The sequence below is a fragment of the Haloarcula terrestris genome (assembly GCF_031624315.1).
Lineage (GTDB): Archaea > Halobacteriota > Halobacteria > Halobacteriales > Haloarculaceae > Haloarcula > Haloarcula terrestris.
This window is the reverse complement of the sequence record NZ_JAMQOM010000003.1, coordinates 334098-442254: the sequence shown is the minus strand read 5'-3', so window position 1 is coordinate 442254 and position 108157 is coordinate 334098. Positions and strand designations below refer to the sequence as shown.

At 64.8% G+C, this 108157-nt stretch carries 118 protein-coding genes and 3 tRNA genes (2 of these 121 only partly in view); 58 read left to right on the top strand and 63 right to left on the bottom strand.

Translation table 11 applies throughout. The features are described 5' to 3' along the window. Together NDI54_RS09370 and NDI54_RS09365 are read right to left on the bottom strand one after the other, a co-directional pair. On the bottom strand, positions 1 to 835 hold the 5' portion of the coding sequence (locus NDI54_RS09370) for an extracellular solute-binding protein (protein ID WP_310896183.1). The gene continues 374 nt to the left of window position 1, outside the view; 835 of the gene's 1209 nt are visible here — the first part of the coding sequence; it begins with the start codon at positions 833 to 835; its stop codon lies beyond the left edge, outside the window. Positions 836 to 872: 37 nt separating this feature from the next. Continuing rightward, positions 873 to 2036, bottom strand: coding sequence for an alpha-1 4-glucan-protein synthase (locus NDI54_RS09365; protein ID WP_310896182.1), 1164 nt, complete (start codon positions 2034 to 2036; stop codon positions 873 to 875). Positions 2037 to 2255: 219 nt separating this feature from the next. On the opposite strand from NDI54_RS09365, the gene NDI54_RS09360 reads away from it, so the two are divergent. From NDI54_RS09360 to NDI54_RS09350, 3 genes are read left to right on the top strand one after another with little or no spacing between them, the layout of a single operon-like run. Further along, positions 2256 to 2999, top strand: a complete 744-nt coding sequence (locus NDI54_RS09360; protein WP_310896181.1) for a beta-ketoacyl-ACP reductase — start codon at positions 2256 to 2258, stop codon at positions 2997 to 2999. Between the two features lies 1 nt (position 3000). Beyond that, positions 3001 to 4584: an acyl-CoA carboxylase subunit beta gene (locus tag NDI54_RS09355; protein WP_310896180.1), complete on the top strand. Its 1584-nt coding sequence runs from the start codon at positions 3001 to 3003 to the stop codon at positions 4582 to 4584. 1 nt (position 4585) lies between these two features. Beyond that, positions 4586 to 4897: a hypothetical protein gene (locus tag NDI54_RS09350; RefSeq protein WP_310896179.1), complete on the top strand. Its 312-nt coding sequence runs from the start codon at positions 4586 to 4588 to the stop codon at positions 4895 to 4897. On the opposite strand, the gene NDI54_RS09345 is transcribed toward NDI54_RS09350, so the two are convergent. Next, positions 4894 to 5079 carry a DUF7836 family putative zinc-binding protein gene (locus NDI54_RS09345; RefSeq protein ID WP_310896178.1) on the bottom strand — a complete coding sequence of 62 codons (186 nt, stop codon included), beginning with the start codon at positions 5077 to 5079 and terminating at the stop codon, positions 4894 to 4896. The two genes, NDI54_RS09350 and NDI54_RS09345, sit on opposite strands and share 4 nt — an antisense overlap. A gap of 410 nt (positions 5080 to 5489) precedes the next feature. Here NDI54_RS09345 and NDI54_RS09340 point away from each other — a divergent pair, with 410 nt between their 5' ends. The 3 genes from NDI54_RS09340 (at position 5490) to NDI54_RS09330 (ending at position 7910) form a co-directional block, all read left to right on the top strand. Then, positions 5490 to 6317: a DUF7551 domain-containing protein gene (locus tag NDI54_RS09340; protein WP_310896177.1), complete on the top strand. Its 828-nt coding sequence runs from the start codon at positions 5490 to 5492 to the stop codon at positions 6315 to 6317. A 64-nt stretch (positions 6318 to 6381) separates the two neighbouring features. Continuing rightward, positions 6382 to 7533: a thiolase family protein gene (locus NDI54_RS09335; RefSeq protein ID WP_310896176.1), complete on the top strand. Its 1152-nt coding sequence runs from the start codon at positions 6382 to 6384 to the stop codon at positions 7531 to 7533. Then, positions 7530 to 7910 carry a Zn-ribbon domain-containing OB-fold protein gene (locus NDI54_RS09330; protein ID WP_310896175.1) on the top strand — a complete coding sequence of 127 codons (381 nt, stop codon included), beginning with the start codon at positions 7530 to 7532 and terminating at the stop codon, positions 7908 to 7910. Before NDI54_RS09335 ends, NDI54_RS09330 begins: the two co-directional genes overlap by 4 nt. A gap of 200 nt (positions 7911 to 8110) precedes the next feature. Here NDI54_RS09330 and NDI54_RS09325 read toward each other — a convergent pair whose 3' ends face one another. Continuing rightward, positions 8111 to 8686 (bottom strand): DUF7547 family protein, encoded by a 576-nt coding sequence (locus NDI54_RS09325; RefSeq protein ID WP_310896174.1) that lies wholly within the window; start codon positions 8684 to 8686, stop codon positions 8111 to 8113. Positions 8687 to 8838: 152 nt separating this feature from the next. Here NDI54_RS09325 and NDI54_RS09320 point away from each other — a divergent pair, with 152 nt between their 5' ends. Beyond that, complete coding sequence (locus NDI54_RS09320; RefSeq protein ID WP_310896173.1) at positions 8839 to 8988, top strand: hypothetical protein; 150 nt, start codon at positions 8839 to 8841, stop codon at positions 8986 to 8988. A 147-nt stretch (positions 8989 to 9135) separates the two neighbouring features. Here the strand turns inward: NDI54_RS09320 and dpsA are convergent, their stop codons facing one another. Together dpsA and NDI54_RS09310 are read right to left on the bottom strand one after the other, a co-directional pair. Continuing rightward, a complete protein-coding gene (gene dpsA, locus NDI54_RS09315) occupies positions 9136 to 9669 on the bottom strand; it encodes a DNA starvation/stationary phase protection protein DpsA (protein ID WP_310896172.1) in 534 nt (177 codons plus the stop codon). Between the two features lie 178 nt (positions 9670 to 9847). Further along, a complete protein-coding gene (locus NDI54_RS09310) occupies positions 9848 to 10237 on the bottom strand; it encodes a hypothetical protein (RefSeq protein WP_310896171.1) in 390 nt (129 codons plus the stop codon). 132 nt (positions 10238 to 10369) lie between these two features. Here NDI54_RS09310 and acs point away from each other — a divergent pair, with 132 nt between their 5' ends. Together acs and NDI54_RS09300 are read left to right on the top strand one after the other, a co-directional pair. Next, positions 10370 to 12475 carry an acetate--CoA ligase alpha subunit gene (gene acs / locus NDI54_RS09305; protein WP_310896170.1) on the top strand — a complete coding sequence of 702 codons (2106 nt, stop codon included), beginning with the start codon at positions 10370 to 10372 and terminating at the stop codon, positions 12473 to 12475. Continuing rightward, the gene (locus tag NDI54_RS09300; protein ID WP_310896169.1) at positions 12472 to 13548 is read left to right on the top strand and encodes a phosphotransacetylase family protein; all 1077 of its coding nucleotides are present in this window, start codon (positions 12472 to 12474) and stop codon (positions 13546 to 13548) included. Before acs ends, NDI54_RS09300 begins: the two co-directional genes overlap by 4 nt. Positions 13549 to 13746: 198 nt before the next feature. Here NDI54_RS09300 and bioD read toward each other — a convergent pair whose 3' ends face one another. From bioD to bioB, 4 genes are read right to left on the bottom strand one after another with little or no spacing between them, the layout of a single operon-like run. Further along, positions 13747 to 14481, bottom strand: a complete 735-nt coding sequence (bioD, locus tag NDI54_RS09295; protein ID WP_310896168.1) for a dethiobiotin synthase — start codon at positions 14479 to 14481, stop codon at positions 13747 to 13749. Further along, positions 14478 to 15680 (bottom strand): aminotransferase class I/II-fold pyridoxal phosphate-dependent enzyme, encoded by a 1203-nt coding sequence (locus NDI54_RS09290; RefSeq protein ID WP_310896167.1) that lies wholly within the window; start codon positions 15678 to 15680, stop codon positions 14478 to 14480. The genes bioD and NDI54_RS09290 overlap by 4 nt, the downstream gene beginning before the upstream one ends. Positions 15681 to 15701: 21 nt before the next feature. Then, entirely contained in the window at positions 15702 to 16802 is a 1101-nt protein-coding gene (locus tag NDI54_RS09285; RefSeq protein ID WP_310896166.1) for a transcriptional regulator, read from the bottom strand. A 2-nt stretch (positions 16803 to 16804) separates the two neighbouring features. Beyond that, positions 16805 to 17920, bottom strand: a complete 1116-nt coding sequence (gene bioB / locus NDI54_RS09280) for a biotin synthase BioB (RefSeq protein WP_310896165.1) — start codon at positions 17918 to 17920, stop codon at positions 16805 to 16807. Positions 17921 to 18025: 105 nt separating this feature from the next. On the opposite strand from bioB, the gene NDI54_RS09275 reads away from it, so the two are divergent. Then, positions 18026 to 18841 (top strand): cytochrome c oxidase subunit 3, encoded by an 816-nt coding sequence (locus NDI54_RS09275; protein ID WP_310896164.1) that lies wholly within the window; start codon positions 18026 to 18028, stop codon positions 18839 to 18841. A 16-nt stretch (positions 18842 to 18857) separates the two neighbouring features. On the opposite strand, the gene NDI54_RS09270 is transcribed toward NDI54_RS09275, so the two are convergent. Next, positions 18858 to 19382 (bottom strand): hypothetical protein, encoded by a 525-nt coding sequence (locus NDI54_RS09270; protein ID WP_310896163.1) that lies wholly within the window; start codon positions 19380 to 19382, stop codon positions 18858 to 18860. Between the two features lie 3 nt (positions 19383 to 19385). Further along, a complete protein-coding gene (locus NDI54_RS09265) occupies positions 19386 to 21668 on the bottom strand; it encodes a DUF6789 family protein (RefSeq protein WP_310896162.1) in 2283 nt (760 codons plus the stop codon). A 172-nt stretch (positions 21669 to 21840) separates the two neighbouring features. On the opposite strand from NDI54_RS09265, the gene coxB reads away from it, so the two are divergent. Continuing rightward, positions 21841 to 22560 carry a cytochrome c oxidase subunit II gene (gene coxB, locus NDI54_RS09260; protein ID WP_310896161.1) on the top strand — a complete coding sequence of 240 codons (720 nt, stop codon included), beginning with the start codon at positions 21841 to 21843 and terminating at the stop codon, positions 22558 to 22560. 28 nt (positions 22561 to 22588) lie between these two features. Here the strand turns inward: coxB and panB are convergent, their stop codons facing one another. After that, positions 22589 to 23398: a 3-methyl-2-oxobutanoate hydroxymethyltransferase gene (gene panB, locus NDI54_RS09255; protein ID WP_310896160.1), complete on the bottom strand. Its 810-nt coding sequence runs from the start codon at positions 23396 to 23398 to the stop codon at positions 22589 to 22591. 120 nt (positions 23399 to 23518) lie between these two features. On the opposite strand from panB, the gene NDI54_RS09250 reads away from it, so the two are divergent. Next, positions 23519 to 23746: a DUF5822 domain-containing protein gene (locus tag NDI54_RS09250; RefSeq protein ID WP_310896159.1), complete on the top strand. Its 228-nt coding sequence runs from the start codon at positions 23519 to 23521 to the stop codon at positions 23744 to 23746. Here NDI54_RS09250 and NDI54_RS09245 read toward each other — a convergent pair. Genes NDI54_RS09245 through NDI54_RS09235 form a run of 3 tightly spaced genes read right to left on the bottom strand, consistent with a single transcriptional unit; the run spans position 23725 to position 25984 of the window. Next, on the bottom strand, positions 23725 to 24267 hold the full coding sequence (locus tag NDI54_RS09245) for an HAD family hydrolase (RefSeq protein WP_310896158.1): 543 nt from the start codon (positions 24265 to 24267) through the stop codon (positions 23725 to 23727). The two genes, NDI54_RS09250 and NDI54_RS09245, sit on opposite strands and share 22 nt — an antisense overlap. Positions 24268 to 24315: 48 nt before the next feature. After that, positions 24316 to 25443 carry an acyl-CoA dehydrogenase family protein gene (locus NDI54_RS09240; RefSeq protein ID WP_310896157.1) on the bottom strand — a complete coding sequence of 376 codons (1128 nt, stop codon included), beginning with the start codon at positions 25441 to 25443 and terminating at the stop codon, positions 24316 to 24318. Positions 25444 to 25480: 37 nt separating this feature from the next. Further along, positions 25481 to 25984, bottom strand: a complete 504-nt coding sequence (locus NDI54_RS09235) for a helix-turn-helix domain-containing protein (protein WP_310896156.1) — start codon at positions 25982 to 25984, stop codon at positions 25481 to 25483. A gap of 131 nt (positions 25985 to 26115) precedes the next feature. On the opposite strand from NDI54_RS09235, the gene NDI54_RS09230 reads away from it, so the two are divergent. After that, positions 26116 to 26200, top strand: a tRNA-Leu gene (locus NDI54_RS09230). A gap of 369 nt (positions 26201 to 26569) precedes the next feature. Here the strand turns inward: NDI54_RS09230 and NDI54_RS09225 are convergent. Together NDI54_RS09225 and NDI54_RS09220 are read right to left on the bottom strand one after the other, a co-directional pair. Then, positions 26570 to 26758, bottom strand: coding sequence for a DUF7511 domain-containing protein (locus tag NDI54_RS09225; RefSeq protein ID WP_310896155.1), 189 nt, complete (start codon positions 26756 to 26758; stop codon positions 26570 to 26572). A 237-nt stretch (positions 26759 to 26995) separates the two neighbouring features. Beyond that, a tRNA-Leu gene (locus NDI54_RS09220) sits at positions 26996 to 27080 on the bottom strand. An 86-nt stretch (positions 27081 to 27166) separates the two neighbouring features. On the opposite strand from NDI54_RS09220, the gene NDI54_RS09215 reads away from it, so the two are divergent. Beyond that, a complete protein-coding gene (locus tag NDI54_RS09215; RefSeq protein ID WP_310896154.1) occupies positions 27167 to 27475 on the top strand; it encodes a transcription initiation factor IIB family protein in 309 nt (102 codons plus the stop codon). Here NDI54_RS09215 and NDI54_RS09210 read toward each other — a convergent pair whose 3' ends face one another. From NDI54_RS09210 to NDI54_RS09150, 13 genes are all read right to left on the bottom strand, one after another. After that, entirely contained in the window at positions 27476 to 27964 is a 489-nt protein-coding gene (locus tag NDI54_RS09210) for a phosphopantetheine adenylyltransferase (protein ID WP_310896153.1), read from the bottom strand. Between the two features lie 70 nt (positions 27965 to 28034). Further along, positions 28035 to 28583 (bottom strand): winged helix-turn-helix domain-containing protein, encoded by a 549-nt coding sequence (locus tag NDI54_RS09205; RefSeq protein WP_310896152.1) that lies wholly within the window; start codon positions 28581 to 28583, stop codon positions 28035 to 28037. Between the two features lie 80 nt (positions 28584 to 28663). After that, on the bottom strand, positions 28664 to 29740 hold the full coding sequence (locus NDI54_RS09200) for a glutamate--cysteine ligase (RefSeq protein ID WP_310896151.1): 1077 nt from the start codon (positions 29738 to 29740) through the stop codon (positions 28664 to 28666). 119 nt (positions 29741 to 29859) lie between these two features. Then, positions 29860 to 30492 (bottom strand): fibrillarin-like rRNA/tRNA 2'-O-methyltransferase, encoded by a 633-nt coding sequence (locus tag NDI54_RS09195; RefSeq protein WP_310896150.1) that lies wholly within the window; start codon positions 30490 to 30492, stop codon positions 29860 to 29862. Beyond that, positions 30489 to 31328: an NOP5/NOP56 family protein gene (locus tag NDI54_RS09190; protein ID WP_310896149.1), complete on the bottom strand. Its 840-nt coding sequence runs from the start codon at positions 31326 to 31328 to the stop codon at positions 30489 to 30491. The genes NDI54_RS09195 and NDI54_RS09190 overlap by 4 nt, the downstream gene beginning before the upstream one ends. Positions 31329 to 31412: 84 nt before the next feature. Further along, positions 31413 to 32195 (bottom strand): DUF5803 family protein, encoded by a 783-nt coding sequence (locus tag NDI54_RS09185; RefSeq protein WP_310896148.1) that lies wholly within the window; start codon positions 32193 to 32195, stop codon positions 31413 to 31415. Positions 32196 to 32205: 10 nt separating this feature from the next. After that, on the bottom strand, positions 32206 to 32877 hold the full coding sequence (locus NDI54_RS09180; RefSeq protein WP_310896147.1) for a DUF2110 family protein: 672 nt from the start codon (positions 32875 to 32877) through the stop codon (positions 32206 to 32208). Next, entirely contained in the window at positions 32877 to 33407 is a 531-nt protein-coding gene (gene tfe, locus NDI54_RS09175; protein ID WP_004592762.1) for a transcription factor E, read from the bottom strand. Before tfe ends, NDI54_RS09180 begins: the two co-directional genes overlap by 1 nt. A 108-nt stretch (positions 33408 to 33515) precedes the next feature. Then, positions 33516 to 33776, bottom strand: coding sequence for a hypothetical protein (locus tag NDI54_RS09170; protein ID WP_310896146.1), 261 nt, complete (start codon positions 33774 to 33776; stop codon positions 33516 to 33518). A gap of 105 nt (positions 33777 to 33881) precedes the next feature. Continuing rightward, positions 33882 to 34442 (bottom strand): dihydrofolate reductase, encoded by a 561-nt coding sequence (locus tag NDI54_RS09165; protein WP_310896145.1) that lies wholly within the window; start codon positions 34440 to 34442, stop codon positions 33882 to 33884. Continuing rightward, the gene (locus NDI54_RS09160; protein WP_310896144.1) at positions 34439 to 35791 is read right to left on the bottom strand and encodes a sulfatase; all 1353 of its coding nucleotides are present in this window, start codon (positions 35789 to 35791) and stop codon (positions 34439 to 34441) included. The genes NDI54_RS09165 and NDI54_RS09160 overlap by 4 nt, the downstream gene beginning before the upstream one ends. 55 nt (positions 35792 to 35846) lie before the next feature. Beyond that, a complete protein-coding gene (locus NDI54_RS09155; RefSeq protein WP_310896143.1) occupies positions 35847 to 36389 on the bottom strand; it encodes a tRNA (cytidine(56)-2'-O)-methyltransferase in 543 nt (180 codons plus the stop codon). Then, the gene (locus tag NDI54_RS09150; protein ID WP_310896142.1) at positions 36386 to 37048 is read right to left on the bottom strand and encodes a DsbA family protein; all 663 of its coding nucleotides are present in this window, start codon (positions 37046 to 37048) and stop codon (positions 36386 to 36388) included. The genes NDI54_RS09155 and NDI54_RS09150 overlap by 4 nt, the downstream gene beginning before the upstream one ends. A gap of 117 nt (positions 37049 to 37165) precedes the next feature. On the opposite strand from NDI54_RS09150, the gene NDI54_RS09145 reads away from it, so the two are divergent. Beyond that, positions 37166 to 38092 (top strand): NAD-dependent epimerase/dehydratase family protein, encoded by a 927-nt coding sequence (locus NDI54_RS09145; protein WP_310896141.1) that lies wholly within the window; start codon positions 37166 to 37168, stop codon positions 38090 to 38092. 7 nt (positions 38093 to 38099) lie between these two features. Here NDI54_RS09145 and NDI54_RS09140 read toward each other — a convergent pair whose 3' ends face one another. After that, positions 38100 to 38555 (bottom strand): YbhB/YbcL family Raf kinase inhibitor-like protein, encoded by a 456-nt coding sequence (locus NDI54_RS09140; protein WP_310896140.1) that lies wholly within the window; start codon positions 38553 to 38555, stop codon positions 38100 to 38102. Between the two features lie 48 nt (positions 38556 to 38603). Here NDI54_RS09140 and NDI54_RS09135 point away from each other — a divergent pair, with 48 nt between their 5' ends. The 5 genes from NDI54_RS09135 to NDI54_RS09115 all read left to right on the top strand — a co-directional run bounded on the left by NDI54_RS09135 (position 38604) and on the right by NDI54_RS09115 (position 42439). Beyond that, a complete protein-coding gene (locus NDI54_RS09135) occupies positions 38604 to 39386 on the top strand; it encodes a DUF2797 domain-containing protein (protein WP_310896139.1) in 783 nt (260 codons plus the stop codon). 75 nt (positions 39387 to 39461) lie between these two features. After that, the gene (locus NDI54_RS09130) at positions 39462 to 40475 is read left to right on the top strand and encodes a DUF7490 domain-containing protein (protein ID WP_310896138.1); all 1014 of its coding nucleotides are present in this window, start codon (positions 39462 to 39464) and stop codon (positions 40473 to 40475) included. Beyond that, the gene (locus NDI54_RS09125) at positions 40468 to 40782 is read left to right on the top strand and encodes a hypothetical protein (RefSeq protein ID WP_310896137.1); all 315 of its coding nucleotides are present in this window, start codon (positions 40468 to 40470) and stop codon (positions 40780 to 40782) included. Before NDI54_RS09130 ends, NDI54_RS09125 begins: the two co-directional genes overlap by 8 nt. An 86-nt stretch (positions 40783 to 40868) precedes the next feature. After that, a complete protein-coding gene (locus tag NDI54_RS09120) occupies positions 40869 to 41927 on the top strand; it encodes an SMP-30/gluconolactonase/LRE family protein (RefSeq protein ID WP_310896136.1) in 1059 nt (352 codons plus the stop codon). 77 nt (positions 41928 to 42004) lie between these two features. Next, positions 42005 to 42439 carry a hypothetical protein gene (locus NDI54_RS09115; protein WP_310896135.1) on the top strand — a complete coding sequence of 145 codons (435 nt, stop codon included), beginning with the start codon at positions 42005 to 42007 and terminating at the stop codon, positions 42437 to 42439. 112 nt (positions 42440 to 42551) lie between these two features. Here NDI54_RS09115 and NDI54_RS09110 read toward each other — a convergent pair whose 3' ends face one another. Beyond that, positions 42552 to 44795, bottom strand: a complete 2244-nt coding sequence (locus NDI54_RS09110) for a hybrid sensor histidine kinase/response regulator (protein WP_310896134.1) — start codon at positions 44793 to 44795, stop codon at positions 42552 to 42554. Between the two features lie 162 nt (positions 44796 to 44957). Continuing rightward, entirely contained in the window at positions 44958 to 46577 is a 1620-nt protein-coding gene (locus NDI54_RS09105; RefSeq protein WP_310896133.1) for a long-chain-fatty-acid--CoA ligase, read from the bottom strand. 135 nt (positions 46578 to 46712) lie between these two features. Here NDI54_RS09105 and NDI54_RS09100 point away from each other — a divergent pair, with 135 nt between their 5' ends. Genes NDI54_RS09100 through NDI54_RS09080 form a run of 5 tightly spaced genes read left to right on the top strand, consistent with a single transcriptional unit; the run spans position 46713 to position 51385 of the window. Next, a complete protein-coding gene (locus NDI54_RS09100; RefSeq protein ID WP_310896132.1) occupies positions 46713 to 47672 on the top strand; it encodes a 1,4-dihydroxy-2-naphthoate polyprenyltransferase in 960 nt (319 codons plus the stop codon). Next, a complete protein-coding gene (locus NDI54_RS09095; protein ID WP_310896131.1) occupies positions 47669 to 48715 on the top strand; it encodes a mandelate racemase/muconate lactonizing enzyme family protein in 1047 nt (348 codons plus the stop codon). The genes NDI54_RS09100 and NDI54_RS09095 overlap by 4 nt, the downstream gene beginning before the upstream one ends. Further along, complete coding sequence (locus tag NDI54_RS09090; protein WP_310896130.1) at positions 48708 to 50219, top strand: AMP-binding protein; 1512 nt, start codon at positions 48708 to 48710, stop codon at positions 50217 to 50219. The genes NDI54_RS09095 and NDI54_RS09090 overlap by 8 nt, the downstream gene beginning before the upstream one ends. A 50-nt stretch (positions 50220 to 50269) precedes the next feature. Next, a complete protein-coding gene (locus tag NDI54_RS09085) occupies positions 50270 to 51007 on the top strand; it encodes an NRDE family protein (RefSeq protein ID WP_310896129.1) in 738 nt (245 codons plus the stop codon). A 27-nt stretch (positions 51008 to 51034) separates the two neighbouring features. After that, positions 51035 to 51385 (top strand): helix-turn-helix transcriptional regulator, encoded by a 351-nt coding sequence (locus tag NDI54_RS09080; RefSeq protein WP_310896128.1) that lies wholly within the window; start codon positions 51035 to 51037, stop codon positions 51383 to 51385. Positions 51386 to 51410: 25 nt separating this feature from the next. Here the strand turns inward: NDI54_RS09080 and NDI54_RS09075 are convergent, their stop codons facing one another. Then, a complete protein-coding gene (locus NDI54_RS09075) occupies positions 51411 to 52364 on the bottom strand; it encodes a 1,4-dihydroxy-2-naphthoyl-CoA synthase (protein WP_310896127.1) in 954 nt (317 codons plus the stop codon). An 88-nt stretch (positions 52365 to 52452) separates the two neighbouring features. Here NDI54_RS09075 and NDI54_RS09070 point away from each other — a divergent pair, with 88 nt between their 5' ends. Then, entirely contained in the window at positions 52453 to 52767 is a 315-nt protein-coding gene (locus NDI54_RS09070; protein ID WP_310896126.1) for a hypothetical protein, read from the top strand. Between the two features lie 58 nt (positions 52768 to 52825). Then, positions 52826 to 53773: a J domain-containing protein gene (locus NDI54_RS09065; protein WP_310896125.1), complete on the top strand. Its 948-nt coding sequence runs from the start codon at positions 52826 to 52828 to the stop codon at positions 53771 to 53773. 10 nt (positions 53774 to 53783) lie between these two features. Here the strand turns inward: NDI54_RS09065 and menD are convergent, their stop codons facing one another. Both menD and NDI54_RS09055 read right to left on the bottom strand, forming a co-directional pair. Further along, entirely contained in the window at positions 53784 to 55562 is a 1779-nt protein-coding gene (gene menD, locus NDI54_RS09060; RefSeq protein WP_310896124.1) for a 2-succinyl-5-enolpyruvyl-6-hydroxy-3-cyclohexene-1-carboxylic-acid synthase, read from the bottom strand. After that, positions 55559 to 56896, bottom strand: coding sequence for an isochorismate synthase (locus NDI54_RS09055; protein ID WP_310896123.1), 1338 nt, complete (start codon positions 56894 to 56896; stop codon positions 55559 to 55561). Before NDI54_RS09055 ends, menD begins: the two co-directional genes overlap by 4 nt. A gap of 266 nt (positions 56897 to 57162) precedes the next feature. Here NDI54_RS09055 and NDI54_RS09050 point away from each other — a divergent pair, with 266 nt between their 5' ends. Together NDI54_RS09050 and NDI54_RS09045 are read left to right on the top strand one after the other, a co-directional pair. Then, on the top strand, positions 57163 to 57378 hold the full coding sequence (locus NDI54_RS09050) for a ribbon-helix-helix domain-containing protein (protein WP_004517946.1): 216 nt from the start codon (positions 57163 to 57165) through the stop codon (positions 57376 to 57378). A 72-nt stretch (positions 57379 to 57450) separates the two neighbouring features. Further along, the gene (locus NDI54_RS09045; protein WP_310896122.1) at positions 57451 to 57732 is read left to right on the top strand and encodes a UPF0058 family protein; all 282 of its coding nucleotides are present in this window, start codon (positions 57451 to 57453) and stop codon (positions 57730 to 57732) included. A 49-nt stretch (positions 57733 to 57781) separates the two neighbouring features. Here NDI54_RS09045 and NDI54_RS09040 read toward each other — a convergent pair whose 3' ends face one another. Together NDI54_RS09040 and NDI54_RS09035 are read right to left on the bottom strand one after the other, a co-directional pair. Beyond that, positions 57782 to 58297, bottom strand: coding sequence for an Lrp/AsnC family transcriptional regulator (locus NDI54_RS09040; protein ID WP_310896121.1), 516 nt, complete (start codon positions 58295 to 58297; stop codon positions 57782 to 57784). 148 nt (positions 58298 to 58445) lie between these two features. Then, positions 58446 to 59303 (bottom strand): enoyl-CoA hydratase/isomerase family protein, encoded by an 858-nt coding sequence (locus tag NDI54_RS09035; RefSeq protein ID WP_310896120.1) that lies wholly within the window; start codon positions 59301 to 59303, stop codon positions 58446 to 58448. Between the two features lie 43 nt (positions 59304 to 59346). Between NDI54_RS09035 and NDI54_RS09030 the strand changes: the two genes are divergently transcribed. From NDI54_RS09030 to NDI54_RS09020, 3 genes are all read left to right on the top strand, one after another. Then, entirely contained in the window at positions 59347 to 60744 is a 1398-nt protein-coding gene (locus tag NDI54_RS09030) for a cryptochrome/photolyase family protein (protein ID WP_310896119.1), read from the top strand. Positions 60745 to 60925: 181 nt separating this feature from the next. Then, complete coding sequence (gene sod, locus NDI54_RS09025) at positions 60926 to 61537, top strand: superoxide dismutase (protein ID WP_310896118.1); 612 nt, start codon at positions 60926 to 60928, stop codon at positions 61535 to 61537. A 188-nt stretch (positions 61538 to 61725) separates the two neighbouring features. Further along, positions 61726 to 63081 carry a substrate-binding domain-containing protein gene (locus tag NDI54_RS09020; RefSeq protein ID WP_406600173.1) on the top strand — a complete coding sequence of 452 codons (1356 nt, stop codon included), beginning with the start codon at positions 61726 to 61728 and terminating at the stop codon, positions 63079 to 63081. Between the two features lie 25 nt (positions 63082 to 63106). Here the strand turns inward: NDI54_RS09020 and NDI54_RS09015 are convergent, their stop codons facing one another. The 4 genes from NDI54_RS09015 to NDI54_RS09000 are packed head-to-tail and all read right to left on the bottom strand — an operon-like array spanning position 63107 to position 67077. Beyond that, on the bottom strand, positions 63107 to 63862 hold the full coding sequence (locus NDI54_RS09015) for an ABC transporter ATP-binding protein (protein ID WP_310896117.1): 756 nt from the start codon (positions 63860 to 63862) through the stop codon (positions 63107 to 63109). Beyond that, positions 63859 to 64689, bottom strand: coding sequence for an ABC transporter ATP-binding protein (locus tag NDI54_RS09010; RefSeq protein ID WP_310896116.1), 831 nt, complete (start codon positions 64687 to 64689; stop codon positions 63859 to 63861). Before NDI54_RS09010 ends, NDI54_RS09015 begins: the two co-directional genes overlap by 4 nt. After that, a complete protein-coding gene (locus tag NDI54_RS09005; protein ID WP_310896115.1) occupies positions 64682 to 65965 on the bottom strand; it encodes a branched-chain amino acid ABC transporter permease in 1284 nt (427 codons plus the stop codon). Before NDI54_RS09005 ends, NDI54_RS09010 begins: the two co-directional genes overlap by 8 nt. After that, a complete protein-coding gene (locus NDI54_RS09000; RefSeq protein WP_310896114.1) occupies positions 65962 to 67077 on the bottom strand; it encodes a branched-chain amino acid ABC transporter permease in 1116 nt (371 codons plus the stop codon). The genes NDI54_RS09005 and NDI54_RS09000 overlap by 4 nt, the downstream gene beginning before the upstream one ends. 328 nt (positions 67078 to 67405) lie before the next feature. Between NDI54_RS09000 and NDI54_RS08995 the strand changes: the two genes are divergently transcribed. The 6 genes from NDI54_RS08995 to NDI54_RS08970 all read left to right on the top strand — a co-directional run bounded on the left by NDI54_RS08995 (position 67406) and on the right by NDI54_RS08970 (position 72308). Beyond that, positions 67406 to 68614 (top strand): helix-turn-helix transcriptional regulator, encoded by a 1209-nt coding sequence (locus NDI54_RS08995; RefSeq protein ID WP_310896113.1) that lies wholly within the window; start codon positions 67406 to 67408, stop codon positions 68612 to 68614. 67 nt (positions 68615 to 68681) lie between these two features. Next, positions 68682 to 68756: transfer RNA gene (locus NDI54_RS08990), tRNA-Glu, on the top strand. A gap of 82 nt (positions 68757 to 68838) precedes the next feature. Continuing rightward, on the top strand, positions 68839 to 69534 hold the full coding sequence (locus tag NDI54_RS08985) for a competence/damage-inducible protein A (RefSeq protein WP_310896112.1): 696 nt from the start codon (positions 68839 to 68841) through the stop codon (positions 69532 to 69534). Between the two features lie 196 nt (positions 69535 to 69730). After that, the gene (locus NDI54_RS08980) at positions 69731 to 70801 is read left to right on the top strand and encodes an ATP-NAD kinase family protein (protein ID WP_310896111.1); all 1071 of its coding nucleotides are present in this window, start codon (positions 69731 to 69733) and stop codon (positions 70799 to 70801) included. A gap of 94 nt (positions 70802 to 70895) precedes the next feature. Continuing rightward, entirely contained in the window at positions 70896 to 71930 is a 1035-nt protein-coding gene (locus tag NDI54_RS08975) for a phosphate uptake regulator PhoU (RefSeq protein ID WP_310896110.1), read from the top strand. Between the two features lie 147 nt (positions 71931 to 72077). Then, positions 72078 to 72308 carry a HalOD1 output domain-containing protein gene (locus tag NDI54_RS08970; protein ID WP_310896109.1) on the top strand — a complete coding sequence of 77 codons (231 nt, stop codon included), beginning with the start codon at positions 72078 to 72080 and terminating at the stop codon, positions 72306 to 72308. Positions 72309 to 72332: 24 nt separating this feature from the next. Here NDI54_RS08970 and NDI54_RS08965 read toward each other — a convergent pair whose 3' ends face one another. After that, positions 72333 to 73520, bottom strand: a complete 1188-nt coding sequence (locus tag NDI54_RS08965) for an LEA type 2 family protein (RefSeq protein ID WP_310896108.1) — start codon at positions 73518 to 73520, stop codon at positions 72333 to 72335. Positions 73521 to 73607: 87 nt separating this feature from the next. Between NDI54_RS08965 and NDI54_RS08960 the strand changes: the two genes are divergently transcribed. From NDI54_RS08960 to NDI54_RS08940, 5 genes are all read left to right on the top strand, one after another. Further along, positions 73608 to 73838: a DUF7525 family protein gene (locus NDI54_RS08960; RefSeq protein ID WP_455032223.1), complete on the top strand. Its 231-nt coding sequence runs from the start codon at positions 73608 to 73610 to the stop codon at positions 73836 to 73838. Positions 73839 to 73901: 63 nt separating this feature from the next. After that, positions 73902 to 74129, top strand: coding sequence for a DUF7123 family protein (locus NDI54_RS08955; protein WP_004592831.1), 228 nt, complete (start codon positions 73902 to 73904; stop codon positions 74127 to 74129). Between the two features lie 67 nt (positions 74130 to 74196). Continuing rightward, entirely contained in the window at positions 74197 to 74628 is a 432-nt protein-coding gene (locus NDI54_RS08950; RefSeq protein WP_310896107.1) for an SRPBCC family protein, read from the top strand. After that, complete coding sequence (locus NDI54_RS08945; RefSeq protein ID WP_310896106.1) at positions 74625 to 75443, top strand: carbon-nitrogen family hydrolase; 819 nt, start codon at positions 74625 to 74627, stop codon at positions 75441 to 75443. Before NDI54_RS08950 ends, NDI54_RS08945 begins: the two co-directional genes overlap by 4 nt. Before the next feature lie 78 nt (positions 75444 to 75521). Further along, positions 75522 to 76535 carry a DUF4349 domain-containing protein gene (locus NDI54_RS08940; protein WP_310896105.1) on the top strand — a complete coding sequence of 338 codons (1014 nt, stop codon included), beginning with the start codon at positions 75522 to 75524 and terminating at the stop codon, positions 76533 to 76535. A 268-nt stretch (positions 76536 to 76803) separates the two neighbouring features. On the opposite strand, the gene NDI54_RS08935 is transcribed toward NDI54_RS08940, so the two are convergent. Then, positions 76804 to 78921, bottom strand: coding sequence for a CDC48 family AAA ATPase (locus NDI54_RS08935; RefSeq protein ID WP_310896104.1), 2118 nt, complete (start codon positions 78919 to 78921; stop codon positions 76804 to 76806). A gap of 85 nt (positions 78922 to 79006) precedes the next feature. Here NDI54_RS08935 and NDI54_RS08930 point away from each other — a divergent pair, with 85 nt between their 5' ends. Next, positions 79007 to 79141 (top strand): DUF7128 family protein, encoded by a 135-nt coding sequence (locus NDI54_RS08930; protein ID WP_268812783.1) that lies wholly within the window; start codon positions 79007 to 79009, stop codon positions 79139 to 79141. Between the two features lie 42 nt (positions 79142 to 79183). Here NDI54_RS08930 and NDI54_RS08925 read toward each other — a convergent pair whose 3' ends face one another. Then, positions 79184 to 79609, bottom strand: coding sequence for a DUF5796 family protein (locus NDI54_RS08925; RefSeq protein WP_310896103.1), 426 nt, complete (start codon positions 79607 to 79609; stop codon positions 79184 to 79186). A gap of 125 nt (positions 79610 to 79734) precedes the next feature. Between NDI54_RS08925 and NDI54_RS08920 the strand changes: the two genes are divergently transcribed. Together NDI54_RS08920 and NDI54_RS08915 are read left to right on the top strand one after the other, a co-directional pair. Further along, entirely contained in the window at positions 79735 to 81279 is a 1545-nt protein-coding gene (locus NDI54_RS08920; protein WP_310896102.1) for an alkaline phosphatase family protein, read from the top strand. A 75-nt stretch (positions 81280 to 81354) separates the two neighbouring features. Beyond that, the gene (locus NDI54_RS08915; protein ID WP_310896101.1) at positions 81355 to 81885 is read left to right on the top strand and encodes an Rrf2 family transcriptional regulator; all 531 of its coding nucleotides are present in this window, start codon (positions 81355 to 81357) and stop codon (positions 81883 to 81885) included. Between the two features lie 36 nt (positions 81886 to 81921). On the opposite strand, the gene NDI54_RS08910 is transcribed toward NDI54_RS08915, so the two are convergent. Continuing rightward, positions 81922 to 82872, bottom strand: a complete 951-nt coding sequence (locus NDI54_RS08910; RefSeq protein ID WP_310896100.1) for a zinc-dependent metalloprotease — start codon at positions 82870 to 82872, stop codon at positions 81922 to 81924. Between the two features lie 178 nt (positions 82873 to 83050). Continuing rightward, the gene (locus NDI54_RS08905) at positions 83051 to 83320 is read right to left on the bottom strand and encodes a hypothetical protein (RefSeq protein WP_310896099.1); all 270 of its coding nucleotides are present in this window, start codon (positions 83318 to 83320) and stop codon (positions 83051 to 83053) included. Between the two features lie 114 nt (positions 83321 to 83434). Between NDI54_RS08905 and NDI54_RS08900 the strand changes: the two genes are divergently transcribed. From NDI54_RS08900 to purF, 4 genes are all read left to right on the top strand, one after another. Beyond that, positions 83435 to 84493, top strand: a complete 1059-nt coding sequence (locus NDI54_RS08900; RefSeq protein ID WP_310896098.1) for a M20/M25/M40 family metallo-hydrolase — start codon at positions 83435 to 83437, stop codon at positions 84491 to 84493. A 73-nt stretch (positions 84494 to 84566) separates the two neighbouring features. After that, positions 84567 to 84749 (top strand): LSM domain-containing protein, encoded by a 183-nt coding sequence (locus NDI54_RS08895; RefSeq protein ID WP_004517917.1) that lies wholly within the window; start codon positions 84567 to 84569, stop codon positions 84747 to 84749. Further along, entirely contained in the window at positions 84746 to 84919 is a 174-nt protein-coding gene (locus tag NDI54_RS08890) for a 50S ribosomal protein L37e (RefSeq protein WP_004517916.1), read from the top strand. The genes NDI54_RS08895 and NDI54_RS08890 overlap by 4 nt, the downstream gene beginning before the upstream one ends. Before the next feature lie 14 nt (positions 84920 to 84933). After that, the gene (purF, locus tag NDI54_RS08885) at positions 84934 to 86376 is read left to right on the top strand and encodes an amidophosphoribosyltransferase (RefSeq protein ID WP_310896097.1); all 1443 of its coding nucleotides are present in this window, start codon (positions 84934 to 84936) and stop codon (positions 86374 to 86376) included. A 51-nt stretch (positions 86377 to 86427) separates the two neighbouring features. On the opposite strand, the gene NDI54_RS08880 is transcribed toward purF, so the two are convergent. Together NDI54_RS08880 and NDI54_RS08875 are read right to left on the bottom strand one after the other, a co-directional pair. Next, positions 86428 to 86988, bottom strand: coding sequence for a DUF420 domain-containing protein (locus NDI54_RS08880; RefSeq protein ID WP_310896096.1), 561 nt, complete (start codon positions 86986 to 86988; stop codon positions 86428 to 86430). A 79-nt stretch (positions 86989 to 87067) separates the two neighbouring features. After that, a complete protein-coding gene (locus tag NDI54_RS08875; RefSeq protein ID WP_310896095.1) occupies positions 87068 to 88615 on the bottom strand; it encodes an ATP-binding response regulator in 1548 nt (515 codons plus the stop codon). 128 nt (positions 88616 to 88743) lie between these two features. Here NDI54_RS08875 and NDI54_RS08870 point away from each other — a divergent pair, with 128 nt between their 5' ends. Beyond that, positions 88744 to 89493, top strand: coding sequence for a TrmB family transcriptional regulator sugar-binding domain-containing protein (locus tag NDI54_RS08870; RefSeq protein ID WP_310896330.1), 750 nt, complete (start codon positions 88744 to 88746; stop codon positions 89491 to 89493). A 108-nt stretch (positions 89494 to 89601) separates the two neighbouring features. Here the strand turns inward: NDI54_RS08870 and NDI54_RS08865 are convergent, their stop codons facing one another. Both NDI54_RS08865 and NDI54_RS08860 read right to left on the bottom strand, forming a co-directional pair. Beyond that, positions 89602 to 91875 (bottom strand): CDC48 family AAA ATPase, encoded by a 2274-nt coding sequence (locus tag NDI54_RS08865; protein WP_310896094.1) that lies wholly within the window; start codon positions 91873 to 91875, stop codon positions 89602 to 89604. Continuing rightward, complete coding sequence (locus NDI54_RS08860) at positions 91875 to 92120, bottom strand: DUF7127 family protein (RefSeq protein ID WP_310896093.1); 246 nt, start codon at positions 92118 to 92120, stop codon at positions 91875 to 91877. Before NDI54_RS08860 ends, NDI54_RS08865 begins: the two co-directional genes overlap by 1 nt. A 147-nt stretch (positions 92121 to 92267) precedes the next feature. Between NDI54_RS08860 and NDI54_RS08855 the strand changes: the two genes are divergently transcribed. The 3 genes from NDI54_RS08855 to NDI54_RS08845 all read left to right on the top strand — a co-directional run bounded on the left by NDI54_RS08855 (position 92268) and on the right by NDI54_RS08845 (position 95085). After that, positions 92268 to 93053, top strand: a complete 786-nt coding sequence (locus tag NDI54_RS08855; protein ID WP_310896092.1) for an alpha/beta fold hydrolase — start codon at positions 92268 to 92270, stop codon at positions 93051 to 93053. Between the two features lie 277 nt (positions 93054 to 93330). Then, positions 93331 to 94128, top strand: coding sequence for a helix-turn-helix transcriptional regulator (locus tag NDI54_RS08850; RefSeq protein ID WP_310896091.1), 798 nt, complete (start codon positions 93331 to 93333; stop codon positions 94126 to 94128). A 168-nt stretch (positions 94129 to 94296) separates the two neighbouring features. Next, a complete protein-coding gene (locus NDI54_RS08845) occupies positions 94297 to 95085 on the top strand; it encodes a hypothetical protein (RefSeq protein WP_310896090.1) in 789 nt (262 codons plus the stop codon). Positions 95086 to 95179: 94 nt separating this feature from the next. On the opposite strand, the gene NDI54_RS08840 is transcribed toward NDI54_RS08845, so the two are convergent. From NDI54_RS08840 to NDI54_RS08825, 4 genes are all read right to left on the bottom strand, one after another. Next, a complete protein-coding gene (locus NDI54_RS08840) occupies positions 95180 to 95866 on the bottom strand; it encodes a protein sorting system archaetidylserine synthase (RefSeq protein WP_310896089.1) in 687 nt (228 codons plus the stop codon). A gap of 76 nt (positions 95867 to 95942) precedes the next feature. Then, complete coding sequence (locus NDI54_RS08835) at positions 95943 to 96632, bottom strand: metal-dependent hydrolase (RefSeq protein WP_310896088.1); 690 nt, start codon at positions 96630 to 96632, stop codon at positions 95943 to 95945. A 193-nt stretch (positions 96633 to 96825) separates the two neighbouring features. Then, entirely contained in the window at positions 96826 to 97122 is a 297-nt protein-coding gene (locus NDI54_RS08830) for a hypothetical protein (protein WP_310896087.1), read from the bottom strand. 14 nt (positions 97123 to 97136) lie between these two features. Next, positions 97137 to 97661, bottom strand: a complete 525-nt coding sequence (locus NDI54_RS08825) for a DoxX family protein (protein WP_310896086.1) — start codon at positions 97659 to 97661, stop codon at positions 97137 to 97139. 224 nt (positions 97662 to 97885) lie between these two features. Here NDI54_RS08825 and NDI54_RS08820 point away from each other — a divergent pair, with 224 nt between their 5' ends. Together NDI54_RS08820 and NDI54_RS08815 are read left to right on the top strand one after the other, a co-directional pair. Further along, positions 97886 to 99349 carry an RtcB family protein gene (locus tag NDI54_RS08820; protein ID WP_310896085.1) on the top strand — a complete coding sequence of 488 codons (1464 nt, stop codon included), beginning with the start codon at positions 97886 to 97888 and terminating at the stop codon, positions 99347 to 99349. A gap of 55 nt (positions 99350 to 99404) precedes the next feature. After that, complete coding sequence (locus NDI54_RS08815; protein ID WP_310896084.1) at positions 99405 to 99827, top strand: universal stress protein; 423 nt, start codon at positions 99405 to 99407, stop codon at positions 99825 to 99827. 4 nt (positions 99828 to 99831) lie between these two features. Here the strand turns inward: NDI54_RS08815 and NDI54_RS08810 are convergent, their stop codons facing one another. Beyond that, positions 99832 to 100971, bottom strand: a complete 1140-nt coding sequence (locus NDI54_RS08810; protein ID WP_310896083.1) for an acyl-CoA dehydrogenase family protein — start codon at positions 100969 to 100971, stop codon at positions 99832 to 99834. An 81-nt stretch (positions 100972 to 101052) separates the two neighbouring features. On the opposite strand from NDI54_RS08810, the gene NDI54_RS08805 reads away from it, so the two are divergent. Continuing rightward, positions 101053 to 101847, top strand: coding sequence for an RIO1 family regulatory kinase/ATPase domain-containing protein (locus NDI54_RS08805; RefSeq protein WP_310896082.1), 795 nt, complete (start codon positions 101053 to 101055; stop codon positions 101845 to 101847). 18 nt (positions 101848 to 101865) lie between these two features. On the opposite strand, the gene NDI54_RS08800 is transcribed toward NDI54_RS08805, so the two are convergent. The 4 genes from NDI54_RS08800 to NDI54_RS08785 form a co-directional block, all read right to left on the bottom strand. Further along, on the bottom strand, positions 101866 to 102774 hold the full coding sequence (locus NDI54_RS08800) for a DMT family transporter (protein ID WP_310896081.1): 909 nt from the start codon (positions 102772 to 102774) through the stop codon (positions 101866 to 101868). Between the two features lie 145 nt (positions 102775 to 102919). After that, entirely contained in the window at positions 102920 to 103405 is a 486-nt protein-coding gene (locus NDI54_RS08795; RefSeq protein ID WP_310896080.1) for an SRPBCC family protein, read from the bottom strand. A 63-nt stretch (positions 103406 to 103468) separates the two neighbouring features. After that, positions 103469 to 104725 carry a Glu/Leu/Phe/Val family dehydrogenase gene (locus NDI54_RS08790; RefSeq protein WP_310896079.1) on the bottom strand — a complete coding sequence of 419 codons (1257 nt, stop codon included), beginning with the start codon at positions 104723 to 104725 and terminating at the stop codon, positions 103469 to 103471. An 88-nt stretch (positions 104726 to 104813) separates the two neighbouring features. Next, positions 104814 to 105647, bottom strand: coding sequence for an HpcH/HpaI aldolase/citrate lyase family protein (locus NDI54_RS08785; protein ID WP_310896078.1), 834 nt, complete (start codon positions 105645 to 105647; stop codon positions 104814 to 104816). 133 nt (positions 105648 to 105780) lie between these two features. On the opposite strand from NDI54_RS08785, the gene NDI54_RS08780 reads away from it, so the two are divergent. After that, entirely contained in the window at positions 105781 to 106230 is a 450-nt protein-coding gene (locus NDI54_RS08780; RefSeq protein WP_310896077.1) for a MaoC family dehydratase, read from the top strand. Between the two features lie 34 nt (positions 106231 to 106264). Here NDI54_RS08780 and NDI54_RS08775 read toward each other — a convergent pair whose 3' ends face one another. Beyond that, the gene (locus tag NDI54_RS08775; RefSeq protein ID WP_310896076.1) at positions 106265 to 106648 is read right to left on the bottom strand and encodes a DUF5658 family protein; all 384 of its coding nucleotides are present in this window, start codon (positions 106646 to 106648) and stop codon (positions 106265 to 106267) included. A 128-nt stretch (positions 106649 to 106776) separates the two neighbouring features. After that, positions 106777 to 108157: the 3' portion of an acyl-CoA carboxylase subunit beta gene (locus tag NDI54_RS08770; RefSeq protein WP_310896075.1), read on the bottom strand. The gene runs 383 nt beyond the window's last position; only the last 1381 of its 1764 coding nucleotides appear in the window; its start codon lies off the right edge, out of view; the stop codon is at positions 106777 to 106779.

Genomic DNA, 108157 nt, shown 5'->3' with positions numbered 1-108157 from the left:
CACAGGCGTTCGAAACGCGGAACTCGTCGGGGTAGGTTTCGATGCCGTGGTCCTGCATCGCTTGGAGCCACGCCCGCGTCTCGTCGTCGCCGCGGATGAGCCGCATCGCGGTGACGAACGACTGGAACGCGCCGTAGCTCGGTGCCCAGCCCATGCTGTTTTCGAGCGCGGCCGTCTCGGGGAACTCCTGAACCGTCGACGGGATGTCGGATTCGGATATCTGGTTCGTGTTATACGGAATCGCCCGGGCGCGACCGGCGATGCCGACCCAGCGGCCCTCGCTGTCCTGGTAGGCTTCGGGGACCGTCGAGAGGGCCTCCTCGGGGAGGCTCGCGGTCGCACCGGCGTTCGCAACGGCGCCGAGCGAGCCGGCGTCGATTGACATGAACACGTCGGCGGGACTCGCGCCGGCCTCGTTCTCTTCGATAATCGTGTTTGCGAGGTCACTGGAGGCTTCGAGACGGTGGTTCGCCGTGAAATCAGGGTACAGCTGTTCGAACAGGTTGATCAGGTCGAGATACAGTCCGCCCTCGCCACCACCGAGATACAGCGTCAGTTCGCCGCTGAGGTCCGGCAACTCCTCGATGGACGTGCCGCCGGGGGCGTCTCGCTGTGCTACCAGCGGGCCGGAGCCACGGAAATCAGCAAGGGATATCTGGCCGGTTCCGCTATCAGTACCGGTACCACCATCGCTGCCCCCGTCACCGCCGCCGCCGCCACTGAGAAGGCCGGAACAGCCGGCGATAGCTGTTGCCGCAGTAGTGCCGCTAAGGGCAAGGAATCGTCGGCGTGACTGCGTCACGGTACGTCCCGTCGTATCGGTAGAATCACTCATTATTTGATTTAGGGTTGCCTAAACAACTTAGGCCTTTCTAGTCGTCCGCGGCTGCGGGGACCTGTTCCGTCGCGGCGTTCTCCAGTTCGTCGAGACACGCGAGCCAGTCGAGCATGAACTCCCCGCAGTAGTTAACGAAGGCACCGTTTTCCCAGTCGCTGAAATCGCCCTCGCTCATGGCCGTCGCGATGTCCTCGAACACACCAGCGTAGGAGTCGGCGTCCGCGCCGGCCTCGTCGACGATTTCCCAGACGTGTTCGTTGAGTTCGAGCCCGTGGACCTCGTTGGTCAGGTCCGAGAACGTCGAGCGGGGAGCTTTGTTGTGCTCACACAGCGGGTCGCCGTTGTAGATCTGCTTGCCCAGCACGTCGCAGGCGCGCTTGAGGAACACGCCCGACCAGATGTCGTCGAAGCGGCCCACGTCCCACTCGTTTTCGTCCATCGGGAGCTGGTAGAACGCCGGGATGACCTCGCGGCGGAAGGCGAGGTTCATCGAGCAGACGGTGAGATACTGGCCCTCGGCGGCGACGAAGTCCTCGCCGAAGTCCTCGGCGCTAGTCCGGGTCTGGGCCTGCCCCTGCAGGTCGCCGTCCATCAGGATGCGAACGGCGTCGAGGTCGGGAACGTTCGTCCAGAGGCCCTGGGAGGCGACCACGTCGTCGACCTGCGTCGCCGCTGTCGACACCGTCTCGTCCATCGCGGCGTAGGGGTAGCCACGCGGGTACAGCCCGTGTTCATCCTCGTTCTGGTAGAGCACGTTGACCCACTGCTCGTCGGAGCTGACGGTCTCGATCTCGCCCTCGAAGGCCAGGTTCTCCATGTGGGTGCCAAAGAAGTCCGCGTCCTCGTGTGGCAGCGTGTCGTCGTCGATGAACACGCCGTATTCGTAGTCGTTGGCCCACATGTAGAGGAGGCCAAACGACGTTTGGGCGTGGCTTGCTTCGGGAATAAGATGAGCGTACTCGCTCGCGCCGTGGTCGGCAAACCACGTCTCGCGGGCGGTTCCGTCGTAGACGGCACCCTCGACACCCTCTTCGTCGAGCATCTGTTCCATCGCGTCGGTGTCACAGAAATCCTCGGTGATGAGTACGACGAACAATCGGTCCAGATCGAACCCGTGATCCCGGGCGTTCTGGAAGTACGACCGCATACATTCGTGGTTTCTGATCGTCGGCACCATCACGCAGATGTCGGCTGTCATGTACTGGCCGTATCTCTTTAGGCCATCCTAAAAGAGTTGGCGTTCTCCGCTTTTGCTGCCCTCGTGGAAGTGTTTTCTAGCCATAATGATGCTGATATTCTACTGTCATTATATTCGACGGTCGTCGTTTAATGTTGTATAGGGGGAACTATTATCTGGCTGTGCTTTGCCAGATTAGGTGATGAGCGTACGAAGCAACAGGGCTCCCCTCGAACACAAATGAACCTGGACAATCAAACCTGTGTCGTCACCGGGTCATCGCGCGGTATCGGCCGCGGAATCGCCAAAGACCTAGGCGCACACGGGGCCAACGTCGTGGTGAACTATCGGTCCTCGGACGCGGAAGCCCGTGCCGTTGTCGAGGATATCCGCGAGAACGGTGGCAACGCTATCGCGGCCCAGGCCGACGTGGCGAAACTCGACGAAGTGCAGGCGATGCGTGAGACGGTCGCCGACGAGTTCGGTCCCGCGGACGTACTCGTCAACAACGCCGGTATCACCATCGACAAGAAGTTCGAGAACATGACTCGCGAAGACTGGGACACGGTTATGAATGTCAATCTCGGTGGCGTGTTCAACGGCACAAAGGCTTTCTACGATGACATTCGGGACGCTGAACACGGTCGTCTGATAAATATCTCTAGCGTTGTCGGCCAGCAAGGCAACATCGGGCAGGCCAACTACGCGACGACGAAGTCCGGACTGTTCGGCTTTACGCGGACGCTTGCCCTCGAACTAGCGCATACGGGTTCGACCGCGAACTGTGTCGCGCCGGGATTCGTCAAGACCGATATGTTAGATGAGGTGCCCGAACGCGTGCAGGAGAAGATCCTGCGAGAGATCCCACTCGATCGGTTCGCACGCGTCGAAGACATCGCCGGAATCGTTAGATTCGTCGCAAGCGAGGAGTCGAGTTACATGACCGGACAGGTACTCGGCGTCAACGGCGGCATGGAGTGGTAACATGAGTCAACAGGAAGAACCAGACGACGAGAGCGAAACGCCCGACGACGCGGTCGAAGAGCTCAGACGGAAACGCGCCGAGGCCGAACTTGGCGGTGGCGAGGCCCGTATCGAATCCCAACACGAGAAGGGCAAGATGACCGCCCGCGAGCGCATCGACTTCCTCGTCGACGACGGGACGTTCAACGAGGTCGATCCGTTCGTCGAGCACCGGTCCACGAACTTCGGCATGGAGGAAAAGCGCTTCGCCGGCGATGCGGTCGTCACCGGCTACGGCGAGGTCGACGGGCGGAAGGTGTTCCTGTTCGCCCACGATTTTACCGTGCTCGGCGGCTCGGTCGGCGAGGTCGTGGCCGACAAGATCTGTAAGGTGATGGACAAGGCCATCGAGAACGGTGTCCCCGTCATCGGGCTCAACGACTCCGGCGGCGCACGCATCCAGGAGGGCGTCGACTCGCTGGTCGGTTTCGCCAAGATCTTCGAGCGCAACACCAAAGCGAGCGGCCTCATCCCGCAGATTTCGGCCATCATGGGGCCGTGCGCCGGCGGGGCAACCTACAGCCCGGCGCTGACTGATTTCACCTTCATGGTCCAGGACACCAGCCACATGTTCATCACCGGGCCGGACGTGATCGAAACGGTGACCGGTGAACAGGTGTCCAAGGAGGAACTCGGCGGTGCGGGCTCCCATTCGACGAAATCCGGTGTCGCCCACTTCTCGTATCCCTCGGAGGAGGAGGCCCTGGAGAACATCCGCCGTCTCCTGTCGTACCTGCCGGCGAACAACATGGAGGACCCGCCCCGTGTCAAGCCGTGGGACGACCCCGACCGCGAGATTCCCGAAGTGACCGACATCGTCCCGTCAGCGCCGCGCAAGCCCTACGACATGACGAAGGTCATCGACTCCATCGTCGACGAAGAATCCTTCTTCGAGGTCCATGGCAACTGGGCGCGCAACGTCGTCATCGGCTTCTCGCGGCTGGACGGCCAGTCGGTCGGCGTCGTCGCCAACCAGCCCCGCGTGAGCGCGGGAACGTTAGATATCGACGCAGCAGAAAAGGCCGCTCGGTTCGTCCGCTTCTGTGACTCGTTTAACATCCCCATCCTCACGCTCGTCGACGTGCCCGGATTCATGCCCGGCACGGACCAGGAACACAACGGCATCATCCGCCGGGGCGCGAAGTTAATCTACGCCTACGCCGAGGCGACGGTGCCGCTGCTGTCGGTCGTCGTGCGGAAGGCCTACGGCGGCGCGTACATCGTCATGTCCTCGAAGTTCCTGGGCAGCGACGTGAACTACGCCTGGCCCGGATCGGAGATGGCAGTGCTGGGTCCCCGGGGCGCGGTCAACATCCTGTACCGGAACGAGATCGCGGACGCCGACGACCCGGATGCCAAACGGCAGGAACTGATGGACGAGTTCCGCGACGAGTTCGCCAACCCGTACGGGCCGGCGAAGCGTGGCTACCTCGACGATGTCATCGAACCGAAGGACACGCGGAAGCGACTCATTCAGGACCTCGATCTCCTGGGGCGCAAGCGCGAGGACACCCCGCCGAAGGATCACGGTAACATCCCACTGTAAGATGGCGGCGCGTGACTCATCACAGCCGAACGTGGAGGCAGCGCCCACCGCAGACGGCACGGCAACCGATGACTTGTCGCTATCGATACCTGCCGACGCATCCCAGGCGGAGGCAGCGGCTATCTCTGCCGCTGTCAGCGCGTACGTGACTGACCGGCAGCGGGCCGCTGTGGCAGCACACCAACGTGACTCGGTGGAATACGCCGACGAGTGGACGCTGGCCGGCCGGCTGGCAAGCGTGGGCAAGCGCCGCCAGCCGACGAAGGTCGAACGAGGCGAGGAATGGAAGGCGGCGGCGCGAGCGCCGTATTAGGATTCAGTAAACGCCTGCAGTACTTCGAGGTCACGGGCGGTCCGCATGAACTCCGACAGCGACCGTTCTGCCCCGCAGCCGTCACAGTCAAACGCCGTGTCCGGGGCCGGGAGGTCGGACACGCGTTCTTCCCACGTCACTGAACATGCCGGACACTGTAACTGGAGCCAGGCCTCCTGCATATTTGTGCGTGGCTAGCACACACAAATATATCTTGTGTGGATTTTCAGTTTCAGGGCCACCGTTTGTCGATGCCAGTTGGTTTTGGCGTGCCTAAATATGGGAAGGTTTAAATGCTTTAGGCAAGCCTAAAACAGTATGAACCGACGAGGTTCGACCGCCAGCGCGTCGCCGACATCGTCGCCGGAAACCTGTAAGGCCGAGCCATGAACCGAGGACCCCGACTCACATGCGAACATCCGAGGTGCCTGCAAGGAGGGATGCGTACGGTCGGGGTCGGGGCGTTCTGTACCTGTACCGACGGTGCTGGTATCGGGCAAAGAGCGACCACCGCTGTCGACGCCTGTCGGTCCCCGACCGAACGCGGCACTGACACTGTCCCACGTTTCGAACCGAACCCGACTCAGTCACAATGGTAGGACGAACACTCGCAGACATCCGCGACAGGCTCTCGGACCTCAGCGTCGCTGTCGGTCCGTATCGCGTCGTGAGCGCCAGAACGGGGACGCCGCCGTTCCCGGTGTCGGGCATGCAGTTCCCGGACCGCGAGACGGCCGCCGAAGCGGCCAGCGTCGCGACCGCCTACCGAAGCGCTCTCCGACGATATGACCCGCGGGTCACCGTCCACGGCCTCATCGTTTGTGAGGCCCCGTGGGGAACCGACGCCGTCAGGACCGCCCCGCCGTCGCTCCCGGAGTACTGCCATACGGTCGCCGGAGCGCTGTTTGAGGTGCTGTCGGGCCGCCACCGCTCCGTCGAGCAGGCGGTCATCGACAGCTATCTCAACGCGGCCGAGGAGACCGAGAACCGCGAGCGACTCTGTCTGGCGATGCTCGAAAGCATGGCCGAGGCCGTGGCGGACCGCCTCGACCCGGCGGTGCAGGCGGACACATTGCGTGAAGCCGCCGGCCAGTTACCGAGAAAGCAAAGCGGACCTGCACCGGTACGGGACGCCGTGTCCGACATCGAAGCCGCGGGCCTGGTCGATACAGCGACTATCGAACCCGCGGCCGGTGGCCCGGGCCGCTGTCCGAAATATATCACATTACGGAACTATCGGCCGACGCTGTCGGACCTTCGCTGTCCGGTGTTACCGATTGCTGTCGAACTGCTTCGACGAACGAGTATCACGCCACAGATGGCCAAAGCAGAGCGGACTGCGGACGGCTGGCGGTTGCTCGTCTCGCTGGCTGGTGACCGACCTGCGGAGGGGCTGTCGGTCGTCACAACGACCGCCTGAACATTCATCTGATCCGATAGGTCAGACCGTAATAAATACACGGTACCCCTGTGACGACACGGGTATGGAAGTCGCAGTGATCGGCGCGTCAATGACGAAGTTCGGGCAACGCGACGCCTGGATCCGTGAGTTGCTCTCCCAAGCCGGTGAGGAGTGTCTCACGGATGCCGGCGTCACACCCGATGACGTAGAGCACCTGTACGTCTCGAACATGGCCAGTGGCGAGTTCGAGGGGCAAACGGGAATCATGAACCTGCTGGCCCACGATCTGGGCGTGCTCCCGGCCTACAGCGAACGGGTCGATCAGACCTCCTCCTCGGGTGGGGCCGGCATCTACGAAGCCTGGCAGTCCGTCGCCAGCGGGGCCAGCGACATGACGCTGTTGGTGGGTGGGGAGAAAATGACCCACAAGACAACGGGGCAGGCCACCGACATCATCGCCTCGATCACTCATCCGGACGAATACAAACACGGCGTGACGCTCCCGTCCTTCGCCGGGATGACCGCCCGGCACTACCTGGAGCGGTTCGATGCCCCCCGAGAATCACTGGCCCGCGTGGCGGTCAAGAACCACAAGAACGGTGTGGACAACCCGAAGGCGCAGTTCCAGAAGGAGATCACGATGGAGAAAGCGCTGGAGTCACCCATCATCGCGGACCCGCTGCGGCTGTACGATTTCTGTCCGATCACGGACGGCAGCGCCGCGCTCATGTTCACGACCGAAGAGCGGGCCAAAGAGATCACCGACGAGTACGCACTCGTCAGCGGCATCGGCGGCGCGACGGACACCCACGTCGTCCACGAGCGCGACGACCCGACGATCATGGGCGGGGTCGTCGAGTCGAGCAAGCAGGCCTACGAGATGGCGGGCCTCGGTCCCGATGACCTCGACGTGGCGGAACTACACGACATGTTCACGATTCTTGAGTTCCTCCAGCTGGAGGGCATCGGCGTCGCAGACCAGGGCACAGCCTGGGAGCTTGCCATGGACGGTGCGACCGCAAAGGACGGCGACCTGCCGATCAACACCTCCGGCGGGCTCAAGTCCAAGGGCCATCCCCTCGGCGCGAGTGGGGTGGCTCAGGGCGTCGAGATCTACGAACAGCTCGTCGGCGGAGCCGGCCCGCGACAGGTCGAGGCCGACACCGCGCTTGCGTGTAACGTCGGCGGCTTTGGCAACTGTGTCATCACCACCATCATGGAGGCCGCAGAATGACGCTGGAAGCAGGCATGTGCTCGAACGGTCACGTCTCGTACCCCACGCACCCCCGCTGTCCGGAGTGTGGCGAACCACAGCAAGAGACGTTCGATCTCGCGGACCGAACCGCCGAGGTCGTCACCTGGACGCATTCGACAGCGACGCCGCCGGGCGTCCGCGAGCCCAACACGCTGGCAATTGTCGAGTTCGATATCACCGATGTCGCCGACGCGAGCGACGAGTTCGTCCGCGCGCTCGGGCAGGTGACGACGGACGAAGTCGAAACCGGCGACGCGGTCGAACCCGTCTACACCGAGGAACTCCGCGACCCCGACGCGGGAATCAAAGTGCCCGAGAGCCAGGACTGGGACGGCTACCGCTGGAAGCCGGTCTAATCAGCCGTCGTCGCCCTGTCGGGTGATCCGCCTCTGCCGCCGGTGAAATCCTCTCCTGGTCCGCGATATTGTTATGGCCGAGACTGGAGAGACTACCCTCTCGCTCGAAGGACTGCTGTCGAAAAAGGCACGAGGCCCCTGGAGCGGACCGCGCTTGTTCCGTGCGACCGTCTCAACATCGCCGAGAACGTCGCGATACACTATTTTCCGTCCTCGTTTTCACTCCCGCTATCGCCGTCGTCGCCAGTATCGATATCGTCCTTTATCGACCGTAGCTCGGCGTCTACATCGACCGGTACGTCTGTCGCCTGACCGGATTCGTCGTCGCCCGTCTCGCCTGGCTCGTCGGCCAGGCGCTCCTGGATCTGTGTCCGTAGTTGTTGGGCTTCCTGAATGAGTTCGCGCGCCTCCTCGTCTTCGGGCGTCCCTTCGACAGCGCGCTGCAGGTCCGTCAATGCGCCGTCGAGACGGGACAGCGTGGCCCGGCTCAGATCACTCGCGCGCTGGCGCATTTCCCCGGAGGCAGAGCCGGTCGAAGTCGGCCGGCCTTCGGCCATCCGGAGAGCGCGCCGGAGCAGCTTCAGCGCCTCGATGTTGGTCCGCAAGACGAGAATGATTGCGGGAATGGTCACGTCGCTTGTGAACCGGAGGAGCTCCCCCGGCGTCGGCGGCCGGGGCAGGCCGCTGTCCGTCGTGGGTTCGACCTCCGTCTCTAACTCTTGGAGCGTCGTAACGAGGTCCGTAATCAGGGCGGTGAGGTCGTCATCGGAACTCATACCCGTCCCTTGTCGCTTCGGGTACTAAAGACCGCGCCGTTTGCGACCCTGTCTACCCTGATATGCTATCTCGCGTTGCTGTGGACGGTGGAACCGCTAACTGATTAGGCCAACCAAAACCCTTTTGACTTTAGGGGTACCTAACTCAGATAATGCCATCCCAGACGGACGATGTCGAGGCCTCAGAGGACCGCCCGGACGTATCAGCACTGGACAGCGGCGCTGACAGAACCGTGTTCACCGAAGACGGAAACCGAGACGGCTGGATCTCGACTGACGTAACCGTTGCCCTCCACCGGTAGTCCGTTCCGCCCTCTGCCTATATCTGGTTCCTCTCTGCTGTATTCGTACTCGTAGCGACCCGTAGCCGACGCTACGTCTTTACACGGGCTGGAAATGAGAATCGGATAGGGGTAGAAGAAACGGAAACAGGTCGTTTTGTGCCGACGCTAGTCCAGGACCAGCGTGTCGTCTTCGAGGTAGTGCTCGATGTGGTGAGCGTCTTCCTCGGTCTGGACGATGATCTCTCGGAGGATCTGCGCCGTCGCGTGGTCGCCGAGGTTCTCCGCGAGGTCGATGTGGTCGCGGAGCGACTCGATGACATCGCCGAACATTTCGAGGTCGTTTTCGAGCGACGTTCGGATGTCGTACACGTCCTGGCCTTCCGGTTCGACTGACGCGTGTTCTTCCTGTGCCTTGCCGCCGGCGATCGGCGTGCCGCCGAGGGCCTGTGCGCGCTCGGCGATCTCGTCGGCCGCCGCCTCGGCGTTCTCTGCGGCGTCGCCGAGGAACAGGTGCAGGTCGCGGAACTCAGCACCCTCGACGTTCCAGTGGTGCTTGCGGAGCTGGTGGTACAGTGTGTACGTGTCCGCCAGATCCTGGTTCAGCGCGCTGATGACCTGCTCGGACTTCTCCTTGTCGAGGCGGAGTTCGTTCTCTTCGACGGTCCCGAACTCGCGTCGGACGTGCTCTTGAGTTGCCATAGTCATCTTATTGTACAGTGGGAAGCCACTTAAAGATTGTTTTGTGAAAATATGTTTTCGGGAACCCAAAAATTATGTTCTGAGATAGAATAGCCGGTTACCTAAACTGAAATATTATCCGATAATACCAACTATTTTTCCAGTCAGCGCGCTCCACCTGATATAAAAATGGACGGTCCTACTCGGACGACTGCCGGGAGACGACGAGTGCAACGGCGTTCTCGTCGATAGCGTCGCTGTCAACGGCTGTTTCGCGGAGTACCTGCTCCTGGTGGACCGCGACAACCGCGGCGAGCAGGTAGTCGTCGAGTCCGAGATGGGTCCCGTACTCCTGCCAGACCGTTTCCCTGACGGCCATGAAGAACGTCTCGGGCGTGCGATGCAGCACGGCCTCGTCGAAACGTTTCCGCCACTCGTAGACGAGATCCTCGACCCCGGGGTTCTCGCGCATCGTCCGCTGATGGTCGGCGAGCGCGGACCGCAACTGTTCCTCGTCGACGTTGTTCGTTCCGGCGACGCCACGGATCACGTCGTCATCGAACGGTTCCAGGAGATCAGTCTCAGTCATCGGGAGCGCTACGGGGGTGACGAACAAAAACGTCTTCACACCGAAATCGCGGTAATGAATCGTCTAGATTCCCGCTTGCTGGGAGTTCCCCACAGCTATATTCCGGACCCAGTATAACCTCCGAGTAGAGGCATGGGACGACTATCGACGTTGTTTGCGCCGGAACGTGTCGCAGTGGTCGGGGCGACCGATTCGGAGGGATCCGTCGGTCATGCGGTCACCACGAACCTGCTCGCTTCGTTTACAGGGGAGGTCGTGGCCGTGAACCCGAACAAAGAGACGGTGCTTGGATTGTCATGTTATGATACCCTCACAGATCTGGAAGACCCGGCGTCAGTCGACGTGGCCGTCGTCGTCGTGCCGCCGACGGTTGCGGTCGACGTTATCGAGAGCGCCGGCCAAGCGGGAATCGAAAACGTCGTCGTCATCACCGCTGGCTTCGGTGAGACCGGCAGCGACGGTGCCGAACGTGAACGACAGCTCCGCGAGGTGGCCCGCGAGTACGACCTGAATCTGGTCGGACCGAACAGTCTCGGCGTGATGTCGACTCCCGTCGGCCTCAACGCCACGTTCGGCAACGAAATGGCCAGCGACGGCGACATCTCCTTTATGAGCCAGTCGGGCGCGTTCATCACCGCCGTGCTGGACTGGGCCGCCGAGCGCGATGTCGGCTTCAAAGACATCGTCTCGCTCGGGAACAAGGCCGTCCTGGACGAGAGCGATTTCGTCGCCGAGTGGGGTGACGACCCCGACACCGACGTGATTCTGGGCTACCTGGAGGACATCGACGACGGCTCGTCGTTCGTCCAGACGGCCCGCGAAGTGACACAGGACACGCCGATCGTCCTCGTCAAGTCCGGGCGCACGGACGCGGGTGCGAGCGCGGCGGCCTCCCACACCGGTGCGATGGCTGGGTCGGAGCGGGCCTACGAGGCGGGCCTCGACAAGGCCGGAACGCTCCGAGTCGAATCCGTCCAGGAGCTGTTCGACTACGCCCAGATTCTCGCCGGTCAACCGCTCCCGGACGGGGACGAGATCGCTATCGTCACGAACGCCGGTGGTCCCGGCGTGATGACGACCGACGCCGTCGGGGACTCGGGCCTCCAACTCGCCCAGTTCGGCGACGAGACGTTCACCCGGCTCCGCGAAGAGATGCCCGACGAGGCAAACATCTACAATCCGGTCGACATTATCGGCGATGCCCCGGCGGACCGCTTCGAGACGGCACTTGAGACCGTGCTTGCGGACGACAGCGTCTCGATGGCCGTCGTCGTCGCCTGTCCGACGGCGGTTCTGTCCTTCGAGGAACTCGCCGAGCGGGTCGTCGAACTGCAGGAGCAGTTCGGGAAGCCCGTCGCGGCGACGCTGATGGGCGGGAAGTCCGTCGACGCGGGTGCGAACGTCCTCAGCGAGGCGGGCGTGCCGAACTACTTCGACCCGGCCCGGGCTGTCGGGAGCCTGGACGCGCTCAGACGCTACAGAGAGATCAAGGCGACCGACTACGAGGAGCCGACGACCTTCGACGTGGACCGCGAGCGCGCACGCGAGGTGATCGAGTCCGCGGCTCGGCGCGGGTCGAACCGGCTCGGCGTGGAAGCGATGGAGCTGCTCGATGCGTACGGGATTCCGACACCACAGGGCGAGGTCGTTTCCTCGCCCGTCGAAGCGGAGGCCGTCGCCGAGGAAATCGGCGACAACGTCGTGATGAAAATCGTCAGCCCGGACATCCTGCACAAGTCCGACATCGGCGGCGTCGAAGTCGACGTTCCCGTTGAGGACGTACGCGACACTTACGAGGATCTCGTTGTCAGAGCGCGCAACTACCAGGCGGACGCGACGATACTCGGCGTCCAGGTTCAGGAAATGGTCGACCTCGACAACGGCGTCGAAACGATTCTCGGGATGAATCGTGACCCGCAGTTCGGACCACTGTTGCTGTTTGGCCTCGGCGGAATCTTCGTCGAGGTGCTCGAAGACAACACCGTCAGTGTCGCCCCAGTCAGCGAGAACGAGGCCGCGGGGATGCTCGACGACATCGACTCCGCGCCGCTGTTGCGCGGTGCCAGAGGGCGCGACCCCGTCGATGAAGCCACACTCGTAGAAACCATCCAGCGGCTCTCACAGCTCGTCACTGATTTCCCGGCTATCGTCGAACTGGACATCAACCCCCTCGTCGCGACGCCCGACGGGGTGCAGGCGGTCGACCTGCGACTCACTCTCGATCAGGAGCAACTATGACCGACACGAACACGCTACTCGTCACATCACTAGAGGAAGGCATCGGCAAAACGGCGATCACGCTCGCGCTCGCGACGCGCGCCAAGGACGCGGGCTACAACGCCGGCTACATGAAACCCAAAGGAACGCGGCTCCGGAGCGCCGTCGGCAAAACGCGGGACGAGGACCCGATGCTCGCCCGCGAACTGCTCGATCTGGAGACTGACCTCCACGAGATGGAGCCCATCGTCTACTCCCCGACGTTTATCCAGGAGGCCATCCGCGGCCGTGAGGACCCCGACGACCTCCGCGAGCGACTGCAGGAAAGCATCAAGACGTGTTCGGACGGGACCGACTTGCTCTTCGTCGAGGGGAGCAGCGACCTGGCGACCGGCAGTATCGTCGACCTCACGGACATCGACATCGCTGAACTGCTTGACGCCCGCGTGCTGTTAGTCACTGGCTACGGTACCGCCAGTGACACGGACGAGATCCTGTCCGCGGCCCGGGCGATCGGCGACCGACTCGACGGCGTCCTGTTCAACGGCGTCACCGACGCCACAGTTGACGAGGTCGCTGACGACGTAGTGCCGTTCCTCGAAAGCGAGGGGATTCCGGTCCACGGAATCTTGCCGCGTGACCGCTCGCTCGCCGGTGTCACCGTCGCTGATCTCGCCCGAAGTCTCGGCGCGGATATCCTGACCGGGGACGCCAACACAGACGTGCATGTCGAGCGGTTCAGTGTCGGCGCGATGAGCGGCAGCAGCGCGCTCGAACGCTTCCGCCGGACGCGCGATGCCGTTGTCGTCACCGGCGGCGACCGCTCGGAGGTCCAGACCGCCGCCCTCGAAGCCTCCGGCGTCAAGGCGTTGCTCCTCACGGGTGGGTTCCAGCCTGCCAGCGCGGTCATCGGACAGGCAGCCGAGAGGAACATCCCAGTGCTGTCAGTGCAGTCGGACACGCGAACCACCATAGACAGAGTCGAGGAGGTGCTCCGAACCGGCCAGACGCGCAACGAGGCCACAGTCGACCGTATGCGGTCACTACTCGATGACGGCGTCGATGTCGAATCGCTCCTGTCGATCGATCTGTAATACCACCGTTTCGGCTGGGCGTTAGTCCGTTCCTAACGGAACACGGGGACGTATTACGGCGAAATCTCCAAGTGAAACGTACCTTACTATTTTAGTGATTGGTGGTGTAGTGGCAAGTGGAGCCTCACCGGCTCCGTAGTGTCACACGACGGGGGTTTGCCCCCGTTCTATCCCCTTCGTTCGACCACGTCTCGACAGCTACCGCTCGATAGCCGGGTCCAAAACCGACGCCGGGAGCCGTTCGCTAATCCCGTCGATCACGCCCGCAGACGACTCGGTGTCCAGTGGTGGGACGGTCCAGACGGGGGCGTCGGTCATTCGCTCGATGACCGCGGGGTTCGTCCGTTCAGCGGTCGTCGCTCCCTCGTACTCGTTGAGTACGACACCGACGACGGGAACCCCGCGCCGGCGGAGCGCCCGGGCCGTCAGTCCCGTGTGATTGAGCGTTCCCAGCCCCGAACGGGCGACGACCAGCGCCGGAAGCCCCACGTCTGTGACGAGGTCGACGACCTCCCGGCCGTCCGCAAGCGGGACGTGCAGGCCGCCGATGCCCTCGATGACGGCCGTTTCGCTCGTTTCGACGGTATCGATGACGGCGTCGCGGATCGACTCGTAGGAGAGCGTCACGTCGGTTTCGGATTCCCTCGCTGCAACTTCTGGGGCCAGCGGTGGCGACAACCGCTTCAGACAGACCGCAGCCTCGGGTGTGCCACAGATCGACTCGACGAACGCCGCGTCGTCGTCCGGCGGATAGCCGGTCTGGCAGGGTTTGACGGCGACTGCCTCCGTCTCTCGCTCTCGGAGCCAGCCTGTCAAGCCGGCCGTCACGACCGTTTTGCCAACGCCAGTGTCGGTACCGACGACGAACACGCCGTCGTCGCTGATTTGGGCCGCCGTCTCAGTCGGTTCTCGGCAGCCCGACCCGTCGCTCATAGTACGCCCACCGCCGCACCAGCGGACTGGAAGGCGTCGAGACACTGCGCGATGTCGTCGGCGCTGTGGGTCGCCATCGGCGCGACCCGGATACGGGACGTGCCCTCCGGCACTGTCGGCGGTCTGATGGCAGGGGCGACGACCCCGTGGTCGCGTAGTCGCTCGGCCAATTCAAGCGCATCCCCGCGGTCGCCAACGACGACGGGGAGAATCTGCGTCTCGCCCAGCACCTCGTAGCCCATCGTCTCCAGACCGTCCCGGAGCGTCGCCACGGTGTCCCAGAGTTCGGTCGCACGGTCGGTCTCGCGAGCGATTCGCAGCGCTTCGCGGGCCGTCGCAGCACTGGATGGGGACAGCCCCGTCGAGAAGACGAACGACCGCGCGGCGTTCAGCAGGTACTCGACAAGCGCCTCGTCGCCAGCGATGTACCCGCCCTGACTCGCCAGCGCCTTCGAGAGGGTCCCCAGTTGCACGTCCACGCGGTCGCTCAGTCCCTTGTGCTGGACGACGCCACCGCCGCCGTCGCCGAACAGCCCCGTCGCGTGTGCTTCGTCGACCATCAGCCATGCGCCGTACTCGTCGGCAGCGTCGGCAAGTGGCGACAGCGGCGCGATGTCCCCGTCCATCGAGAACACGGAGTCGGTGACGACGAGCCATTGCTCGTCTACGTCGGCCTCGGCTGCGCGCGTTTCCATCTTGTCTCGGAGGTCCTCGGGGTCGCAGTGGTCGTACACCACCGTCTCGCTCGCCCCGACGCGACAGCCGTCGATAATCGAGGCGTGGTTCAGTTCGTCGGAAAAGACAACGTCGGGGGCCAGCGCGTCGATAGTCCCGATGTTGGCCGCATAGCCCGACGAAAACACCAGTGCTCGCTCGGTCCCCTTGCAGGCCGCGAGGTCCCGTTCGAGTGCCCGGTGGACTCGCGTATCACCGGTGACCAGCCGCGAGGCCCCCGCGCCAGTGCCGACGGTGCGTGCGCCCAGTTCGGCCGCTCGCTGGACCCGACCGTCGTCGGCCAGTCCGAGATAGTTGTTCGAGGCGAAGACGACCATTTCGTCGCCGAACGCCGGCGGACCGCCTTTCGGGTCGTCGGCGAATCGGGTTCGCGCCGAGACGGATTCGGCAACCTCCAGATGCCGGCGGAGATTCCGCGCGTCGCGCTGTTCGAGTCGCGCGTCTAAGTCGAAACCATAAGTCATGGAAAACAGAATCAGGCTGTCTCAGAATCCGGGCATCAGGTCGGCGGGGCCGAACACGCCGTAGTGGCCGGCGCGGTTGTTCCGGACGCCGGCCTTCAGGTAGCCAAGCGCCGGGCCGTTGACGTTGGCCTCCATGCTCGTCGCGTCGTCCAGTTCGAAGGTGTTCGTGCCAGTCTCTCCATCGAAGGTCGTCCCGGTCACGCTGACCGTCGTCGTGGTCGGCTTTTCGTCCGAGCGAACGTCGAGAACGCCGCCGACGTGGACATCCTCTGCGTCACAGATGCCGGCCCGTTCCAGCAGCACGTCGTCGGCGTGTTCCATGTCGTGGAACTCCAAGACGCCGTCGTGGTCGTCGATGAGCGCCTCGATCTCTTCCTCACTCATCTCGCGGGCCTGTTCGATGTCGTAGCCGTCGAGGTGGGCGATGTCCTCCCGGACCGTCCCGCGGTTGTCCTCGTAGCCGGACTTGAGGCCGACACCCCACCAGATTTCGACCTCCTCGACCTCCACAAAGGACTGGGCGGCGAGTGCCGCTGCACCGGTGAGGAAGCCGGGGGTCGCGCCGGCCCCGCAGACGAACGTGATACCGGATTCTTTCAGCAGATCCTCGCGGTCGTCGAGCATGCCGATGACGCGGGAGCGTTTGAGCACGTCGATCAGCACGCCCTCGTAGTCGGCCTCGGCGAAGCGCTCAGCCACGCGCGGGATGAAGTCGTGTTCGAGGTTCGGCAGCGCCAGCAGGACGGCGTCGATGGTATCGCTTTCGGCGATGATGTCGTCGATAGGCGTCTCCGTGGGTTCGCCCTGTGAACTGGCGACGATGCCGGCCTCGTCGCCGTGCTGTTTCACGCCGCCGCCCTCGACTGCGGCCGCACCGCCGTCCGAGGCGTAGTCGTCCGTCGGTGTCGCCGGCGTCGAGTCGGACGCCTCGTCCGGCCCGCTCGCAATATTTCCTTCCGTCGCCTCCAGCAGTTCGCCCACGTCGAGGCCGTCGTGGTCGACAGCTACACCGTTGCGGTCACAGGCCGCGACCGCGGTGAGGCCGTCTTTGTGCTGTGAGACTTCGAGCGTCCGCCGTCCGATGCCACCGGTGCCAAGCACTGCAAAGCGTATGTCGTCCATTGTCAGTCGTCGGATTTGAGCTCTGATTTGGTCTGTGCTGTCCCTGCCGCCGTCTCGGTGTCCGTCTCCTCGGCCGCGCGTTCTTTGACCGCCTCTGGGTCGAACTGGTTGGCCTCGGTGTTTGGCTCCAGTCCGGCCGCGTCCATGATTTCGAGGTCGTCGGCCGCCGACTGTCCCTCCGTGGTGAGGTAATCACCAGTGAGGATGCCGTCTGCGCCGGCCTCCAGCGCGGCGACCTGGCCGTCCGTGTCGAGGTTGACCTCGCGTCCACCGGTCAGGCGCACGCGGGACTCGGGGTGGAGCAGGCGGTACACCGCGATGGTCTTGACAACCTCTTCGGTCATGATGTCCGGCAACCCCTGTTCGGCCAGCGGCGTCCCGGCGACCGGGTTCAGGATGTTGACCGGGAGCGAGGAGATCCCGATGTCCTGCAGGGCCATCGCCGCGTCGACCCTGTCGGTCGGCGTCTCGCCCATGCCGAGGATGACGCCAGCACAGAGGTCCATACCGGCGTTCTTGGCGACCCGGAGCGTCTGGACCCGCTTCTCAAACGTGTGGGACTGGACGATTTCCGGGAAGTACCGGGGCGAGGTCTCGATGTTGTGATTGTAGTGATTGAGCCCCTCGTCGGCGAGAATCGCGGCCTCCTCTTCAGTGAGGATGCCGAGGCTGGCGTCGACCTCCACGTCGGTCTCGTCACGGACGAGTCGGATGGCTTCGAGCACCTCTTCCCACTCTTCGGGACGGTGCTCCTTCGAGACGCCTTTCTCGGCGAGGACGATACCGAACCGCTGTGCGCCGTCGCGTTCGGCGCGTTTCGCGGCTTCGAGTATCTTCTCCGGGCCGAGAAAGCCGTAGTTGTCGATGCCGGTGTCGAAGTGGACCGACTGGGCACAGAAGCCACAGTCCTCCGCGCAGTTCCCGGCTTTGGCGTTTACGATCGAACACGCGTCGACGGTGTCATCACCCAGTTTCGTGCGGACGTAGTCGGCCCCGGCCGCTAAGTCATCGACCGGCTGTGCGATGAGTGCCAGTCCGTCCCGGCGGTCGAGGCGCTCGCCGTCCAGCACGCGTGCGACGGCGTCGTCTACCGTTCGGTTGCCCGTCTCGTAAACCACACTCTGACTGTCGGTTGACGATTGCATAAAGATTCGGGTGGGTCCCTTGCTCGACGTGTCAGTCGCGGGGGTATTGTTTTACAGGCCCCGCCGTTAGGACCGCGTATGGCTGGTTCGACGGAGACGGCAACCGAACACGCCACCGAAGACGCCCACGAACACCGGAGTCGCTGGCCCCTGATAGCTGCAATCGGCGCTGCGTCCCTGTACCTGGGCGTCGGATTGGTATTCGTCGGCCTCGATTTGGTCCCGTCCGTGGTCCCGATTGCACTCGGCGGCGCTGGTGCGATTGGCTTGCTGGCCGGGCTTGCCGGGTGGGCCAACGAGGCGTTCATCGCCGATTACGTCCGGCACCGCGGGGACAGCGATTCCGATCTGTACGCCACGACGATGATCCTGTTTCTCGTCTCCGACGTAGCGACGTTCTCCGCGGGGTTCGTCTACTACGCGTTCATCCGGGCCGGCGCGTGGCCGCCGACCCATCTCCCGCCGCTGCTTGGCTCGCTCGTGGTCATCAACACCGCCTTGCTGCTGGCAAGCAGCGTGACGCTCCACTACGGGCACGAGGCGCTGGAGCACGGGAACCGGCGGCGGTTCCTCGGCCTACTCGGGGTGACACTCGCGCTCGGCGTCGTCTTCCTCGCCGGGCAGGTGTACGAGTACTACGAGTTCGTCGCCGTGGACGGCTTCGGAATCGACTCGGGCGCGTTCGGGAGCGCGTTCTACGGCCTGACCGGCCTCCACGGCCTCCACGTCGCACTCGGGGTCCTCCTGCTCGCTATCGCGTTCGGGCGTGCACTTCGGGGCCATTACACGCCCGAGCGGGACACCGCCATCCGGACCACGTCGCTGTACTGGCACTTCGTCGACCTCATCTGGGTGTTCCTCGTCGTCGTGCTGTACGTCGGGGCGGCCATCTGAGAGCCGACGCGACCGCTCACTCGGTCCGTCCGGCCCGCTGCTCCAACCGTATCAGCCGCCGGTACAGCGGCGGGGCCAGGACACAGAGGAACCCGAGCGCGATGGCGAACACGCCGAGGGGGAACTGTAGCGGCGCGGCCGCAAAGCAGGTGTTTTCGGCGACGATGGTCACGTAGTACTCTCCTCCTTCGTAGGTAACGATAGCCCCGCGGCGGAAGGCGTCGGCGTTCGACAGGTCGCCGACAACCTGCACCTCGCCGACCGGGTCGTCTATCGCCGTTCGGAACGCGTCCTGCTCGGCCGACGACAGGTTCTCGAAGGTCAGTCGCGGGAGTCGCGGTCTCGGCTCGTCCCCGCCGAACCGCTCGGCCGTCTCCTCGGGTGATTCGACGCCGATGGTCGGGTTCCCGCAGTTCTCCAGGTCCGGTTCGATGAGCGCGTAGCCGCCTGGTACGGCCCCGGCGATGCCGACGGCGATGAGGAGGACGCCGACAAACGGTGCGACATACTGGAAGACGAACGAGTCAGTGCCGGCGCTCATCAGTTATCCGCCTCCGTCGGTCCGAGTCCGGAGCGCTTCGTCTGATTTGAGGTACTGGAAAGTCACTGTCAGCCCGATGCCGTACGCCCAGTGTGAAACGAGGACGAAGGCGAGATAGCCGACAAAGGCGAGCCCGCTCTGGCCGGTGTAGAAGGCGATGGCGAACCCGCTTGAGATGATCGTCGCAAACACCAGCCCGGTCTCGAACAGGAGCCGACCCGGGAGATATTCCGAGAACGCGAGGAAGATCAGCGGCCAGGTGACGGTCCCGCCCACGAGGAACAGGACGGCGCCGATGGCTGGGCTCGCGGGCAGACCGACCAGCTCGGCGATTTCACCGAAGGAGACAGGATCGAGGACGCCAATGAGTATCGCCGTGATGAGCCCGCCGCTCATCAGCACTGTGCCGACGAACCCACCCGCAGCGGCCATCCAGGCGTTCCGTGAGACGGTCTGGGCAACGGTGCCGACGCCGCCGGCCAGCCCGGTCGGCTCGCCCTCGGGCGCGTAGGAGCGCCGCGTCGTCTCGGGTTCAGTCGGTTCCATGTCGTACTTCTCTATCATGCGCTGCTCGAACCACTGCCACTCGCGGGTGAACTGGTTCGTCGCCTTCAGTCCCCACGGGTCCGTTGTCGCCACCGGCGAGCCACGCCAGTAGGAGACGAGCATGTTGTAGAGCCACAGCAGGGCGCTGAGGCCGATGATGTAACCGCCCACGGTCGCGATCTGCTGGGCGAACTGATACTCCGGCGGGTAGATGGCCTGTCGCCGCGGGAGTCCCAGCCCGCCGATGACCAGCAGCGTCATGAACGTCACGAACGAGCCAAAGACGATGAGCAGCGACTGGAACGTCGCCAGCCGCGTGTCGTACCACCGGCCGGTGATGAGCGGGTACCAGTAGTAGCTCGCGGCGATCATCAGGAACGGGATGATGCCGACGACGATGAGGTGGAAGTGGCCGACGACGTAGTAGGTCCCATGGTAGAGAATATCAATCGGGATCACGGCGAGGAACACGCCGGTGACGCCGCCGATGATGAACGTCCCGATACCGCCGGCACAGAGGATAAACGGCGCGGTCAGGCGAATGTCGCCCTCCCACATCGTCGTGATCCAGTTGAATATCTTGATGGCGCTCGGGACGGCGATGGCGATGGAGACGGCCATGAAGGAGAGTTTGACCCGCGGGTCCGCGCTCGTCGTGAACATGTGATGTGCCCAGACGCCAAAAGAGAGGACGCCCAGGCCGAGCGTCGAGTAGACGATGAACTGGTAGCCAAACAGCTTCCGACCGACGAACTTCGGCAGGATGGTGCTCATCAACCCCGTTGCCGGGAGGAAGAGGATGTACACCTCTGGATGGCCCCAGAACCAGAACAGGTGTTGCCAGAGTATCGCGCCGCCGCCCTCCGTGGCGAAAAAGGCGGTCCCGAGGTTACGGTCCAGTAGCAGCATCACCAGCGCACTGCCCAGCAGCGGGAACGCGAACAGCGCGAGCCCGCTGGTGACGAGCATGTTCCACGAGAAGATGTCCAGATTCGCCCAGGTGACGCCCTCATCACGCTCGTAGACGACCGTCGCGATGAAGTTGATGGCCCCCACGGTGGTGGCGATGCCACTCAGGTGCAGGCCGAGCAGCAGCATGTCGATCTGCGGGTTGGGTTGCTGGACCGACAGCGGTGCGTACAGCGTCCAGCCGATGCTCACCTCTCGCATCGTGAGGAAAAACCGGATGGTGTCCGCCGGGAGGACCAGGTTCAGAATCTGGCCGAGCACCTGCATCATGAGCCCCAGCCGGACCATGATGAGCGCCGGCGGCAGGAGCCAGAAGCCGATGGCGTTGACCCGCGGGAACGCCATGTCGTCCGCGCCGATGAGCAGCGGCAGGACGTAGTTCCCAATGCCGAAAAAGACCGGTAGGACGAAGAATATCAGCATCGTCAGGCCGTGAGTCGTAAACAGGGCGTTGTACGTCTCCGGCGTCCAGATGTCCGCGGGGGGCGTCAACAGTTCCGTCCGAAGCATCATCGCGTCCATGCCGCCCCACAGCGCCGCGACGGTTCCGAAGGCGATATAGAGCAACCCGATATCCCGGTGGTTCGTCGTGGTCAGCCAGCGATACACCTCGGACTGGATTCGCCCGATCTCGAACTCGATTTCCTCCCGGGTCGTGTACCCGCCGTCGCTCTCCGGGCGGGCCTTTCGTCGCTCCCAGACCCACACGAAAAGCACTGTCAGCGCCAGCACACCCAGGGCAGTGCCCTCGACGATAGCTCTGTTCAGCATTCGTCTGTGCGCTTCCAGAGGCGAACAGTCGTCGTCCGGTTCCTGGCGTCCATTACCTTCGAATGACAGTTGAGTGATTATAAAAGTACGCGGCAGATCGGGTTCGGACAGCACGACCCGAACTGTAAACTACAGACAACTTATTTGACAGCGGGGTTAGAATAGCGACCTAATGGGTCTTCGACGGCACGTGTTCAGGCTCTGTCTGCTTGCCATCGGGCTTTCGCTGCTGGCCGCCCCGGCCGCGGCACAGTCGGTTAACCGGGCGGCTATCGACGAACTCAACGCGCAACTCCTGTACGTCGCGCTGCCGCTGACACTGTTCGTCGAACTCACGCTCGTCTACGCCATCTACCGGTTCCGGGACAACGACGATCCGCGGCCGACGGTCGACGACCCCGCACTGGAGATCACCTGGACGGCCGCGACGGGCGCGATACTCGTCTTCGTCGGCGTCTCGGCGTTCGTCGTAATGGCCAACCCCTACATCACGCCCGCGGCGGCACAGGCGTCCACCGACGGTGACGCCTTCGCAAACGATACGGAAATCGACGTACTCGCGTACCAGTGGGGGTGGGAGTTCTCCTACGGTGAGGCCAACGTCACGACCGAAGAACGGCTCGTGCTTCCGGCCGACGAGAATGTCACGTTCAGGCTGCGGACCACGGACGTGATTCACGCCATTTACATCCCGCAACTGGGTGTCAAGCAGGACATCTTCCCCAGCCAGACGATGACGGCGCGGACCCGCGCGACAGAACCCGGCGAGTACCGGCTGTACTGCGCCGAGATGTGCGGGGCGGGCCACAGCAAGATGAACGCCACCGTGGTCGTCAAGAACCAGTCCGCCTACGACGCCTGGATGGAGAATCAGACAGCGGCGGCCGGATAGCGGACAGCCAAACGGGGTATAAAACGGCTCAGTACAGGTCGTCGAGTTCGTCGGCGGTGTGGCTGTGAGACTCAGCCGGGAACGCTCCTGATTCAACGGCATCGATATATTCGTCGACAGCGTCGGCGACTTCGCTTCGAACGTCGCCGAACTGCTCGGCGAACGGCGGGCTGGACTCGGAGAGCCCGACCACGTCGGTGAACACGAGCACCTGCCCGTCGCAGTCGCCGCCGGCCCCGATGCCGATGGTCGGGATGTCGACGGTTTCGGTGACTTTGCCGGCGAGATTGGCCGGGATGTGTTCGAGCACTAGCGCGAACGCGCCGGCGGCCTCGTGTTCGCGCGCGAGGTCGAGGATTTCCTCGGCGTCCTCCCGGGCCGTCGCCTGTCTGGTGTAGCCGGTCTGGTTGACGCTCTGGGGCGTGAGCCCGAGGTGGGCCATCGTCGGGATGCCCAGCTCGGTCAGCCGCTCGGTCAGGTCGACCGTGTGTGGCCCGGATTCGAGTTTGACGGCGTTTGCGCCCTCCTCTTTCAGCATCCGCCCGCAGTTCCGGATACTCTCGCCCTCGTCCGCGCCGAAGGAGAGAAACGGCATGTCGGCGACGACCAGGGCGTCGTCCGTGCCGCGCGCGACGGCCCCGACGCGGGAGGCCATCTCCTCCAGCGTGACCGGTAGCGTGTCGTCGTGCCCGAGGATGGCATTCCCCATGCTGTCACCGACGAGGATGGCATCGACACCGGTGTCGTCGACGATGCTCGCGGTGACGGCGTCGTACGCGGTCAGCATCGTGATCGGCTCCTCGCCCGCCATCGCCTGCAGGTCCCGGACCGTTGGCATGTCCGAGCGGGGGCGCGCCTGCCTCTTACCTGTTCGGGTTGCTCGCTTCCGCCTGTTCGTGGTCTTCACTTCGCGTGCGAAACCGCAAGGGGCTTGCCACCGCTGGGGGAAACACAGACCGTGCCAACAGTCGAGAAGACGGACCCGGACGGCGTGGACTTCGGGTGGGTAATGCAGGTCACGTTCGTGACGACGATCCTCGTCGGCTCGCCGCTCGTCGTACTCGCGTCGACCGCGGTCACGCTCCCGACCTGGACCGCACGGGCGATGTTCGCGGTCCGCATCGGCGCGCTCATCTGGTTCCTGACGGCTGTCTGCGTCTACTTCTACGCGCGATACCGGGCCTGATCGAACTCGCTGGCCCACTCGAAGGCCATCCCGGCCCGCTGAGCGGCCGTCGCGTCGCTCTCTGAATCGCCGACGAACACCGTCGCGTCGGGGTCGACACCGAGTTCGTCGGTAATCGCCAGCAGGCCCTCCGGGTCCGGCTTCGATGATCCGACGGTGTCACGGCCGACAACCGGGCCGACATAGCTGTCGAGGTCGTGGACTTCCAGCGCCAGGCGGCACGCCTCCTCGGCGTTGAGCGAGCAGACGCCGACGGGGACGCTGTGGGGGAACCCGTCGGCGAGTGGCAGCCGATCTGAGCTGCGCGCGCCGGTCCGTTCGTGGTCGGTGATGGCCGCCTCGACGGCGTCACGGTGGCCGGTTTCCGAGGATAGCGTCAGCATCTCCCAGAGGTCACGGGTTCCGGGGTCGACGTTCCGGTCGTGCAAGAGTGTCGATACCTCGCTGGCCACGGCGTCCCAGTCGACAGCCAGTCTGACGAGCGTCCCGTCCAGATCGTAGATGACGGCGTCGTGTGTCACGCACGGTGGTTGGGTCGACACCCGCAAAACCGCTTCGCCCCGTCCGCCTTACTCCAGTAAGTCCCGCGCGATGATGTTCTGCTGAATCTCGCTGGTGCCCTCGTAGATGGTGGTCACCTTCGCGTCGCGGTAGAAGCGTTCGACGGGGTAGTCCGTGGTGTAGCCGTAGCCGCCGTGGATCTGAATGGCCTCGTTGGCCACGTCGACCGCTGTCTCGCTCGCAAAGTACTTCGCCATGCTGGCCGCCGCGCTCGCTCGCTCCCCCCGCTCCAGTTGCTCTGCAGCGTCCCACGTCAGCAGCCGCGCCGCCTGCACGTTCGTCGCCATGTCAGCGAGCTTGTGCCGAATCGTCTGGAACTCGCTGATGGGCTGGTCGAACTGCTCGCGCTCCTGGGCGTAGTCGAGGGCTTCGTCGAGTGCTGATTGTGCGAGGCCGACGGCCTGGGCGGCGATGGCGACCCGACCGGTGGTGAGAATCGACAGCGCCGCTGCCAGCCCCTCCCCTTCCTCGGTCAGCCGGTACCGCTCGGGAACACGAACGCCGTCGAAGTTGAGCGCGGTCGTATCGCTCGCGCGGAGCCCGAGCTTGTCCTCCTTCTCGCCGACGGTGAGCCCCTCGGTGTCTTTCGGCACGAGAAACTGCGTTATCGAATCCGGGTCCTCGGGGTCGGTCTTCGCAAAGACGATGACGACGCCGGCCCGCTCGCCGTTGGTAATCCACTGCTTCTCGCCGTCGATGACGTACTCGTCGCCGTCTCGCCGGGCGGTGGTCGACATCTCCCGCGGGTTCGAGCCGGCCTGTGGCTCCGAGAGCGCGAACGCACCCACCGGGCGGCCGTCGACCATCTCCGGGAGCCAGTCGTCTTTCACTGCCTCGGAGCCGAACTGCGCGATACAGGAGGTTGCCAGACAGTGGACCGACAGCGCCGTCGCGACCGCGAGCGAGCCATAGGCGAGTTCCTCGTTGACCAGCGCGTACGTGGGTTTGTCCGCGTCGAAGCCCCCATACTCGGCCGGCGTCGTCAGCCCGGTGATGTCGATGGCTGCGAGGCCGTCCCAGCAGTCCTCGGGAAAGGACTGCTCGCGGTCGGCAGCGGCGGCTGTCGGGCGGATGTCTTCGACGGCGAACTCCCTGACGGTGTCCCGGATAGCGCGCTGTTCGGCGGAGAGGTCCATACCGACTGTTACACCGGAGGCGGCAAAATCTTCGGGGTCAGCGCGATTCGACGAGGTCGATGTCGAGATACTCCTCCAGGGCCTTGATGACGGAGCCGCCGACGTTCGCCTGCGTCGCCCGTCCCTGCTCGACGGCGAGGATGTCCGCCTCGTCGAGGTCGAGTTCCTCGGCGAGTTCGCCGGTCTGGAGCCCCTCGTCCTGGCGCGCCTCGGTCACGCGCTCGCCATACTTGCTGACCAGATACGGCAACTGGTCGTCGTCGTAATCAGCGCCGTCTTCCCAGTGGGAAGAATCGGCTTTCTGCGTGTCCTGTATCTTCGCCGCGTTCTGTGCGGCTTTGCGTTTCCGGTTCTGGTCGTCGCGCGAGCTGTCGCCGCCTGCTGGTCCGTCGGTCTCCCCGTGGTCACGCGCACAGCTGTCACACACCTGCAGGGACGCCCCAGCGACGTTAGCGGTCTGGAGGTCGCCGCTGTCGCTACCGCAGAGTTCACAGCTCCCGCCGGCGCTGTCGCCGCCACTGCCGGTCGAGTATTTGGCCATGCCCCCCGTAGCGGTTTCGTGATATTTCAAACGTCCGGTTCGAGAGAGTGACACACCCTCCCGGGGCGCGCCCAAACGAAAGCGCTTTTATTGACCCACCGGGAACGATTGAATGCACTCAGTAAGAGCGCGCGTGGGTAGCCAAGCCAGGCCAACGGCGCAGCGTTGAGGGCGCTGTCCCGTAGGGGTCCGCCGGTTCGAATCCGGTCCCACGCATTTCTACTGAACGCGAACAACTCGTGAGCGTTCTGCAAATCGAATGGATCGAATTCGAAGCACGGAACGAGCGAACGGAGTGAGCGACGTTCAGACGGTTCGAATCCGGTCCCGCGCATGAACGAACGAAGTGAGCGAAGAGCAGGACCAGAACGAACCCTGCAAGGAACGCGCAGCGAACTGTTGTGAGCGAGCATTTCTTGCTCCGGTTCGAATCCGGTCCCACGCACTCTCAGAGTGCCGGTGCATTCCCTTGGGACTGCACCCACGCAAACGTACTGCGGACACAACGCTTCCAGATCGTTCTGTGTCCGTCATGTCGTCGACAAACCGACTGACAGATGCGACCTGAGCGATTTCACTCCCCGCTTACCGCATCTCATCGAGCGCGACGGCGTGGTCGATGTCGACCGAAATCCAGTGGGTCGGGAGCTCCTCGTCCCGGTCGCTGAAGACGGTAAGCTCCGTCGGGTTCTCCGCATCGTAGACTGCGTGGTGGAAGCGGGCCGTTTCTGCGGGGCGAACAGACGAGTCATGGAGTGGGTAATAAACTGACATCGTCGGTGCCTCATTTGAAACGACGCGGACACACATCATAAGCAGCAGTTGCGATTCCTGCACCGTGAGAATCAGCGCTGTCGAGTCCAGCGGCAAGGGGCGGGTGGAACCGGTTGGTGCGCCAGCCTACTGATATGGAAGGCCGGATTCGAACCGGAGGACGACTCGTTTCACTCGTCTTCCAGGGTTCGGAATCCGCTGGCGATGCTGCTGCTCGCGTATTGCTCGCAGCAAGAATGCGCGGGACCGGATTCGAACCGGCGGACCCCTACGGGATAGCGTCCTAAGCGCTACGCCTTTGGCCTGGCTCGGCAACCCGCGCGCACCAGTCGGTATCCGCGTTGGCGTCAAGAAGCCTTCGCTTGCGGGCGACGAAGGTTTAGGTACGGTGGGGGCCAACGGGCTGGTATGTACCGCGCCAGTGACCGAATCGAGCACGACGAGTGGCTTTCCGACATCGAGGCGGCGGCGGACAGACTCGACCTCGGAACCGAGGCGCGGTCCCACGCGGTCGACCTGTTCCTCTCGACGGTCCCAGAGGAAGACCGGTCGAAGCAGGCGACGCTGGCGGCGAGCGTGTACGTCGGCGCGCTGGTTGCTGACGAGGAGCGGTCCCAGTCGGCCGTCGCGGAGGCGACGGGCGTCTCGCGGTTGACGATTCAACAGCGCTGGAAGGACCTGTTAGAAACGGCGGGGCTCGAAGCGCCGGGCTGGTAGCTACGGGATGTTTTCGCGGCCGGTTCGTTGCGGCGTGAGATTCCCGTGTTCGTCGATCTCGCCCTTGACGATCCGGGTCGAGGAGATGATGTCGCCGTCCTCGGCGTGGACGTGCGGGACGACTTCGATTTCGAGCGGGTCGTGGCCCCGCTCCTCGCGGATTTCGTTGATGCGGCGGCCGCCGGTCTCCGTCTCGGGGGAGACGACGAGCGCGTCGAACTGGGGTTCCGTGGCGATACCCGTCGGTTCCGTGAGTTCCCGGACCTCCCACTCGCGGTCGTGGTCTGCGGCGAGCGCGGCGAGTTCGTCGGCGAGCCGTGATTGCCGGTCGCTGAACGGCCGGACGTGGCGCTGGTCGTGGCGCGTCTTCGGCGCGAGGTCGTCGCTGGTGAGTCCGACTGTTACGTCCCCGAGTTCGAATGCGCGTTCGAACAGCGCGCGATGCCCGTCGTGGATCGGGTCGAACGTTCCCCCCAGCGCGACATTCATATCCCGGGAAACGGCACGGGCAGGTTTAGTAATATCGAATCACGAAACGGCTCGTCGGAGCCGAGGTTGATTACACGTCGTCGTCTTCGTCCGCGTCCCCGGATAGGTCCTCGCTTGCGTCGGCGTCACTCTCGGATGCGTCCTGGTCTGCGTCCTCGACGGAAATCGTCACAGGCTCGTCGTCGGGTTCCAGCGTCGTCTCGCCGCCGATGTGGTCGTCGAGATTGAACACCGTGTTCAGCTCCGACTGGATGTCGCCGACGATGGTGTTGACGAGATCGCTCGGCGAGATGGCGCTGTACTCGTAGGGGTTGTTGCCCGCGCCGTCGCTCTCGCGTTTCTGCCGGGTCACCACTTCCTCCTCGGTAAGTGCGGCCAGGGCTTCGCGGACCGTGCTGGGGTACAGGCCGGTCCCCTCGGCGATCTCCTCGCTGGTGCTTTCGGGGTGTTGTCGCAGGTGGACGTAGATCCGCGCCCGGGTCTCCGTGTCGAGTACCCACGCCAGCAGATCAACGATTCCCTCGTCGAACTGCTCGATTGCGCGGTCCGCCTCCTGTTCGATTCGCTCCCGGACATCCGTGTCCTCGGGGTCGTCGTGGTCGGTGTCGTCTGCGGACATGCGTTGTCTCTGTGAGGACAAAAGCTACAGCTGGATAAAAACCCTTGGCACGATTCGGTGCTGTCAGTGCCACTGAGTGGCTACAACCGCAGCGAGTCGGCGAGCGCCACGACGCCGTCTTCCGTACGCAGTCGGCGCTGTCGCTGGGCTCCGCTTTCGCGCTCGTAGATCTCCCACAGCCCGTCGATACCCAGCCGATCACTCTCCATTTTGACCAGTTCCTCGATCGAGCGCGTCGTCGAGAGGTCCCGAGACAGCAGTTCCGCGGACTGGCCGTGACGGATCGCACGCCATTTGTTCTCATCGAGGAACTCCCGGCGGAGGCGGCGACCCGATTCGCCGTCCTCGTAGCGCTCGGCGAGGTCGATGACGAGTTCGTGGACGTACTCGACGAAAGCCAACACGCGGTCGGGGTCGGCCTGTCCGTCGGGGGCGCGCACTTCGACGGTGCCATGACCCGAATGCGGTCGCACATCGAACCAGAGTTCGCCGCGGTCGTCGATGCTGCCCGTTTCGAGCATCCGCCGTTCGTAGGCCTCGAAGGCGTCGTAATCATCGAAGGTTGTCGGCATCCCCGTGTTGGGCAGGGCCTCGAATATCTTCCCGCGGGCAGATTGGAGCCCCGTGTCGAAACCGTTCCAGTACGGCGAGTTTGCCGACAGTGCGAGCATCAGCGGGAGGTGCCAGCGGAGCTCGTTCGCCACCCAGACGGCCTTGTCGGCGTCGTCGACGCCGACGTGGACGTGGAGGCCTGCGGTCGTGTTTCGGTGCTGTGGATACTGGATACGATCCAGTTGCGATTTGTAGCGGGGCTTCTCGGCGTGTTCGAGTTCGCGCCATTTCGCCAGCGGATGCAGACCCGCCGCGGCGATACCGAACCCGTTCGCTTCGGCGTGCTCGACCAGTGCGTCCCGCACCGACCGGAGGTGTTCGCCGGCGTCCGCCGGGTCGTCGATGCGGGGCGTCTGCGTCTCGATGACGCACTTGAACAGTTCGTGGTCGAGCCGGCCGTCGAGAACCGTCGGCGGCTCAGTCTCGTAGACGAGTTCGTCCGTGCCAGATGTCGGGCGACCGAACTCGTCGACGACGTAGAATTCCTCCTCGATGCCGAGTGTCCCCATGTGGGTAAAATGCTCAGCAGAACCCGTCGCGTCCATTGATGTGCACATCGGAATCGACCCGCTAAAGCCTTCCGTCCCCGCCCGCTCGGCCCGCACAACTGGGTTCCGTTCCGGGCAGTTCTCGCAGTCTGAGTCAGTCCGACAGCAACTGCCAGTCAGTCCTCACGGGGCCGGGCAACGACACCGAGGTGGTCCTCGTGGTACGGGTCCAGCCGCGCTGTCTCAAGCAGTTCGTACGCCGAACTGAGTTCCTCGCGGACGCTGTCGAACACGGCGTCGGGGTCGGCCGTCACGTCCTCGCTTCGGGCCTTGATGGCCGCGAGCAGCCGCCCGTCATCGGTCAGGAACCGTTTGTTGAGCGTTGCCACGCGGGCCTGGCCTCTGGTCGCCACGTCCTGCACGACGACATCGACCGATTCGACGACGTGGGCGTAGCGCTCGGGCTTGCGTGCGTCCTTCAGTAGCGGGAAGAGATTCTGTCGACTCTCGGCCGCGTCCAGCAGTTCCCGCACGGGCCGGGGCGCGAACTCGACGGCGTAGGTCGGGCCGCCGAAATCCGCGACGTGGCTCACGGTCGTCCCGGCCGCCGCGCCGAGATACAGGACGGTCTCGCCGCCGTCGAGACCGGTGTCCATCCCGTGTTCGAGCATCGCGCCGAGCTTCGAGCGGTGGGGGTCCCACCGCCGCCAGTCGCCGTCAGTCCGCTCACCATACACCGGTTGTCCCTGCGTGGCGAGGCTCGTCTCACCGCCGAAGTCGTGGCGCTCGACGCCGGCCGGGAGCGTCATTCGTCGCCCTCCTCGGCTCGGGCCTGAATCCGCTCGATGCGCTCGTCGAGTTCCGCCTGGAGTTCCGGCCGGCGGTCGCCGCTGTAGTGGTCGATACGGGCGGCAATCGAGAGCTTCCCGGCGAGCGCGCGCGCGGCCGACCCGCGGTCTTCTCGGCGGGTCCCGCGCACGTACTCGTGGGTGAAGATGACGCCGTGTTTCGGCGACGGGGCGTTCCCTTTGAGGTGGGCGAACAGCGCGTCTTCCGCGCCGAGGACCTGCACGGTCCCGCTGGGTTTCTTCGCCAGCGCTTCGAGGCCGCCGGCCAGCGAAACGAGGCGGGCAGCAAGCACCGGCCCGGCCAGCATCGAGAGGTTCGGCGCGACGGCGGGCGCGGTCCGCTCGATGTACGTCCGCAACGAGTCCGCTTCGTCGGCCAGGTCGGCCGTCTGCTCAGCGAGTGCCCGGAGCGCCCGGTCGCCCTCGTCTTCGTCGTCCCGGTCGGCCAGCGAACGTGCGTACTCGATACCGCTCCCGCTGTCGCCGTGTCGGCTCCCGCCCCATTCGGCGACCCGCTCGGCGAGTTCGTTGGCCGTCCGCTCGCAGTCGGCCATCGCCCGGACCGCGTGGACGAGCTGCTGGTCGTCAGCGCCCTCCTGTTCGGCGACCGCCGCGCCGGTGGCCGCCATCGTCACCTCGTGCAGGCGGTCGTAGTAATCCGCCTCGTCGTCGGCGAACCCCGCCTCGACGGCCTGCTGTGGCCAGTCCTCCGGCGTGTCGGCTCGCCCGGCCGTGATCTGTTCGACGGCGGCCGCGTCGTCGTCCGGGTCCAGCCCGGCGAACCACCCGTTGCTCATGGCCGTGTGTGCACGCCCGATGCGAAAAAGTGGCCCGGTTAGCGTCTCGAAAGCACCGTCGACCTGTCGGCTGCCGAACCGGCCTCAGCGCATCCCCGGCGGCGGGCCGCGGTCCCGCGGGTCGTCGTCATCGTCCTCCTCTTCCAGGTCGATGCCGGCCTCCTTGCGCCGGCGAATCACCGCCTGCAGCTGCCGGTAGTAGTACAGCGTCCCCACGACGCCGATAGTGATGGCGATGGCCGACAGGCCACCGAACAGCCACAGGTCGCGGTCGAGGTAGTACCGGACGATTATCTGATCCGAGGTCACCTCGTCCCAGCGGATCACCTGCTGGCCGTCGACGGTCTCGGACTCGTAGCCGCCCGGACTGATCCGGGAGAGGAACGGAATGCCGGCCCCGGTGTTGGGCGGGAGCACGACCGTGTACGAGCCCTCCCCGCCGAGCGTCGGGGAGCCAAAGCGCTTGCCGGTCCGGCCGACCGAGTACCCGACCTTCCCGGAGACGTTGGCGGGGAAGGAGACGGTAGTCCGCTGGCGACTCTCCGAGGCGGAAAGCGAGGAGTTGGCGGCGCTCACGACGGTGCCATTGTCGTATCTGAACCGGAGTGCGCTGATGGGGACGCTTCGCTCGCGGCCGAGACCGTCGACGGTGTACACGTCGAACGACGACTCGTTTTCGACGGCGTAGACGGCGGTGTATTTCGACTCCTCGATAACGATGGTCCCGTCAGCGGACGTGTTCCAGTCGTAGCTCGCGTTCTCGTTCAGCCGCTCCGGGTCGACCTCATCGGAGCCGAAGAAGCCGGTACAGCCCGAGAGGGCGACCAGTGCGAGAACGGCGACCAACAGGAGATGGCGGCGTTTCATAGCTCGGAAGTCAGGGCACGATTGCCAGCAGCTCTGACGGCATGTACTGCCCGATGTCGGCGAGCAGCCCCGGCGGATCGGTGTCCGGGTTGCAGATGATGCTCTGTTCCAACAGACCGATGCGTTCGACCGTGACGATGTCCTGGGCGTGGCCGGCGCGGTTGACCGTCGCGCGCGCCTCGGAGCGCGTGACGCTGTTTGCGTTGATGCGGCCGTTGCCACGGGTCCACTCGTAGAGGCGGTCCTGTTCGACCTCGGCGAGGCTTGCTGGGTCGCCAGCGACGAACCGGAGCGGGAAGTGCTGGACCAGTCCGAACCGCTTGCGGATCTGGCTGGGCGTCCCCTGTCCGAGCCCGAGCTGGTCGGCCGGAATCCGGACCGTCTGTCCGAAGCCGACATCGAGGACGAACCCGTCCTCGTCCCAGCTGTCGAGAGTTCCGACGTACGTCTCGCCGTCCTCGTGGTCGGCGACCATCTCGCCGAACTCCTCGCGCAGCAGGTTCCTCGCGACCGTCTCGTCGGGGCCGTCGACGGTGACCGACGGGAACTCGTCGTCCCGCAGGCCGATGTCGTATTCTACGTCGAGGTCGCCGAGTTCGTTGCCGACCATCGAGCGCAGCCCGTCGAGCGTACGGTCCCGGGCGTCGCCGGCGACGTACACTTTTGTACCGAGAACGACCATCAGGCTTCCACGTCCACGTCAGCGTTCAGTTCGTCTCTGAGCTCCTCGATGCGGTTCTCCATCGCCGTGACGAGACGGGTGTTCTCCATCGTCTCGACCTGGTTGCCACATTCGGGGCACTCGAAGCCGAACTCCATCGCCTCCCCGAACTCGAAGCGGATACCACAGTGTTCACAGAGGTAGAACTCGTTTTCCCGCTCGTACTCGCGGCGCTCTTCGAGGCCGTCGAGCAGGCGGTGCATCTCCTCCTGGAGCTGTTCGGGAATCTTCTCGTACTGGAACGTCCAGAGGTACGTGAGCCACCCGGAGTCCTCGTCGCGGAGCCGACGGTAGGTAGCCAGATCGTTCTCGTAGAGAATAAACAGCGCTCTGCGCACGTCGTTCAGTTCGAGCCCGAGCTCCTCGGCCAGTTCCTCGTCGGTCACTTCGCCGTCCGGCGGCGCGGCGGCGACCGGCATCCCTTTCGGTCCGACCAGCTCGTGGAGGTATTTCTGTATGACGGGGTCCTCCAAGAGTTCCTCAAAAGCCATTACCCGCACATCCGGGAGTCATGTGGTTAAAACCATCGGGTCGTCCTCTCTCGAACGGACGATCAGTGGGCTGGTTACAATCGTGAACCCTGGCGCACGCACTCTCTGTCACTCGATCCGTTCGACTGCTGTCTGACAGGAAGCACAGGTCTCCTTGTCGATAGCGACAAACACGGACTCACAGGACGGACACTCGTAGAGATTTGATTCCGGTTCGTCGGCGACCGCGCCATCGCCGTCCTCGCTGTCACCGGTCGACCTGGCCCGGGCTCGCTTGTCGGCCACCGTTCTGGCCTGGGTTCCGTCGTCCGACTGTCCCTTCCCACCCGAGAGTACGTCTGACACGGAATCTTTGATTTTGTCTAACATCGTGCGTTGTTACAATATACTAGTCATTTGTATTAGTTTAACAGCTGTGATTTTATACTCGGTGACAAATGCCACCGAATCCTCCGGCGAGAACGCTGACGAGGGTCAGAGTTCGTCGAATGGCCGCGGTGACGCCTGTTCGTACTCGATCACGTCGAATCCGTCGTACGACTCACGGGATAGCTCAGTCCATTCTTCGCCCAGGTCCGGGAAGTAGCGGTCCCCCTCATTGCGCTCGTGGATACGGCTGAGGAATACCCGGCCGGCGAACGGGAGAAAGAGGTCGTACACCGCCTCGCCGCCGATAACGTAGGTGACCGGCGGCGTGTCACTCGCTCCAGCGGCGTCGCTGCCGCCCCCGAACTCTTCGGACGCGGCGGCGCGGGCGGCGGCCTCGACAGCGTCTCTGGGTGAGGTGGCGTACTCGACTGTCTCACTTTCAGCACGCCGACTTTCGTCGCTCGTCAAGACGACGGTGTAACAGTCGGACAGCGGGTCCATCGACTCGAACGTCCGGCGGCCGAGGATGACCGGATGGCCCGCGATACGGTCCTTGTACTGGCGCACGTCCTCGGGGTAGTGCCAGGGGACGCCGCCGTCAAGCCCGATGACGTTGTTTTCGTCGGCGGCAACCACGAGGACCAGTTCTGTGTTGGGTGCAGTCATTTGTAGCCAAGTGCCTCTAGTCGGTCATCGAGCGCCCCGGCAAACTGTGTGTCGGACGCGTTCTCGAACTCTGTGTAGCCGTCGAGCGGCGTCGCAATGTCCACGTCGGTGTACCGGTTGCTGTCGAAGTGATCGCGGACGACTGCCGCGTCGATGTCGCTGTCCTCGGCTGTGCCGGTCCGGCCCTGCATAAGTGACTCGTGAGCATTATCGCCCCACGCCGCCTGTTTCCGGACCTCGTCGCCGGGCCGGTCCCGATAGACGAGGCGGGCGTGCTTTGCGAACGGTGTGGCGTCCCCACAGATCCGCTCGGCTTCCTCGCGCATCGCCGGGCCGATAGGGGCCTGGGACGCGACGACGGTCCCGCTCGGCGGGACAAACGCCGGGCCGTCTGCGTGGCCCTCACTGAGCGCAATCGTGCGGACAGCGTCGGGGAACCGACGCAGCGTCGCCAGGTCGGTGACGCGATGCCCGCTGCGCTGCCCCGGTGCGCGGACGACAAGCGGGACGTGATACATCGCGTCGTGGGTCCCGATGCGGTGGCTGACGGCCGGTGGCTCCGCGGGAATCGCCGTCGGTTCGCCGAAGCCCTCGCCGTGGTCGCCGGCAAAGACGACCAGCGTGTCGTCGAGGACGCCCTGCTCGTCCAGGCCGCGAATCAGCGTCTCGAAGATGGCGTCGGCCTGCCGGACCGCGCCATCGTAAATCTGTTCGAGGATGCCGGCAAAGCCCAGCGACAGGTTCCCCGAAAGAAATTCCCAGTGCCACTTGAACCCCATCGATTCCTGAAGTTCACGGGAGCGTTCGTCGCTCCACAGGTCGTACTCCGCGAGCGGCTCGTAGGGGCGGTGAGTGTCCATCAGGTTGATGCAGGCGGCCCACTCGCTCTCACGACCCTCTATCCACTCAAGCGCCCGGTCGGCGTACCAGAAGCCGTTGGGCCAGTCGCCGAGCGAGCCGTTGGTCTCGTAGGCCGAGTCGTACTGTTCGGGGGAGCCGAGGGCCGCCTCAAACGCGCCGTCGAGCCCGGACTCGTGGTCGGTCAGGAACGGGTTGTCGGAGAACAGTGCCGTGTCGTAGCCCACCGCGGCCAGATCCTCGAAGACGGTGTGGCCGGCGTCGAGTTCGGCGGTGTGGTCGACACCGTGTTCGTGGGTCTCATAGCCCGTGAACATGCTGACGTGGCTGGGGACAGTCCAGTTGCTCGGACTGCGGGCCTGCGTGTACACCGTCGCCTCCTCGGCGAAAGCGTCGAGAAAGGGCGTCGTCGCCCGTCGATAGCCCAGGACGGAGGTGTTCCGGGCGCGGAGGCTGTCGGCGACGACGAGCAACACGTTGTGACGCGACATCTGCGCGGGAGTTAGCGCCCGGGACTAAAAGGCCCGCGGCACAACTGCGTGGGTATCATTCGTCGTCGGGGTCGACGACGTGCTTGCCGGTCTCCTGCGGGACGACCACTCTGTCGGGGTTTTCCCACTCGCGGTCGAGTTCCCGGCCCTCGAACAGGCGGTCGAGGAAGACCGCCAGTGATGCGACCTCGGAGTGGGGCTGGTTGGTGACGCCGACGTTCCAGTCGGCGTGTTCGTACACCTCGAACGGGACTTTTTCAGCGCCGACGACGACCAACAGCGGTTCCCCGGCGTGGGTCGCTTGAATGTCAGCTGCCACGTCCTGGACTGGTTCGCCGTACATCGTCAGGTGGACGACGCTGCCCTCGAAATCGCGGATGAGGCGCTTCGGTTCCTCAGTCGAGGCCACGTCGAAGGGGCCGCCGAAGCGGTCGGTGATGTCGATGACGGTGTCGGCCTGATTGCGGGCGGCGTTGGCCAGCACGACCTTATCGGCTCCGAGCGCGCGGGCGGTCAGGCCCACGTGGGTCGTCATCCGCTCGTCCCGGCCGGGCCGGTGGCCCAGTCGCAGCACCGTCACCTGCGGTGAGTCTTTCATCCGTCGCTCCGTGCCGCTTCGATGGCTGATTGAACCGGTTCGTAGGCGATTTCGCTCCACTCCACGCGCTCGTCGTTGACGAACATGGTCGGCGTCCCCTCGACGCCGCGGTCGATACCGGCCTCGCGGTCGCCGGACACTGTTGGGCGGTACAGCTCACCGGTCGCGGCCGCCCGGACCGTCTCGCCGTCAACGTCCAGCCCCTCCGTGAGGTCGGCGTAGGTGTCCGGCCCCAGTTGGTTCTGGTTCGCGAACAAGCGCTCCGAATAGGTGAAAAAGGCCTCGTCCCCGGCGTTGTCCTGCACGGCGCGTGCGGCGCTGGCGGCCTGCCAGGACACGATATCGTTAACGGGAATCGGGAAGTCGTGGAACTCGTAGCGGATGGTGCCATCAGTGAGGTACTCGTCGCGGACCTGCGGGTAGACGGACTCCGAATAGGTCGCGCAGTGTGGACAGGCGTAGTCCTCATACACTGCGACCGTCACGTCGGCCTCGGGGTCGCCCGCCACCGGCGTCGACAGGGGCTGGCCCGGGATGGGTGTCGGCGTCTCCGTTGTTCCGGTCGACTCCTCCTCTGAGCTGCCGCCGGAACAGCCGGCTATCGCGCCGAGGGCGACGGTCGTCGCGGAGAGTAAGCCGCGGCGAGTGAATCGAGTCATAGCCGACTCTCACAGGGGAAGCTATAAAACGACGTTGTCATCCGGGACGTACCTACCGACTCCACCGGAATCGGCCGCGACCACAACGTTTTTTCTCGCCTGGGAAGCATCGCAACCATGGACGTATCAGAGAAGCGAATAGTCGTCACCGGCGGGGCGGGCTTTATCGGGTCGCATCTGGTCGAACGCCTCGTGCCGGACAACGACGTAGTCGTCGTCGACAACGAATCTAACGGGCAGTCCGAGTGGGTCCACGAGGATGCCAGCTACCTCGGTGGCGACCTCACTGACCCCGATGTTGTTGCCGAAGCTATCACGAGCGACGTGGACCTCGTTGTCCATCTAGCGGCGTCGAAACTGGTCGACACGGACACGCCCCGCCGACAGTTCGAGGACAACAGCGACATCACGTACAACATCCTCGAACGGATGCAGGAAGTCGGCGTCGAAAACCTCGTGTTTACGTCGTCATCCACCGTATACGGCGAAGCGCCGCGGCCGACACCGGAGGACTACGCGCCCCTCGAACCCATCAGCGTCTACGGCGCGACGAAACTCGCCGAGGAGTCGCTCGTCTCGACGTACGCCCACAGCCACGACATCCAGTCGTGGGTGTTCCGCTTTGCCAACATCGTCGGCCCGCGCCTGCGCGGGGCGGTCATCCCCGATTTCATCGAGAAACTCACCGAGGACCCGTCGACGCTGACGATTCTCGGCGACGGCCGGCAAGAGAAGTCCTACATGCACATCTCCGAGTGTATCGACGCGATGCTGTTCGCCGTCGAACACGCCGACAAGGACCACAACGTGTTCAACCTCGGGACGCGGACGACCACCTCTGTCGACCGCATCGCCAGCATCGTTGCCGACGAAATGGACATCGACCCCGAGTACGAGTACACTGGCGGCGACCGCGGCTGGACCGGCGACGTGCCGCGGATGCGCCTCTCCGTCGACAAGCTCTCGGCGCTGGGCTGGGAGCCAGCACAGTCGAGCGACGATGCGGTGCGGCAGTCGACCCGAGAGTTGCTTGAGGAAATCTGAGCGGGAGTCAGGCCGGGTAGGTCCCGTGTAGTTCCGCTTTGCCGACCACGTGGCCGCTGGCCGCGTCATAGGCGTCGTCTTTGTCCGCGGCTGGGGAGAGGTCGAGCGTCGTGTCTAGCGCGTACAGCAGGAACCGGTAGGTGTGTTCCCGGTCGGGCGGGTTCGGGCCGCCCCAGCCCACCTCGCCGAAGTCGTTCTGGCCCTCTGTGGCCTCGTCGGGGTCCCAACCTTCGGGAACCTGGCCGATATCCGGCGGGATGTCCCAGACGACCCAGTGGTCCCACACCGTCCCGGCGGGCTCCTCGGCGTCGGGGTCGTCGACGATGAGCAGGAGCGACGACGCGTCCGACGGGACGTTCTCGATATCCAGTGGCGGATTCGTGTTCGCCGCCGAGTAGCCGTGGTCCTCGGGGATGCGCTCGCCGTCGTCGAAGGCCGGACTGGTGAGGATCAGTTCTCCCATACACTGGGATATGACAGTCAGGCACAAAAACGTCGTCCCGGCAGCCATTTGCGGCTCCGGGCCGAACCGCGGGACGTGCAGGTCGTGGGCTACCGTGCGCGGGTTGACGAACACGCCGGGCTCCTGTTAGCTACGGAGGGGAGCGTGACCACCAAGCGACTGGACCCGGGAACGGAACTTGCCTACACGCTGGGCGAGCGCCACTGCGCCGGGGCGGTCGACGGCGACCGGCATTTTCACTGCAACAACGACTCCGCGCCGTACTGTCCTGAACACACAGATATCTGGCCATGTGCGCGCTGTACCGGGGACTGCGACAAGCCCCTCGAAACCTGCGACGAGGAACACGCGGTGTATCTGGCGGCGTTCGCGCCGGATGTCAGCAAGGTGGGCGTCACCCGCTCCTGGCGACTGGAGACGCGGCTCCGCGAGCAAGGTGCCGACAGAGCGGCCCACCTCCGGACCGTCGCCGACGGCCGCATCGCCCGGCAGGTCGAGGCCGATATCGCCGCCGAACTGGGCGACCGCGTCAGAGTGCCCACGAAGGTATCTGGATTCGATCAGTCCGTCGACGCCGACTGGTGGGCGTCGCTGTGTGAGCGCTACGACCCGCTGGCGACCTACGAGTTCGAGTACGGCCTTGACTTCTCGGACCGGCCGATGGCCGAGACGCTGGCAACGGGGACCGTCCGAGGAACGAAGGGACGGGTCGCCGTCTTAGAGAACAACGGCAGCGTCTACGCCGTCGACCTCCGACAGCTCGTCGGCTACGAACTCACAGACGGCGGGACCGACCGCGATCTCCAGTCGAGCCTGGGCGCGTTCGGGTAACACTGCGGGACGAACGCTACAATTCGTGTCGGGACATGCAGAAAACATTTACTGGCGGCTGCTGCCCTCTCAGTTGTGCGACGTGAAACCCTCCTGACCGGTGGCGTGGCCGTGGTCGTCCTGGCCATGCTCATCGGTGCAACAGCGGTCCCCGGCGCGCTCTCCGAACCCTCCGAGGACGTTCGCGAGAGCTATCTCGACCTCCGCGAGACGACCATCGAGCCGGCGTCCGTCGACGGCCAGACGGTGACGCTCTCTATCGACGCCCGGCTTTCCCACCACGGCGGCCCCGCAGAGAACGTCACCGTGGAGACGCGGGCCATCGACGCGGACACCGGCCTCGTTGCGACGACGACGCGACAGACGGTCGGGGAGATCGACGGGGAACGAGAGGTATCGGTGCGGTCGAACATCACGGTCGAGCGAGCGGGCGGCTATCGGATCGACACCATTGTCTACGAGGACGGCGACCGCGTCGCGACCGGCCAGCAGTCGGTCCAGAACGTCGATGCCCTCACGCCAGCGTACGCCCGGAGTGCCGTGACCTTCCAGCGGTTCGAGAACGCCGGTGTCCCGCTCGACTCCATCGCCTACCGGATCGACGGGGTTTCGGACAACCGGACGACGCTGAACGTCTCGGTGTACGTCACGAACGCCGGCAACACCCCGTCTGAGGACCTTTCGCTCCGCCTTCGGGCGCGGCAGGCAGACTCGAACGTCATCGCCGACGAGTCGACCGTGCGGGTCGGTCAGATTCGTCCCGGGCGGACAGAAACCATCAGAACCCAACTGACGGTGCCTGACGACTACAACTACTGGCTCGACGGCATGCTGCTTTCGGACGGCGTCATCGTCGGAACGGAGAGCGCCCCGGCGAACCTCCATCCGACGGATCGCCTCCAGGCGAACGAAACCAGGCAGGAAGTCGGCTTCCAGTCCAGCGACTTCGAGCAGGACCGGCCGCAGGAACAGGGCATGGACGAACCACAGCAGACCTCGGCCGATGGCCCCGGATTCACGGCACTGATCGGCCTGCTTGCGGTCCTCGCAAGCGCCCTCCTCATCGCACGGAGACAGACCAATGAGTGACACCGCAAACACCGACACAGTGGCACAGGACATCGACGCGGAGACCGGCGGGGCTGTCGACGAGGCCGATGGTGACGAGGCCGACGACAACGGGCCGGCGATAGCGGTCTACGCGCAATGGGCAGTGTTCGCCATCCTCACTCTCGTGGCGCTTATCGCGACACTGCAGTTCTACTTCTCCGCGTCCTCGGCAATCGATACGTTCGTCACCGACAGGTACCGTCCGCTGTTCAGCGCCGCGTTCAATCTCGCGGTGGTGCTCGTCTGTGGGCTCGGCCTCTCGGTGCTGGTCCGGCGACTCGCCTGAGGCTGTCTATATCAGGTACCCACAGTCGGCGTTTCAGTAACCCGAGGTTTCAGGGACGTGTCAGCCATACGTCGAGAGGTACCTGCATGACCCGACGACAGTCGACGCGGCGACGGTTTCTGGTGAGTTGCAGCGCCATCGCTGGCGCTGGTCTGGCCGGCTGTACCGGCGGTGAGGAACCGACCGAAACCGACCAGACGCCGACACCCACCGCTGACAGCGATGGTGGTGCCGAACCGACGACAACAGCGACCGAGGAGCCGACGGCGACAGACACCGAGACGGCGACGCCGGACCAGGCGGCCGTCGAGACGCTGGTCTCGGTCGGCGGCGACCGCGTGCCCGAGAACATGGCGCTCGGTCCCGACGGCGGGCTGTACTTCGGCATCACCGCCGGCGAAGTTCGGCGTGTCCCCGCAGACCAGACCGGAGACACTGGGCTCTCCCTCGACGACACGGAGCAGGTCGCCACCCTCCCGGGCGCTATCGGCGTCGAAACGGCCCCGGACGGAACGGTGTACGTCGCCGTCGCCACGCAGGACGACCAGGCGGGCGTCTGGGAAGTGCCGCCCGACGGCGAAGCGGCACAGCTCGTCGGGATCAGCGGGTTCCCGAACGACATCTACTACGACGCCGACCGTGAGCGTCTCCTTGTAACCGAGTCCCGGAACGGCGTGGTCTACGCGGTCACGACCGACGGCGAGCGGTCGACCTGGCTGGACGACGACCGCCTGGACACGGAGAGTTTCGGCGCGAACGGCATCACCCGCGGCGGCGACGATGATATTTACGTTGCGGTGACGCGTGCGCCCGAAGAAACTGGCCGACTGCTCCGCGTTCCGGTCGAATCGGACGGCACTGCTGGCGAGGCGTCGCTGTTCTTCGAGGGCAGTGCGATCTTCGGTGCCGACGGGATCACCAGTCGGGACGGCGACATCTACGTCGCGGCCAACAGCCAGAATCGCGTCGTCCGGGTGACTGCGGACGGAACCACGGACGTGATCGCGACTGGAGACGACGGGCTGGTGTTTCCGTCGGATGTCCTCTTTGGAACCGGCGACCAGCGCCAGTCGCTATTTATCTGCAACTTCGCAAACCAGTCCCCCGAAGACGGCGCGATTCTCCGGACTAGCGTCTCCCAGTGACCGACCGCTTGTCGGGATCCACAGCGGGCTGTTCCCGGACGACAACCCTTTTCAGCGGCCCAACCAAACCCGAGCGTATGGCAGACGATGAACCTGAAGACGCTGAGGAATCGGCGGACGCGACCGAAGAGGGCGGCGAGGAGAAGTCCTTCCGCGAGCGGGTCGAAGAGATCCGACAGCAGCGCGCCGAAGAGCGCGAAGAAGGCGAGGGCGACGGCGAGGAGATGAGCCGCGAGGAGCGCATGGAAGAGATGATGGGCGGTGGCGGCGGTCCCGGCGGGATGGGCGGGGGCAACCCCTTCGCACAGATGATGGGCGGCATGATGGGCGGCGGCCCGGGCGGTCCCGGTCCGGGTGGCCCCGGCGGCATGGGCGGCGGCCCGCCAGGACAGCCCGAGGAATCAGGCGGTAGCGACAACGAGGAACTCACCCGCGAGATGCGAAAGCTCCGGGACGAAGTCCACGACGTGCGACGGTCGCTCGACCGCATCGCCGACGCGCTCGAAGACTAACGGCGTCGGTCCGCCGACGTTCTCAGTGCGCTACCGTTTCGAGTAGCGCAGCACGTTCTAACCGTGTTCGCTCAACCCGAACAGTGGTGCGCTAATTGAATACCCGTAATTGCTACGTATCGGTAAACGAGACGCCGGTGATCTCGAACCGCGCGCCGCCGTCGGTGCTGTCGCCGACGCTGATCTCCCAGCCGTGTGCCTCGACGACCTGCTCGACGATACTCAGCCCGAACCCGGTCCCTGCCGCACCTGTCGAGTAGCCGGCTTCAAACACCGCCTCCCGGTCCTCCTCGGGGATGCCGAGGCCGTCGTCTGCGACGTAGAACCCGTCGTCTAACGCCCCCACGGTGACGGTCACGTCCGCGCCGCCGTGCTCGACAGCGTTCCGAACGAGGTTCTCGAACAACTGCTTCAGGCGGCTCTCGCTGGCCAGGACGGTCCGGTCGATGTCGGTGACGAGCGTGGCATCGGCCGTTTCGACGGTCGTCCAGCAACTTTCTACGAGCGACGCGAGCGCGACCGGTTCGCGGTCGGCTACGGCCTCGCCGTCCCGGGCCAGTGTAAGCAGGTCCGTTATCAGCGTGTCCATCCGCTCGTGTGCCCGCTCGATGGCCGCCAGATGTTCGCTCTCGTGTTCCTCGCGTGCCAGTTCCAGTCGTCCCCGTGCGATATTCAGCGGGTTCCGGAGATCGTGAGAGACGACACTCGTGAACTCTTCGAGCCGTTCGTTTTGCTGTCTGAGTTCCCGTTCGTGGTCGCGGAGCCGTTCGGTCCCTTCCACCTGAGTGAGCGCGCTGGTGAGGTTCCCAGCCAGAAGCTCCCCAAGGATAACGTCTTTCTGGTCGAACGCCGCGGCTGTTCCCGAGCCGGCCAACAGGATTCCGTATCCGCCAAGCGGGAGATACAGTTCGCTTTCGATTGGCGTGTCCGGATTGTAGACATCCGGGTCGGCGTGGACATCATCGACGGCGAGCGCCTCGCCGGACTCGAAGACGCGCCACGCAATGCTGTCCCCGGGCGTGAAGGTCGGGAGATCGTCTAGCAGGCCGTAGATCCCGTCGGCGGCGGCGACCGGTTCGAGAGTCCGTTCGTCCTCGTCGTAGAAGTGAATCGTGTTCGCTTCGAGCCCCAACACGGTGCGGGCCGTCTCGACGCCGATCTCGGCGACCTCTTTGCGCGTGTCGGCCTGAAGCAGGTCCTGCAACGACTCGCTGAGGGCTGCGAGGCGGCGCTCGTGTTCCTTCCGCTCGGTGATATCCTGCTGGAACCCGACGTAGTTGATGACCGTTCCGTCGTCGTCCCGGACGGGGGCGATAGACACCTGATTCCAGAACATGGTTCCGTCCTTCCGGTAGTTCTGGAGTTCCACCGACACGGGTTCCTCCGCGTCGATTGCCCGCCGGATCGCGTCGACCGGCTCGGGGTCCGTCGCTTCGCCCTGCAGGAACCGACAGTTCCGGCCCAGTACTTCCGACTCCGTGTAGCCGGTCATCTCCAGAAACTGCCTGTTCACGTAGATGAGGGAGTTATCTTCCCCTCTGGTAGTAATCGAGATACCGACCGGGGCCTCGTCGATTGCGCGTTTGATCCGGGAAAGCTCCTGTTCGTCTTCCTGGCGGTCGGAGATATCTCGCACCGTACAGACCAGTTCTCCCTGGTCGGTCAGCGCGAGTACGTGGTCCTCGGTGAACGTGCTCCCGTCAGCACGGAGGCCAGTCGTCGTCCCGGTCCAGTACCCGGTTTCCTCGACAGTCGGGACGATCTCCTCGTAAATGCGCGGGATGTCCTCCTCCTGATACAGGAGTTCCCAGTGTTGGCCGATCATCTCGTCCGGTTCGTAGCCGTAGAGGTCCGCGTACGCTTCGTTGACAAAGATGAACTGCCCGTCTTCGTCAAGGATGCTGATCCCCTCCTTTGCGCTCTCGATGGCATGGAGGTGGCGGTTACGCTCGCGTTTGACTCGCTGGGACTCCACCGCGTTCGTGATTCTGTTTGCCAGCACCGTGTACTGGTCGGTACCGCTCTCTTTCTGTAGATAGTCAGTGACGCCGGCCGAAATCGCGTCGCTGGCGATTTCCTCGGAGCCTTTGCCGGTGTAGAGAATGAACGGGAGCGTGTCGGACTCCTCACGGACGGCTTCGAGAAACTGGATGCCGTTCCGGTCGGGCATGTCGTAGTCGGAGACGACACAGTCGATGTCGCTGTGTGCCAGGATGTCCAGCCCCGCTGTGGCACTCGTCGCTGTCTGCACGACGAACCGGTCGTCCTCGCGCTCGAGAAACGACGCCGTCATCTCGGCGAACCCTGGCTCGTCGTCGACGTGGAGAATGTGAATCGGATCAGGGGTCGTTGTCATAACTATGCCCGTTACTCCCGCATCACAGGTGGGTGACTTAATAGATTACCCTCAAACGCGTAAACCGGCCTCTCGTCGCCGTTGGTGAGTGGTACCTGCGTTCGCTCGAATCGCATTAATTATGTATAGTTGACAGTTTCGGCGTGATCCTGTTTCACGTAGCTACCCCTGGCCGACCATATCGTCCTCGTCGTCCCACTCCTGCTCGCGGAGTTCGTACTTCTGGACTTTCCCGGTCGCTGTCGTGGGCAATTCCTCGACGAACTCCACGCGGCGAACGACTTTGTAGGTTGCCAGTTGCTCTCGGGTGAAGTTCCGGAGGTCCTCGGCCGTCACGCCCGGGTTGTCTGGATCACCTGAGTTCGGGACGACGAAGGCTTTCGGCGTCTCGCCCCACTCGTCGCTTGGCGCGGGGATAACCGCGACATCGCTGACAGCGTCGTGTTCGTAGAGCGTGTCCTCCAGTTCGATGCTGGAGATGTTTTCACCGCCGGAGATGATGATGTCCTTCTTGCGGTCGCGGATGGCGATCATGCCGTCCTCGTCGACCGTCGCCAGGTCGCCCATGTGGTAGTAGCCCTCGACGCGGTCCGAGAAGGCCTCTTCCGTTTGTTCGGGCTTGTTCCAGTAGCGGTCCATTACCTGATTACCGCGGACGACAACCTCGCCCAGCGTCTCGTCGTCGTGGGGCACGTCGTTGCCGTCCTCGTCCACGACCCGGACTTCCGTTCCGAGGTAGCCGATGCCCTGGCGCTTCTTGACGCTGAAACGGGCGTCGCTGCCGTCCTCGAAGAACCGCCGGGCATCGGAGGTCGTGATGAGCGGACCGGTCTCGGTTGCGCCGTAGACGTGTTTCAGATACCAGCCGAAGTCGTCTTCGACGGTACGGATGACGGCCTCCGGCGGCGCGCTGCCGGCCGTTGCGATGCGCACGTCGTTTGCTCCTGTCGTCTCGATGTCGCCGTCGTGGTCCGCGTAGCGGTCCGCGAGGATGTTCAACACTGTCGGCGCGCCACAGAGATAGGACACGTCCTCGGTCCTGATGGCGTCGAAGATGCCCGCCGCGTCGACGCCGCGGGTACAGACGTGCTTCGCGCCCATCCCCGTCACGGAGAAGATGTGGCCCCAGCCGTTGACGTGGAACATCGGCAGCGTCCAGAGGTACACGTCGTCGTCCGAGATCTCCTGATGGAGCGCGACGACGTAGGCGTGTAGCGTCTCGGTCCGGTTGGTCCGACAGACGCCCTTCGGGTCGCCGGTGGTGCCGGAGGTGTAGTTGATGGTGATGAGGTCGTCCTCGGCCATCTCGGGGCGCTCGTAGTCGGTGCCGGCCGCCTCGATAATCTCATCAAAGGATTCCCAGTCGCCCTCGACGGCGTCCGTGTCGTTGGTCACGAAAATCTCCGTCGGCACCTCGTCACGGACAGCCTCGATTTTCTCTGCGTACTCGTAGTCCGCGTAAACGGCATCGACTTCGGCGTCCGAGAGAATATACTGGAAGTCGTCCGGAACCAGCCGGTAGTTCAGTGGCGTGTGAACCGCGCCCAGTTGCATAGACCCGTAGGCCGCTTCGAGGTGGTAGTGCGTGTTCGGGTCCAGCACGGCCACCCGGTCCCCCTTCTCGATGCCGCGAGCGGCCAGCGCCGCCGAGAAGCCGTCGGCTCGCTCCCCGAACTCGCTGTACGTGAACCGCTCCCCAGTCGTGGCAACGATGGCCTCCTCATCCCCGTAGTATTCCCGCGCACGGTCGAGAAAATCCGTGGTAAGCAGTGGCTTGTGCATCCCAGACTACCGTATGGTTAATTATGATATAGTGGTTGTGATACACCCCCGCTATTGCTGTCACGTGTACCGTTCATATTTGGGGAGCCTGCCGAACCACAGTCGCTTTGGGGATAGCGTCCCCAGTTTTCGCCAATGAGTACAGCGACGGCAGACGTGTCGAAGCGGCGGGCGTGGCTGATGGCTGCGCGGCCACAGACCCTGCCCGCCGGAGCCGCGCCGGTCATCGTGGGGATGGGGCTGGCGGTCCACGCCGGCGTTTTCGCCCCGTTGCCGGCGGTGGCGGCGCTGGTGGGGGCGCTGCTGATTCAGGTCGGAACGAACTTCGCGAACGACTACTACGACGCGGTGAAGGGGGCCGACACGAATGAACGCGAGGGGTTCACCCGTGTGACCGCTGGCGGTCTCATCGACGCCGAGGAGGTCAAGCGGGCGATGATACTGACCTACGGGCTGGCCGTCGTCGTCGGCAGCTACCTCGTCGCGGTGGGTGGACTCCCCATCGTTATCGTCGGCCTCTCGGGTATCGCCGCCGGCATTCTCTACACCGGCGGCCCGTTCCCCTACGGCTACCGCGGCCTCGGTGACCTGTTCGTGTTCGTCTACTTCGGCCTCGTCGCGGTCACCGGGACGTACTACGTGCAGGCCGTTGCGAGCGCCGGTGATATCGGCACGTTCCCGATGGGGCTGCCGCCGGGGTCGGTTACTGCTGCCGCCATCACGGCGAGTCTCCCCGCCGCCGGTCTGTCAACGGCGATTCTGGTCGTCAACAACATCCGGGACCGCGAGACGGACCGCGCCGCCGGCAAGAAGACGCTGGCCGTCTATCTGGGCTACGGGTGGAGTCGGGTCGAGTTCCTCCTGATGGTCGGGATGGCCTACGTCGTCCCGGTCGTGTTCGCCCTCGACAGCCAGTACGGGCTGCCCGCGCTCGCGCCGCTGCTCACACTGCCGCTGGCGGCGACGGTCTCAAAAACAGTGCTCACGCGCACCGACGGCGAGGCGCTGAACCCGACGCTCGAACGGGTCGGACAGACGCTGTTCGCCCATTCGGTCCTGTTCGCGCTGGGACTCGCCGCCCCGCAGTTACTATGAGGGTCGAACCGTTTTCCCTGCCGCTGTCCAGCCCCCTATCCACCGCTCGCGGGACTATCAGCGACCGCTCGGGGTTCGTCGTCCGCTACGACCACCGCAGCGAAACCGGCGTCGGCGAAGCGACGCCACTCCCGGGCTGGACGGAATCGGTCGACGACTGCCGGCGTGGACTCGACGACGCTGCCACTGTCGCAGCCGACGGCGGGCACACGGACGTTCTCCTCTCGCTCGATGCCGCCTCGGTCCCCGCCGCTCGCCACGGCTTCGCAACCGCGCTGCTGGACGCCGACGCCAAAGCCGACGGCGTGCCGCTGTACCAGTGGTTCGATTCCGACAGGCAGTGCGACCGCGTTCCGGTCAACGCAACGGTCGGCGACGGGTCACCGACTGAAACAGCTGACGCGGTCGAGCGGGCGGTCGAGGCCGGCTACGACTGCTGTAAGCTCAAGGTCGGGAAACGGACCGTCGATGAGGACGTGGCGCGCGTTCGGACCGTCCGCGAGCGCGTGGGCGAGGACGTGACCCTTCGCGCCGACGCTAACGGCGCGTGGTCCCACGAGGAGGCCACGGAGGCCTTCGACCGACTTGCCCCGCTGGACGTTGCTTACGTCGAGCAGCCGCTCCCGGCGGACGACCTGGCTGGCCACGCTTCGATCCGGGGCAACGGCGTCGGCGTCGCGCTCGACGAATCGCTCATCAACCGCCGCGTCGATAGCGTGCTCGACGCCGACGCGGCCGACGTGCTGATACTGAAACCGATGGTGCTGGGCGGGCCGGGCAACGCCCACACGCTGGCGTTGCGGGCCCGCGAGCAGGGCGTCGAGCCGGTCGTCACGACGACCATCGACGCCGTCGTCGCCCGCCTCGCGGCGCTACACGTCGCGGCCGCGGTTCCCGACATCGGGGCCTGCGGCCTGGCGACCGGGGACCGACTCGCTGCCGACCTCGCACCGGACCCGACCACAATCACAGATGGCGCGATGTTGGTCCCGCAAGAAACCGGCCTCGGCCTGGACCCGGCGGAGGTGGGGCCGGATGCGTGACCCCGTCGAGTGGCCGACCAAAGACCTCGTAACCCACCGCGCCGACGCCACGCCCGACCGGACGGCGATGGTTGCGGCGGACTCGGGGAACGCGGTCACCTACCGGGAACTCGACGCCGCTGTCGATGCAGTGGCTGCTGCGCTCGACCAGCGAATCGACAGCACGGATGCCACCGTTGCGACGCTTCTGCCGACGCGACCGGCAGTGGGCACGCTCCTGTTCGCGGCGATGCGACTGGGCGCGACGCTTGCGCCGCTGAACATCGAACTGGATACGGAGACACTCCGAGCGCAACTCTCGACGGTCGACGCTGACCTGCTGGTCTGCGGGGACGGCACTGCTTCGCTGGCCGCCGAAACGGCCGATTGTCCGGTCGTCTCCGTCGATGAAGGTTTGTCTGGGGCGGCAGCGACAGACCACGGGCCTGCGGACGTATCGGCCGACGTGACCCCGGCGACCCTCTCCCGGACGGACACCCAACTCGTCATCTTCACCTCGGGGACCACGAGCGAGCCGAAGGGCGTTCGACTGACAGTCGGCAATCTCGTCGCCAGCGCCGTCGCGTCCTCGTACCGGCTGGGCGTCCTCCCGGATGACCGCTGGCTGGTCTGTCTGCCGACCTACCACATGGGCGGCCTGGCCCCGTTCGTCCGGAGCGCGCTGTACGGCACCGCCGTCGTTGTCCAGGGCTCCTTCGACGCCGACGCGACACAGCAGGTCATCACAGAGCACGGGGTGACGGGCGTCTCGCTCGTCCCGACGATGCTCTCGCGGCTGCTTGAGGCGGGCTGGGAGCCGCCGGCCTCGCTCCGGTTCGTCCTGCTGGGCGGCGGCCCGGCCAGTGAGTCGCTCATCGAGCGCTCCCAAGCACGCGGCGTCCCTGTCTATCCGACCTACGGGATGACCGAAACCGCTTCGCAGATTGCGACGGCCCGACCAGAGACGGCGTTCGAGCACTCCGGTACCGTCGGCCAACCGCTCGTATTCACCGACGTGACGGTCGTCGCGGACGGGGAGGTCGGTGGCCCCGGCGACCGTGGCGAGATAATCGTCGACGGTCCCACGGTGACGCCGGGCTACCTGAACGGCGAGGGGGAGGCGTTCGGCGACCACGGGTTCCGGACCGGCGACATCGGCTACCGGGACGCGGATGGCCGCCTCTGGGTCGAGGGCCGGGTCGACGACCAGATCGTGACCGGCGGGGAGAACGTCGACGCGAGCACGGTCGCCGCAGCGATCCAGGCCCATCCCGCGGTCGAGGATGCGGCCGTCGTGGGCCTCTCCGACGACGAGTGGGGCCAGCGCGTCGCCGCGCTGGTCGTCGGGGACGTGACGCCCGCGGCCGTCCGCGAGCACTGCGCCGACCGCCTCGCTGCCTACGAGGTCCCGAAGACGATTCAGGTGGCCGAGGCGCTCCCGCGGACGGCTTCGGGGACTGTTGACCGGACCGCCGTCCGGTCGCGGCTCTCCGATGGCGATGAGTCAAACGGCTCAAGCCAGTAGCCCGCGGTCACGGCCAAGCGGTTTTCTACGTCCGCGGCGTACGGTGTACCGTGTGTACTATCGTCCTCGCGTGGCAGGTGTTCGACGGCACGCCGGTCGTAGTCGCGGCGAACCGCGACGAGCGACTCGATAGGCCGTCACAGCCGCCACAACAGCGCCACTGGGGAAGTCGCGTCGTTGCGCCGGCCGACGAGGAGGCCGACGGGACGTGGATCGGGTACAACGAACACGGCCTGCTGGCGGCGGTGACGAACCGCTGGGTCGACGCCGACCTGGCCGGTGACCGCTCGCGCGGCCTGCTCGTCCGGGACGCCCTGAGTCACGAGAGCGCGGAGTCCGCCGCCCGCGCCGTCGAACAGGCGACCAGAGAGGCCGAGTACGAGGGGTTCAATCTCCTGCTGGCCGACGAGACCGCCGCTGTCCTGCTGGAGTGGGACGGCCAGCTGGCAGTCCGGAACTTCCAGCCCGGGGTCCACGTGGTCGTCAACGTCGGCGCGGACGGCGACTACCGGATTCCCGCCCAGCGGCCCGACACCGGCGAGGAGCAGGCCACCAACGCGACGCGGCTGCACGAGGCGCTCGCTCCAGAGCCCGCCGAATCCGTCGACGAGTGGGTCGACCGCGCGGGCGAGACGATCAGCGACCACGAGTACGGCGTCTGCGTCCACGGCGATGGCTTCGGCACGCGGTCGTCGTCGCTCATCACGCTCGGTTCCGACAAGACGTATCGGTACGCGGACGGGCCGCCCTGCCGGACCCCCTACCGCCCGGTCGAAGGTCAGATTTAAGCGGCCGACTCACGGTATGCATAACACATGAGTTCAGCAGCCTCGGAGGCGGACCTTTCTGACGGCGAGCGGGCCGGGCTCGAACTGATTCGAGAGTCCGGCGGCATCCACCAGAGCGACTTCTGGAAGGAACTCGATGTCTCCTCCCGCAAGGGGAGTCGCATCGTCGAGTCGCTCTTCGAGAAGGGCCTCATCCAGCGCGAGGAGACGGTGTACGAGGGCCACAACACGTATTATCTCACGCCGGCGGCCCGCGACCTCGATTTCTCGCTTCTGATGGCCGGTGACCAGCTCTCGCCGTTTATCGGCGACGAAGAGGTCGACCCCCACGACGACACCTTCTCGCAGTGGGTCATGACCCTCGCGTACGAGGACTGAGCGCGCGGTTTTCCGTTCCAGTGGCTCAGTAGTGCCAGGGCACGTCGTCGAAGTCCGGGTCGCGCCCTTCGTTGAACGCGTCCCGACCCTCCTGGGCCTCGTCGGTCATGTACGCCAGCCGCGTCGCCTCGCCGGAGAACACCTGCTGGCCGACCATCCCGTCGGAGTCGAGGTTGAACGCGTACTTCAGCATCCGCATCGCCGTCGGCGACTTCTCGTTCATCCGTCCGGCCCACTCGATGGCGGTGTCCTCCAGTTCTTCGTGCGGGACGACTTCGTTGACCATCCCCATGTCCGCGGCTTCCGCGGCGTCGTAGGTCTTGCCGAGGAAGAACACCTCGCGGGCCTTCTTCTGGCCGACCTGGCGTGCGAGATACGCCGAGCCGAAGCCGCCGTCGAAGCTCCCCACGTCGGGGTCCGTCTGGAGGAACTTCGCGTGCTCCTCGCTGGCGAGCGTGAGATCACAGACGACGTGCAGCGAGTGGCCGCCGCCGACGGCCCACCCCGGCACGACGGCGACGACGGGCTTGGGAATGTGTCGGATCTGGCGCTGGACTTCGAGGATGTGCAGCCGGCCGACGTTCTCGGGCGCGTCGTCGGCCACGCCGTCGTTCGTCTCTCGCGGGTCGCTTTGCTCCCCGCTCGCTGTGTCCGAGTCGTCTGGCGACTCGCGGTATTCGTAACCACTTTCGCCCCGAATGCTCTGGTCCCCGCCGGAACAGAAGGCCCAGCCGCCGTCTTTCGGTGACGGCCCGTTCCCGGTGATGAGGACACAGCCCACGTCGGTCTGTCGCTTGGCGTGGTCCAGCGCCGTCGCGAGTTCGTCGACCGTTTCCGGCCGGAATGCGTTGCGCTTCTCCGGCCGGTCGAAGCCGATACGGACCGCACCCGTGTCGGTCGAGCGGTGATAGGTGATGTCGGTAAAGTCGAACCGGTCGATGGCCGCCCATCGCTCCGGGTCGAATAGCTCAGAGACCATACCGTGGCTCGGGACGGCCCTCGCAAAAAGATTCCTCGTCTCATTTGAGAGCAAACGCTTTGGTTGCGCGCACGAGAACGGGCTAGCGATGCCCTCCACACCGAACAGAAAGGCGGCCGTGGGGATACTTGCGGGTCTCTCCGTGGCTATCATCCTGTACAGCCTGCTTATCGTCCAGCAGATTCTCCTGGGGCTGATTGTGGCCGTGGTCCCCTGGTTCCTGTATCTGGTCGTGCGATTCGTCTTCATTCTCGAACGCATTGCGACGGCGCTGGAACGGATCGCCACGGCACGCGCTCAGGAGTCGGAATCGGGCGGGGTTGGACCCGACGGGGACTATCAGCGACCGTCGGAGTCCTACGAACGCGCCACAGAGGCCGAAGGGGGCGTCGAGAACGAGTGAGAGAGCGCGGTAGCTGGCAGTTGGCGTCGGCCGCTCGCTGGCAGGTGCTACGCTCGGCATGACGGAGACGTTCTACGAGCTACTGGGCGTTTCAACCGACGCTTCGACGGCGGCCATCGAGGCGGCCTATCGAGAACAACTGAAGGAGACCCACCCGGACGTGAGCGATTCGGCCGACGCCGGTGAGGCCACACAGCGGCTCATCGAGGCCCGCGACGTGCTCACCGACGAGGGCGAGCGGGCGCGATACGACCGGCTGGGACACGAGGCGTACGTCGCGGGCAAGACCGACGGAGCCGACGGCGGCAGCGACGTGGCCGAAGCGGCGCGACGGGCGGGCTACGGGTCCGAATCGGCCACTGACCAGACCGAACCGAGCGCGGACCAAGGTACGTCTCGGACCAGCGCCCGGGAGCGGGCACGGCGCGAACGGGCGGCCAGCGACCGCGTCGCGGAGGACGAACACGGAGGTTCGACCGCCGAACCCGGTGACGCACAAACGGACGATTCATCCGACGAGGCGACAGACGAGACGGCGACCGCGACGGAGACCGACGACGCCTGGGACCCCGGGACTACTGCGACGAGTGGCTTCAGCGGGGTCGGCGGTGGTGGCACGGCCTGGAATTCGTCATCCTCGTACTCCGTCCGCCAGACCGACGCCGTCGCACGCGGGTCGCTTCTGGAGATGCCGACGGGTCGGGAGCTGACGCTGTTTGCCATCACCTTCGCCCTCTACCCGGTGATGCTGTTCAGCGCCTTGCTCCCGGCGTTCCCGCTGTGGGTCAACGCGACAATCGGACTCTGTACCCTCTTCATGGTCGGCTACCTCCAGTCCGAGCCAACGATTGCGATCATGGTGTTCGGAAGCTGGAGCCTGACGACGACCGTGCTGTTGCTCACGTTGAACATCAGCGCGTTCTCGCTCATCGGGGCGCTCGCGTTGTCGGGAACCTGGCTCCCGTTCGGGCTCTCGCTGTTGACGGCGTCAGTGTTGCGGCTCTGAAACCCGAGAATCAGTCGTCAGCGAGGGTCGCTGCAACGTGGTCAGCCAACTGTTCTCGGACCGCGTGGCTGTCGCCCGCGTCGAACTGGACCTCGATGACCTGCGTCCCGTCTCTCTGGACCGACTCGCCGAACCGCTCGCGGAACTGCCGGCGGTCGGTCGCCCGCTCGAACTCCAGCGCGTAGAGCGCTTCTGTCGGCTCGAAATCCAGCCCGTGTGGCGTCCGGAACTGGTCCTCGAAGGTGGGGTGGTCCTCGATGGGGAGCATGTGGAAGATGCCGCCGCCGTCGTTGTTGATGAGGACGACCGTCGCGTCTACGTTACAGCGACCGAGCGCGAGCAGGCCGTTCATGTCGTGGTAGTACGCCAGGTCGCCGGTGACGAGCACGAGCGGGTCCGTTGTCGCGCTGCCGGCCCCGAGCGCCGTCGACGTGATGCCGTCGATCCCGCTGGCTCCGCGGTTGCCCAGCACGGACAGGTCGGCGTCCCGTGGCCGGCCGAAGCGGTCCATGTCCCGTATCGGCATGCTGTTGGAGACGAACAGCGTGGCCGGGTCCGGAGCGAGCGTCGTCACGTCCGCGAGGACGCCGCCTTCCCAGTACGAGTCCGTGACGAACTCCTCGACTGCGTCCCAGTGGACGCGTTCTGCCGTGGCGAACCGTTCGCGCCACGTCTCCGCGGCGCTGTCCATGTCCTCGTCGGCCAGTGCGCTCGCGGTCGCGTCGGGGTCGGCAACGAGCAGGTCCGTCGCCGTGAACTCGGCTTCCGGCCAGCCGCCGGTCGAGTCGACGACGAACTGCCGGCAGTCGGCGTCCCGGAGGTACTGTCGGAGCGGCTTCGAGGTCGGCGACGCGCCGAAGCGGACGACGACGTCGGGGTCGCCCCACTCGCTGACGCCGTCGCTGCCGAGATAGCCGTCGTAGCCGCCACAGACCGGCACGTCGAGGCGGTCCACGTGCGGGCCGAACCGCAGGTCCGACAGCGGGTCCGCGAGGACGGGGAAGCCGGTCGCCGACGCGAGCCGTTCCAGCGAGTCGGCACCGAGTCCCTGGTCGGCCGGCCCGGCGACGATGAGGCCCCGTTCGGCGGTTCGGATTGCGTTCTGCACACGGCGCACCGTCACTTCGTCCGGTGTGGCAACGCCCGCGCTCGTCGTGACGAACGGGCCGTCGCGGCCGGTTTCGGCCGCGTCGTCGCCGCCCGCCCAGTCGTCGGGGACGCCGGCCGGGTCGTCCTCGGGTACCGGCGTCGGTTCCAGGGGCTTCCGGAACCGACAGTTCAGGTGGACTGGTCCGGGATCGCTGCCGGTACTCTCTGCGAGTGCGCGGGCCGCCGTGGTGCGTAGCATCCGGACCTTTCGAGGTTCGGCCTCGGGTTCGGGCATGTCACGATACCAGCGCACGGCGTCGCCGTACAGCTTCTCCTGGTCGACGGTCTGGTTCGCCCCGCTGTCGATGAGTTCGGGTGGGCGGTCCGCTGTCAGCAACAGCAGCGGGACGCCCGACTGGTTCGCTTCGATGACCGCCGGGTGGTAGTTCGCCGCGGCGGTGCCGGAAGTACAGACCAGCGGCGTCGGCTCGCCGGTCCGGCGGGCTCGACCCAGTGCGAAAAACGCCGCCGACCGCTCGTCGAGATGCGAGAACACTTTGATGTCGGGATGCTCGGCGAAAGCGACCGTCAGCGGCGTCGAGCGACTCCCCGGCGAGAGACACACCGCGTCGACGCCGCCTGCGGCGAGTTCGGACACGAGCGTCTCCGCCCACAGCGTGTTGACGTTGGGGGCAGTCATTCCAGTTCGTCCAGTATCGGGCGGTATTTGAGCTGGACCTCGTCCCACTCGCGGTCGGGGTCGCTGTCCGCGACGATACCCGCGCCCGCGAACAGGGTAGCCTCGCGCTCCGTGGCGACGGCCGAGCGGATGCCGACGGCGAAGGTCCCGTTACCGGCGGCGTCGACCCACCCGATGGGGGCGGCGTACCAGCCGCGGTCGAACGCCTCCGTCTCGCGGATGGTCCGCAGCGCCGCGTCCGGCGGCAACCCGCCGACGGCCGGCGTCGGGTGCAGCGCTTCGACCAGCGAGAGGACGTGTTCGTCGTCGTCGAGTTCGGCCGTTATCGACGTGCGGAGGTGCTGGACCGTGGCGAGTCGGCGGATGGTCCGCTCGCCGATGCGGACCGTCGAGGCAAACGGTTCAAGCTGGTCGCGTATCGCGTCGGCGACGAGCTTCTGCTCGTGGCGGTCCTTCTCGCTGTCGAGGAGTTCGGCGGCGAGCCACTCGTCCTCGGCGGGCGTGTCGCCCCGGCCCGTCGAGCCGGCCAGGGCCTCCGTGCGGACGGTTCGCCCGTGGACCGAGACCAGCCGCTCGGGCGTGGCCCCGAAGAAGGTGCCGCCAGACTCCGGCGACAGCATGAACCGATAGCAGTCCGGGTACGTCCGGGAGAGCCGCGCCATCACATTCGGGACCGATAGGTCAGTCTCTAGCGCGACCTTCAGACTCTGGGCGAGGACGACCTTCTGGAGATCCCCGCGGTCGACACTGGAGAGGGCGGCAGACACCTGATCGCGCCAGCCGTTCTGTGTCGGCGTTCGCTCCCGGTGTGAGATCCCCGGCGGTGGCCCGGGATTGCACTTGGAGTGGTCTGCCAACCGGGCCTGCCATTCGTCGAGCAGTGTCTCCGCCTCCGCGGCGGCTTCGGGTCCAGTCGCGGTCGCTGTGAGCCAGGCGTCGTCGTCCCTGACGGTGACCTGTATTTCGGGGAGGAAAAACGCCGCGCCGGGAAACCCGTCCCACGGGGAGTCGGCCCCCTCGTGGTTCCCGTTGTGGAAGGCAAACCCGCCGAATGCGCGCGGTCGGGCGACGCTCGGCAGGCCGTCGGGGACCGAACAGTCCTCGAACAGCGCCTCGACCGCCGCCTGCACGTCGCTGAACCGCGACTGCCCGCCGGCAGTCACGGTCGCCGCGCTCCCGCGGGCCGCGATTGACTCTGTCCCGGCCGCCCAGAAGAACCGGGGGCGGGCGTCCGTTTCGAGGACCGCCCGCATCGGTGCGTCGTCGAGGCGACACCCGCGTGCGACGACCGTTGTCTCACCAACCGTCGTCCCGTCACCACGCAGTGGTTCCATCAGCCATGCCTTAGGATTGCGCACCTTTGAGCCTAACTATACGCTCGATTCCGGACGACTGAGTCTGTCGGACCGTCGTCGTGTTGTCGCCAATTCCGGACCAGCGTAGGCGGCAGTTTGGACTGGCTACCAGGGATTCTCTTTCGAGGAAATTAATCTCCCAGTTCCCAAACCTCGTCTCTGCGTTCTACAATTGTAATTCTGCAATCTGCGAACACACCCCCGTCAAGTTTAAATAGGGCATAGTCGAAGCCCCCTATGTTGCGATGCCTAAGGTAGAGATCAATATCCCGGAACACCTGGAGATGCAGATCGCGCAGCTCGTCGAAAAAGGCGAGTTCCTCAACCGCGAGGAAGCAATCGAAGATCTCCTATCGACCGGGCTCAAGGCGTACAAAACCTCCGGACCACAGGACGAAGACGAGGAGCCAGGGTTCGAAGAAGACGGCATGATGGGTCACGACGACGAGTACGTCTTCTGAAAATACAGGCGTGAGAGTCTGGTATCCCTTCTCAAGCAATTCTTATGCAGGAGCCACCACATAGTCGTAGCCATGCACAAAGACGAGCTTCTCGAACTACATGAGCAGATGGTGACGATTATGGAGTACTTCCGCGACGACATGGACTCGGTCGACCCGTCGCTGTTTGACGCCTACCAGGAACTCGACGTGCGCCCCTCGGACGTACACAAGTCAAAGAGCGAGCACAAACACGCCGTGTTCGTACTCGGGAACTCCCTGGCGACGGCGATGAGCGAAGACGAGTTCTCGGACGCGGGCCGGGTCAGCAAGCGGATGCAGGAACTGGCCGAGGACGCCGAGCGGAAACTGTAGGCGACGCCGAACTCGCTCTCTCTCGTCTTTACTGCGGCCGTTCTTTCTCCTACTCCGTCTCGCCGTCGAGTTCGGTGAACAGTTCCGGGTCCGTCCGGAACTTCAGGACGTTGTGAACGACGGAGTTCCGGACGTTCTGGATCACGTCGCCGTGTTCCTTGTAGAAGTCGTGTATCCAGCGCGATTCGGCTTTCCGGCTCGGGAACATCATCACTGACTTCCACTGATATTCGCCGTCGGAGAGGAAGTAAAACAGCGTGTGCCGGTCGTCGCGGATGGACACCATCGCGTCGTGCCAGGAGTCCGCGAAATGCTCGGGGTTGAATTTGAACTCGAACAGCGCGAAGTTGAACAGCTCCTCGTTCGGAACAATGGTCTCACGGAAGACCCCTTCGTCGCGCATCTTCCGGATCGATTCGCTGACGGTCACGTGGGACACGTCGATGTCGTACTTCGAGTCCAGCAGGTCCGCGATCTCGCGGGACGACCGCTGGGGATCCGCCGCCAGCTCACGCAAAACGTACATGTCCCGCTCGGTGAACTCCCAGTCCGGTGCATCGCTCATCCTGTGGCCTCCATAGTAGCAGTGGTGCAAGCGCGGCCAGTCGCGCCGTCGGTGGCTATTCGTGTTAGCGTGGGAAAAATTGTGGATAACATCTGTCTGCTATCGAACGGTTGCTGAATCAGTGGTGATGGGAGCCTCCGTAATTACTCTACTGGCCCCGAAAGTCCGGGTCGCGTTTCTCGACGAACGCAGTCGCGCCCTCTTCGTGGTCGGCAGTCGTGAACGCGAGGCCCTGTGCGGTGGCCTCGTTTTCGAGCGCCTGCTCCAGTGAACTGTCCAGGCTACGGTTGACCAGCCGCTTGGCGTGACTGAGTGCGACTGTCGGTCCCGAAGCGATGTCCTCAACGAGCTCCGATGCCTCCGATTCGAACGTCTCCGCGTCGAACACCTGCGTGAACAGCCCGAGTTCGTGGGCGGTCTCGGCATTGAGGAGTTCACCGGTAAAGAGGAGTTCCTTGGCCTTGTTCGGGCCGACGATCCGCGGGAGGAAGTAGGAGACGCCGGAGTCACTCGCCAGCCCGACCCGACGGAAGCCGAAGCCGATCTGGCCGTCGGTGCTTGCGACCTGCAGGTCACAGGCGAGTGCGAGCCCCGCGCCAGCGCCGAACGCGGGGCCGTCGATTTTCGCCACGACCGGGAGCGGACAGCTGTGGACGGTCCGGATGGCCTCGTGAAGCGACGAGACAACCAGTTCGACCCGCTCGGCCGGCGGCTGGTCGCCGGTCACCCCTTCGAGCATCGCGTCGATGTCGCCGCCGGCACAGAACGCGGAGCCAGCGCCCTCCAGTACGACACACCGGGCGTCGCTGTCGGCCACCGACTCGAACCGGTCGATGAGTGTCTCTGCGGTCGCTTTCGACAGCGCGTTTCGTGCTTCCGGCCGGTTCAGCGTTACTGTGGCTACGTCCCCCTCCGTCGACACCGTCACGGTCGCATCTTCCATGCGTGTGCGCTCACCCGGCTGGAAGATAACAGTGGTGTCCGTCACCACCTGCCAGACCAACATCGTTTGGCGGTACCTTTTGGCGGGACTGGACCGTGGTACGTGTATGCGCCTGCACTGGCATCGCCGTGACCTGCGGGCGGCGGACAACGCCGGCCTCGCCGCGGCGACTCCGTCCGACCCGGTCGTTCCCGTGTTCGTCTTCGACAGGGCCGTGCTCGATCACGCGGGGCCGCCGCGGGTCGCGTTCATGCTCGACGCCCTCGACAGCCTGCGCGAGTGGTACCGCGACCGCGGGGGCGACCTCGTCATCGCCGAGGGCGACCCCACGGCCGTCCTCCCGGACCTGGCAGCCGAGTACGGCGCGGAGAAAGTCACCTGGGGGAAGGATTACTCCGGGCTCGCACGCGAGCGCGACGCCGCCGTTCGGCAGGCACTGGACGACGCGGACGTGGCCCGCGAGGCCGTCCAGAACGCCGTCTTGCACGAACCGGGCGAGATAACAACCAACGACGGCGACCCCTACAGCGTCTTCACTTACTTCGGGCGGAAGTGGCACGACCGCGAGAAAGAGAACCCCTACGACCCTCCGTCCGCCGATGCGCTGGTCGATGTCGACGGCGACGCGCTCCCGACGCTTGCGGATCTGGGCTTTGCGGAGCCAGAGGCAGACGTGCCCGCTGCGGGGACCGACAAAGCCCGGTCCCTGCTCGATGCGTTCCTCGACGGGAATATCTACGAGTACGAACAGCGCCGGGATTTCCCGGCCGACGACTGCACGTCACGGCTCTCGGCCCATCTGAAGTTCGGGACAATCGGTATTCGGCAGGTGTACGACCGCACCGAGCGGGCAAAAGAGGGCGTCGGCGGGGACCGCCGCGAGTCCGTACAGGAGTTCCAGTCCCAGCTAGCCTGGCGGGAGTTCTACACGCAGGTACTGTTTACCCACCCGAACGTCGTGGCTTCGAACTACAAGTCCTACGAGAATCCCATCGAGTGGGAGAACGACGACGAACTGCTGCAGGCCTGGAAAGACGGCGAAACGGGCTATCCCATCGTCGACGCCGGGATGAGACAGCTCCGCGAGGAGGCGTACATGCACAACCGCGTGCGGATGATCGTCGCCTCCTTCCTCACCAAGGACCTGCTCATCGACTGGCGCTACGGCTACGAGTGGTTCCGGGAGAAGCTGGTCGACCACGACACGGCCAACGACAACGGCGGCTGGCAGTGGGCGGCCTCGACGGGGACCGACGCCCAGCCGTACTTCCGCATCTTCAATCCGATGACCCAGGGCGAAGACTACGACCCGGACGCCGAGTACATCAAGGAGTACGTCCCGGAACTCCGGGCCGCCGACCCGCAAGTCATCCACGAGTGGAACGAGTGTTCGCTCACACAGCGACGCAACGCCGCGCCGGAGTATCCGGACCCCGTCGTCGACCACAGCGAACGCCGTGAGCAGGCCCTGGCGATGTTCGAGCACGCCAGGGATGACGAGTAGGTAGTTTCATTCCGCTTCACTGTACTCTCCTGAAGACTTACACACGAAACAGAGCCGCTGCATGGCATCACAACAGCGGCCTGTCGCGGCTCTGTCTCCCTGTCCATGCAGGATGATAACGAATGGCTCCTAAACGTTTAACAGGCAGCCGCGCGACAGATATTGATGGAGGCGTTTTCATATGTCCGAACATTCAAATCCCGAGCTGCCACCGCTCCCGTACGACTACGACGCACTGGAGCCACACATCTCCGAGCAGGTGCTCACCTGGCACCACGACACCCACCATCAGGGGTACGTAAACGGTCTCGAAGCCGCCGAGAAGACGCTCGCTGAGAACCGCGACGCCGGTGACTTCGGATCGAGCGCTAGTGCGATGGGCAACGTCACCCACAACGGCAGTGGCCATTATCTCCACACGCTGTTCTGGGAGAACATGGACCCCAACGGCGGCGGCGAGCCGGACGGCGAGCTCCTCGACCGCATCGAGGAGGACTTCGGATCCTACGAAGGCTGGAAGGGCGAGTTCGAGGCCGCCGCATCAGCCGCCGGTGGCTGGGCGCTGCTCGTGTACGACCCCGTTGCCAAGCAGCTGCGCAACGTGCCGGTCGACAAGCACGACCAGGGCGCACTCTGGGGCTCCCATCCCATCCTCGCGCTCGACGTTTGGGAGCACTCCTACTACTACGACTACGGCCCCGCCCGCGGCGACTTCATCGACGCCTTCTTCGAGGTTGTCAACTGGGACTCGGTCGCTGAACAGTACGAGAACGTCGTCGGTCGCGTCGAATAAGGGGCAGTACTCGACGTTTTTTCACGGACGTGTCGAAACGCTGAGAACGTTCTGGGTCGAACGGGACTGGTCCGCGGTTACTATCGGCAGCGGTATCGAACAAATATCGCTGTGATAGCATTATACCACCGGAAAACAGTGTTACGGGAGGATACAGTTTTATAAGAGGGGAATCAGTGGTAACTGTTATGAGTCGCGATACCAGCCGACGAACGTTCTTGAAGCGCACTGGGGCGGTAAGCACAGTCGGTCTGCTCGGTGGGTTGGCAGGCTGTTCGACCGAGCAAACCGGCGGCGACGGCGGCGACGGTGGGACGACCGGAACCGGAACCGATTCCGGTGGCGACGGTGGTTCGGACTCACCGGACATTCTGATGGTCGTTGGCTACCCCCAGAGCGGGGTGCAACTGTTCAAGGACTTCTACGCCGATTACGGCGACGACGCTGCCGACATCCTCGTCACCGACGGCTTGCAGGACGGGGAACTACCGAGTAACGTCGGCGACGACATGTCGAACGTCCGCGGCACGGCTCCGTCGGCGGCCGGTCCCGGCGTCGATACCTTTACCGAGCAGTTCACCTCCGAGTTCGATCGTGAGGAGGCCGGCGTGTTCACCTCACAGGCCTACGACGCGACGGTGGTCCAGATTCTCGCGAACGTGATGGCCGGCGAAAACGACGGCCAGGCCATCCGAGACCACATGCGCGTCGTCGCCAACCCTGGCGGCGACACGTACGGCCCCTCCGATTTGCCGGCAGCCGTCGAGGCGGCCGCTGCAGGCGAGAATATCCAGTATGAGGGCGCATCAAGTGCCGTCAACTTCGACAGCAACGGTGACATGGCCTCGGCGCAGTACCAGGTCTTTGGCTTCCAGGACGGTGGCGTCGAGACGCTCAACACCGTCGACTTCAGCGCCGGGGGCGACATCCCACAGCCGGAACCGAGCGGTTCCGGAAGCGACGCCGGTCGGACGATCCAGTTCGGTGTGCTGATGCCCGAGACCGGTGACCTCGGCTCGCTCGGCAGGCCCATCCGTGATGGTGCGTTGCTTCCGGCCATCCAACTGCAGGACCAGGTCGACTTCGAGTTCGATTACCAGGTGGGCGACACGCAGACCCAGGCACAGGCTGGTATCGACGCGGCCAACTCCCTCGTCAGCGAAGGCTATCCGTCGATTACAGGCGCGGCCAGTTCCGAGACGACGATACAGGTCGCCCGCAACGTACTCATCGACAGCGGCGTCGTCGGCTGTTCGCCGGCCTCCACGTCGCCGACGATCACCGACCTCGAAGACGATGACTACATCTTCCGTACCCCGCCGAGCGACGCCCTGCAGGGACAGGTTCTGGCACAGGTCGGTGTGGACGAACTCGGTGCCGCGACCGCATCGACGCTGTATGTGAACAACAGCTACGGCCAGGCGCTACAGGAGGCTTTCGCCGGCGCGTTCGAAGCAGAGGGCGGAACTATCGTCAACCAGGTCGGCTTCGAGCAACAGCAGTCGTCGTACACGTCCGAGATCAACAGCGCGATGAATCAGTAGCGGGCCGTAAACACGCTGTTCTTTGCTATCCGCCGAGGAAGTCCTGTCGCACCTGCTCGTCGTTGAGCAGCACAGTTCCCTCGTCCTCGTAGCGGTTCTGGCCCTGGACGAGGACGTAGCCCCGGTCACACCGCCGGAGGGCTTCCTTGGCGTTTTGCTCCACCATCAGGACCGCCGTGCCGTCGTCGTTGATGCGGTCGATGCGGTCGAACATGTCCTCGACCAGGTCCGGGGCCAGCCCGGCGGAGGGCTCGTCGAGCAACAGCAGGTCCGGGTCGAGCATTAGCGCCCGGCCCATGGCGAGCATCTGCTGTTGGCCGCCGGACAGCGTCCCGGCCGATTGGTCGGACCGCTCCCGGAGAATGGGGAACCGCTCGTACACGTCCTCGATGCGGTCCTCGGGCACTTCATCGAGGATGTACGCGCCCATTTCGAGGTTCTCGCGCACGCTCAGCGACCCGAACACGTTCCCGGTCTGGGGGACGTAGCTAATCCCCTCGTAAATGATCTCGTCGGGGTTACGCTGGCTGATGTCGGTCCCGTCGAAGATAACCTCCCCGCCCATGTAGGTCGTCAGGCCAAAGACGGACTTCATCACTGTCGACTTGCCGGCCCCGTTCGGGCCGACGATGACGACGTATTCGCCGTCCGCAACGTCCATGTGGACATCGTTGAGAACCTGCAGGTCGCCGTAGCCGGCATCGAGGTCCCGGATCGCCAGCAGGCGCTCGGCCGGGTCGGGAAGCGAGACAGTCTTGGACTCCGTCGCGTGCTGGCTCATACGTCACCTCCCAGGTACGCCTCAAGTACCCGCTCGTCCGACTTGATGGTCTCGGCGTCCCCTTCGGCGAGAACGTCCCCCTGGTGCATGACGATGATGTGTTCGCAGTTGTTCATGATGACATCCATGTCGTGTTCGACGAGCAGGAAGGTCAGCCCCTGCTCCCGGCGGAGTTCGTGGATCCGTTCCAGCAGTTTCTCTTCCAGCGTCGGGTTGACGCCGGCCAGCGGTTCGTCAAGCAGAATCATCTCGGGATCGGTCATCAGGACCCGGGCCATCTCAAGCAACTTCCGCTGGCCGCCCGAGAGATTGCCGGCGTTCTCGTGGGCGAGGTGGTCGATCTCGAAGAACTCCAGCGTCTCCCACGCGCGGTCGCGCACGGCCCTCTCGTCTTTGATTACGTCGCCGCGAAGCCCGGGCGTCACCGACCGGACCACTGACTCCCCGACCTGTCCGCCCGGGGCAAGCATCACGTTCTCCAGCACGGTCATGTCGGACAGCTCGCGGGCGATCTGGAACGTTCGGACCAGGCCGCGGTTCGCGAGCGTGTAGGGCGGGAGGCCGGTGATGTCCTGGCCGTCGAAGGTGACTCGACCGCCGGTGGGCTCGTGAATGCCTGTGATGCAGTTGAACGTCGTCGACTTGCCGGCCCCGTTCGGGCCGATGAGGCCAGTGAGCGACCCCTCGGCCACGGAGAACGTCGCGCCGTCGACCGCGACGACGCCGCCGAACGCCTTGCGGAGGCCGTCGACTTCGAGCAGTGGGGACTCGATGGCGTCGCTCGTGACGGCCGGTTCCTGTCGATCCGTAGCGTCGGATTCACTCATCAGTCTCACCTCCGGATCCGGCCTGTGGTCTGTCCAGGCTCACGCTCGTCGCCGGTTCGTTCCGGTGGCCGAGCAGCCCGTCGGGCTGGTTCTGGATGATGTATATCAGGACGACGCCGATGAGGACGAACCGGAGCGTACTGACGTTGCCGACGGTGTATGCAAGGATCGGGAACGGGTCGAGCGACGCGAGTCCAGCGACCGCGTCGACGATGTTCCCGGGCGCTCTCGTGCCACCGAAGGAGATGTTCTCGCCGAGCCGGGCCGGTAGATAGAACAGCAGTCCCGAGAACGTCGCCGCGCCGAGGATGCTGCCGGTATTCGATCCGGAGCCGCCGATGATGAGGGCCGCAAACACGTAGAACGTGATCGTCGGTCTGAACTGCTGTGGGCTGACGTAGCCCGCCTGTCCGCGGAACAGGACCCCGGCCAGCCCCATCAGCGCACAACCGATCATGAACGTCTTGATCTTGAACAGCCGGGTGTCCTTGCCGAGGGACTGGGTCACGGTTTCGTCCTCGCGGATCGCTTTCAGCACCCGGCCAAACGGTGAGTTCGTGATGCGGGCGAGCACCCAGTAGCTCGCGCCCATCACCAGCAAGAGGATGATACCGTACGTGAGATTCGCCAAGTTCGGCCCGGAGACGCCGACACTCTCGGCGGCAGTCACGAGCGGCTGTCCGATTCCGTTGATGAGCCCCGACGCAACGTCGTTCGCGGACTTGAACGAGATGCCCGTCGCGCCGCCGGTGCCGACCGGAACTCCGAACAGCGAGAACTCGGCAAGACCGTCCCAGTTGACGACGAGTCGGATGATCTCGGAGAACGCGACCGTCACGATAGCGAGGTAGTCGGCCTTCAGTCGGAGCGCCGGCAGCGCCGCGAGGCCGCCGATGAGGGCGGCCATGACCATGCCACCGAGGATGCCGACCCACAGCGGGAGGCCCAGCCCCGGGACCGCGCCGGCGGCCGGGTCAGTCGGCGCGGTGAGAATCGCCGTCGTGTACGCGCCGACGGCCATGAACCCCGCGATGCCGATGTTGAACAGCCCGGTGTATCCCCACTGGAGGTTCAGCGCCAGCGCGAGGATGGCGTAGCCGCCCATGAGTACGGTCACGCTGCCGATGAAGCCGGCAGCGAGGTTCGCCCACTGCGCCCCGCCGACAGCAATCGCCAGGAGGAGCATCACAGTCCAGATACCCGCGATGAAGCCGACGACAAGCCCCACGTCCGGGAGTTCGTCGAGTCGGTCCCGGACGGAGTCGACAGCGCTCATGCCGTCGACACCCCCCCGAAGATACCGGACGGGCGCAACAGCAAGACGACGATGAGTACCAGGAACGCGGAGGCCCGCGTCAGCCCGGAGGGCAGCCAGATCAGGGCCAGGCTGTCGACCAACCCGATGAGGACGCCACCGGCCATCGCTCCGTATATTGACCCGATCCCGCCGACGATGACAGCCGCGAAAATGAGCAGCAGTAGAACCCAGCCGAAATTAAACGAGATCGTCCCGCTTTCGAGCACGAGCAGGTAGCCACCGATGCCTGCCAGGCTGCCACCCAGAATCCAGGTGAGCCGGATCACGCGCTCGGTCGGAATCCCGGTCACGCGCGCAAGATCTTCGTTGTCGGCCATCGCCCGCATCGCCTTGCCGAGCTTTGTCCGCTGTAACAGCAGGTGGACGCCGAGCATCAACAGGAGTGACACCACCAGCAGCGTGATCTCGTTATCGGTGACTGAAACCGTAGACAGAACCGTCACCCGGAGCCCGCCGCTTGCGACCCCGCTGGTCTGTGTCCCGAAGAGGAATGCGATGAGGTACCGCATTGCGAGGGCGACGCCGATAGACGCGATCAGGAGTGAAATATTGTCCGCGTCACGCATGGGGCGGTACGTGAGGCGGTCGACGAGCAGGACGATGCCGACCGATCCGACGCCGGCGACGACGAGGCCGAGAAGCACCGGGAACAACGTCGAAACGGTACTCAACTGTCGGCCAGAGTTGAGCATGAACAGTTCGGCGATCGGAGCGCCGGTTCCGAGACCGGCGGTGATGTACGCGGCGACCCACCCCAGAAACGCCCCGGCAGTCACCGTATCCCCGTGTGCGAAGTTAGCGAAATCAAGGATGCTGTACGTCATCGACAGGCCAATGCCGGCGAGTCCCACGGCCAGGCCGACGAGCAGTCCGTCCACCACCATCGAGAGCAACGAGCCCACGGTGAGCGAGCCACCCAGCAACTTCGCCCCGAGGAAGAACACAGTTGTCCCGGCGAGCTTTGCAACCAGGTCCAGCAGGAGGAAGCCGGTGACTGCGGCCACCACCACTGCCCCCGGTCGGTCACCCAGTACCGTCCGACCGTCTCTCGCGAACTCAGCAATTCCCATAGGTTACCGTTCGTTGGACCCTCCTCTCTAAATAACCCTCCGGAAATTCGTGCGAAATGACGGTGTAGAAGCCAAAACACCGGTGTAGAAACAGGAATCGTCCCATCCCAGTGTCAGGTATTGACCGACAGGTCAGTGGCCACACCGAACTGGCAACCGCGTTCAGCCAGCCAGGACACAGCGACGGCTGTTGTAGCGGCAGCGAACGGAGTACAGGAGTCGCAAGTCCAACCAAGCCAATTATCAGCTATCTGAATAGTCGACATATCGAAAACCACCGGACTGCGGCCTGATACTGGCGTAGAACAGGACTATTCACAGCGCTTTTATGCGGTCCATCGATGATATACGACAGATGATACGCCTGGTCGTCGCCAGTTTCATGCTGGTTCTCGTGTTGGGAAGCGGTGCCGCGCCGCTGGCGGTGTCACAGCCGACCGACGAGAGCGTCGGCGTCCAGACGCCCGACGGATTCGACCGGACGACGTTCCAGGTCACACTGTATCAGAACGGGTCAGCGAGGTGGGCGATTATCCACAGGACCCCGCTCGTGAACGATTCTGAGCAGGAGTTCGAAGAGTTCGCGGCGGAGTTCGAGCAATCCGAACAGCCGCTGTATCAGAACTTCGTCGAGCAGTCCACGGTGCTGACACAGTACGGGACGAACGTGACGGGGCGGAACATGACCGCGACCGACTACGAACGCTCGGCGTCGGTCGACCCGCTGCAAAACACCGGGACGGTGACGATGTCGTTCCGGTGGCGTAACTTCGCCGTGGTGGCGGGCGACTCCGTAGTCGTCAGCGACGTGTTCGACGGCGGCTTCTACATCGGGCCGAGCCAGTCGTTCGTCTTCGAACGCGGTCCCGGGCTTGCGTTTGGCGACGCCCAGCCGGCACCGGACTCACAGAGCGCCCCCGACTCGCTGGCGAACAGCGAGAGCGTCACCTGGAACGGCGAGCAGTCGTTCAACGACCGCCGGCCCTACGTGGAACTGACACCGCGCGAGACCGGACAGAGCGCCGGGTCGGAGCGCGGGACCACGGTGGCCGCTGACGCGCCGGACGAGTCCGGCAGCGGCCCATCGTGGCTGCTCCCGGCCGTTGTCATTCTGATCGCCGTCGTGGTCGGCGGTGCGGCGGCGTGGCGGTCCGGCGCGCTGGCAGGGGTGCTGGGAGCCGACGACGAACCGCCCGCTTCGGCACCGTCGGAGGCGGCGGACACGGAGCAGTCATCGACGGCTGCGCCGGCCGGCACGGCAGCGGGCACGGACACGCCCGACGAACCAGCGGTGCCCGACGAGGAACTCCTCACCGACAGCGACCGCGTCCGCAAGCTGCTTGAGGAAAACGGCGGCCGGATGAAACAGGTCGACATCGTCGACAGCACCGACTGGTCGAAGTCGAAGGTGAGCATGCTCCTCTCGGACATGGAGGAAGCGGGCGACATTTCGAAGCTCAGAGTCGGCCGGGAGAACATCATCAGCCTCGCCGGCCAGGAGCCTGACGCCGCCGGGTCGCCATTCGATGACGAGTGAGAAACCAACACAGGGCGGGGCTGAAACGCAATGATTATACGTATCTCCAATCTACGGATTTGTGTACGCTCCGTTGGTGTAGTCCGGCCAATCATATCACCCTCTCACGGTGATGACTAGGGTTCAAATCCCTGACGGAGCATTTCTCTCCGATTCTTTCCCGAGCATCAGCAGCCGTATCCAGCGACCGACAGTATTTGTGTCTTCCAGTCCAACCAGGCGGTATGCGCGTCGCGGTAGTCACCGTCGGAGACGAACTGCTCAGTGGCGAGACGGTCAACACGAACGCCGCGTGGCTGGGCCAACAGCTCGCGGAGCGTGGCGTCACTGTTGCCCGGACGACGGTCGTCCCCGACGAGATCGCGGATATCGCCCGCGTGGTCAACGAATACCACGCCGAGTTCGACGCCGTCATCGTCACCGGCGGCCTGGGGCCGACCCACGACGACAGAACCATCGAGGCGGTCGCCGCGGCGTTCGGGCGGGATGTCGTCGAGAGCGAAGAAGCCCTCGCGTGGCTGGAAGAACACGGCGGCTACACGCGTGACGATCTGACCGACGGGACCGGTGAAGTGCCAGAGGGGTCTCGCGTGCTGCCCAACCACGAGGGCGTCGCCCCCGGCTGTGTCGTCGAGAGCTGCTACGTCCTGCCGGGCGTGCCCGCGGAGATGAAGCGGATGTTCGAGGAAGTTGCGGAGGAGTTCACCGGCCAGCAGCGGTACGTCCGCACCGTCGATGCCGACGAGCCCGAGAGCGCCCTGCTTGACCGACTGGCGGAGGTCCAGGAGCAGTTCCCGGTCAAGGTCGGGAGCTATCCCGGCGACCACGTCACTGTTCGGTTCGAGGGGACAGAGGAGAATCTGGTCGAGGAAGCGGCCGCCTGGTTCAGCGAGCGCGTCGAGTCACCGCCGGCCGAGTGATTAGCGGTAGAGGTGGTTCAGCCAGAGGAAGGTCAGGAGCAGGCCGCCGAGCGTGATGGCCGCGCCGGACGCGTTGATGATCCCTGCCTGAACGCCACTCTGGAGTACAACTGACATAGCAGTGGCTTCTGTGCGGGGTGGCTTGAAAGGCACGCTCCCGGGTCGCTTTTGCCGCGGGGTCGCGTAGGGACGGTGAATGCGACGAATCGGTGTCGTGGTCAATCCCATCGCCGGGATGGGCGGCCGCGTCGGCCTCAAGGGCACTGACGGCAAAGTCGCCGAGGCGCGCCGCCGCGGTGCGGAGCAACGCGCACCGGACCGCGCACGGGTAGCGCTCCAGTCACTCGCCGAGGTGGGGACAGACGTGGACCTGCTCACCTACGGCGACCCGATGGGTGCGGAGATCGCCCGCGACGCTGGATTCGACCCCACGGTGGTCGGCTCCCCGGCGACCCCCGACGAGACGACCAGCGAGGACACACGGGCGGCGGTCCGGGCCTTCGCTGAAGCGGACGCGGACGCGATTCTGTTCGTCGGCGGCGACGGGACAGCCGTGGACGTAGCGACAACCCTTGACGAACTGGACGCGGATATTCCGATTTTGGGCGTTCCGGCGGGCGTCAAGGTGTACTCGTCGGTGTTCGGCGTGTCGCCACGGGCGGCCGGGCGCATCGTCGCCCGCTTCTCCGAGACTGAGCGCGCGGAGGTCAACGACATCGACGAGGACGCCTTCAGAGGCGGGGAAGTCGTCACCGAACTCCGGGCTGTTGCGACGGTCCCCGTCGCGGACCAGCGCCAGTCGGCCAAGCAACTGGGCGGCGGCAGCGTCGAGTCCCTCGCCGAGAGCGTTGCCGACGCCGTCGAAACGGGCGTCACGTACGTTCTCGGCCCCGGGAGTACCGTCGGGGCGATCAAGGAACACCTCGGGTTCGACGGAACGACGCTGGGCGTGGACGTGTGGCGCGACGGCGAAGTGCTGGTCCGAGACGGGGCCGAATCGGACATCCTCGACGTGCTCGGCGACCGGAACGTCATCGTCGTCTCCCCCATCGGCGGTCAGGGGTTTGTGTTCGGTCGGGGGAACCAACAAATTTCGCCGGCGGTCATCCGGCAGTGTGACCTCGAAGTGGTCGCCTCGCGGCGCAAACTGGACGGCATCGGCACGCTCCGCGTCGACACCGGCGACCCGGACCTGGACGCGGACCTGCGGGGCTGGATTCGGGTCCGAGTGGGCCGACACGAGCGCAGACTCGTCGAAGTCGTCTGAGGACCCGCCGATAGCAAGAAGCCATGATATATTCGACGCGCTATTTTATCATGTATAGTCAAGATTAAGGTATCTGCCCTCCGAAATAGGACATATGGAAACGCGGAAAGTCCAGCGATTGGGGCCGTCGACGCTCGCGATGACGTTACCAGCGGAGTGGGCCAGCGCACACGACGTTGAGAAAGGCGACGAAGTGTCACTGCGAATGGGCGGGAAAGGCACGCTGACAGTCATGCCAGAGTCCGTCCAGACAGAGGAATCGGAGGCTATCATCCACGCCGAGAACCTCGATGCCGACTCCGTCGAGCGGGCTATCGTCGCCCAGTACGTGCTTGGCCGGCGCGTCATCCACGTCGAAGCCCCGGAGGGCGAGACACTGGAATCGTCCCACATCAACGCCGTCTACAACGCCGAAACCCAGCTCATGGGCCTCGGCGTCATCGAGGAGACGCCCGATCGGATCGCGATTCGCTGTTCCGTCGACCCGGAGGACTTCACGCTGAACAACCTCCTCGAACGGCTGGAATCCACCGGTTCGACGATGCGCAACGAAGCGGTGAAATCCCTCGCCCACGGCAACCCCGACCTCGCTCAGCGGGCGCTCAACCGTGAGCGCCAGGCCAACAAGATATTCGTCCTCCTGCTGCGGCTCATCTTCACGGCCTACCAGAACCCCAACCTCGCGCGGGCAATCGGCCTCGACGACGGCTTCCCGCTCATCGGCTACCGCTCGATCGCGAAGAACCTCGAACTGACGGCGGACAACGCCGAGGACATCGCCGAGATCGCCCTGGAGACCGAGGACCATTCGCTCAACGTCGATAGCTCGACGATGCGTCGCATCCGCGAGTTCACCGACCAGGTCAACGATATCACCGAACTGGCGGTCCAGGCCGCCGTCGACCGCAACTACGACACCGCGATCCAGGTCCGGGAGCTGTACAAGGACATCGGCGACAAAGAACACGAGATCCTGGACGACCTTCCGGAGATGGACAACGAGGCGCTGCTGGAAGTGCGTGAAGTGCTCGTCAGCCTCCAGCAGACGGCCGAGTTCGCGGTCCGGAGCGCCGAAATCGCGACGAACCTCGCACTCAACGAGGAGTCCGAACACACGACCATCGAGTGAGCGACGCTGGCCGTTGACTCCGGTCAGCGACCACGGCGACATCCCGGTTTTTCCGCCCCGGCTCCGAGTGCAATTACGGGTTCACTACCACGACAGGGTACTGTGAAAAACGCCTGTCTCTTTGACGGTCCGGAACGGAGTCCTCGTATGAAGCAGACCGTCGGCCCGTCGACGCCCGTTCACGTCGCGGTCAAAGAGGCCGTCGCGACGCTTGAGAACTGTCATCCCACCCAACTCGGGAGCCTCGGCCTTGTCGTCGACGCCAAGCGACTGGACGCCGTGCCGGGCACCTCATCCGGGGAGCCGCCGATGCTGTTCCACTACTGTGGCTACACGATCACGGTCGATGACACGGGGACGCTCCGGGTCGAGAACTGAGGGATAACAGAGCGGCAGTGCCAGCTACCCAAGCAGGCCGCCGTCGTCAGTTTCGGTCTCGGTTTCCATCGGTGTCTCAGTTCCCGATTCGGTCGCAGTCTCCGTCGGTATCGAAGTCTCGGTCTCCGTATCGGTGTCTCCACCGCCCAGTAGCCCGTTGTCCGTTTCGGTTTCCGTGGGTGTCGGGGTCGGCGTCTCAGTCGTTTCGTTTCCGTCCGACGCGTCGTCGGCCGGCTCATCGTGGGGTTCGGCGCTCGTTCCGTTGCCGGTCGGATACGTCGCCTTGTTACCGAAGATGTCCGTCTCAATTTCCTGCTGGTAGTCGATAGAATCCAGGTCGACCCGGAACTGCTCGCCGCCGGCCTCCAGTACGAGGTAGAAGTCGATGTAGAGGTCCGTCCGCTGGTTGCGCTGGAGGTGAGACACCCACCAGCGGTCGAGGTTCTCGTTCTGGATGGCGGTGTTCGCTTCGAGTGTCGTCTCCTCGCCGGGGCTGAGGACGTAGCCACGATCCGTTTCGCCCTCGCCGACGGTCACGTCGTTCATCCGAATGGTGTAGCCGACTTTGGTGATCGTGTAGGGGTACGGCTTGGGGTTGTACACGTCGAAATCGAGGGCCAGCGGTGTCTCGGACTGGGTGAGGTTCCCCTGGTCCCACGCGCCGCGGGTCTCGTTGATGTAGAGCACCGGGTCCGAGACGAGCGGCTGATCGGCCTCGACGGGACGCGTCTCGGTGGAGTTGAACTGGCCGAGGAGGTCAGTCTGGATGGTTCGATCCTGGCCGAACGACACTGACCGACCGCCGAGTGTCGAGGACGTGACGGTGGCGTCGATACCGACTGCCGTCGTCTCGCCGTTGTCGATGTGGGTGACCCACCACGGCGGGATGCGGTCGTTTTGCATCTCGGTGCTGAGTTGCAGCGTCGAGTTGCCGGTCCCGATGCCGACGCCCTGCCTGTCGCCCTGTGCCATCTCCACGCCGTTCATCGAGACAGTGTAGGTAACCCCGACACCGCCCAGCTGGACGCCGACTGGGTTGGGATTGTTCACGGTCAGATTCGTCGCCACAGTGGTCGTCTGGTTCGAGACATCCGCGAAGTGATTGTCGACGGACTCGACGCCGGGTGTGCCCAGCACGCCGAGCGCGACGCTGCCGCCCACAGCAGCGGCGGCCACGACGATCAGGACGCCAACGATTTTCAACGTACCCATAGTTGCTCCCCACTCTTCGACGGGTGAATATATGTCCTGTGGCCCCAGCCCGAATGAACTAAGTGGGCAACACCGAAAGCGTCGTACATGAGTTCCAAGGCGTCCAAAAGCGACAAGGGAATGGGCCTGGCCCTGTTGTTCGGGCTCGTCTCGGTCGGCGCGGCCGTGGCCACAGCAACTAACAGCTACAACTACGCAATTCTACACGCACAGGAGCTTGACACCGGAAATTTGCTCGTGACATCGGGCGGCGCGTTCGGATTGGCGATGCTGGCCGCGGCCGTAGCGATCGTGGCGATTCACGCCTACGACGCCTAACGTCGGTATCAACGCAGAGACTGTGAAGGGAACCGTTAAAAACGCTGAGAACTATCCTCTAGTATGGCCGATTACAGCGAGGAAGACCGACGCATTCTCGAATATCTCCGGGACAGCGTCTCGCGTGGGGAGAGCTACTTCCGCGCGAAGAACATCGCTGAGCAACTCGGCCTCTCGTCGAAGCAGGTGGGAGCGCGGCTCCCGCGCCTGGCTGAAGAGGCCGACGAAGTCGAGATCGAGAAGTGGGGGCGCGCCAGGTCCACAACATGGCGCGTCACGCCGACCGGATAGCCGCCCCCGGATTTTACACACTGTGACAATCGGTGGTTTCATCGGCCAGTAGTCCACAGTACCTTCTATGACTGTCCGGGTCGAGCGAACGATGACTGTGCCGGCCACACCGGAGCGTGTCTGGGAATTCATCACCGACCCGGACAAACGGGCCCGGCCGATCAGCGTCGTCACTGATTGGGAAGTCATCGACGACACGCACGCGAACTGGTCGATCAAGCTCCCGATTCCAGTGGTCAATCAGACGCTCACGGTGAAAACCGAGGATGTCGAACAGCGCCGCCCGGAGTACGCCCGCTTCGTCGGTCGCTCGAAGGTGATGACCGTCCAGGGCGAACACGAACTCGAAGAGATGGCCGACGGCGGGACGAAACTGACGAACCGATTCATCGTCGACGGAAAGCTCCCGGGCGTCGAGCGCTTTTTCAAGCGGAACCTCGACGACGAGATGCAGAACCTCGAACAGGCGCTGCGGGACGACCTCGAAGTCGAAGCATGAGGGTCACGCTTGCCCAGATAGACGTGTCGTCGGACTCGGTCGAGACGAACGTCGGCCGCGCGACCACAGCTATCGAGGACGCGGCCACGGACGGCGCGGACCTCGTTGTGCTCCCGGAGCTGTTCAACGTCGGCTACTTCGCGTTCGACCGCTACGCTCGGGAAGCGGAGGGGCTGGAGGGCGAGACACTCAACCAGATCCGCAGTGTCGCCGCGGACCACGGCGTGGCGGTGCTTGCCGGGAGCATCGTCGAAGACCTCGAAGCCAGCGCCGACAGCGGCTTCGACGTGCCAGCGGACGAAGGGATGGCAAACACTGCCGTGTTCTTCGACCGCGACGGGGAGCGACAGGCGGTGTACCGCAAACACCACCTGTTCGGCTACGACTCGGCGGAATCCCAACTGCTCGAAGCCGGCCGGACGATTCCGACCGTCGACTTCGAGGGGTTCACAATCGGCATCACCACTTGCTACGATCTCCGGTTCCCGGAGCTGTACCGGCATCTCGTCGACGAAGGCGTGACGCTGACGCTCGTGCCGAGTGCGTGGCCCTACCCGCGGGTCGAACACTGGAAGCTGTTCGGCCGCGCCAGGGCCGTCGAAAACCAGCTGTATGTCGCCGCTGCGAACGGCGTCGGGCAGTTCGAGGACGCGGAGCTGCTTGGCCGGTCGACGGTGTACGACCCGTGGGGGACGACACTTGCCAGCGCCGACGACGACCCAGCGCTGGTGACTGCCACCCTCGACCCGACGCGGGTCGACCAGGTCCGCGCGGAGTTCCCGGCGCTTGCGGACCGCCGGACGGACTGGTCGTAACTGCAGTCGCCGTTTTACAAAAAGCGACTTTTGAGCGTTCGCCGTCGTTATGGGGCTTTCAGAACGACTACGCTCCGTATGCCTTCGCGAGTCAGGGTCCTCGCTGTCGTCGCTCTCCTCCTGTTGGCCGGCTGTGCCGGCATGGGTGGAAGCGGCGATGCGGGCGGGGCAGACGGCGGCGGTGACGGCGCACAGATGTCCGACGGCGGCGACGGATCGAGTCAGCCCGAAGCGGCTGATTCGGGCGCAAATGCGGGTGATAGCGAGAACGTCCAGGCCAACAACGCGATGACCGACCGGGCGATCATCCGTAACGGACGGATGGTCGTCGAGGTGGAGAACTACTCCACCACGGCCGAAGCAATCGCCGCCCGCGCTCGCACCTCCGGCGGCTACGTGAGCGACTCGAACCGCGAACTCCACCGCGACGACAACGAGACGTGGTACACGGGCTACATCGTCGTCAGAGTGCCCAGCGAGGAGTACGAACCGATGCAGTCGATGGTGAGCGAGCAGGGAACGGTTCGCTCCGAGGAGACCACGACGAAGGACGTGACCGACAAGCTCGTCGATCTCGAAGCGCGGCTGACCAACCTCCGGGAGCGCCGCGACCGACTGCGGACCTTCTACGAGCAGGCCAACAGCACGGCGGAACTGCTTCGCATCGAGCAGGAGCTATCGTCGGTCCAGAACGACATCGAGCGCCTGGAAGCCCAGAAGCGCTCGCTCGAACAGCGGGTCGCCTATTCGACGCTCCGCGTCGAGATTCACGAGCCAGCACCTGAGCCGTCGGCCCAGCAGGTCCCGTATCACGAGCGGTCGCTGGTCTCGGCGTTCCTCTCCTCGGTGACTGACGTGTACGTGTTCACCCGCGGCCTGCTCGTGACCGCCGCGAGTCTCGCACCGTGGCTCGTCGTCCTCGCCGTTCCGGTCGTCGGCGGCCGGCGGCTCCTTCGCGGTCGGTCACTGCCGCTGCTGGGCCGACGTGGCACGTCGAAATCGGTCACAGAAGACGGCGACAGCGGAAGCGACGACCCACAGCAGGAACCCGCTGAGGAAGCGACCGGTGAGTCGCCCGACGACGAGTCGTAACTGGTGTTGACACCGGGCCTTTTTTGCGTGTGCACTTGCTACGGGTAGCTGCCGGCAAGGCGCTTTTCACGTCGATGCCGGCGCTAACGCCCGTCTCGCTGCTCGGCCACTCGGCGTCGCTCGTCCGCCAAGGCTGTCCGGACAGCCTTTTCACTCCTTTCCCGGAGTCGCGGATGTCTTCGCCACTCCTCGTCTTTCCGATACTATTGACACAGACCCTCTCACCGGCAGGTACGTCAAAATCGGTCCCCGGAGCGGGCCGCCTGGGCTACCGCGACCGCTCCCGCTCTAGGGCTTCCTTGAAGTGTTCGGGCGTGATCTCCACTTCGTCGGCGTTCTCCGTGGCCTCTTCTGGCCCGTAGGCGGACGCGACCTCTCGGATGGCCAGCATCGACGCCTCGCGGACGACAGCCTCCAGCTGTGCACCGGAGAAACCGTCGGTGTCTTCGGCGAGGTCTTCGATAGCGACGGCCTCGGCGAGGGGCTTCCCGTCGGTGTGGACGGCGAGAATCTCCTCGCGGGCGTCACGGTCGGGATTGGGAACCTCGACGTGCTGTTCGAGGCGGCCCGGCCGCAACAGCGCGTCGTCGATCATGTCCCGGCGGTTGGTCGCGGCCAGTACGACCAGATTGGGATTCTCGGTGATGCCGTCGAGTTCCGCGAGTAGTTGCGAGACGACGCGCTCGGTGACCTCGTTGCCCTGGCCGCGGTGGCTGGCGATGGCGTCGATCTCGTCGAGGAAGATGATGCTCGGCGCGGTCTGGCGGGCGCGCTCGAACAGTTCCCGGACCGCTTCCTCGCTCTCGCCGACGTAGCGGTCCATGATTTCGGGGCCGGCGACGTGGATGAAGTTCACGTCACTCTCGCCGGCGACGGCCCGTGCGAGCAGGGTTTTGCCGGTCCCCGGTGGGCCATACAGCAGGATACCGCTCGGCGGGTCGGTGTTGGTCGCGGTAAACAGTTCACTGTACGACAGCGGCCACTCGATTGCCTCGGTCAGCGTTTGTTTGACCTCCGATAGCCCGCCCACGTCGTCGAAGGTCGCGGACGGCGACTCGGCGACGTACTCCCGCATCGCGCTGGGGTCGACGGTTGCGAGGGCGGTCTCGAAATCGTCTCGGTGAACCATACCGTCCTCGCGGTCGGCCCGGAGCGCGGCCATCGCGGCTTCGGTGGTCAGCGAGGCGAGGTCCGCGCCGACGAACCCATGGGTCTGTGCGGCGATGCGGTCCAGATCCACGTCCTCGTCCAGCGGCATGTCCCGCGTGGTCACGTCCAGGATTTCCCGGCGGCCGTGCTCACCGGGGACGCCGATTTCGATTTCGCGGTCGAAGCGCCCGCCCCGGCGCAGTGCGGGGTCGATGGCGTCGACGCGGTTCGTCGCGCCGATGACGACGACGCGGCCCCGGTCTTCGAGGCCGTCCATCAGCGTGAGCAACTGAGCGACGACCCGGTTCTCCATGTCGGCGTCCTCATCGCGTGAGCCGGCGATGGAGTCGATCTCGTCCACGAAGAGGATGGCTGGTGCGTTGGCTTCCGCCTTCTCAAAGGCCTCTCGGAGCCGCTCCTCGCTCTCGCCTTTGTACTTCGAGACGATTTCAGGTCCCGAGATGGTATCGAAGTAGGCGTCGACTTCGTTAGCGACCGCCCGCGCGATGAGTGTCTTCCCCGTCCCGGGCGGGCCGTGGAGCAACACGCCGCTTGGCGGGTCGATGCCCAGACGACGGAACTCCTCAGGTTCGGTGAGGGGCATCTCTATCATCTCGCGGATGCGGTCGAGTTCCTCGTCGAGGCCGCCGATGTCCTCGTAGCTCACTTCTGACTCCGTCTCGGCGGTCGGTGTGTTCGCCGTTGTTGCCTCGCCGCCCGACGGCTGGCTCGTGTCGCCACCGCTGTCGAGGCCCGGCAGCACGGTCACCGCCGTCGCATCGGTGACCCGAACCGGCCCCGACGGCGAGGTTTTGCGGACGAGGAAGGTCCCCAGCCCCTCGATGTGGGTCCGCTCGTCGGCCTGGATTATCTGGTCGACCAGCCGCTTTCCGACCAGGCTCTCGTAGTCTTCGCTGCCCGGCATCGGTTCGACCGGCTGGACGGCGATCTCGGTCGCTTCGGAGACCGACCCACTCGTCACGGTGACCGTGTCGCCGATGTTTACGCCGGCGTTCGCCCGGGTGTCGGAGTCGATGCGGACGAACGAGCCGTCGTCGTCCGCCGGCCAGACCTTCACGACGGTCATGTCGTCGCCCTCGATGATGACCGGCGACCCGCTCAACACACCGAGTTCGGTCCGTGCGGACTCCGGCAGCCGTGCGATGCCGCGCCCGGCGTCGCGCTTGTTCGCACCCTCGACGGTGAGTTCGACACCGGCGTCAGTGGACCCGCTCATGCCGCCTTCTTGCAATCCGACTCCCTTGAGGGTTCCCGTTGTGTCGCGGGAAAATAATATACGGACGGCCATCGGAGTCTCCGGTATGGTTGTCCAAACCGAGCGAGACGACATTACGTGGTACAAGTGCGAGACTTGTGGCCTGATGTTCGACGACCAGAGCGACGCGCGCCAGCACGAGGAAAACTGCGACGACGAGGACCCCTCCTACATCCAGTAACCGGTCCTGTCTCGCGGTCACACCTCTCCCTCACCGCCGGTTTCAGTCTTCGACGATTTCGAAGCTCCGCTCGCCGAGTTCGTCCTCCTCGAAGACGAACACGCGGCCGTTCGTTACGTCGTAGTCCACTTCGACCTTCGTCCGCATCTGATTGTCCCGGACCGTAACGCCCGGGAACAGTTCGTCCTCCTCGCCGTCGTCAAGGATGACCCGCCCGACGCCCGTTTCTTCGAGGATATCGTCGTGCGTGCGGAGGTCGTTGACGTACACGAGAATGCCCGACGTTTCCGTCTCGTCGGTTATCAGTACGTGCGTGTCCTTTCCCGGGCCTGTCTGGACGTTCCCTTCGACCGCCGTGGGGACGCCGCGATAGAACGCCTGGCGGCCGTCGAGGTACTCCACGACGACGCCGTCCTCGGTCAATTCGACCGAAACGGTGTCCGGTGCGATGTCCGACCGGTTGCTCATACAATGGCGTTCCGGCGGCGCGCTCAAAAGTGACGCGTTGTCCGCTTCGACCAATTTGCTCCCCGTGCAACCCACATCGAGCGGGGTGCGAAAGGGACTAGTGACTCGCCTGTTTCCGTCCCAACATGACGAAGACCCTCGTCGTCGGACTCGACGGAGCGAGCTGGGAACTGCTCGACCCGTGGATCGAGGCCGGCGAGCTCCCGAACCTGGCCGCGCTGCGGGACACCGGCACCTGGGCGGGGACGCGTAGCTGTCTGCCGCCCGTGACCTTCCCGAACTGGAAGTGCTACTCCTCGGGCAAGGACCCCGGCGGCTTCGGCGTCTTCTGGTTCGAGAATGTCGACCTCGAAGCGGGCGAAATCACCGTGATGAATGGGGGCGACTACGATACCGCCGAGCTATGGGACTACCTCAACGACGAGGGGCAGTCCGCGGGCGTCGTCAACATGCCGACGATGTACCCGCCGCGGGATATCGACGAACTCGTCGTCGCGGGCGGCCCGGACGCCGTCGAAGGCGAGTACCGGTCGATCAGCTCCGGCTACACCTCGCCGCCGGAACTGGCCGAGGAACTCGAAGAGCGATTCGACTACCGCGTCCATCCGGACCCGCTGTTGTCCTCGAACGACGAACGCGGCGCTGAGGTTGAGGCCATTCTGGACCTGCTAGAGAAACGCTTCGAGGTGGCAACGACACTCATGGACGAGCGAGACCTCGATTTCGTCCACGTGACGCTGTTCTATCTCAACGTCTTGCATCACTTCTTCTGGGACGACGAGCCGAGTCTGCGCGCATGGCAAATCGTCGACGAGTGGGTCGGCCGGCTCGACGACCGCGAGGACCTGAACCTCGTCCTGATGTCCGACCACGGCTGTGACGCGACCCAGACGGAGTTCTACATCAACGAGTGGCTGGCCGAGAACGGCTATCAGGTCCGGGACACGAGCGTCGACGCACTGCTGACCCGAATCGGACTCGACCGGGAGAACCTGCTCGCGGTCGCAAAGCGCGCCGGACTCGTCGACACGCTCGCCCGCGTCGTCCCGGAGTCCATCCAGCAACTCGTTCCGCAACGGGACGGCGTCAAACGGGACCGCAAGCTCGAAGCCATCGACTTAGAGCAGACGAAGGTCGTCGCCAGCGGACAGGGGCCGGTGTACATCAACCCCCGGTTCGACGTGGAGTCGGTCCGTGAGTCGCTCATGGCCGACCTTCGTGAGGTCGAAGACGAACACGGCCCGCTGTTTACGGACGTGTACAAGGGCGAGGACGTGTACAACGGCCCCTACGTGGACGCTGGCCCGGAGGTCGTCGTCGACCAGCGCCCCGGCGTCCACGTCAACGACGGTATCGGCGGCGGGACCATCCAGAGCGGTCCGGACCGCTGGGCGGCCGAGAACACGCCCTACGGCATCTTCGCCGCCAGCGGCCCCGATTTCGAGCCACAGGGCGAACTCGACCGGATCAGCATCCTCGACATCGCGCCGACGGTGCTGGCCGCCCACGGCTGTGCCATCCCGACTGACATGCGCGGCGAGATACTCCCGGTGTTCCCCGAGGACCCTGCCGTCGGGGAGCGCGACCCACTCAGTATCGAGGACGCGCTCGGAACCGATGACGGGGACGCCGTCGAGGACCGGCTGAAACAACTGGGATACATGGAATAGCGCCGTCCGTGATGGCGACTGGCGTCGAATGAGTGAACCCAATGGGATAAGTAGCCGCTCCCGATACACTCCGGTATGGTTAGCATCGATCTGAACAACAGCCAGCGGACGATGCTTACGACGCTGGTAAACAAGTATCAACAGACCGGTGAGGCAGTCACCGGCGAGACAATCGCGGAGGAGATCGATCGGAACCCCGGAACAGTCCGGAACCAGATGCAGAGTCTGACCTCGCTGGGACTCGTCGAGGGGATTCCCGGACCGACAGGGGGATATAAGCCGACCTCCGAGGCGTTCGACGCGATCAATCGCCAGCAGATAGACGAGGCCGAGAGCGTCGTCGTCGCCCACGACTACGAGCGGGTCGACGTGACGGTCGAGGAAATCAACCTCACGAGCGTCCACCACCCGGAGAAATGCCGGGCGCGATACCACCTCCAGCACTCGGTACAGGACTTCAGCGAGGGGCAGGCGGTCATCCTCGGTCCCACGCCCATCTCGAAGTTGGTCATCGCCGGCACGGTCGTGGCAGTCGACGAATCCAACAGCGAGGTCCTCCTCGACGTTGCGAAGATGGAAGCGCCGGTCGAAGAGCCGGACAAGTAAGCGTCTCAATCGGCCGCTGAACGGGCTGTTTCCGTGTTAGGGGTCGACGCGGTCGATCCAGAGGGTCGGCGTCTCTATCTCGTCTTCGGTCGGGAGTGTGTCCGGTGAGTCCCACACTCGTCCGGCCGCAGCGACGCCGCGGGCGTCAGCGACGGTGTCGAAGAACGCCTTCCCGCGTTCGTACTGCTGGCGTTTCATCCCGAGACCGAGCAGCCGCCGCATGAGCGACGCGATGGGGCCACGCCCCTGTCGGCGCTCGTCGACTTTCCGGCGCAGGTCGTCGTACTCGTCGTCGAAGGCACGGTCCATGAGCAGTTCCGCGTACCCCTCGACGGCGGTCATCGTGGTATCCAGTTCGCCCAGCGTCGTGCGGTCGATGTTGCCGTCGGTGAGGTTGTCGATGGCGTCTTCCATCGCCGTTTCGAGGTGGTCGGACAGCCAGGGAGCCGCGCCGAACTCCGCGGCGTGGGTGACCTCGTGGAACGCGATCCAGCGGCGGAAGCGAGCCCGTTCGACGTTCAACTGGTCTGCGACCCGGTGGATGTTGGGGCGCACGAAGTACAGCGCGTGGGCGTCGTTGTCCGCGAGCAAGACCGGGTCGTACTGGCCCAGAACGTTGTTCCCGAGGAAAGAGAGCGCAACGGCCATCGACCCGGTGTTGACCATGCGGGCGATGCCGGGGATGTACTCGGCCTGCTGTTCGATCGGTTCCATCACGCGGCTAAACGTGGCGACGTTAGCGTCAATCCAGTGGTGGCGGTTCTGGATCTCGACGGTCTCGGGCAGGTCAAAGGAGAGTTGGCCGACCTCCCGAACGCGGTTTCTGGCGTCCCGAACGTCGGTCGCGTAGCCGTCGCGTTCGGCCGTCTCGACGGTGAGGTCGCCTGTGTCCGTGGCTCCCTTCGCGGCGTCGGCGACGGCGCTCCAGTCGATGGGTCCGTCGCCGGTCGCGCCGGCGACAGCCTGAACGCTGTGGTATAATCCCATACGTCTGAAATGTGGCGGGAGAAAATAGGCCTTCTCCCTGTGAAACCGACCACCGGCGTTCGGTTCCTGGCTATAGTAGCCATTGAAAATCAATGCACATCTGATCGCACGACAGCAGGGCGATCAGTGTGTAAATCGTTTCAATTGTTACTATAGCGGAAAAACAGGACGACCGCCCCTACAGGTCTTCGTCGCTGTCGGACCCGCCGAGATACAGCCGCAGGACGAGCGCAACGACCGCAACGACACCGAGAACGGCGAGCGCGAGGCGACCGACGCTGCGGCCACCGCTGGCGTCGTCCGTCTCATCGCTCGTGTCGCTCGTTTGGGAGCGGGACCAGCGCGATTTGCTCGTCGATTCGTCGGCATCGTCCGAGGAACTGAACGGGGCGTTCGCGGTGAAATCAGCGCCGTCGAGATGCAGTTCGAGGAGGGTAAATTTCGCCATACTGACGGTTCAACGCCCCGACTCTTAGCCGTGGCGGTAACGGCGTCTCGCCGACACGTCTCCCAACGGCGCGCCGTCCGCTGTTTTCATCACCCAGGAGCAATAACGCCGGGTATGGACACACAGCGACGCGAATTTCTGGAATCGCTTCTGACGACCCCCGGCCCGTCGGGGTACGAGGCCGACAGCCAGCGGGTGTGGCTCGACTACGTCAGCGAGTTCGCCGACGAGGTCCGGACGGACGACTACGGCAACGCCGTCGCCAAGGTCGAGGGCGGCGACACGACCGTCGCGCTCGCGGGTCACGGTGACGAGATCGGCTTCATCGTCCGCGACCTCACCGACGACGGCTTCGTCAAACTGGGCCGTATCGGCGGCTCCGACAAGACCGTCTCCCGCGGGCAACACGTCACCATCCACACGGCCGACGGACCGGTTTCCGGCGTCGTGGGGCAGACCGCGATTCACCTCCGGGACCCGGAGGACGAGTCCGTCCCGGAAATCGCCGAGCAGTACGTCGACGTGGGGGCCGAGGACGGCGACGAGGTGGAGTCGCTCGTCGACCGCGGCGACCCGGTGACGTTCGTCCAGACGCTGAGCGAACTGGAGAACGGTCGGCTGGCGGCCCGGGGGATGGACAACCGTATCGGCATCTGGGCGGCCGCAGAGGGGCTTCGACGCGCGGCGGAATCCGGCGCGGACGCGACGGTGTACGCCGTCTCCACGGTTCAGGAGGAGGTCGGCGTGCAGGGCGCGAAGATGGTCGGGTTCGACCTCGCGCCGGATGTCGCCATCGCCGCGGACGTGACACACGCGACGGACTCGCCGGGCTCGCCGGGCAAGGCCGCGACCGGGGTCGAACTCGGCGCGGGGCCGGTTGTCGCCCGCGGGAGCGCGAACCACCCCGTTGCCGTCGAGGCCCTCCGAGAGACGAGCGACGAGGCGGACATCGACATCCAACTGCAGGCGACGGGCATCCGGACCGGGACCGACGCGGACGCCTTCTACACCTCGCGGGGCGGGATTCCGTCGGTCAACGTCGGCCTGCCGAACCGCTACATGCACACGCCGGTCGAGGTCATCGACCCCGACGACCTGGACGCGCTCGCGGACCTGCTGGCCGGCTTCGCCGTGCGAGCGGCCGACCGAGCGCCCTTTAGCGTCGACGTGTAGGACAGCGGAGCGGTATCATGTGTGTCACCACGCAAACGGTACGTTTAAGCGGCCGTCACTATCCAAACCGTACATGAGTGGACGACCGCTGGATGTACTCGAAGCGTCCCTCGGTGAGACAGTCACCGTACAGCTGAAGGGTGGCGAACTCTTTGAAGGGGAACTCACCGGCTACGACCAACACATGAACCTCGTCGTCGAGGATGAAGACACAACGATTATACGCGGCGATAACGTCGTCTCAATTACTCCATGACTGGCGCAGGAACTCCGAGTCAGGGCAAGAAAAACACCACGACACACACGAAGTGTCGCCGGTGTGGCGAAAAGTCGTATCACACGAAAAAGAAGGTCTGCTCGTCGTGCGGTTTCGGCAAGTCGGCCAAGCGGCGTGACTACGAGTGGCAGTCGAAAGCGGGCGAATAACACACTCAACACAAATGCACGAGAAGTGCGGCGTTGTTGGCATCTCTTTGGAGGACCGTGACGCCGCCCGACCGCTCTACTACTCCTTGTACGCGCTCCAGCACCGCGGCCAGGAATCGGCCGGTATCGTCACCCACGACGGGTTCCAGCAGCACAGCCACGTCGAGATGGGACTCGTCGGTGACGCCTTCGGCCCGAGCGACCTGGAATCGCTCAACGGCTCGCACGGCATCGGCCACGTCCGCTACCCGACCGCCGGGAGCGTCAACAGTAGCTGTGCCCAGCCCTTCTCGGTCTCGTTCAAGTCGGGATCGCTGGGGCTGTCCCACAACGGGAACCTCGTCAACGCCGACGAGATCGGCGACGAACTGGCCGACCTCGGCCACGCCTTCACATCCGACGGCGACACCGAGGTCATCGCCCACGACCTCGCGCGCAATCTCTTAGAGGAGGACCTGGTTCGGGCAGTCAAGCGGACGATGAACCGCATCCACGGGTCGTACTCGCTGACTATCATGCACGACGAGACAGTGCTCGGCGTGCGCGACCCGGAGGGGAACCGGCCGCTGTGTATCGGCGAACTGGAGGACGGCTACGTGCTGGCCTCCGAGTCGGCCGCCATCGACACGCTCGACGGCGAACTCATCCGGGATGTCAAGCCCGGCGAACTCGTCGTCTTGCACGCCGACGGCACCGGCTACGACACCTATCAGCTCGTCGAGCCCGAGAACACGGCCCACTGCTTCTTCGAGCACGTCTACTTCGCGCGACCGGACTCGACCATCGACGAGAGCCTCGTCTACGAGGTCCGGCGCGAACTCGGCCGGAAGCTCTGGGAGGAATCCGGCGTCGAATCGGACGTGGTGTTGCCGGTCCCCGACTCCGGGCGCGCCTTCGCCTCCGGATACGCGGAGGCCGCACAGAACGACGGCTCCGACATCGAGTTCGCCGAGGGGCTGATGAAAAACCGGTACGTCGGCCGCACCTTCATCATGCCGACTCAGGACGAACGCGAGCGAGCTGTCCGGCTGAAGCTCAACCCCATCAAGTCCACAATCGAGGGGAAGAGCGTCACGATCATCGACGACTCCATCGTCCGCGGGACCACGTCGACACAGCTGATTCAGTTGCTGAAAGACGCCGGGGCCGATGAGGTCCACGTCCGCATCGGCGCGCCGCCCATCGTCGCCCCGTGTTACATGGGCATCGACATGGCCTCCCGCGATGAACTCATCGCCGGGAACCAGTCCGCCGACGAGATCCGCGACGAGATCGAGGCGGACTCGCTGTCGTACCTCTCTATCGACGCTATCGCGGAGACGCTGGAGACGAGCCGGACGGACCTCTGTCTCGGCTGTGTCACCGGCGAGTACCCCTACGATATCGACGGCGAGGCGACGGACCGCGACGTGGTCCGCCCGGAGATCGGGACGCAGTCGAGCCCGGCCGACGACTGACAGGGTACGTCTCGACAACCGGCCGCGGGCTCTTTTTGCGACGCTGGGCCGCTACCACACCAGATACAGCATCGCGTACACCGCAATTCCCATCGAGAAGGAGACCAGCCATAGCCCCGCGGCCAGCTTTCCGGCCCGCGGGTGGTTCGTCGACGGCAACTCCGAGACCGGGTAGGTGTAGGCAAGCAGGAGGACGTAGTACACCGCCGGGATAGCGAGAATGGCGAGCAGGATATGCACGGCCAGAAACGGCAGATAAAAGTAGGTCTCGACGACCGACGGACCGGTGAAATCCGTCGGTCCGACAAGCGTTATCCGGTAGAGGTACAGTACCAGAAACAGGGCGAACAGACCAAACGAGGAGACCATCAGTTGCCGGTGTCGGGCGACATCCCCGCGGCGGATCGCCCGGATACCGCCGACGATTGTTCCGATAGCGAGGGCGCTGACCACGGCGTTGGCGTGTGGGATCGCCCCCAGCACTGTCGCGGGGGCGGCGGGGAGAATTGACGGTGGGATCGCGCCGAGAACGGCCCCGAACACGAGCGCGAGCGACACGACCGTCAGCAGGCCAGTGAGTGCTGGCACGCGATACCGAGCCTGGAGATCCATACCCCCAACTGCGGACTGGATGCAAAATACGGTTTCGAGTCGGGTATCGTGCGACACAGCAGCTATCGTGCCCGTTCAATCAGTCCGAACTCCGGTCGGCTTTCGCTGACGGCTGTTCGACGCCGATAACGTCCAGCCGCACTCGTTCGGACGACCCGTCGCCGAGTGAGATATCCCAGCCGTGGCCGCGTGCGATCTCCCGGATGACAGCGAGGTGGAGCCCCGCACCCTCGTCAGTGGACCCGTAGTTGAGTTCGAACGCTCCCTCGCCTTCGCCGGCCAGTGGCCGGCCGGCATGTTCGAAGCGGAACCCGTCCGCCGTGTCGGCGACCGTGATCCGCACGCCGTCACATCGGTCCGTGGCGAGCCGGAAGAAGTTCTCTGCGAGCTGGCAGAGACGGTTGCGGTCGGCCAGTACCGTCCCAGGGCAGTCGATTTCAACGGTCGACGTACCGGTATCAATGGCGTTCCACGCGTCGCTCAGCACGTTCGAGAGCGCCACCGGCTCGACGGTGTACTGTCGTTCGCCCTGTCTGGCGATTTCCATGAGGTCGTCGATGAGAAACGACATGCGGGTATGACTGCGCTGGATGGCGTCGAACTCCTCGGCATCCGTCGATTCGGCGAGCAACTCGACCCGCCCCATCGCTGCCTGGAGCGGGTTCCGCAGTTCGTGTGAAATGATCTGTGCGAGCTCCCGTAACCGCTCTTTCTGGTGTTCCAGTTCCGTCGTCCGCTGTTGGAGCGCGTCTTTCGTCTGGCTCGCGTCGATTGCCAGCGCGATGTTGTGGCCGACCTCCCGGAACGTGTCCTGTTCTTCCGTGTCGAAGGTGTCGACGCGGTCGGCGTACACGGCGAGGACACCGTACGAGACCCCGTCGTACACCAGCGGGACGGCGAGAACGCGGACACAATCCCGCTCCAGTGCCTCCGTCTCGTCTCCGACCGCGTCCGGGTCGATGTCCGCAACGACGAGTCGCTCCGCTGACTCGGCCCGGAGCAACGGCTCCGGGGCGGTGATCGTTACGCGGCCACGCTGTGAGCCCAGTGCCCGAATGACAGGCCTGTCGTGCTGACAGGTCACAGTACAGGCTTCGGTGTATCTGGACGTGCCCGCAAGCACCGCAGTGACATCGCGTTCGATATCCATCCGGGACTGCGAGCGGACGAGTGCCTGATTGACCAGCCGAACGGCCTCGTTGAGCTGTTTTCGTTTGCTGGCTCGCTGGCGGGCCGGACTGGATGCGACAGCGGCGTCGACCTGTGCCAGAAGCTGTTGGAGGGCGTCGTCGACTGTTTCGGGAACGTAACCGAACACGTCGCGGCTGTAGGCCTCACGGGCGATATCGCCGTTGGTCACTTCCGCGAACAGGACGACCGGGAGTTCAGGGTGGGTTTGCCGCAAGCGTTCGATGACGGTCAATCCACCGAGGTACTGTGTCCCGTCCGGCTTCTCGACCTCGCAGTTCGTGACCACGCAGTCCGTATCGTAGTCACCGAGCGCGTCCTCTGCGTCACGAACCCCTTTAACTTCGTGGACAGTGAGACCACTGTCCCGGAGAAACGAAATCGCGGCCCTGTCCTGGTCCGTGCTTCGGACAAACAGGACGGTGGGCTGTGACTTCATCACCCTTCCGAGGAGACACACACATAAAGAAGTTACACCCGATCTATCGCGGTGAGTGACAGGACTTCCGCAGCGATACCGTCGTTGACGCCGGGGGACGATTTATGCTTCTGGCACCGAATCCTCCGATAATGGCACAGCAGGGGCTGGAGACGTATCGGACCCGGCCGGCAGTCATCGATGCGGTCCGGTCTCTCATCGACGGTGCCGACGAAAGCGTCACCCTCGCGGTTCCGAAATCCGCGCTCGTTACATTTGCGCCGCAACTCAGAGCCGCTATCGAGCGTGACGTACTGGTGTTAGTCCTGGTCCACGGCGAAACGAGCGCATCGATACCCGCATACGACGACATCGCAACGGCGGTCCGGACAATCGGGCACGGGATCACGCCGTTGCTCGTGACTGCCGACGTAAAACGTGGTCTCACCGGACACGTCCGCGTTCTAACGCAGTCCGATGGAGACTACCGGGCGACCCGGTTCGACAACGAGAACCTCGCTCACGACGAATTCACGATGTTCCTGGGCACCCACTGGCTGATGGGCACGGAACGCTACGTCGCCAGCGTTGGTTCGTTCCCACAGACGTTCTCGGCGTTCGAATTCGCCGTTCTCACGGCGGCGCTGGCACTCCGTGACGAGATACCGATCACCGCGACCGCACAGGTGGTCTCGACCGCGGACCGGACGGAGACGACGATCTCTGGACGCGTCGTGAACGTCCGCCAGAGCCTCGTCTATCCGGCCTCAAGCTCGAACCCGGCCGAACGGTCGCTCACTGTCGAAACCGATGACGGACGGGTCACTGTCGGTGGGAGCGGTGCCACGAAAGAGAGATACGAGTGCCGCGAAATCACGCTTTATCGAGCCGACAACTAGCCAGTCCGGCTCGCTGTGTTGCCATTCGTCTGTGTTACCATTCGTATTCAAAGCGACTGAAAAGTCGAAAATATCCGCTACCGGTCCGACCGCGCCGTCACCAGTCCGTTACTGGAAGGTGCGGCTGGCCGTGCTTTCGTCGGTGACGCCGGGTTCGGCCCGGTCGAAGCGCTGTTCGATCTCGTCGTAGCGCTCGCGGGTCTCCTCGGTGACGCTGGGGCCGACTTCTTCCAGTGCGTGCTCGAAGTGGTCCATCGTCACGCGGACGTTGCTGACGCTGTCGCCGATCTCCTCGGGGTCCACGCTGTTGATGAACTCCCGGGTCGCGGCCATCGACGCCTCGCGGGCGACCGCTTCGATGTCCGCGCCCACGTAGCCGTCCGTGCGGCTGGCCAGGTCGTCGAGGTCGACGCCGTCGGCCAGGGGCTTGTTCCGGGTGTGGACATGGAAGATCGCACGCCGGGCCTCCTCGTCCGGGACGGGCACGTGAACGTGCCTGTCGAGCCGTCCGGGGCGCAGGAGCGCGTCGTCGATGAGGTCCGGTCGGTTCGTGGTCGCGACGACCACAACGTTCTCCATGTCCTCGATGCCGTCAAGCTCCGTCAGCAGCTGGGAGACGACACGTTCGCCGACGCCGGAGTCGGTCGTGCCGCCACCCCGTTCGCTTGCGATGGAGTCGATCTCGTCGAAGAACACCACGGTCGGGGCGTTCTCGCGGGCCTTTGCAAACACTTCGCGGACGCCCTTCTCGGACTCGCCGACGAACTTGTTCAGCAGCTCCGGCCCCTTCACGGAGATGAAGTTGGACTGGGCCTCGTTGGCGACGGCCTTCGCCAGCAGCGTCTTCCCCGTACCGGGCGGGCCGTACATCAGCACGCCCTTGGCGGCTTCGAGGTCCATCGACTCGAACACGTCTTCGTACTCCAGGGGCCACTGGATGGTCTCCCGGAGCCGCTCCTTGGTGTCTTCGAGACCACCGACGGAATCCCAGGTAACGTCCGGAACTTCGACGAAGACTTCCCGGAGCGCGGAGGGCTCGATGCCCTTCATCGCCTCGCGGAAGTCCGTATCGCTGATCTCCAGCTTCTCCAGTACCTCGGCATCGATCTCGTCGGATTCGAGGTCGAGTTCGGGGCGGATGCGCCGCAACGCGTTCATCGCGCTCTCTTTCGTGAGCGAGGCGAGGTCCGCGCCGACGAAGCCGTGGGTGTTCTCCGCGTAGTTTTCGATATCGATCTCCTCGGAGAGGGGCATCCCACGGGTGTGGACCTGCAGGATCTCTTTGCGGCCCTTCTTGTCCGGGACGCCGATCTCGATTTCGCGGTCGAAGCGACCGCCACGGCGCAGCGCTGGGTCGATATCGTCGACACGGTTCGTCGCGCCGATGACGATGACCTGCCCGCGCTCTTCGAGCCCGTCCATCAGGCTGAGTAGCTGGGCGACGACGCGGCGCTCCACGTCGCCCTGGGTCTCACCGCGCTTCGGGGCGATGGAATCGATCTCGTCGATAAAGACGATGGCAGGGGAGTTCTCCGAGGCCTCGTCGAATATCTCGCGGAGTTGCTCCTCGCTCTCGCCGTAGTACTTCGACATGATCTCCGGGCCGGAGATGGTGGTGAAGTACGCGTCGATCTCGTTGGCGACGGCCTTGGCCATCAGCGTCTTCCCCGTGCCGGGCGGGCCGTGCAGGAGGACGCCTTTCGGCGGTTCGATGCCCAGTTGCTGGAACAGCTCGGGGTGGCGCATCGGCAGCTCGATCATCTCACGGACCTGTTCGAGTTCGCGGTCGAGGCCGCCGATGTCCTCGTAGGTCACGTCGGGGGTGTCGCTCGCTTCGGGCGCGCCCTCGCCGCTGTGGACCTGCTCGGCGGGCATCTCGCTGACCTGGATGTCCGTGGAGTCGGTCACGACGACCGTGCCGGAGGGCTCAGTCTCCGCGATCTTCAGCGGGATCTTCTGGCCGGACATAGAGGAAAGGGGTCCGAGACCGAAGCTAACGGGGACCGTCTGGCCCTGCGTGACGGCCTGGCCGCTGAGGTTGTTGCGGATCATCGGCCCGACGTTGCCCCGAACCCGGAGGTTCTGGGGCAAGGCGACGGTGACCGCGCTCGCGGGGTTCACGTCGGCCTTTTCGATGTTGACGTGGTCGTCGATACCGACGTTGGCCTCCTGGCGGAGTTGCCCGTCGATACGGACGATGCCCTTCCCCTCGTCTTCGGGGTAACCGGGCCAGACACGGGCGACCGCGCGGGTGTCCTGTTTCCCCTCGAGAACGATGTAATCGCCGTTCTCGAGTTCGAGTTCGTCCATCGCGGCCCGGTCGATAGCCGCGAGGCCGCGGCCGGCGTCTTTCTGTTTGAGTGGTTTAACAGTAAGTTTCATCAGTAATCTCCCTCGTCTTCTGACAGTTCGATAGTGAGAACCCCGTGATTGATAAACGCTCGTGCGTCCCCAGCGGGGATCTCCTGTTCGTGCTGGTGGCCGTCAGCGACGACGATGACGGTCCCGTCAACCACATCGACACTCGCATCGGCGGCAGGTCCCACGTCCGCCGCGAGGACGACGACATCGTCGTACTCGAATCGGCGGAGGGGCGTCTCGTCGAACAACTGCTGTTCTGAAGTCATGCTAACTCAAAGTAAGCGTGATAAGTATATAAACCTATCGCTAAAATGCGCTATACGGCGGGAAAATACACGTAGTTGCTTGAATGCGGTTCACACCGTATTTGGGCGCGGCAACCTTTTATCCACACCGCTTCCCAACGGTGTCGCATGGAGCGGGTCAGCCACCGCGGGCGAGTCACGGCGTACAGACGGACGCGATCTGATAGCGGGGGACCGACGACGCTGTACGTCCACGGCAGCGGCGCGACCCACCGCGTGTGGGGCCGCCAGTACGCCCCATCCGGGCCGGCCCACCCCGCCGTCGCGCTGGACCTGTCAGGTCACGGTGACTCCGACGATATCGACGCCGACGCTGGGACCGCGACGCTCGACGCGTACGCGGACGACGTGGTGGCTGTAGCGGGAGAGACGGACGCTGACGTGCTGGTCGGCAATTCGCTTGGCGGAGCCATCGCCCAGTGGGTCGCACTGGAGCGCGAGTGGACGCCGGAGGCGATGGTGTTGCTCGGCACCGGCCCCGAACTACCGGTGTTCGAAGGGCTGCAGGAGTGGCTGGCAAGCGACTGGGAGCGTGCCGTCGAGTTTCTGCACGAACGGGACCGGCTGTTCCATGACACCGCCCACGAGGCCGCCCCTCGCTCCCGCGAGCAGATGAAGGCGGTCGGACAGACGGTGACCCGCCGCGATTTCATGACCTGCCATCACTTCAGTGTGCGCGACCGACTCGGCGAGATCGAGATGCCGGTCCTCGCTATCTGTGGCGAGCACGACAAACTCACCCCGCGTGCGTATCACGAAACGCTAGCCACTGAGATACCGAACGGCGAGGTGTCGTTCGTCCCCGACGCCGCGCATCTGGCGATGGTTGAGCGAGGCGACCTGTTCAACGACATCGTCGGTGGGTTCCTTGAGGACGTGGGCCGAGCGGTTTGAGAGTGACTGCGGCGCCTCTGTCGAAACCCGCAACTGCCGACAGGGATCGGTCCTGAATACTGCGGGTAGGCACCAGCCCGCAAGTGTCAGAGTCAATCAGGATTGCACACCCGCTGTTGACAACCATCTGTGCTGCTTTCGGGGACGCTGCTCGTCCTGACGTGGAAGAGACCGGCCTTGAGGCGAAAATGTCTCCGAAAACCGGGCCGCTGAAGATGCCAGTCGCCGCGGTCGCTCGTCAAAACCACCATTAGGGCAGCCGGTGAACGTATACTTGATGGACGAACCGCTCGACCGAGTCGCGTTTCTCGCGAACTCGCCGAACCGCATTCGCGTGTTAGAGACGCTGGCGACGGGCCCGCACACCCGAGCGGAGCTCGCAGCCCAGACGGACGTGGCCCGAGCGACGCTAAGCCGCATCCTCTCGGAGTTCGAGGACCGGGAGTGGATCGAGCACCCTCGCGACAGGTACGTGGCGACGCCCCAGGGCGTCCAGCTCGTGCGGGCAGTCCGGTCGCTGACCGAGACCGTCGAGGCGCTTGACCGACTGGGTGAACAGGTCCAGTGGTTCCCGATTGAACACGTCGACTTCGACGTGGGCGAGCTACACGACGCCACTATCGTCCGGCCCGACGCGACGGACAACGTTCGCCCGCTGACGCGGAGTCTCGAACACATCCGACAGGCGGAGACGGTCCGGCTGGTGGCAAGCCAGCACGCCCCGCCGGCGCTTGCGGCGCTCTGGCAGGCGACGGTGGTCGACCGACGCCTCACACTCGATGGTATCGTGGCGACACCGGTCTTCGATGCGATCCGCGACTCCGAGACGGACGCCCAGCGGATGCGTGAGATGGTCGCCACAGACCGGGTCCGCTTCTTCCGTGGCTCGGGGTTGCCGGCGTGTAACTGCGTCGACAACGACGGGACGATCATCTTCGCGCTCCGCGACGACAACGGCGCGTCACAGGCGCTCGTCGAAACCGAGTCCCAGGCGGTACGCGAGTGGTTCGACGCGTTCTTCGACCGCCACCGCGAGGCTGCGGCCCCGATCACGGCGGCGGACCTCGACGAGTGAGGTTGCGAGCGGACGCCAGTCCCACCTGCCGTGGAGAGCGACCCCCGCTTCGGGGGCGCGGGGCTCAATCGTCCCACACTGTGGGAACATTCTCAGCGCGTATCGTTATGTTCCTCCAGGGAGATTGACAGGCACTCGACGTGCCGGGACGCACGCGACGAACCCACTATGCAGCCAGAAAACGACGATCAATCGCCCGTATCGCCAGAAACACCAGCCACGTCGCGCCGGACGCTCCTGCGAGCGTTCGCCGCCGCCGCCACCTTCGGGCTGTTGGCCGGTTGTAGCGGTAGTGAAACAGACGACGGAGACGACGATCAAGCCGAAACCGACGCGGAGAGCGCTGGCGAGACGCCTACTTCAGGGGGCGGGTCCAACACGACGCCCGATACGAGCGGGTCCTCGTGTGCCGGCATAGCGGGGGATCCGGCCCCGTTCGAGACGGCGGGAACACCGTTCGTGTTCAGTTTCGAGTATCCCGGGACGTACACCGTGGCCGAGCCTATCGCCGCACCGACCGGTCGCTCACAGCCCTTCGAAAGCCCGGCTGTGACAGTTGACGAGACGACCGGGTCGGCCACCCTCAGAGTGACCCAGTTCTACACTCCCCGGCCTGCGTCGGCGGTCGAGACGTTCATCAACGACAGGGTCGGCGATTCGAACGGCCCGTTCGCCGTCGTCGGGGAGCAGGAGTACGACGGCGAGGCGCTGTCGGTGGTCGGCACTGCTGGGGCGGACTCGCTCCCGCTGTACGAACTCCACCTCCCGTATGCGGTGGACGGGACGCGTAACTACTTCCGAACGGGCATCGAGATTACGTCCTCTCTCGTCGAGTACGACGACGAGGGTGACCAAATCCTGTTCTGTCTGTCGGAACTTGACGAGGCAGCGACCACAGTGCTCGACAGTCTCCGGCCCAACCCCGAGACGACGATCATCGACGCCGCCGGGCTATAGCTCCGTGTCACCCCGACCGACCAGTCCGTTAGAGCGGGCGTCACAGGACCCCGTAATCCAGAACGACTGATTCCAACAAGACCACAGGGGAGGGTTATTCTCCAGGGTAGAACCACGGCCCGAGCGCGAAAAACAGCAGTGCGATGCCGAGCATCGCCCGCGGCCCCGCCCGGAACAATGCCGCTGGCGCGACGACGGCCACCGCCTGGACGACGCCCATCGGAATCGCGTGCTTGGGGCCGGGTTTCGGATAGTCGAAGGGTGCGACCATCGCAAGCGAGAGCCCCAGCGCTCCGACGCTCAGGACGAGCGGATCCGTAACGCCACTCAGATACGCCGTGGCGATAATGATGCTCCCAAGCGTGTTCGGCATTCCCGGGCGCTCGTCGGGTGAATCGAAGTACGTCGAGTAAAACGCCGTCCGAATGATCGAGCACACGACGTACGCCGAGGCGAGCAACACGAGACCGACGAACACGGCCGGATGGGCGGACTCGATGCCGCCGTAGGCGTTCGTCAGCAGCACGTAGAGAAAGAGACTCGGTGTCGCACCGAAAGAGACAACATCGGTCACGGAGTCGAGCAGCGGCCCGACCGCCGAACTGTCCCCGTTCCGGGCGACGATACCGTCGACGGCGTCGGCGATGACCGCGAGCAGGATCAGCCGAGCGGCCAGATGCGGGTCGGCGAAGGCGATGGCTCCGGCGACGAACCCGACGACGGCGTTGAACAGCGTCACCGTGTCGGCGAGGCTCAGTCGTCGCCGTATCTCGAAGCCCATGGTTCCCCGGTTGGCCACGGCGTATATGAAGGACTCGAAAGCGAACGCCCCGGGCCAGGGGTCGAGTGGCCGGCGATTACTCCTCAGGCAGGTCGTGGCCGATGACGAGTCGGGCCGCGGTGGCACAGGTCCCGACGACCAAAATGACCAGTTCCCACCCGCTCCGGGCAATGGGGAACACGCGGTCGACGTTTTCGGGTTCCGCCTGTCCCGGGTTCGGATCGACACCGGTGCTCATCTGCACCTCGCTTGAGTTGCCCATCGCCTGTGTGGTTGAGCCGCCGCTCCCGCCAGTGCTTCCAGCAGCGTTCTGAGACGTTGGTTCGGGCAGTTCGACGAACGTCTGGACGATACCGCGCTGGCTCGACAGTTCCAGATGGCCGCTAAGCTGGTAGAACTGGTCGTACAGCGGCCAGAAGAGGTTCGCGCCGCCCGTAATCAGGTCCAGCAGTACGTGCCCAACCGCGTACACGACGACGCAGAACCAACTGACTCGAACGCCATAGGCTCCCCAGCGATTCCTGATGTACGACTTCTCGCGGAGATGGAGGTCGATTCCGATGAGAAGCGCCAGCAGTGCCGGAATGACGAGGTTCGTCGTCGCGGCCCGGTGACCGGCCTGCCAGTAGAGGCCGATGAAGGCGTCGATATCGGGGAACGTGACGACCAGTATCGACAGCAGGAGCGACCGCCTGTCGAATGCGGCGCCCAACAGTGTCGCGGCGAGCAGCCCCACGAAGGCATAGTGAACCACCAGTGAAGGCATACAGAGAGAGCAACACTACCACGGAGATGAGCGTTGTGGTGGGCGCTATCAGAATTAGAAACCACTCCATCTGATTAATATGGACACAGTAAATACATTGTTAGTGGGGACCCGGTGGGGTGGACCGGCACCCATTGACACTTCTGTGGCCGGAAGTCACATGTCGAGTCACAAACGCGAAAACGAGAACCGTTCAGTCTGCCGTGATCTCTTGCTGTGCCGGGGCCGCCTCGTCTTTCATTGGAGCGACGAGCCTGTAGCCCCCGTACAGGGCCAGGACCAGGAGGCCGGCCAGGACCAGCCCGGTCCGGAGCGTCGGGTCGACCATCGGGGTCGCGATGACCTCGCCCGCGTCGTTCGTCAGCGGTGCCGCGCCGTATGGCTTACCCGCCAGTAGCTCCACGATGCCGAGGACGACGACGCCCAGCAGCAGCAGTCCGCCGCTGAGTGCCATCGCCGCTTTGTCGATGATGGTGGTGTGTTGTTGCATTTGTGGTCACCTCCTTACCCGAGCAGGTACCGGAGCTTCGGGTGTCGTTTGACCAGTTTGGTCTTCTCGATGAGCGCGTCCAGGCCGTAGTAGCGGCCAGTGGCCAGCACGATCATCGTCATGAACAGCAGCAGGCCCATGAAGTCGCTGTTGACCAGCCCGTGGCCGAAGCCTGCGTTGCCGATCCAGAACAGGGCCATGAAGAAGACCCCGAAGACGGAGGCAAGCCTGACCAGCGCGCCGACCATCAGTCCGAGCCCGATGAACGTCTCGCCCAGCGGGACCATGGCCTGAATGAGCCAGCCAAGGTGTTCGCCCATCAGCACGGGGATCGGACCGAGTGCCGTGCCAGTCATTTGCTTGAGATACGTCGGCCCGTAGGTGTAGGCCAGCCCGTCCTCGATGAGCTTCGTTACGCCTGCGTGGAAGAACCACCAGCCGGTTACGACACGCAGGAACGCCAGCCAGTACGCGGTCCAGGCCCCGCCGAGCTCGAACTCGAACTCGTCTGCCAGGGGGTTCGCCGCTTGATAGGACATCTGTGTCACCTCACATGTGTACTTGAGCGAGCAAGGAGCATATAAACGGCAGTGCGTTCCCAGCAACTGAAAACCGCTCTCAAGGTTCGAGAAGCGAAATATCAGTGATTCTGGGTATACCCACCCGTTCGGCTGTGGGTTTTTATGTGCTATTCGCTGGAGTGTCAACTGGTCCCGGGCCACCGTGAGGTTCAAACCCCCGATGCAACTACGCTATGACACCAATGGTACTCGAACTGACGGGCAAACACACAACAGCGCGAGTGATGGTCGACGACGAGTCGCTCGTCGAGGCGGGGTGTCGGGAGCAGATCGAGACGCTCATCGACCACCCGGCGTTCACCGAGCCGGTCCGCATCATGCCGGACACGCACTGGGGGGCCGGCGCGCCCATCGGCTTCACGATGCCGCTGGGCGAGCGCGTCGTCCCGAACATCGTCGGCGTCGACGTGGGCTGTGGGATGGCCGCGACGAATCTCGGCTCCGAACTGCCGCTGGAAGACGAAGAGCGCGAGCGCCGTGTGCGCGAGGTGGTCCCGATGGGCCGCAACGTCCACGACTACGACGACGCCGTCCATCTGGTCGAGGAGTTCCCTTTCGAGCGCGCGAACCGCGTCTTCGAGCAGTTCGACGCGGCCTACGCCGAGCGGTTCGGCGAGCATATCGACCCCGTCGAGTTCGACTTCGACGGCTACGACGAGGCGTACTTCGAGGCGCTGTGTGACCGCGTGCTGGCCGACCAGCGCCAGGGCATGGGGTACATCATCAAGAGCGCCGGCACCCTGGGCGGCGGGAACCACTTCGTCGAGTTCGGCCAGGGCCGCGAGTCGGGGGACTACTGGCTGGTCATCCACAGCGGCTCACGCTACCTGGGCAAGTCCGTCGCCGAGTACTGGCAATCGACGGCGACGGACCGCCGGACCATCGGTGACATCCGCGAGCAGATTCCCGAGGCCTACGTCGAGTACCTCAAGTTCGACCCCGATACCGTCGAGTCGCGGGACCTCTACGCCTGGGTCACCGGCGGCATGGGTGAGTCCTACATCCGCAAGGACCGCCTCCGCAGCGAACTGGACGGCAAGGAGATCGAGGAGGCCTTCGACGCGCTGGGGCAGGTCCAGGACGCCATCCACAGCAGCGACGACGAGGACCGCAACACGGACTTAGACTGGCTGGAAGGCCGGGAGGCTCACGGCTACCTCGTCGACATGCTGTTCGCCCAGCAGTACGCCCGCTGGAACCGCGAACTGATGAGCGACGCCGTCTGTGACGCTCTGGGCATCGACCCCGTCGACCGCTTCCAGTCGATTCACAACTACATCGATTTCCGGGATCTGACCGTCCGCAAGGGAGCGACGCCGGCCCGCGAGGACCAGCGGCTGCTGATTCCGTTCAACATGGCCGAAGGCTCGATCATCGCCCACGGGAAGGGTAACGACGAGTACCACCAGACCGCCCCACACGGCGCGGGCCGCGTGATGAGCCGCCGGCAGGCCCACAGCGAGATCGACATGGACGAGTTCGCCGCGGCGATGGACGGCGTCTACTCCGAGTCCGTCATCGAAGGCGTCCGCGACGAAGCGCCGATGGCCTACAAGGACGCCGACGCGATCCTCTCGGCCATCGAACCCACGGCCGAGGTCGTCGAGTACGTCGACGCCGTCCACAATCTGAAGGCCACGGAGTGAGCTGACCTGTTAGGTTGGCAGAAAGTGATTTGCGCACGAAGGCCCTGTGTTCCGTATGACCATTCTCGTGGCTATCGCCAACGATTCGGTCTCCCCGGCAGTCATCGATACAGCGGTTCGACTCGCCGACGGACTCGACGAGGAACTGTACGTCGTCCACCTCGTCGACGAAGACACTGCCGACGGCACGGCCAAACAGCTCCGGGACGAGATGCGCGAGCGGTTCCGCGATGCCACTGTCGTTGCAACCGTCGCCATCGAACACGTCGGCCGGTCCGCGATGCGGTCGGGCACACGAATCGGCAACGAACTGGTCGAACTCGCGGCCGACGTGGACGTGGACCACATCGTTATGGGCCACGAGCCGAAGGGGTTGGCCGGCCGGCTCCGGGAGGGTGACGCGACGCTCGCCGTCATCGACGCTGCCGAGGTTCCCGTTACCATCGTCCCCGAGGGCCACGCCCAGCCAGAGCAGTAGCGCCCTACAGCCCCAGCTCCCGCCCGAGGACCATCCGCTGTATCTCGCTCGTCCCCTCGCCGATTTCCATGAGCTTCGCGTCGCGGTAGAACCGCTGCGGGGCGAAGTCCGTCGTGTAGCCGTAGCCGCCCAGTACCTGCACGGCGTCCTCGGCGACCTCCCGGCAGATCTCGCTGGCGTCGAGTTTCGCTAGCGAGGAGAGCCGGGTCACGTCCTCGCCCTGGTCGTACATCGTCGCGGCTTTGTGGGTCAGCAGCCGCGAGCGTTCGATTTTGCGGTCCATCTCGACGATCTTGTCCCGGACGGCGTCGAACTTCGAGATGGGACGGTCGAACTGCTCGCGCTCGGTGGCGTAGGACTTTGCGGCCTCGAACGCCCCCTGTGCGAGCCCCGTCGAGAGCGCGGCAATAGAGATGCGACCGCCGTTGAGCGTCTTCAGCGTCTGCTCCCAGCCGTCGCCTTCCTCACCAAGCAGCCGATCCGCGGGAATCCGGCAGTCGTCGAACTGGAGTTCGCAGGTCGGCGAGGCGTTCAGCCCCATCTTCTCCCACTCGGTCGTCACTTCCCAGCCGTCGTCTTCGGGAGCGACGATGAACGTCGAGATGCCGTCGTAGCCCGCTCCGGGGTCGGTGACGGCCTTGACCAGCACTGACCCGGCGACGGAGGCGTTGGTGATGAACTGCTTGGTCCCGTTGAGCACGTACTCGTCGCCGTCCCGCTCGGCCGTCGTATCCATGTCGCTGGCGTCGCTTCCGCTACCCGGCTCAGTCAGCGCCCAGCCGCCGAGGTGCTCGCCGGTAGCGAGCGGCGTGAGCCAGCGGTCCTTCTGGGCGTCCGTGCCGAACAGTTCGATTGGCTTGCTCCCAAGCGAGGTGTGGGCCACGTACGAGAGGCCGATGCTCCCGGAGACGCGCCCGAGTTCCTCGGCGACGAGTGCGTACATCAGCGTGTCCCCGCCCAGCCCGCCCCACTTCTCGCTGATCGGGACGCCCATCACGTCCAGATCGCCGAGGGCCTCGAAAATCTCCGCCGGGAAGCGATGCTCGTCCTCGATTTCCTGGGCTATCGGCTGGATCTCGTTCTCGCAGAACTCGCGTATCGAATCCCGTATCATCCGGTGTTCGCCCGGCACGTCGAACTCCATACCGAACGTAGGGCCTGTGTCACTAAATACCACAGGGCCAGACACAAGCCATTTGCCCGTCCACGGCGTCGCCTAGGGGGAATGGCGTTCCGGCGACTCCTCCGCGGGACGGTCCCCTGGGAGCAACTCGAAGGCGTGGCGCGGGCGGTGATAGACCGCTACGACGAGCCCGCGGCTCACGTTGCGTTTCTGGAGGCCGACAACTGGCTCTCGACGCCGCTGGTCGTCAACGACCAGTGGTTCGTGAAGGTCATCACGGAGCAGAACTCGCTCGTCCACACGCTGCTGACCGCCGGCCGCAATATCGGCGCGTTTTCCTCGGGGACGGAGGGCTTTTTCGAGCACTTCGGGACGCCCTACGAGATGGCGGAACACGAACTGGCAGCGACCCAGCGGATGCGGGAAATCGGCGTTAACGCCCCCGAACCCATCGAAGCCTTCGAGTACGACGGGATGGGCATCCTCGTCCTGGAATACATTCCAGACTTCGCCCCGCTGGACGAACTGTCGCCGGCCACCGTCGAGCGACACAGTCCCACGGTGTTTGACTTCCTCCACCGGATGCACGAGGACGGGCTGGCACACGGCGATTTCCGCTGTGAGAACGTGCTCGTGGCCCACGACGACCTCTACTTCATCGACGCGACGAGCGTCCGCGAGGCGGCGATCAGAGACGCCCGCGCCTACGACCTGGCCTGTGCCCTTGGCGCACTGGAGCCACTCATCGGTGCGCCGGCCGCCGTCTCGGCCGCGGCGATGCACTACGATACGGCAGAGCTACTGGCCGCGGAGGAGTTCCTCGATTTCGTCAACATACGTCCGGATCACGACTTCGCCGCCGCCGAAATCCGCGGGGCCGTCGAAAAGCGTGCGTAGCACCGCCTCGAAACGGTCTCAGTCGGCCGGCGCTGCCCCGACCGCGCGGCTTCTGGCGACGACGCCGATGCCGACGAGGACGACGACCCCGCCGGCGACGGTCGACGGACCGGGGATTTCCGCGAGCAACAGCAACGCCAGCAGCGCGCTCCCGACCGGTTCGCCCAGCAGCGAGACGCTGACCATGCTCGATTCGACGTGAGCAAGCGCCCAGTTGAGGACGGTGTGGCCGAACACACCGGGGCCGACCGCCATCGCAAAAAACAGCGCCCACTCCCGCGGCGGGTAGCCGGTGACGGGATGCCCCGATGCGACGACGAACCCCAGCAGACAGACCGCGGCGACGCCGTAGACGACGGTCACGTAGGGGATGAGGGGGAACCGCTGGCGGAGCGACCGGCCGGCGAGGACGTACCCGGCGGCCATGACGCCACCGACGAGGGCCAGGGCGTTGCCATAGAGGGGGCGCGGACCGATGGCACCGCCGCCGACCAGTTCGCCGACGGACATCACGACGATGCCGCCGATGGCGACGAGGATGCCCGCCGTCGTGCCCCGCGTGACGCGCTCGTCCAGCAGCGCCCACGCTCCGACGGCGACGAACAGCGGCTGGCACTGGACCAGCGTGACCGACGCCGCGACGCTCGTCCACGCCAGGCTCTCGAACCACGCGGCGAAGTGAACCGCGAGCGCGACGCCCGTCGCCGCCGCCGCCAGCACGTCCCGCCGGGAGAGTCGCCCGAAGGCGGCCCGGTGCCGTCCCAGCGCCAGCGGGGCCAGCAGTGCCGTCGTCAGCAGGACGCGGTAGAAGGCTGCGACCGACGCCGCGGCCGCGCTCCAGCGGACGAGAATCGCGCTCGTACTGACCGCCAGCACCGCAACAGCTAGAGCGATTCGTGGGTCGATTCGCGGCTCCGTCACACCCATCTCGCTCCGTTGTGCTGTGGAGAAACCGCGGCCGCATCGGTTACTGCGACGGCGCGCCTACTCATCCTGTGGCAGTATCCGACACGGGAATAAAGAAACACCGGAGACCATAGTCGGGGCCGGACGGAGTGCGGATGAGGGTGTGTTACCCTTCGAGCAGTTCCTTCGTCTTTCGATGGCGGTACCGGAACATCGGCTCCATCCCGAGACAGCCGAAGGGACCGAATGCCCGACCGAGCGGGCCGCCGGGCAGTTCGAACTCCACGTGGTCGTGAACGAGCGTTTCCCTGTCGCTCAGCGCCCGAAACGTGTGCGTGTGCTCCCAGTGGGGGAACGGCCCCTCCGCCATGGCGTCGCGGAACATCGCTTCGCCGTCGCTCTCTTCCCGCGCCACGATGTTCGAGACCCAGCGCTGGCGCGGGGGAATCCCGAAGGGCTTGATCGAGGAGACGACGACGGAGCCGGCGGTCAGTTCCTCGGGGTCCGGTTCGCCGTCCGGTCCGCGCTCTTCCTCGATACGGATGTTCATCCAGTCGGGCGTCAGTGCGACCAGGCCGTCGCCAGTGGCGTGGAATTTCCAGACCTCGGACAGCGGGGCTTCGACGCGGACCTGCCGCTCGTAAATCTCCATACGTTCAGTAGGGGCAGCGCGGGCAAAACACCCGCGATAGCCGCGACCGGTTTCGAGCCCAAGTCAGGGCCAGATGCCGCCATCCTCGGCGGCCGCGACGACGCGCTGGATAGCGACGACGTACATCGCCGTCCGGAAGTTCGGCGCGCCGGTCTCCTCGTAGGTCTCGACGAGGTCATCGAAGGCGTTGGTGATGATGGTCTCCAGTTCGTCGTTGACCCGCTCCTCGGACCAGTAGAACCGCTGGCGGTTCTGTACCCACTCGAAGTACGACACCGTGACACCACCGGCGTTGGCGAGGATGTCGGGGAACACGGCCACGTCGCGCTCCGTGAGCACGTCGTCCGCGTTCGGCGTCAGCGGACCGTTCGCCGCCTCGACAACCATGTCGGCCTGTACGTCTTCGGCGAGGTCCGCGTCGATGGCGTTTTCCAGCGCCGCCGGCACGAGCAGGTCCACGTCCATCGTCAGCAGGTCCTCGTTGGTCAGCTCCTCCGTTGCATCCTCGTAGCCGGTCAGCGATCCGGTCTCGCTCTTGAACGCCTTCGCGTCGCGTGCGTCGATGCCGTCGGGGTTGTAGACGGCACCGGACGAGTCCGACACCGCGACGATGTTCGCGCCCAGGTCCTCGATGAGTTTCGCCGCCACGGAGCCGGCGTTCCCGTAGCCCTGCACGGCCACCGTCGCGTCCTCGATGTCCTTGCCGAGATAGTCAAACGCCTCCCGTGCGGTGAGCATCACGGAGCGACCGGTCGCCTCGACGCGGCCGGCACTGCCGCCTGACTCCGGAGCCTTGCCGGTGATGACGCCGGGCTCGGTCGTGTTCTCCAGCGTCTCGTAGGTGTCTTTGATCCAGTTCATCTCTCGTTGGCCGGTGTTGACATCCGGCGCGGGGATGTCCCGGTCCTCGCCGATGATCGGGCGGAGTTCCGTCGCGAACGACCGCGTTATCCGCTCGATTTCGTCGGCCGAGTACTGGCGCGGGTCGATCTGGATGCCGCCTTTCCCGCCGCCGTAGGGGATGTTGACGGCGGCGCATTTGTACACCATCCAGCCGGACAGCGCCTTGACCTCGTCGCGTGTCACCTGTGGGTGATAGCGGATCCCGCCCTTGTACGGTCCCCTGTCGCCGTTGAACTGGGACCGATACGCGCTGAACACTTCGACGGAGCCGTCGTCTAACTCCACCGAGAGATTCGTCTCTAGGACCCGCTCAGGGTGTTTCAGCCGTTCGAGTACGTCAGTCGAGTATTCGAGGTAGTCCGCCGCGTCGTCGATCTGCTCCTGTAAACTCTCAAATGGATTTACCTCTGTCGACATACTGATACTGACTGGGACTGTGGGGAAAAGGGTACCGCCGTCCATGGAATGCCCCGTGCCAGGAGATACCCACGACGGAACGAACCGATCACTCGCGGTCGATGCCGGCGCGTTCGACGATTCGCAGTGCCTGCTTGACCTGCGGTGCGTCGATCATCTCACCATCGACGACGAACACCCCACCGTCGGCGGCGTCTCGGGCATCGAGTATCCGCTCGGCCCACTCGACCCGCCGCTCGTCGGGCGTGAACGTCTCATTGATGACCGGGACCTGCGCGGGATGGATAGCGAGCTTTCCGTCGTAGCCCAGTTCGACGGCCGTCTCGGCGTCCGTTCGCAACCCGTCGAGGTCGTCGAAATCGGGGTAGTGCGTGTCGATAGGCGACACGCCGGCCGCTCGCGCTGCGAGGACGACGTGCTGGCGTGCGTGGCTGACTTCCCACCCGCTATCCGTCCGTGTCGCGCCGATATCACCGGCCAGGTCCTCGGCCCCGAACACGAGCGCATCGGTCGCCGCTGACGCAGCGATTTCCTCCGCGTGCAGAACGCCAGCGGCTGATTCTACCAGCGCCAGCACCGGAAAGTTGACGCCGTGGGACCCCAGCAGCGATGCCAGCTTCTCAACGTCCAACGCCTCTCTCGTCTTCGGGAGCATCACGCTGTCCGGGGCCGGGCCATCGAGGACGACATCGAGATCGGCTTCGGCCCCCGACCCGACGGGATTGACCCGGACACACAGCTCAGGAGCCGCCGGCATCACGTCAGCAATCGCCTCGCGGACTGTCTCTCGTGCCGACGGTTTGGCATCGGGAACGACGGCGTCTTCGAGGTCGTACACGATTACGTCGGCCTCGCTCGCCGCGGCTTTCCGTAGTTTTTCCCCGTCATCGCCCGGGGAGAACAGGACACTTCGGCGGGCCATACCGGCCCTACGTCCGCACCCATGGTAAGTGATAGGCGGCCCCGCGGTGCAGGTCGGAGTGCGTTGGCACTCCGAGCCCGTGACCCCGCGATCCGCCCCCACGGCTAAGAGCCGCCCGCGTCTGTTCCCAGCTATGCCCGGCAAACACTACGAGGAGTTCACCGAGGGCGAGACCATCGTCCACGAGAAGCGCCGGACCATCAGCGAGAGCGACAATCAGCGGTTCTGTGACCTGACGATGAACCAGCAGCCGCTCCACCTCGACGCCGAGTTCGCCGCCGGGACGCAGTTCGGCGAGCGCCTAGTCAACGGGCTGTACACGATGTCACTCGCTGTCGGACTGACGATACCCGACACCACTGACGGAACCATCGTTGCCAACCTCTCCTACGACGCCGTCGAGCACCCGGCACCGGTCGTCCACGGCGATACGATCCGCGCGGAAACGACGGTTCTGAACAAGCGCCTGACCAGCGACGAGGAGCGGGGTGTCGTCACGATGCAGGTCGATGTCTACAACCAGGACGATACGCTCGTCTGTACGTTCGAGCGGACGGCGCTGGTCCAGCGAGCGGACGGGTGAAAACGGTGAATAGAGCCGCCACAGTCCGAGACGGTTACAGGCTGACCAGCAGGGCCGCGTTAATCAGGACGGCACCCACCCATGGGAGCGCGAGGCCGAGCGGGACAACGACACCGCGTTGCGCACTCAACGCCCGGCGTATCAGCCCCGCCAGTCCCAACACGCCGACCTTCGTCAGCGCAAGCACGGCGATTCCGAATGTCTCTATCGCGGCCCGCATCACCGGGTTCCCCTCGTGTAGGCCGTGCTGGAGGCCGACGTGTGTCAGCCACACGTCGACAACGAGCGTGGCGACGACCACCAGCCATAGTTCTCGCTCGACGCTTGCGAGTTCGTCGAGCAGGGCGCTACACCACCCGTCAATGGTCCCTATCGAGACCGTTCGGTCCGTTGTGAACACGTCACCCTCCGCGACCACGCCCCCACGTGGTCTGTGATTCTGTTTTCACGCACCGTATTAAATACACGCTTTCTACTGTTGAAAGAGAGTGATTAGGGGCTGTTTACTGCCCGACAAGCGTCGTATTCGGACTGGTCTGGTTGTCGTCAGAGAATCGTGCCGTGTTTCTTCTCCGGCCGGTCCTTCTCGACATCCTCGTACAGGTCGAAGCGGGCGGCAATTTCCTGGCGCAGGTCGCTCGGCGGGACGATTTCGTCGATGACGACTTCGCTCGCCATCCGGTGAACGTCGATGTCCTCACGGTACTCCTCGCGGAGTTCCTGCTCGCGCTTGGCGCGCTCCTCCGGGTCGTCTATCGCGTCCAGTTTGTTCGCGTACACCGCGTTTATCGCGGCTTCGGGACCCATGATAGCGATTTCGCTGCCCGGGAGCGCGAGGGTCGCTTCGGGGTCGTAGGCGGGGCCTGACATGGCGTAAATGCCCGCGCCGTAGGCCTTCCGGACGACGACGCACTGCTTCGGGACGGTGGCCTGCGAGGTGGCGTAGATCATCCGCTTGCCGGCTTCCAGAATGCCCTCCTTCTCAACCGAGGAGCCGGCCATGAACCCCGGCGTGTCACAGAGGTACAGCAGCGGGATGTTGTAGGCGTCACAGGTCCAGACGAAACCGGCGGCTTTGCGGGCCGAATCGGGGAATATCGCGCCGGCCCGCTGGCTCGGCTGGTTGGCGACGATACCGACCGGTCGGCCGTCGACCCTGGCGAACCCGGTCAGAATTTCGGCTCCGTACTGTGACTGCAGTTCGAAGAAGGAGTCGGCGTCGACGACGCGTTCGATGACCCGATGCATGTCGTAGCCCTTGTTCGGCTCTGCGGGAATGACCGAGTCGAGGCCCGCGGGGTCCACTGCGGGAGCGGCCCCGTCTCTCTGTGGTGGTTTCTCGTCGGCGCTGTCGGGCAAATACGTGATGAGTTGTGCGACCAGTTCGCGGGCGTGTTCCTCGTCGTCAGCGACCAGGTCCGCGCTGCCGGAGTGGCGGGCGTGCAGGTCCGGTCCGCCCAGCGTTTCGAGGTCGATGTCCTCCCCGGTGACCATCTCGACCATCCGGGGGGAGGCAATCGCCAGCGCGCTCATCCCCCGGACCATCACGGTGAAATCGGCGAACACCGGCGTGTAGGCCGCACCGGCGATACACGGGCCGTACAGCACACAGATCTGCGGGACTGCGCCCGACAGCAGCGAGTGATTGTAGTAGAACTTCCCGATACCCTCGCGGTTGGCAAAAAAGCCCCGCTGCTGGTCGATTCGGCCGCCCGAGGAATCAACAAGGTAGAGCAGCGGCCGGCCGCTATTCAGTGCGCGCTCTTGCAGTCGGAGGAACTTCTCGACGCCGTGGCGGGCGATTGACCCCGCCTTGACGGTGAAGTCGTTGGCGGCGACGTGGACCTGGCGGCCCTCGAAAGTCCCCGAACCAGTGACGAGGCCGTCAGCCGGCAGGCGGTCGTCCCCGTCGTCCACGTCGGGACTG

What these genes read in the sequence shown, in the direction of transcription:
- NDI54_RS09290 (WP_310896167.1), bottom strand. Translation starts at nt 15,680, where the DNA reads ATGACTTATGGTTTCGACTTAGACGCGCGACTCGAACAGCGCGACGCG.
- NDI54_RS08785 (WP_310896078.1), bottom strand. Translation starts at nt 105,647, where the DNA reads ATGGCCCGCCGAAGTGTCCTGTTCTCCCCGGGCGATGACGGGGAAAAA.
- NDI54_RS08795 (WP_310896080.1), bottom strand. Translation starts at nt 103,405, where the DNA reads ATGGAGATTTACGAGCGGCAGGTCCGCGTCGAAGCCCCGCTGTCCGAG.
- NDI54_RS08910 (WP_310896100.1), bottom strand. Translation starts at nt 82,872, where the DNA reads ATGGGATTATACCACAGCGTTCAGGCTGTCGCCGGCGCGACCGGCGAC.
- NDI54_RS09335 (WP_310896176.1), top strand. Translation starts at nt 6,382, where the DNA reads ATGGAAGTCGCAGTGATCGGCGCGTCAATGACGAAGTTCGGGCAACGC.
- NDI54_RS08960 (WP_455032223.1), top strand. Translation starts at nt 73,608, where the DNA reads ATGAGTTCCAAGGCGTCCAAAAGCGACAAGGGAATGGGCCTGGCCCTG.
- NDI54_RS09300 (WP_310896169.1), top strand. Translation starts at nt 12,472, where the DNA reads ATGACCGACACGAACACGCTACTCGTCACATCACTAGAGGAAGGCATC.
- NDI54_RS09270 (WP_310896163.1), bottom strand. Translation starts at nt 19,382, where the DNA reads ATGAGCGCCGGCACTGACTCGTTCGTCTTCCAGTATGTCGCACCGTTT.
- NDI54_RS09065 (WP_310896125.1), top strand. Translation starts at nt 52,826, where the DNA reads ATGACGGAGACGTTCTACGAGCTACTGGGCGTTTCAACCGACGCTTCG.
- NDI54_RS08880 (WP_310896096.1), bottom strand. Translation starts at nt 86,988, where the DNA reads ATGGATCTCCAGGCTCGGTATCGCGTGCCAGCACTCACTGGCCTGCTG.
- NDI54_RS08840 (WP_310896089.1), bottom strand. Translation starts at nt 95,866, where the DNA reads ATGGGCTTCGAGATACGGCGACGACTGAGCCTCGCCGACACGGTGACG.
- NDI54_RS09035 (WP_310896120.1), bottom strand. Translation starts at nt 59,303, where the DNA reads ATGTTGGTCTGGCAGGTGGTGACGGACACCACTGTTATCTTCCAGCCG.
- NDI54_RS09180 (WP_310896147.1), bottom strand. Translation starts at nt 32,877, where the DNA reads ATGGTCGTTCTCGGTACAAAAGTGTACGTCGCCGGCGACGCCCGGGAC.
- NDI54_RS09340 (WP_310896177.1), top strand. Translation starts at nt 5,490, where the DNA reads ATGGTAGGACGAACACTCGCAGACATCCGCGACAGGCTCTCGGACCTC.
- acs (WP_310896170.1), top strand. Translation starts at nt 10,370, where the DNA reads ATGGGACGACTATCGACGTTGTTTGCGCCGGAACGTGTCGCAGTGGTC.
- NDI54_RS09345 (WP_310896178.1), bottom strand. Translation starts at nt 5,079, where the DNA reads ATGCAGGAGGCCTGGCTCCAGTTACAGTGTCCGGCATGTTCAGTGACG.
- NDI54_RS08800 (WP_310896081.1), bottom strand. Translation starts at nt 102,774, where the DNA reads ATGGGTGTGACGGAGCCGCGAATCGACCCACGAATCGCTCTAGCTGTT.
- NDI54_RS08950 (WP_310896107.1), top strand. Translation starts at nt 74,197, where the DNA reads ATGACTGTCCGGGTCGAGCGAACGATGACTGTGCCGGCCACACCGGAG.
- NDI54_RS09000 (WP_310896114.1), bottom strand. Translation starts at nt 67,077, where the DNA reads ATGGGAATTGCTGAGTTCGCGAGAGACGGTCGGACGGTACTGGGTGAC.
- NDI54_RS08895 (WP_004517917.1), top strand. Translation starts at nt 84,567, where the DNA reads ATGAGTGGACGACCGCTGGATGTACTCGAAGCGTCCCTCGGTGAGACA.
- NDI54_RS08975 (WP_310896110.1), top strand. Translation starts at nt 70,896, where the DNA reads ATGGAAACGCGGAAAGTCCAGCGATTGGGGCCGTCGACGCTCGCGATG.
- NDI54_RS09235 (WP_310896156.1), bottom strand. Translation starts at nt 25,984, where the DNA reads ATGGCCAAATACTCGACCGGCAGTGGCGGCGACAGCGCCGGCGGGAGC.
- NDI54_RS09200 (WP_310896151.1), bottom strand. Translation starts at nt 29,740, where the DNA reads ATGGACGCGACGGGTTCTGCTGAGCATTTTACCCACATGGGGACACTC.
- NDI54_RS08995 (WP_310896113.1), top strand. Translation starts at nt 67,406, where the DNA reads ATGCGGTCCATCGATGATATACGACAGATGATACGCCTGGTCGTCGCC.
- NDI54_RS09010 (WP_310896116.1), bottom strand. Translation starts at nt 64,689, where the DNA reads ATGAGTGAATCCGACGCTACGGATCGACAGGAACCGGCCGTCACGAGC.
- NDI54_RS09330 (WP_310896175.1), top strand. Translation starts at nt 7,530, where the DNA reads ATGACGCTGGAAGCAGGCATGTGCTCGAACGGTCACGTCTCGTACCCC.
- NDI54_RS09205 (WP_310896152.1), bottom strand. Translation starts at nt 28,583, where the DNA reads ATGTCCGCAGACGACACCGACCACGACGACCCCGAGGACACGGATGTC.
- NDI54_RS08920 (WP_310896102.1), top strand. Translation starts at nt 79,735, where the DNA reads ATGACGAAGACCCTCGTCGTCGGACTCGACGGAGCGAGCTGGGAACTG.
- NDI54_RS09325 (WP_310896174.1), bottom strand. Translation starts at nt 8,686, where the DNA reads ATGAGTTCCGATGACGACCTCACCGCCCTGATTACGGACCTCGTTACG.
- coxB (WP_310896161.1), top strand. Translation starts at nt 21,841, where the DNA reads ATGGGTCTTCGACGGCACGTGTTCAGGCTCTGTCTGCTTGCCATCGGG.
- NDI54_RS09125 (WP_310896137.1), top strand. Translation starts at nt 40,468, where the DNA reads ATGAGTGACACCGCAAACACCGACACAGTGGCACAGGACATCGACGCG.
- NDI54_RS09045 (WP_310896122.1), top strand. Translation starts at nt 57,451, where the DNA reads ATGCACAAAGACGAGCTTCTCGAACTACATGAGCAGATGGTGACGATT.
- NDI54_RS09225 (WP_310896155.1), bottom strand. Translation starts at nt 26,758, where the DNA reads ATGTCAGTTTATTACCCACTCCATGACTCGTCTGTTCGCCCCGCAGAA.
- NDI54_RS08915 (WP_310896101.1), top strand. Translation starts at nt 81,355, where the DNA reads ATGGTTAGCATCGATCTGAACAACAGCCAGCGGACGATGCTTACGACG.
- NDI54_RS09110 (WP_310896134.1), bottom strand. Translation starts at nt 44,795, where the DNA reads ATGACAACGACCCCTGATCCGATTCACATTCTCCACGTCGACGACGAG.
- NDI54_RS09285 (WP_310896166.1), bottom strand. Translation starts at nt 16,802, where the DNA reads ATGGACGACATACGCTTTGCAGTGCTTGGCACCGGTGGCATCGGACGG.
- NDI54_RS08845 (WP_310896090.1), top strand. Translation starts at nt 94,297, where the DNA reads ATGCAGCCAGAAAACGACGATCAATCGCCCGTATCGCCAGAAACACCA.
- NDI54_RS09320 (WP_310896173.1), top strand. Translation starts at nt 8,839, where the DNA reads ATGCCATCCCAGACGGACGATGTCGAGGCCTCAGAGGACCGCCCGGAC.
- NDI54_RS08805 (WP_310896082.1), top strand. Translation starts at nt 101,053, where the DNA reads ATGGCGTTCCGGCGACTCCTCCGCGGGACGGTCCCCTGGGAGCAACTC.
- NDI54_RS09145 (WP_310896141.1), top strand. Translation starts at nt 37,166, where the DNA reads ATGGACGTATCAGAGAAGCGAATAGTCGTCACCGGCGGGGCGGGCTTT.
- NDI54_RS08830 (WP_310896087.1), bottom strand. Translation starts at nt 97,122, where the DNA reads ATGCAACAACACACCACCATCATCGACAAAGCGGCGATGGCACTCAGC.
- NDI54_RS09080 (WP_310896128.1), top strand. Translation starts at nt 51,035, where the DNA reads ATGAGTTCAGCAGCCTCGGAGGCGGACCTTTCTGACGGCGAGCGGGCC.
- NDI54_RS09090 (WP_310896130.1), top strand. Translation starts at nt 48,708, where the DNA reads ATGCGTGACCCCGTCGAGTGGCCGACCAAAGACCTCGTAACCCACCGC.
- NDI54_RS09115 (WP_310896135.1), top strand. Translation starts at nt 42,005, where the DNA reads ATGGCAGACGATGAACCTGAAGACGCTGAGGAATCGGCGGACGCGACC.
- NDI54_RS08955 (WP_004592831.1), top strand. Translation starts at nt 73,902, where the DNA reads ATGGCCGATTACAGCGAGGAAGACCGACGCATTCTCGAATATCTCCGG.
- NDI54_RS08890 (WP_004517916.1), top strand. Translation starts at nt 84,746, where the DNA reads ATGACTGGCGCAGGAACTCCGAGTCAGGGCAAGAAAAACACCACGACA.
- NDI54_RS08970 (WP_310896109.1), top strand. Translation starts at nt 72,078, where the DNA reads ATGAAGCAGACCGTCGGCCCGTCGACGCCCGTTCACGTCGCGGTCAAA.
- NDI54_RS09165 (WP_310896145.1), bottom strand. Translation starts at nt 34,442, where the DNA reads ATGACTGCACCCAACACAGAACTGGTCCTCGTGGTTGCCGCCGACGAA.
- NDI54_RS09195 (WP_310896150.1), bottom strand. Translation starts at nt 30,492, where the DNA reads ATGACGCTCCCGGCCGGCGTCGAGCGCCACGACTTCGGCGGTGAGACG.
- NDI54_RS09140 (WP_310896140.1), bottom strand. Translation starts at nt 38,555, where the DNA reads ATGGGAGAACTGATCCTCACCAGTCCGGCCTTCGACGACGGCGAGCGC.
- NDI54_RS08835 (WP_310896088.1), bottom strand. Translation starts at nt 96,632, where the DNA reads ATGCCTTCACTGGTGGTTCACTATGCCTTCGTGGGGCTGCTCGCCGCG.
- NDI54_RS08860 (WP_310896093.1), bottom strand. Translation starts at nt 92,120, where the DNA reads ATGACTTCAGAACAGCAGTTGTTCGACGAGACGCCCCTCCGCCGATTC.
- NDI54_RS08935 (WP_310896104.1), bottom strand. Translation starts at nt 78,921, where the DNA reads ATGAGCGGGTCCACTGACGCCGGTGTCGAACTCACCGTCGAGGGTGCG.
- NDI54_RS08925 (WP_310896103.1), bottom strand. Translation starts at nt 79,609, where the DNA reads ATGAGCAACCGGTCGGACATCGCACCGGACACCGTTTCGGTCGAATTG.
- NDI54_RS08865 (WP_310896094.1), bottom strand. Translation starts at nt 91,875, where the DNA reads ATGAAACTTACTGTTAAACCACTCAAACAGAAAGACGCCGGCCGCGGC.
- NDI54_RS09030 (WP_310896119.1), top strand. Translation starts at nt 59,347, where the DNA reads ATGCGCCTGCACTGGCATCGCCGTGACCTGCGGGCGGCGGACAACGCC.
- NDI54_RS09190 (WP_310896149.1), bottom strand. Translation starts at nt 31,328, where the DNA reads ATGAGCAACGGGTGGTTCGCCGGGCTGGACCCGGACGACGACGCGGCC.
- NDI54_RS09365 (WP_310896182.1), bottom strand. Translation starts at nt 2,036, where the DNA reads ATGACAGCCGACATCTGCGTGATGGTGCCGACGATCAGAAACCACGAA.
- NDI54_RS09210 (WP_310896153.1), bottom strand. Translation starts at nt 27,964, where the DNA reads ATGAATGTCGCGCTGGGGGGAACGTTCGACCCGATCCACGACGGGCAT.
- NDI54_RS09075 (WP_310896127.1), bottom strand. Translation starts at nt 52,364, where the DNA reads ATGGTCTCTGAGCTATTCGACCCGGAGCGATGGGCGGCCATCGACCGG.
- NDI54_RS09360 (WP_310896181.1), top strand. Translation starts at nt 2,256, where the DNA reads ATGAACCTGGACAATCAAACCTGTGTCGTCACCGGGTCATCGCGCGGT.
- NDI54_RS09050 (WP_004517946.1), top strand. Translation starts at nt 57,163, where the DNA reads ATGCCTAAGGTAGAGATCAATATCCCGGAACACCTGGAGATGCAGATC.
- menD (WP_310896124.1), bottom strand. Translation starts at nt 55,562, where the DNA reads ATGACTGCCCCCAACGTCAACACGCTGTGGGCGGAGACGCTCGTGTCC.
- NDI54_RS08855 (WP_310896092.1), top strand. Translation starts at nt 92,268, where the DNA reads ATGGAGCGGGTCAGCCACCGCGGGCGAGTCACGGCGTACAGACGGACG.
- NDI54_RS08825 (WP_310896086.1), bottom strand. Translation starts at nt 97,661, where the DNA reads ATGTCCTATCAAGCGGCGAACCCCCTGGCAGACGAGTTCGAGTTCGAG.
- NDI54_RS08985 (WP_310896112.1), top strand. Translation starts at nt 68,839, where the DNA reads ATGCGCGTCGCGGTAGTCACCGTCGGAGACGAACTGCTCAGTGGCGAG.
- NDI54_RS09155 (WP_310896143.1), bottom strand. Translation starts at nt 36,389, where the DNA reads ATGAAAGACTCACCGCAGGTGACGGTGCTGCGACTGGGCCACCGGCCC.
- NDI54_RS09020 (WP_406600173.1), top strand. Translation starts at nt 61,726, where the DNA reads ATGAGTCGCGATACCAGCCGACGAACGTTCTTGAAGCGCACTGGGGCG.
- NDI54_RS09265 (WP_310896162.1), bottom strand. Translation starts at nt 21,668, where the DNA reads ATGCTGAACAGAGCTATCGTCGAGGGCACTGCCCTGGGTGTGCTGGCG.
- NDI54_RS08875 (WP_310896095.1), bottom strand. Translation starts at nt 88,615, where the DNA reads ATGAAGTCACAGCCCACCGTCCTGTTTGTCCGAAGCACGGACCAGGAC.
- dpsA (WP_310896172.1), bottom strand. Translation starts at nt 9,669, where the DNA reads ATGGCAACTCAAGAGCACGTCCGACGCGAGTTCGGGACCGTCGAAGAG.
- NDI54_RS09160 (WP_310896144.1), bottom strand. Translation starts at nt 35,791, where the DNA reads ATGTCGCGTCACAACGTGTTGCTCGTCGTCGCCGACAGCCTCCGCGCC.
- NDI54_RS08900 (WP_310896098.1), top strand. Translation starts at nt 83,435, where the DNA reads ATGGACACACAGCGACGCGAATTTCTGGAATCGCTTCTGACGACCCCC.
- NDI54_RS08905 (WP_310896099.1), bottom strand. Translation starts at nt 83,320, where the DNA reads ATGGCGAAATTTACCCTCCTCGAACTGCATCTCGACGGCGCTGATTTC.
- panB (WP_310896160.1), bottom strand. Translation starts at nt 23,398, where the DNA reads ATGCCAACGGTCCGGGACCTGCAGGCGATGGCGGGCGAGGAGCCGATC.
- NDI54_RS08930 (WP_268812783.1), top strand. Translation starts at nt 79,007, where the DNA reads ATGGTTGTCCAAACCGAGCGAGACGACATTACGTGGTACAAGTGCGAG.
- NDI54_RS09240 (WP_310896157.1), bottom strand. Translation starts at nt 25,443, where the DNA reads ATGGACCTCTCCGCCGAACAGCGCGCTATCCGGGACACCGTCAGGGAG.
- NDI54_RS08780 (WP_310896077.1), top strand. Translation starts at nt 105,781, where the DNA reads ATGCCCGGCAAACACTACGAGGAGTTCACCGAGGGCGAGACCATCGTC.
- NDI54_RS09105 (WP_310896133.1), bottom strand. Translation starts at nt 46,577, where the DNA reads ATGCACAAGCCACTGCTTACCACGGATTTTCTCGACCGTGCGCGGGAA.
- NDI54_RS08820 (WP_310896085.1), top strand. Translation starts at nt 97,886, where the DNA reads ATGGTACTCGAACTGACGGGCAAACACACAACAGCGCGAGTGATGGTC.
- NDI54_RS09275 (WP_310896164.1), top strand. Translation starts at nt 18,026, where the DNA reads ATGGCTGGTTCGACGGAGACGGCAACCGAACACGCCACCGAAGACGCC.
- NDI54_RS08810 (WP_310896083.1), bottom strand. Translation starts at nt 100,971, where the DNA reads ATGGAGTTCGACGTGCCGGGCGAACACCGGATGATACGGGATTCGATA.
- NDI54_RS09215 (WP_310896154.1), top strand. Translation starts at nt 27,167, where the DNA reads ATGTACCGCGCCAGTGACCGAATCGAGCACGACGAGTGGCTTTCCGAC.
- NDI54_RS09070 (WP_310896126.1), top strand. Translation starts at nt 52,453, where the DNA reads ATGCCCTCCACACCGAACAGAAAGGCGGCCGTGGGGATACTTGCGGGT.
- NDI54_RS08940 (WP_310896105.1), top strand. Translation starts at nt 75,522, where the DNA reads ATGCCTTCGCGAGTCAGGGTCCTCGCTGTCGTCGCTCTCCTCCTGTTG.
- NDI54_RS09350 (WP_310896179.1), top strand. Translation starts at nt 4,586, where the DNA reads ATGGCGGCGCGTGACTCATCACAGCCGAACGTGGAGGCAGCGCCCACC.
- NDI54_RS09355 (WP_310896180.1), top strand. Translation starts at nt 3,001, where the DNA reads ATGAGTCAACAGGAAGAACCAGACGACGAGAGCGAAACGCCCGACGAC.
- NDI54_RS08850 (WP_310896091.1), top strand. Translation starts at nt 93,331, where the DNA reads ATGGACGAACCGCTCGACCGAGTCGCGTTTCTCGCGAACTCGCCGAAC.
- NDI54_RS09185 (WP_310896148.1), bottom strand. Translation starts at nt 32,195, where the DNA reads ATGAAACGCCGCCATCTCCTGTTGGTCGCCGTTCTCGCACTGGTCGCC.
- NDI54_RS08980 (WP_310896111.1), top strand. Translation starts at nt 69,731, where the DNA reads ATGCGACGAATCGGTGTCGTGGTCAATCCCATCGCCGGGATGGGCGGC.
- NDI54_RS08945 (WP_310896106.1), top strand. Translation starts at nt 74,625, where the DNA reads ATGAGGGTCACGCTTGCCCAGATAGACGTGTCGTCGGACTCGGTCGAG.
- NDI54_RS08790 (WP_310896079.1), bottom strand. Translation starts at nt 104,725, where the DNA reads ATGTCGACAGAGGTAAATCCATTTGAGAGTTTACAGGAGCAGATCGAC.
- NDI54_RS09150 (WP_310896142.1), bottom strand. Translation starts at nt 37,048, where the DNA reads ATGACTCGATTCACTCGCCGCGGCTTACTCTCCGCGACGACCGTCGCC.
- NDI54_RS09310 (WP_310896171.1), bottom strand. Translation starts at nt 10,237, where the DNA reads ATGACTGAGACTGATCTCCTGGAACCGTTCGATGACGACGTGATCCGT.
- NDI54_RS09055 (WP_310896123.1), bottom strand. Translation starts at nt 56,896, where the DNA reads ATGGAACCACTGCGTGGTGACGGGACGACGGTTGGTGAGACAACGGTC.
- tfe (WP_004592762.1), bottom strand. Translation starts at nt 33,407, where the DNA reads ATGGCTTTTGAGGAACTCTTGGAGGACCCCGTCATACAGAAATACCTC.
- NDI54_RS09120 (WP_310896136.1), top strand. Translation starts at nt 40,869, where the DNA reads ATGACCCGACGACAGTCGACGCGGCGACGGTTTCTGGTGAGTTGCAGC.
- NDI54_RS09170 (WP_310896146.1), bottom strand. Translation starts at nt 33,776, where the DNA reads ATGTTAGACAAAATCAAAGATTCCGTGTCAGACGTACTCTCGGGTGGG.
- NDI54_RS09005 (WP_310896115.1), bottom strand. Translation starts at nt 65,965, where the DNA reads ATGAGCGCTGTCGACTCCGTCCGGGACCGACTCGACGAACTCCCGGAC.
- purF (WP_310896097.1), top strand. Translation starts at nt 84,934, where the DNA reads ATGCACGAGAAGTGCGGCGTTGTTGGCATCTCTTTGGAGGACCGTGAC.
- NDI54_RS09100 (WP_310896132.1), top strand. Translation starts at nt 46,713, where the DNA reads ATGAGTACAGCGACGGCAGACGTGTCGAAGCGGCGGGCGTGGCTGATG.
- NDI54_RS09095 (WP_310896131.1), top strand. Translation starts at nt 47,669, where the DNA reads ATGAGGGTCGAACCGTTTTCCCTGCCGCTGTCCAGCCCCCTATCCACC.
- NDI54_RS08815 (WP_310896084.1), top strand. Translation starts at nt 99,405, where the DNA reads ATGACCATTCTCGTGGCTATCGCCAACGATTCGGTCTCCCCGGCAGTC.
- NDI54_RS09015 (WP_310896117.1), bottom strand. Translation starts at nt 63,862, where the DNA reads ATGAGCCAGCACGCGACGGAGTCCAAGACTGTCTCGCTTCCCGACCCG.
- NDI54_RS08965 (WP_310896108.1), bottom strand. Translation starts at nt 73,520, where the DNA reads ATGGGTACGTTGAAAATCGTTGGCGTCCTGATCGTCGTGGCCGCCGCT.
- NDI54_RS09040 (WP_310896121.1), bottom strand. Translation starts at nt 58,297, where the DNA reads ATGAGCGATGCACCGGACTGGGAGTTCACCGAGCGGGACATGTACGTT.
- bioD (WP_310896168.1), bottom strand. Translation starts at nt 14,481, where the DNA reads ATGAGCGACGGGTCGGGCTGCCGAGAACCGACTGAGACGGCGGCCCAA.
- sod (WP_310896118.1), top strand. Translation starts at nt 60,926, where the DNA reads ATGTCCGAACATTCAAATCCCGAGCTGCCACCGCTCCCGTACGACTAC.